This is a genomic window from Streptomyces sp. NPDC057939, from assembly GCF_042887545.1.
GTDB lineage: Bacteria > Actinomycetota > Actinomycetes > Streptomycetales > Streptomycetaceae > Streptomyces.
This window is the reverse complement of sequence record NZ_JBHVPG010000019.1, coordinates 29,477-138,784: the sequence shown is the minus strand read 5'-3', so window position 1 is coordinate 138,784 and position 109,308 is coordinate 29,477. Positions and strand designations below refer to the sequence as shown.

General features: G+C 73.2%; 95 protein-coding genes. 41 read left to right on the top strand and 54 right to left on the bottom strand.

Annotation, left to right across the window (positions count from 1 at the left end; translation table 11 throughout):
* Positions 1 to 300 precede the first annotated feature (300 nt).
* Positions 301 to 2,265, top strand: a complete 1,965-nt coding sequence (locus ACFVS6_RS21755; protein ID WP_389706001.1) for a flavin monoamine oxidase family protein — start codon at positions 301 to 303, stop codon at positions 2,263 to 2,265.
* Between the two features lie 63 nt (positions 2,266 to 2,328).
* Here ACFVS6_RS21755 and ACFVS6_RS21750 read toward each other — a convergent pair whose 3' ends face one another.
* Complete coding sequence (locus tag ACFVS6_RS21750; protein WP_389706000.1) at positions 2,329 to 4,263, bottom strand: NAD-binding lipoprotein; 1,935 nt, start codon at positions 4,261 to 4,263, stop codon at positions 2,329 to 2,331.
* Between the two features lie 222 nt (positions 4,264 to 4,485).
* Here ACFVS6_RS21750 and recQ point away from each other — a divergent pair, with 222 nt between their 5' ends.
* A complete protein-coding gene (recQ, locus tag ACFVS6_RS21745; RefSeq protein WP_389705998.1) occupies positions 4,486 to 6,531 on the top strand; it encodes a DNA helicase RecQ in 2,046 nt (681 codons plus the stop codon).
* Positions 6,532 to 6,619: 88 nt separating this feature from the next.
* Here recQ and ACFVS6_RS21740 read toward each other — a convergent pair whose 3' ends face one another.
* The 3 genes from ACFVS6_RS21740 to ACFVS6_RS21730 all read right to left on the bottom strand — a co-directional run bounded on the left by ACFVS6_RS21740 (position 6,620) and on the right by ACFVS6_RS21730 (position 10,613).
* On the bottom strand, positions 6,620 to 8,089 hold the full coding sequence (locus ACFVS6_RS21740) for an amino acid permease (protein ID WP_389705996.1): 1,470 nt from the start codon (positions 8,087 to 8,089) through the stop codon (positions 6,620 to 6,622).
* A 364-nt stretch (positions 8,090 to 8,453) separates the two neighbouring features.
* A complete protein-coding gene (locus ACFVS6_RS21735) occupies positions 8,454 to 10,109 on the bottom strand; it encodes an MFS transporter (protein ID WP_389705994.1) in 1,656 nt (551 codons plus the stop codon).
* 51 nt (positions 10,110 to 10,160) lie between these two features.
* Positions 10,161 to 10,613 carry a hypothetical protein gene (locus ACFVS6_RS21730; protein ID WP_389705992.1) on the bottom strand — a complete coding sequence of 151 codons (453 nt, stop codon included), beginning with the start codon at positions 10,611 to 10,613 and terminating at the stop codon, positions 10,161 to 10,163.
* Positions 10,614 to 10,883: 270 nt separating this feature from the next.
* Here ACFVS6_RS21730 and ACFVS6_RS21725 point away from each other — a divergent pair, with 270 nt between their 5' ends.
* Positions 10,884 to 11,906: an NAD-dependent epimerase/dehydratase family protein gene (locus ACFVS6_RS21725; RefSeq protein WP_389705990.1), complete on the top strand. Its 1,023-nt coding sequence runs from the start codon at positions 10,884 to 10,886 to the stop codon at positions 11,904 to 11,906.
* Between the two features lie 82 nt (positions 11,907 to 11,988).
* On the opposite strand, the gene ACFVS6_RS21720 is transcribed toward ACFVS6_RS21725, so the two are convergent.
* Positions 11,989 to 13,611 (bottom strand): ABC-F family ATP-binding cassette domain-containing protein, encoded by a 1,623-nt coding sequence (locus ACFVS6_RS21720; RefSeq protein ID WP_389705988.1) that lies wholly within the window; start codon positions 13,609 to 13,611, stop codon positions 11,989 to 11,991.
* Between the two features lie 64 nt (positions 13,612 to 13,675).
* Positions 13,676 to 13,972 carry a hypothetical protein gene (locus tag ACFVS6_RS21715; protein WP_389705986.1) on the bottom strand — a complete coding sequence of 99 codons (297 nt, stop codon included), beginning with the start codon at positions 13,970 to 13,972 and terminating at the stop codon, positions 13,676 to 13,678.
* 289 nt (positions 13,973 to 14,261) lie between these two features.
* Between ACFVS6_RS21715 and ACFVS6_RS21710 the strand changes: the two genes are divergently transcribed.
* Positions 14,262 to 17,051: an NACHT domain-containing protein gene (locus ACFVS6_RS21710; protein ID WP_389705984.1), complete on the top strand. Its 2,790-nt coding sequence runs from the start codon at positions 14,262 to 14,264 to the stop codon at positions 17,049 to 17,051.
* Between the two features lie 101 nt (positions 17,052 to 17,152).
* On the opposite strand, the gene ACFVS6_RS21705 is transcribed toward ACFVS6_RS21710, so the two are convergent.
* From ACFVS6_RS21705 to ACFVS6_RS21685, 5 genes are all read right to left on the bottom strand, one after another.
* The gene (locus tag ACFVS6_RS21705) at positions 17,153 to 17,359 is read right to left on the bottom strand and encodes a cold shock domain-containing protein (RefSeq protein WP_389705982.1); all 207 of its coding nucleotides are present in this window, start codon (positions 17,357 to 17,359) and stop codon (positions 17,153 to 17,155) included.
* A 173-nt stretch (positions 17,360 to 17,532) separates the two neighbouring features.
* Positions 17,533 to 19,041 (bottom strand): DUF4246 domain-containing protein, encoded by a 1,509-nt coding sequence (locus tag ACFVS6_RS21700; RefSeq protein WP_389705980.1) that lies wholly within the window; start codon positions 19,039 to 19,041, stop codon positions 17,533 to 17,535.
* A gap of 103 nt (positions 19,042 to 19,144) precedes the next feature.
* Positions 19,145 to 19,627 (bottom strand): NUDIX hydrolase, encoded by a 483-nt coding sequence (locus ACFVS6_RS21695; RefSeq protein ID WP_389705979.1) that lies wholly within the window; start codon positions 19,625 to 19,627, stop codon positions 19,145 to 19,147.
* 99 nt (positions 19,628 to 19,726) lie between these two features.
* The gene (locus tag ACFVS6_RS21690) at positions 19,727 to 20,104 is read right to left on the bottom strand and encodes an FKBP-type peptidyl-prolyl cis-trans isomerase (RefSeq protein ID WP_389705977.1); all 378 of its coding nucleotides are present in this window, start codon (positions 20,102 to 20,104) and stop codon (positions 19,727 to 19,729) included.
* A gap of 814 nt (positions 20,105 to 20,918) precedes the next feature.
* A complete protein-coding gene (locus ACFVS6_RS21685) occupies positions 20,919 to 22,367 on the bottom strand; it encodes a CBS domain-containing protein (RefSeq protein WP_389705975.1) in 1,449 nt (482 codons plus the stop codon).
* Positions 22,368 to 23,087: 720 nt separating this feature from the next.
* Here ACFVS6_RS21685 and ACFVS6_RS21680 point away from each other — a divergent pair.
* Positions 23,088 to 24,176, top strand: a complete 1,089-nt coding sequence (locus tag ACFVS6_RS21680) for a hypothetical protein (protein WP_389705973.1) — start codon at positions 23,088 to 23,090, stop codon at positions 24,174 to 24,176.
* A complete protein-coding gene (locus ACFVS6_RS21675; protein ID WP_389705971.1) occupies positions 24,166 to 25,008 on the top strand; it encodes a hypothetical protein in 843 nt (280 codons plus the stop codon). The genes ACFVS6_RS21680 and ACFVS6_RS21675 overlap by 11 nt, the downstream gene beginning before the upstream one ends.
* A gap of 233 nt (positions 25,009 to 25,241) precedes the next feature.
* Here the strand turns inward: ACFVS6_RS21675 and ACFVS6_RS21670 are convergent, their stop codons facing one another.
* The 4 genes from ACFVS6_RS21670 to ACFVS6_RS21655 form a co-directional block, all read right to left on the bottom strand.
* On the bottom strand, positions 25,242 to 26,765 hold the full coding sequence (locus tag ACFVS6_RS21670) for an aldehyde dehydrogenase family protein (RefSeq protein ID WP_389705969.1): 1,524 nt from the start codon (positions 26,763 to 26,765) through the stop codon (positions 25,242 to 25,244).
* Between the two features lie 56 nt (positions 26,766 to 26,821).
* Positions 26,822 to 28,174, bottom strand: coding sequence for a GAF domain-containing protein (locus tag ACFVS6_RS21665; protein WP_389705967.1), 1,353 nt, complete (start codon positions 28,172 to 28,174; stop codon positions 26,822 to 26,824).
* A gap of 145 nt (positions 28,175 to 28,319) precedes the next feature.
* A complete protein-coding gene (locus tag ACFVS6_RS21660; protein ID WP_389705965.1) occupies positions 28,320 to 29,603 on the bottom strand; it encodes an SWF or SNF family helicase in 1,284 nt (427 codons plus the stop codon).
* A complete protein-coding gene (locus ACFVS6_RS21655; RefSeq protein WP_389705963.1) occupies positions 29,600 to 32,617 on the bottom strand; it encodes an SNF2-related protein in 3,018 nt (1,005 codons plus the stop codon). The genes ACFVS6_RS21660 and ACFVS6_RS21655 overlap by 4 nt, the downstream gene beginning before the upstream one ends.
* A gap of 186 nt (positions 32,618 to 32,803) precedes the next feature.
* On the opposite strand from ACFVS6_RS21655, the gene ACFVS6_RS21650 reads away from it, so the two are divergent.
* Both ACFVS6_RS21650 and ACFVS6_RS21645 read left to right on the top strand, forming a co-directional pair.
* Complete coding sequence (locus ACFVS6_RS21650; protein ID WP_281211044.1) at positions 32,804 to 32,983, top strand: hypothetical protein; 180 nt, start codon at positions 32,804 to 32,806, stop codon at positions 32,981 to 32,983.
* A gap of 22 nt (positions 32,984 to 33,005) precedes the next feature.
* Positions 33,006 to 33,551 (top strand): MOSC domain-containing protein, encoded by a 546-nt coding sequence (locus ACFVS6_RS21645; RefSeq protein ID WP_389705961.1) that lies wholly within the window; start codon positions 33,006 to 33,008, stop codon positions 33,549 to 33,551.
* A gap of 164 nt (positions 33,552 to 33,715) precedes the next feature.
* Here ACFVS6_RS21645 and ACFVS6_RS21640 read toward each other — a convergent pair whose 3' ends face one another.
* The 3 genes from ACFVS6_RS21640 to ACFVS6_RS21630 all read right to left on the bottom strand — a co-directional run bounded on the left by ACFVS6_RS21640 (position 33,716) and on the right by ACFVS6_RS21630 (position 35,791).
* The gene (locus tag ACFVS6_RS21640) at positions 33,716 to 34,189 is read right to left on the bottom strand and encodes an SAM-dependent methyltransferase (protein WP_389705959.1); all 474 of its coding nucleotides are present in this window, start codon (positions 34,187 to 34,189) and stop codon (positions 33,716 to 33,718) included.
* Between the two features lie 19 nt (positions 34,190 to 34,208).
* A complete protein-coding gene (locus ACFVS6_RS21635) occupies positions 34,209 to 34,988 on the bottom strand; it encodes a hypothetical protein (RefSeq protein ID WP_389705957.1) in 780 nt (259 codons plus the stop codon).
* A 203-nt stretch (positions 34,989 to 35,191) separates the two neighbouring features.
* Positions 35,192 to 35,791, bottom strand: a complete 600-nt coding sequence (locus ACFVS6_RS21630) for a class I SAM-dependent methyltransferase (RefSeq protein WP_389705955.1) — start codon at positions 35,789 to 35,791, stop codon at positions 35,192 to 35,194.
* A 211-nt stretch (positions 35,792 to 36,002) separates the two neighbouring features.
* Between ACFVS6_RS21630 and ACFVS6_RS21625 the strand changes: the two genes are divergently transcribed.
* From ACFVS6_RS21625 to ACFVS6_RS21605, 5 genes are all read left to right on the top strand, one after another.
* The gene (locus tag ACFVS6_RS21625) at positions 36,003 to 36,782 is read left to right on the top strand and encodes an MHYT domain-containing protein (RefSeq protein ID WP_389705953.1); all 780 of its coding nucleotides are present in this window, start codon (positions 36,003 to 36,005) and stop codon (positions 36,780 to 36,782) included.
* 91 nt (positions 36,783 to 36,873) lie between these two features.
* Positions 36,874 to 39,612, top strand: a complete 2,739-nt coding sequence (locus tag ACFVS6_RS21620; RefSeq protein WP_389705951.1) for a nitrate- and nitrite sensing domain-containing protein — start codon at positions 36,874 to 36,876, stop codon at positions 39,610 to 39,612.
* On the top strand, positions 39,612 to 40,055 hold the full coding sequence (locus ACFVS6_RS21615; RefSeq protein ID WP_389705949.1) for a roadblock/LC7 domain-containing protein: 444 nt from the start codon (positions 39,612 to 39,614) through the stop codon (positions 40,053 to 40,055). The genes ACFVS6_RS21620 and ACFVS6_RS21615 overlap by 1 nt, the downstream gene beginning before the upstream one ends.
* Entirely contained in the window at positions 40,052 to 40,453 is a 402-nt protein-coding gene (locus tag ACFVS6_RS21610; protein ID WP_389705947.1) for a DUF742 domain-containing protein, read from the top strand. Before ACFVS6_RS21615 ends, ACFVS6_RS21610 begins: the two co-directional genes overlap by 4 nt.
* A complete protein-coding gene (locus tag ACFVS6_RS21605) occupies positions 40,453 to 41,082 on the top strand; it encodes an ATP/GTP-binding protein (protein ID WP_385571498.1) in 630 nt (209 codons plus the stop codon). The genes ACFVS6_RS21610 and ACFVS6_RS21605 overlap by 1 nt, the downstream gene beginning before the upstream one ends.
* Before the next feature lie 17 nt (positions 41,083 to 41,099).
* Here the strand turns inward: ACFVS6_RS21605 and ACFVS6_RS21600 are convergent, their stop codons facing one another.
* Positions 41,100 to 41,537: a PPOX class F420-dependent oxidoreductase gene (locus ACFVS6_RS21600; RefSeq protein ID WP_389705945.1), complete on the bottom strand. Its 438-nt coding sequence runs from the start codon at positions 41,535 to 41,537 to the stop codon at positions 41,100 to 41,102.
* Positions 41,538 to 41,643: 106 nt separating this feature from the next.
* Between ACFVS6_RS21600 and ACFVS6_RS21595 the strand changes: the two genes are divergently transcribed.
* Positions 41,644 to 42,042: a roadblock/LC7 domain-containing protein gene (locus ACFVS6_RS21595; protein WP_281209658.1), complete on the top strand. Its 399-nt coding sequence runs from the start codon at positions 41,644 to 41,646 to the stop codon at positions 42,040 to 42,042.
* Positions 42,043 to 42,143: 101 nt separating this feature from the next.
* Positions 42,144 to 43,124, top strand: coding sequence for a DUF6397 family protein (locus tag ACFVS6_RS21590; RefSeq protein WP_389705943.1), 981 nt, complete (start codon positions 42,144 to 42,146; stop codon positions 43,122 to 43,124).
* On the opposite strand, the gene ACFVS6_RS21585 is transcribed toward ACFVS6_RS21590, so the two are convergent.
* The 3 genes from ACFVS6_RS21585 to ACFVS6_RS21575 form a co-directional block, all read right to left on the bottom strand.
* Positions 43,088 to 43,486 (bottom strand): YchJ family protein, encoded by a 399-nt coding sequence (locus ACFVS6_RS21585; RefSeq protein WP_389705941.1) that lies wholly within the window; start codon positions 43,484 to 43,486, stop codon positions 43,088 to 43,090. The two genes, ACFVS6_RS21590 and ACFVS6_RS21585, sit on opposite strands and share 37 nt — an antisense overlap.
* Positions 43,487 to 43,567: 81 nt before the next feature.
* Positions 43,568 to 44,470 (bottom strand): acyl-CoA thioesterase, encoded by a 903-nt coding sequence (locus tag ACFVS6_RS21580; RefSeq protein ID WP_389705939.1) that lies wholly within the window; start codon positions 44,468 to 44,470, stop codon positions 43,568 to 43,570.
* Between the two features lie 109 nt (positions 44,471 to 44,579).
* Positions 44,580 to 47,102: a DEAD/DEAH box helicase gene (locus tag ACFVS6_RS21575; protein ID WP_389705937.1), complete on the bottom strand. Its 2,523-nt coding sequence runs from the start codon at positions 47,100 to 47,102 to the stop codon at positions 44,580 to 44,582.
* Positions 47,103 to 47,247: 145 nt separating this feature from the next.
* On the opposite strand from ACFVS6_RS21575, the gene ACFVS6_RS21570 reads away from it, so the two are divergent.
* Complete coding sequence (locus ACFVS6_RS21570; RefSeq protein WP_389705935.1) at positions 47,248 to 48,039, top strand: metal-dependent hydrolase; 792 nt, start codon at positions 47,248 to 47,250, stop codon at positions 48,037 to 48,039.
* A 136-nt stretch (positions 48,040 to 48,175) separates the two neighbouring features.
* Complete coding sequence (locus tag ACFVS6_RS21565) at positions 48,176 to 49,351, top strand: hypothetical protein (protein ID WP_389705934.1); 1,176 nt, start codon at positions 48,176 to 48,178, stop codon at positions 49,349 to 49,351.
* A 94-nt stretch (positions 49,352 to 49,445) separates the two neighbouring features.
* On the opposite strand, the gene ACFVS6_RS21560 is transcribed toward ACFVS6_RS21565, so the two are convergent.
* The 4 genes from ACFVS6_RS21560 to ACFVS6_RS21545 all read right to left on the bottom strand — a co-directional run bounded on the left by ACFVS6_RS21560 (position 49,446) and on the right by ACFVS6_RS21545 (position 56,738).
* Positions 49,446 to 51,227, bottom strand: a complete 1,782-nt coding sequence (locus ACFVS6_RS21560; protein ID WP_389705932.1) for an ABC transporter ATP-binding protein — start codon at positions 51,225 to 51,227, stop codon at positions 49,446 to 49,448.
* The gene (locus ACFVS6_RS21555; protein ID WP_389705930.1) at positions 51,224 to 53,110 is read right to left on the bottom strand and encodes an ABC transporter transmembrane domain-containing protein; all 1,887 of its coding nucleotides are present in this window, start codon (positions 53,108 to 53,110) and stop codon (positions 51,224 to 51,226) included. The genes ACFVS6_RS21560 and ACFVS6_RS21555 overlap by 4 nt, the downstream gene beginning before the upstream one ends.
* Positions 53,111 to 53,273: 163 nt before the next feature.
* Positions 53,274 to 56,210, bottom strand: a complete 2,937-nt coding sequence (locus tag ACFVS6_RS21550; protein WP_389705928.1) for an FAD-binding and (Fe-S)-binding domain-containing protein — start codon at positions 56,208 to 56,210, stop codon at positions 53,274 to 53,276.
* Between the two features lie 66 nt (positions 56,211 to 56,276).
* Positions 56,277 to 56,738, bottom strand: a complete 462-nt coding sequence (locus tag ACFVS6_RS21545) for a MarR family winged helix-turn-helix transcriptional regulator (RefSeq protein WP_389705926.1) — start codon at positions 56,736 to 56,738, stop codon at positions 56,277 to 56,279.
* Positions 56,739 to 56,823: 85 nt separating this feature from the next.
* Between ACFVS6_RS21545 and ACFVS6_RS21540 the strand changes: the two genes are divergently transcribed.
* Both ACFVS6_RS21540 and mltG read left to right on the top strand, forming a co-directional pair.
* Positions 56,824 to 58,731, top strand: coding sequence for an ABC transporter ATP-binding protein (locus ACFVS6_RS21540; RefSeq protein WP_389705924.1), 1,908 nt, complete (start codon positions 56,824 to 56,826; stop codon positions 58,729 to 58,731).
* 62 nt (positions 58,732 to 58,793) lie between these two features.
* Positions 58,794 to 59,741 carry an endolytic transglycosylase MltG gene (gene mltG, locus ACFVS6_RS21535; protein ID WP_389705922.1) on the top strand — a complete coding sequence of 316 codons (948 nt, stop codon included), beginning with the start codon at positions 58,794 to 58,796 and terminating at the stop codon, positions 59,739 to 59,741.
* Positions 59,742 to 59,777: 36 nt separating this feature from the next.
* Here the strand turns inward: mltG and ACFVS6_RS21530 are convergent, their stop codons facing one another.
* The 9 genes from ACFVS6_RS21530 to ACFVS6_RS21490 form a co-directional block, all read right to left on the bottom strand.
* A complete protein-coding gene (locus ACFVS6_RS21530; protein ID WP_389706012.1) occupies positions 59,778 to 60,866 on the bottom strand; it encodes an FAD-dependent oxidoreductase in 1,089 nt (362 codons plus the stop codon).
* Positions 60,867 to 61,049: 183 nt separating this feature from the next.
* Positions 61,050 to 61,526: a hypothetical protein gene (locus tag ACFVS6_RS21525; protein ID WP_389705920.1), complete on the bottom strand. Its 477-nt coding sequence runs from the start codon at positions 61,524 to 61,526 to the stop codon at positions 61,050 to 61,052.
* A 16-nt stretch (positions 61,527 to 61,542) separates the two neighbouring features.
* Complete coding sequence (locus ACFVS6_RS21520; protein ID WP_385571479.1) at positions 61,543 to 61,800, bottom strand: hypothetical protein; 258 nt, start codon at positions 61,798 to 61,800, stop codon at positions 61,543 to 61,545.
* Positions 61,801 to 61,970: 170 nt separating this feature from the next.
* Positions 61,971 to 63,326 carry a cytochrome P450 gene (locus ACFVS6_RS21515; RefSeq protein ID WP_389705918.1) on the bottom strand — a complete coding sequence of 452 codons (1,356 nt, stop codon included), beginning with the start codon at positions 63,324 to 63,326 and terminating at the stop codon, positions 61,971 to 61,973.
* 56 nt (positions 63,327 to 63,382) lie between these two features.
* Positions 63,383 to 64,072: an HAD family hydrolase gene (locus tag ACFVS6_RS21510; protein WP_389705916.1), complete on the bottom strand. Its 690-nt coding sequence runs from the start codon at positions 64,070 to 64,072 to the stop codon at positions 63,383 to 63,385.
* 46 nt (positions 64,073 to 64,118) lie between these two features.
* Positions 64,119 to 64,598, bottom strand: coding sequence for an Lrp/AsnC family transcriptional regulator (locus ACFVS6_RS21505; protein WP_281207411.1), 480 nt, complete (start codon positions 64,596 to 64,598; stop codon positions 64,119 to 64,121).
* 25 nt (positions 64,599 to 64,623) lie between these two features.
* Positions 64,624 to 65,442 carry a DUF1295 domain-containing protein gene (locus ACFVS6_RS21500; protein ID WP_389705914.1) on the bottom strand — a complete coding sequence of 273 codons (819 nt, stop codon included), beginning with the start codon at positions 65,440 to 65,442 and terminating at the stop codon, positions 64,624 to 64,626.
* Positions 65,439 to 66,200, bottom strand: coding sequence for a DUF1365 domain-containing protein (locus ACFVS6_RS21495; protein ID WP_389706010.1), 762 nt, complete (start codon positions 66,198 to 66,200; stop codon positions 65,439 to 65,441). Before ACFVS6_RS21495 ends, ACFVS6_RS21500 begins: the two co-directional genes overlap by 4 nt.
* Positions 66,194 to 67,477, bottom strand: coding sequence for an NAD(P)/FAD-dependent oxidoreductase (locus tag ACFVS6_RS21490; protein ID WP_389705913.1), 1,284 nt, complete (start codon positions 67,475 to 67,477; stop codon positions 66,194 to 66,196). The genes ACFVS6_RS21495 and ACFVS6_RS21490 overlap by 7 nt, the downstream gene beginning before the upstream one ends.
* Positions 67,478 to 67,734: 257 nt before the next feature.
* On the opposite strand from ACFVS6_RS21490, the gene ACFVS6_RS21485 reads away from it, so the two are divergent.
* The 3 genes from ACFVS6_RS21485 (at position 67,735) to ACFVS6_RS21475 (ending at position 71,877) form a co-directional block, all read left to right on the top strand.
* A complete protein-coding gene (locus tag ACFVS6_RS21485) occupies positions 67,735 to 69,261 on the top strand; it encodes an SDR family oxidoreductase (protein WP_389705911.1) in 1,527 nt (508 codons plus the stop codon).
* Positions 69,262 to 69,445: 184 nt separating this feature from the next.
* On the top strand, positions 69,446 to 70,819 hold the full coding sequence (locus ACFVS6_RS21480) for a cryptochrome/photolyase family protein (RefSeq protein WP_389705909.1): 1,374 nt from the start codon (positions 69,446 to 69,448) through the stop codon (positions 70,817 to 70,819).
* A 38-nt stretch (positions 70,820 to 70,857) separates the two neighbouring features.
* Positions 70,858 to 71,877, top strand: a complete 1,020-nt coding sequence (locus tag ACFVS6_RS21475; protein WP_389705908.1) for a MerR family transcriptional regulator — start codon at positions 70,858 to 70,860, stop codon at positions 71,875 to 71,877.
* On the opposite strand, the gene ACFVS6_RS21470 is transcribed toward ACFVS6_RS21475, so the two are convergent.
* On the bottom strand, positions 71,801 to 72,490 hold the full coding sequence (locus ACFVS6_RS21470; RefSeq protein WP_389705906.1) for an RNA polymerase sigma factor: 690 nt from the start codon (positions 72,488 to 72,490) through the stop codon (positions 71,801 to 71,803). The two genes, ACFVS6_RS21475 and ACFVS6_RS21470, sit on opposite strands and share 77 nt — an antisense overlap.
* Before the next feature lie 82 nt (positions 72,491 to 72,572).
* A complete protein-coding gene (locus ACFVS6_RS21465; RefSeq protein WP_389705904.1) occupies positions 72,573 to 73,295 on the bottom strand; it encodes a YoaK family protein in 723 nt (240 codons plus the stop codon).
* Positions 73,296 to 73,362: 67 nt separating this feature from the next.
* On the opposite strand from ACFVS6_RS21465, the gene ACFVS6_RS21460 reads away from it, so the two are divergent.
* Entirely contained in the window at positions 73,363 to 73,956 is a 594-nt protein-coding gene (locus ACFVS6_RS21460) for a histidine phosphatase family protein (protein ID WP_389705903.1), read from the top strand.
* Positions 73,957 to 73,988: 32 nt separating this feature from the next.
* On the opposite strand, the gene ACFVS6_RS21455 is transcribed toward ACFVS6_RS21460, so the two are convergent.
* A complete protein-coding gene (locus ACFVS6_RS21455) occupies positions 73,989 to 75,449 on the bottom strand; it encodes a PLP-dependent aminotransferase family protein (protein WP_389705901.1) in 1,461 nt (486 codons plus the stop codon).
* 46 nt (positions 75,450 to 75,495) lie between these two features.
* Between ACFVS6_RS21455 and ACFVS6_RS21450 the strand changes: the two genes are divergently transcribed.
* The 4 genes from ACFVS6_RS21450 (at position 75,496) to ACFVS6_RS21435 (ending at position 79,511) form a co-directional block, all read left to right on the top strand.
* Positions 75,496 to 75,948, top strand: coding sequence for a carboxymuconolactone decarboxylase family protein (locus ACFVS6_RS21450; protein ID WP_389705900.1), 453 nt, complete (start codon positions 75,496 to 75,498; stop codon positions 75,946 to 75,948).
* 75 nt (positions 75,949 to 76,023) lie between these two features.
* Positions 76,024 to 77,550 (top strand): APC family permease, encoded by a 1,527-nt coding sequence (locus ACFVS6_RS21445; RefSeq protein WP_389705898.1) that lies wholly within the window; start codon positions 76,024 to 76,026, stop codon positions 77,548 to 77,550.
* Between the two features lie 99 nt (positions 77,551 to 77,649).
* Positions 77,650 to 78,072, top strand: a complete 423-nt coding sequence (locus ACFVS6_RS21440; RefSeq protein ID WP_389705896.1) for a universal stress protein — start codon at positions 77,650 to 77,652, stop codon at positions 78,070 to 78,072.
* Positions 78,072 to 79,511, top strand: coding sequence for an MFS transporter (locus tag ACFVS6_RS21435; protein ID WP_389705894.1), 1,440 nt, complete (start codon positions 78,072 to 78,074; stop codon positions 79,509 to 79,511). Before ACFVS6_RS21440 ends, ACFVS6_RS21435 begins: the two co-directional genes overlap by 1 nt.
* On the opposite strand, the gene ACFVS6_RS21430 is transcribed toward ACFVS6_RS21435, so the two are convergent.
* Positions 79,477 to 80,226 (bottom strand): hypothetical protein, encoded by a 750-nt coding sequence (locus ACFVS6_RS21430; RefSeq protein WP_389705893.1) that lies wholly within the window; start codon positions 80,224 to 80,226, stop codon positions 79,477 to 79,479. The genes ACFVS6_RS21435 and ACFVS6_RS21430 overlap by 35 nt on opposite strands.
* 204 nt (positions 80,227 to 80,430) lie before the next feature.
* On the bottom strand, positions 80,431 to 82,059 hold the full coding sequence (locus tag ACFVS6_RS21425) for an FAD-dependent monooxygenase (RefSeq protein ID WP_389705891.1): 1,629 nt from the start codon (positions 82,057 to 82,059) through the stop codon (positions 80,431 to 80,433).
* Between the two features lie 325 nt (positions 82,060 to 82,384).
* Between ACFVS6_RS21425 and ACFVS6_RS21420 the strand changes: the two genes are divergently transcribed.
* Positions 82,385 to 83,878 (top strand): FUSC family protein, encoded by a 1,494-nt coding sequence (locus ACFVS6_RS21420; protein WP_389706008.1) that lies wholly within the window; start codon positions 82,385 to 82,387, stop codon positions 83,876 to 83,878.
* 12 nt (positions 83,879 to 83,890) lie between these two features.
* Here the strand turns inward: ACFVS6_RS21420 and ACFVS6_RS21415 are convergent, their stop codons facing one another.
* Positions 83,891 to 84,397, bottom strand: coding sequence for a hypothetical protein (locus tag ACFVS6_RS21415; protein ID WP_389705890.1), 507 nt, complete (start codon positions 84,395 to 84,397; stop codon positions 83,891 to 83,893).
* Positions 84,398 to 84,550: 153 nt separating this feature from the next.
* Here ACFVS6_RS21415 and ACFVS6_RS21410 point away from each other — a divergent pair, with 153 nt between their 5' ends.
* The 3 genes from ACFVS6_RS21410 to ACFVS6_RS21400 all read left to right on the top strand — a co-directional run bounded on the left by ACFVS6_RS21410 (position 84,551) and on the right by ACFVS6_RS21400 (position 87,872).
* Complete coding sequence (locus ACFVS6_RS21410) at positions 84,551 to 85,366, top strand: hypothetical protein (protein WP_389705888.1); 816 nt, start codon at positions 84,551 to 84,553, stop codon at positions 85,364 to 85,366.
* 244 nt (positions 85,367 to 85,610) lie between these two features.
* Positions 85,611 to 86,750, top strand: coding sequence for a nitric oxide synthase oxygenase (locus ACFVS6_RS21405; protein ID WP_389705887.1), 1,140 nt, complete (start codon positions 85,611 to 85,613; stop codon positions 86,748 to 86,750).
* A gap of 54 nt (positions 86,751 to 86,804) precedes the next feature.
* Positions 86,805 to 87,872: a lactonase family protein gene (locus ACFVS6_RS21400; RefSeq protein ID WP_389705886.1), complete on the top strand. Its 1,068-nt coding sequence runs from the start codon at positions 86,805 to 86,807 to the stop codon at positions 87,870 to 87,872.
* Between the two features lie 81 nt (positions 87,873 to 87,953).
* Here the strand turns inward: ACFVS6_RS21400 and ACFVS6_RS21395 are convergent, their stop codons facing one another.
* The 3 genes from ACFVS6_RS21395 to ACFVS6_RS21385 form a co-directional block, all read right to left on the bottom strand.
* Positions 87,954 to 88,883, bottom strand: coding sequence for a sirohydrochlorin chelatase (locus ACFVS6_RS21395; RefSeq protein ID WP_389705884.1), 930 nt, complete (start codon positions 88,881 to 88,883; stop codon positions 87,954 to 87,956).
* Between the two features lie 97 nt (positions 88,884 to 88,980).
* Positions 88,981 to 89,667: a uracil-DNA glycosylase gene (locus ACFVS6_RS21390; RefSeq protein ID WP_389705882.1), complete on the bottom strand. Its 687-nt coding sequence runs from the start codon at positions 89,665 to 89,667 to the stop codon at positions 88,981 to 88,983.
* A 35-nt stretch (positions 89,668 to 89,702) separates the two neighbouring features.
* Entirely contained in the window at positions 89,703 to 90,791 is a 1,089-nt protein-coding gene (locus ACFVS6_RS21385; protein ID WP_389705881.1) for a WD40/YVTN/BNR-like repeat-containing protein, read from the bottom strand.
* A 203-nt stretch (positions 90,792 to 90,994) separates the two neighbouring features.
* On the opposite strand from ACFVS6_RS21385, the gene ACFVS6_RS21380 reads away from it, so the two are divergent.
* Entirely contained in the window at positions 90,995 to 92,095 is a 1,101-nt protein-coding gene (locus tag ACFVS6_RS21380; RefSeq protein WP_389705879.1) for an NADH:flavin oxidoreductase/NADH oxidase, read from the top strand.
* A 131-nt stretch (positions 92,096 to 92,226) separates the two neighbouring features.
* Positions 92,227 to 92,601, top strand: a complete 375-nt coding sequence (locus tag ACFVS6_RS21375) for an ArsR/SmtB family transcription factor (protein ID WP_389705878.1) — start codon at positions 92,227 to 92,229, stop codon at positions 92,599 to 92,601.
* Positions 92,602 to 92,610: 9 nt separating this feature from the next.
* Here ACFVS6_RS21375 and ACFVS6_RS21370 read toward each other — a convergent pair whose 3' ends face one another.
* Genes ACFVS6_RS21370 through ACFVS6_RS21360 form a run of 3 tightly spaced genes read right to left on the bottom strand, consistent with a single transcriptional unit; the run spans position 92,611 to position 95,116 of the window.
* Complete coding sequence (locus tag ACFVS6_RS21370) at positions 92,611 to 93,018, bottom strand: hypothetical protein (protein ID WP_389705876.1); 408 nt, start codon at positions 93,016 to 93,018, stop codon at positions 92,611 to 92,613.
* A 36-nt stretch (positions 93,019 to 93,054) separates the two neighbouring features.
* Entirely contained in the window at positions 93,055 to 94,410 is a 1,356-nt protein-coding gene (locus ACFVS6_RS21365; RefSeq protein ID WP_389705875.1) for an FAD-dependent oxidoreductase, read from the bottom strand.
* A 52-nt stretch (positions 94,411 to 94,462) separates the two neighbouring features.
* Positions 94,463 to 95,116: a DUF305 domain-containing protein gene (locus ACFVS6_RS21360; RefSeq protein ID WP_389705873.1), complete on the bottom strand. Its 654-nt coding sequence runs from the start codon at positions 95,114 to 95,116 to the stop codon at positions 94,463 to 94,465.
* Between the two features lie 76 nt (positions 95,117 to 95,192).
* Here ACFVS6_RS21360 and ACFVS6_RS21355 point away from each other — a divergent pair, with 76 nt between their 5' ends.
* The gene (locus ACFVS6_RS21355; RefSeq protein ID WP_389705871.1) at positions 95,193 to 96,680 is read left to right on the top strand and encodes an LVIVD repeat-containing protein; all 1,488 of its coding nucleotides are present in this window, start codon (positions 95,193 to 95,195) and stop codon (positions 96,678 to 96,680) included.
* Positions 96,681 to 96,713: 33 nt separating this feature from the next.
* Here ACFVS6_RS21355 and ACFVS6_RS21350 read toward each other — a convergent pair whose 3' ends face one another.
* From ACFVS6_RS21350 to ACFVS6_RS21335, 4 genes are all read right to left on the bottom strand, one after another.
* The gene (locus tag ACFVS6_RS21350) at positions 96,714 to 97,334 is read right to left on the bottom strand and encodes a TetR/AcrR family transcriptional regulator (RefSeq protein WP_389705869.1); all 621 of its coding nucleotides are present in this window, start codon (positions 97,332 to 97,334) and stop codon (positions 96,714 to 96,716) included.
* Between the two features lie 37 nt (positions 97,335 to 97,371).
* Entirely contained in the window at positions 97,372 to 98,046 is a 675-nt protein-coding gene (locus tag ACFVS6_RS21345) for a phosphatase PAP2 family protein (RefSeq protein WP_389705867.1), read from the bottom strand.
* Positions 98,047 to 98,079: 33 nt separating this feature from the next.
* Positions 98,080 to 99,018, bottom strand: coding sequence for a M56 family metallopeptidase (locus ACFVS6_RS21340; RefSeq protein WP_389705865.1), 939 nt, complete (start codon positions 99,016 to 99,018; stop codon positions 98,080 to 98,082).
* Between the two features lie 119 nt (positions 99,019 to 99,137).
* Positions 99,138 to 99,692, bottom strand: a complete 555-nt coding sequence (locus tag ACFVS6_RS21335; protein WP_389705864.1) for a DUF5134 domain-containing protein — start codon at positions 99,690 to 99,692, stop codon at positions 99,138 to 99,140.
* Positions 99,693 to 99,838: 146 nt separating this feature from the next.
* On the opposite strand from ACFVS6_RS21335, the gene ACFVS6_RS21330 reads away from it, so the two are divergent.
* Positions 99,839 to 100,378 (top strand): GNAT family N-acetyltransferase, encoded by a 540-nt coding sequence (locus ACFVS6_RS21330; RefSeq protein ID WP_389705862.1) that lies wholly within the window; start codon positions 99,839 to 99,841, stop codon positions 100,376 to 100,378.
* Positions 100,379 to 100,471: 93 nt separating this feature from the next.
* Here ACFVS6_RS21330 and ACFVS6_RS21325 read toward each other — a convergent pair whose 3' ends face one another.
* Together ACFVS6_RS21325 and ACFVS6_RS21320 are read right to left on the bottom strand one after the other, a co-directional pair.
* On the bottom strand, positions 100,472 to 101,155 hold the full coding sequence (locus tag ACFVS6_RS21325) for a glycerophosphodiester phosphodiesterase (protein WP_389705860.1): 684 nt from the start codon (positions 101,153 to 101,155) through the stop codon (positions 100,472 to 100,474).
* 292 nt (positions 101,156 to 101,447) lie between these two features.
* On the bottom strand, positions 101,448 to 102,068 hold the full coding sequence (locus ACFVS6_RS21320) for a PadR family transcriptional regulator (RefSeq protein WP_389705858.1): 621 nt from the start codon (positions 102,066 to 102,068) through the stop codon (positions 101,448 to 101,450).
* A gap of 49 nt (positions 102,069 to 102,117) precedes the next feature.
* Between ACFVS6_RS21320 and ACFVS6_RS21315 the strand changes: the two genes are divergently transcribed.
* The 5 genes from ACFVS6_RS21315 (at position 102,118) to ACFVS6_RS21295 (ending at position 107,373) form a co-directional block, all read left to right on the top strand.
* On the top strand, positions 102,118 to 103,296 hold the full coding sequence (locus tag ACFVS6_RS21315) for an LLM class flavin-dependent oxidoreductase (RefSeq protein ID WP_389705856.1): 1,179 nt from the start codon (positions 102,118 to 102,120) through the stop codon (positions 103,294 to 103,296).
* A gap of 150 nt (positions 103,297 to 103,446) precedes the next feature.
* A complete protein-coding gene (locus tag ACFVS6_RS21310) occupies positions 103,447 to 104,853 on the top strand; it encodes a DUF6421 family protein (protein ID WP_389705854.1) in 1,407 nt (468 codons plus the stop codon).
* Between the two features lie 26 nt (positions 104,854 to 104,879).
* Positions 104,880 to 105,641 (top strand): SDR family NAD(P)-dependent oxidoreductase, encoded by a 762-nt coding sequence (locus ACFVS6_RS21305; RefSeq protein ID WP_389705852.1) that lies wholly within the window; start codon positions 104,880 to 104,882, stop codon positions 105,639 to 105,641.
* 11 nt (positions 105,642 to 105,652) lie between these two features.
* Entirely contained in the window at positions 105,653 to 106,714 is a 1,062-nt protein-coding gene (locus tag ACFVS6_RS21300) for a threonine aldolase family protein (RefSeq protein ID WP_389705850.1), read from the top strand.
* A gap of 59 nt (positions 106,715 to 106,773) precedes the next feature.
* Complete coding sequence (locus ACFVS6_RS21295) at positions 106,774 to 107,373, top strand: transglutaminase family protein (protein WP_389705849.1); 600 nt, start codon at positions 106,774 to 106,776, stop codon at positions 107,371 to 107,373.
* Here the strand turns inward: ACFVS6_RS21295 and ACFVS6_RS21290 are convergent.
* On the bottom strand, positions 107,309 to 108,544 hold the full coding sequence (locus ACFVS6_RS21290) for an MFS transporter (RefSeq protein WP_389705847.1): 1,236 nt from the start codon (positions 108,542 to 108,544) through the stop codon (positions 107,309 to 107,311). The two genes, ACFVS6_RS21295 and ACFVS6_RS21290, sit on opposite strands and share 65 nt — an antisense overlap.
* A 96-nt stretch (positions 108,545 to 108,640) precedes the next feature.
* On the opposite strand from ACFVS6_RS21290, the gene ACFVS6_RS21285 reads away from it, so the two are divergent.
* Positions 108,641 to 109,222, top strand: a complete 582-nt coding sequence (locus tag ACFVS6_RS21285) for a CGNR zinc finger domain-containing protein (RefSeq protein WP_389705845.1) — start codon at positions 108,641 to 108,643, stop codon at positions 109,220 to 109,222.
* Positions 109,223 to 109,308 lie beyond the last annotated feature (86 nt).

Genomic DNA, 109,308 nt, shown 5'->3' with positions numbered 1-109,308 from the left:
CCGGCTTCCAGGCCGGGGCGGGCGCCTTCTCGCGTACGCCGTCCTCGCTCCGGCCCCGGGCGGTGACGCCGACCCGCCCCGCGTGGCGTCGCCGAGCACGTACTCGGCCTCACCGAGGAACTCCTCCACCGAGTCGGCCCAGGGAGCGGCCCCGTCGAACGGTCACCCGCGCACGGCCGACGGCCGCCGTGCGAAACCGCGTTCGTCAGCACCGCGCCCCGATGATCACGTCCGGGTGGTTGTTGCTCCCACCAGGGGATTTCGGTGAACCGCGGCGCTGCGGGACGCAAGAGTTGCCTCATGATCAAGGACCCGCTCGCCGGCCCCGAACTGCCCGAACTGCCCGAACTCCCCGACGGGAGCGCACCGGAGCCCGCCCGCCGGCCCTCCCGACGCACCCTCATCGCCGGCGCCGCCGCGGTCGCGGGAGCCGGCGCGTTCAGCGTCGCCGCAGCCTCCGCCGAGACCCCGAAGGCCCCTTCCGGGTCCGCGCGCCCCGACTGGGACACCTGCCTGACCATCGCCCGGGCCGTCCTCGTGCGCGACGAGGACGACCAGCCCCTCGTGCCCCGGTACGCGGACATCCTCCTGAAGAACGGCCTGCCCCGCTCCCGGAACCGCAGGAAGGTCCTGGTCGTCGGCGCCGGCCCGGCCGGGCTCACCGCCGCCCACCTGCTGCGTCAGGCCGGCCACCAGGTCACCGTCATCGAGGCCAACGGGAACCGGGTGGGCGGCCGGATCAAGACCTTCCGCACCGGCGGCCACGAGAACTCGCCCGCCGCGTTCGCCGATCCGAAGCAGTACGCCGAAGCCGGCGCGATGCGCATTCCCGACAGTCACCCGCTGGTCACCGGGCTCATCGACGGCCTCGGCCTGAAGCGCCGCCGCTTCCACCTCGTCGACGTCGACGGGACGGGACGCCCCGCATACCGCACCTGGATCCACGTCAACGGAATCCGCGTCCGCCGCGCGGACTACGCGCGGGCCCCGCAGACCCTCAACCGCTCCTTCGGAGTACCCGCGGCCTACGAGTCCCAGCCCGCCGCCCAGATCGTCCGGGCCGCCTTCGCCCCCGTCCGCAAGGAGATCGAGGGCAAGCAGGACAAGGCGCTCGTCGAGGGTTGGGCCCGCGTCATCCAGCGCTACGGCCACATGTCCATGTACCGCTACCTGACCGAGGAGGCGAAGCTCGACGAGCGGACCATCGACCTCATCGGCACCGTCGAGAACCTCACCTCCCGGCTGCACCTCGCCTTCGTGCACAGCTTCATCGGCGCCTCCCTCATCAGCCCGGACACCGCGTTCTTCGAACTCCCGGGAGGATCGGCCACGTTGGTCGACGCGCTGTACGGCCGGGTCAAGGACCTCGTACGGCTCGACCGCCGCGCGACCCGGATCCGGCACGGCGAGCGCGAGGTCAGCATCGACACCGTGTCCGAGGGCCGCGACGGCCCCGTGCGGCGCGAGACCTTCACCGGCGACACCGCCATCATCACCGTCCCCTTCTCCGGACTGCGGCACATCCCCGTCGCCCCCGCCCTCTCGTACGGCAAGCGGCGCGCGGTCACCGAACTGCACTACGACGCCGCCACCAAGGTGCTGCTCGAATTCAGCCGCCGCTGGTGGGAGTTCGACGAAGCGGACTGGAAGCGCGAACTGGAGGCCATCGGGCCGGGCCTGTACCGGAGCTACCAGATGGCCCGGACCCCCGAGGACGGCGCCCTGCTCGGAGCCCACCCCTCCGTGCCCGAGGGCCGCATCTCCGACGCCCAGCGCGCCCACTACGCCGCCTGCCGCTCCACGACCCGCGACCAGCCCGAGGCGGCCGACGTGATCGGCGGCGGATCCGCCACGGACAACCCGAACCGGTTCATGTTCCAACCGTCCCACCCCGTCGAGGGCAGCCCCGGCGGAGTGATCCTCGCCTCCTACAGCTGGTCGGACGACGCCCTGAAGTGGGACTCCCTGGACGACGCGGAGCGCTACCCGCGTGCACTCGCGGGCGTCCAGGAGGTCTTCGGGCAGCGGATCGAGGTGTTCTACACCGGCGTCGGCCGGACCCAGTCCTGGATGCGCGACCCGTACGCCTACGGAGAGGCCTCCGTGCTGCTGCCCGGCCAGCACACCGAGCTCTTCCCCCACGTCCGCAGCGCGGAAGGCAGCCTCCACTTCGCCGGCTGCCACACCTCCATCAAGCCCGCGTGGATCGAGGGCGCCCTGGAATCGGCCGTACGGACCGCCCTGGAGGTCCACTCGACCCCCTGACCGGGAGATCGGACCCACCGCCGCCGAGAGCCGACCGGCACCGGACCCCGCGGGCCCGCCCCGTCAGCTCTCGGCGAGCACGATCACCCAGTCCCCCTCCGCGAACCGCACCGGCTCGCGCTTGTCGGGGTTGATCCGCACCCCGTGGTCGGGCGCGGTCGCGGCCCGCGCGCGCGACCGGTAGCCGACCGCGCACTCGCCCCGACGCCGGGCCGCCTCGACGACGGTGGCGAAGGCGACCTCACGGCCGGTCCGGACGTAGTCGGCGACCGGCTTCAGGTACAGCTCGTTCCCCTCGGCGTCGAAGAGCTGCTCGAAGACCCCCGCGAGGTGGCGGTTCTCCGAGATCTGCGTCATCAGCAGACTGATCAGCCGGCCGCTGACGATGAAGTCGGCGCCCTCCCGAGCGGGGGCCAGGACCCGGTTCCCGTCGTCGGACATCTCGGTGGTCAGCGCGAGCTCCCGACCCGAGGCCTCCGCGATGGCCCGCAGGTGCAACAGCGTGACCAGCGTCCGGTCGTCCGTACGGGAATCCGCGCCCGCCGGCTCCTCCGGCGCGTGCGAGGACCACGCCGGGCCCTGGGCACCCTCCTCGCCGACGACGATCACGCTGTCGTACGCGGGCACGTCCAGCTTGGCCAGCACCAGCGGATCGGTGATGTCCCCGCTGTGGAAGGTCACGTCGAGGCGCCGCCGGAGCGCCGTGACCCCGAGGACGCCGACCGTCGCGGGATCCTCGCCGAGGGCCACGACGTCGAGGGTGGTCCCCGCGCCCACGTACTGGTCGAGCTGGTCCACCACCAGCGGGGCCCGGCGGTTCCAGCCGAGCAGCAGCAGCCGCTCGGTGGCCCGGGGGGCTCGCCGGGGCATGACGATGGCCTCCTCGTCGACGTGGGCGGAGACGTCCGACTCCACGGCGGTGTCGTCGTCCCGCGTGACGACGATGAGCAGGTCGTCCGCCCCGACCGGCCTCCCGCACTCCGGATTGAGGAGCACCCTTCCGTCGGCGCGCAGCAGACCGACCACCGACGACGTGGCGAACCCCAGCAGCGCCTCGCCGAAGGTGCGGCCGGCGAGACCACCGGCTGAGACGGTGTAGAACTCGTCGCCCGCGAAGTCGAGGAGCTCCTGGTAGACGAGGGAGAGTCCCGGTTGGCGGGCGGTCTGGACGAGGAGCCGGGCGACGATGTCGTCCACGCACAGCACGTGCCCGCCGGGTCCCGCGGCCAGCCGGGCCGTGACGTGGTTGCGGGTGTCGCGCACCGCGGCGACGACCACCGCGCCGGCCGGATCCGGGACGGCGGCGCCCAGGGCGAGGAGGGTCTTCACCACGTGCGCGTCACCCGCCTCCCCGCCGGAGGGCAGCACGAGCACGGCCTTCGCGGTCCCCGGACTCACCCGGCACAGCTCCGTGGGGTCCGTGGTGCTGCCGTTGCGGCAGATGATCCGGGTCCGGCCGCGTTCCGTGACCCGGGTGGTGATCTCGTCCTCCATCTCCACCTTGTCCTTCGGGGCGAGGACCGCGACGGCGGAACGCCGCTGGTTGGAGTTGGCGGCCACCAGCTCCCCGATCACCGGGAACACCTGGTCCGACCAGCCCAGCACGACGGTGTGCCCGCGCTCCAGCACGGTGGAGTGGCCGCGACGCAGCGCCAGGAGGCGCTCGTTGATCCCCGTGGTGATCAGACTGACCAGGGTCGACACGAAGAGCAGCGCGACCAGCGCGAGCGTGACGGACGCCAGCACGTACAGCGGGGAGCCGACGGCGCCCCCGATCTTCAGCGTCTGCCCGACGCTCACCCACACGGCCGTGAGCCGCTCGGACAGGCCGGCCGGGGGAGTGCCGTCGGACCAGACGAGCAGCGCGCTGGCGGGTACCACCACGGCGAGACAGGCCAGGGCGAACCAGCCGATCAGCCGGGCCGTACCCCCCGCGACCAGATTGTCGAACCGGTACCGGAGCCACCGGCGCAGTGACATCGTGTGTTGCTGCGCCACGCGGACTCCCGGAGCGTGAGACGTGCCGTTCGGGCGGCTGCCCGACGCCCCGGTCCAGCGTAGGGATTCCCGACGTCCCTTCCGGCCGAAGGGCGCCGACCTCACCCGGAGGTATGAAGGCGGGGCACGGCCCCCTCCGGAAACCGGCCGGCGGAGGAGGGTTTTCCACAGGTCCCGGGGGACGTGGACGAGGGTGTCGGCGGGTGCCGATAGGCTTCACGGATGGCCCCTTCGGACCCTTCCCCCGACACCTCGGACGCCCTGCAGGTACTGCACCGCGTCTTCGGATACAGCTCCTTCCGCGGCGAACAGCAGGAGATCATCGACCAGGTCGTCGGCGGCGGCGACGCCCTCGTGCTGATGCCGACCGGCGGCGGCAAGTCGCTCTGCTACCAGATCCCCGCGCTCGTCAGAGAAGGCACGGGCGTCGTGATCTCGCCGCTCATCGCGCTGATGCAGGACCAGGTGAACGCGCTCACCGCCCTCGGGGTCCGGGCCGGATTCCTGAACTCGACGCAGGACCCGTACGAGCGGCAGGCCGTCGAGCAGGCCTTCCTCGCCGACGAACTGGACCTGCTGTACCTGGCTCCCGAGCGGCTTCGCTCGGAGGGCACGCAGCGCCTCCTCGACCGGGGCAAGGTGTCGCTCTTCGCGATCGACGAGGCGCACTGCGTGGCCCAGTGGGGCCACGACTTCCGGCCCGACTACCTCGCGCTGTCCATGCTGCACGCCCGCTGGCCCAAGGTGCCGCGGATCGCGCTGACCGCGACGGCCACGGAGGCCACCCACGCCGAGATCGTGGCGCGGCTCGGGCTGGAGGACGCCCGGCACTTCGTCGCCAGCTTCGACCGGCCGAACATCCAGTACCGGATCGTCGGCAAGGACAACCCGCTCAAGCAGCTGCTGGAACTGATCCGGGCCGAGCACGAGGGGGACGCCGGCGTCGTCTACTGCCTGTCGCGCGCCTCGGTCGAGAAGACCGCCGCCTTCCTGGTGGAGCAGGGCATCGACGCGGTGGCGTACCACGCGGGCATGGACTCCCGCACGCGTGCGGAGAACCAGGCGCGCTTCCTGCGGGACGAGGGCGTCGTGGTGGTGGCGACCATCGCCTTCGGCATGGGCATCGACAAGCCGGACGTCCGCTTCGTGGCCCACCTCGACCTGCCGAAATCGGTCGAGGGCTACTACCAGGAGACCGGCCGCGCGGGCCGCGACGGCGAGCCGGCGACGGCGTGGCTGGCGTACGGCCTGCAGGACGTGGTCCAACAGCGCAAGCTCATCGAGGGCTCCGAGGGCGACGAGGCGCACCGCCGGTCGCTCGGCATGCACCTCGACGCGATGCTCGCGCTGTGCGAGACCGTCGACTGCCGCCGGACGCGACTGCTCGCGTACTTCGGGCAGTCGGGCGAGGCGTGCGGCAACTGCGACACGTGCCTGACGCCGGCCGAGTCCTGGGACGGGACGGTCGCCGCGCAGAAGCTGCTGTCCACGGTGTGGCGGCTGGCGAAGGAACGCCGCCAGAAGTTCGGCGCCGGCCAGATCATCGACATCCTGCAGGGCAAGAAGACGGCCAAGGTCATCCAGTTCGACCACGACGGGCTCTCCGTCTTCGGCGTCGGCTCCGACCTGGGCACCGCCGAGTGGCGGGGCGTCGTCCGCCAGCTGTTGGCGCAGCGGCTGCTCGCGGTGGAGGGCGACTACGGCACGCTCGTCCTGACGGACGAGAGCGGCGAGGTCCTCGGCGGGCGCCGCAGCGTCTCGATGCGCAAGGAGAAGGCGGTCACCGGACCGTCCCGCAAGCAGTCCGGCTCCCGCTCGGGGAAGGGCGCCCGCGTGCCGGTCGACCTGCCGGCCGAGGCCGAGCCGGTCTTCCTGGCCCTGCGCGCCTGGCGGGCCGAGACGGCCCGCGAGCAGGGCGTACCGGCGTACGTCGTCTTCCACGACGCGACGCTGCGGGAGATCGCGACGAGGCTCCCCGCCACGGTGGAGGAACTGTCCACCATCGGTGGCGTCGGCGAGGCCAAGCTCACCAAGTACGCCCAGGGCGTCCTCGACACCCTGGCGGAATCCGCCGGCGGCGCGCCCGCGGCCACGGCACCGGCCGTCACCGGTACGGCCCCGAAGGCGGGCAAGGTCCCGGCCGGCGCCGCGACGGCGGGCGCCGCGGCCCCCGCCGCGTTCCTCGCGGCGGAGGAGCCCCCTCCGTACGCCGACGAACCGCCCTTCGACCCGGAGGAGACCGACCCGCCCTGGGACGACTGGGAGTAGGCGCCCCGGCCCGGCGGGGCCGCAGGGAACGAAAACGGGTGCGCACCGGCCGGGGAGGCCGGTACGCACCCGTTCCGTGTGCGCGGGGTCAGGAGCGGGTGCGCTCCGGCTCACGCTGCGTCGGGACGTTCGCCCGCGCCGCGACCTGCGGGTTGCGGGCCTTGAGCACCGCCCAGCCGATCGACAGGCAGACCGCCCAGCCGGCGCCCACGTACAGGGAGACGCGGCTGTCGGGGTCGATGGCGATCAGCACGGTGACCATCAGCAGGAAGGCGACGGCGATCCAGCTGCACAGGGTGCCGCCGGGCGCGGGGAAGGAGGAGGCGGGCAGCCGGCCGGCGACCACCTCGCGGCGGTAGCGGATGTGGCTGACCAGGATCATCATCCAGGTCCAGATACCGGCCGCGGTCGCGACCGACATCACGTACCCGAACGCCTTCTCCGGGACCACGTAGTTCAGGACCACGCCGATGCCCATGAGGGCGGCGGAGAGGGTGATGGCGACGGCCGGGGTCTTGGTGGAGCTCAGCCTGCCGAGCAGCTTGGGGGCCTCGGAGTTGGCGGCGAGGTCGCGCAGCATGCGGCCGGTGGAGTACATGCCGGAGTTGCAGGACGACAGGGCCGCGGTCAGGACCACGAAGTTGACGATCGCCGCGCCGGCGGGGATGCCGATCTTCGCGAAGGCCGCCACGAAGGGGCTGACGCCCGGCTCGAACTCGGTCCACTTGACGACCATCAGGATCACGCTGAGGGCGCCGACGTAGAAGACGATGATGCGCCACGGCAGGGTGTTGATCGCCTTGGGGAGCGTCTTCTCCGGGTTCTCGGACTCGCCCGCGGTGACGCCGACGAGCTCGACGGCCAGGTAGGCGAACATGACGCCCTGCAGGGTCATCAGGCTGGAGCCGACGCCCTTGGGGAAGATGCCGTCGAACGCCCAGAGGTTGGAGACGGCGGCGGTGTCACCGGCCGCGCTGAACCCGAAGGTCACGACGCCGATGCCGATCACGATCATGCCGATCAGGGCGGTGACCTTGACCATCGAGAACCAGAACTCGATCTCGCCGAAGATCTTCACCGAGATGAGGTTGGCGACGTACAGGACCACCAGGAAGACCAGGGCCGTCACCCATTGCGGGACGTCCGGGAACCAGTAGTGCACGTATATCGCCGCGGCCGTCAGCTCGGCCATGCCGGTGACCACCCACATGAGCCAGTAGGTCCAGCCGGTCACGAACCCGAAGAAGGGGCCGAGGAACTCACGGGCGTACTCCGCGAACGAACCCGAGACGGGCCGGTACAGGAGCAGTTCGCCGAGCGCCCTCATGATGAAGAAGACGATGACGCCGGCGAGGGCGTACATGAGGATGAGGCTGGGGCCGGCCTTCGCGATGTTCGCGCCGGCTCCGAGGAAGAGGCCGACGCCGATGGCGCCGCCGATGGCGATCATCTGGACCTGGCGGCTGCCGAGTCCGCGCTCGTAGCCCTCCTCGGGCGTACTGCCCGCGGTCGCGTTGTCGTCGTCTCCGCGGTGCTGTTCAACCTGCGTCGAGGTCATGCTGTGGTGCGCCTTTCCGCTCCATGCCGAACCGCGCCGTCATCGGCTGCGGATCGGGTTCCGATCCCCCGGATGGTGATGGAGTTGCTGCCGGCGGTCGGCCGGCTCCAGCGCCTCTGCGCGGACGTGGGTGGTCCGGCAGGCGGTCGTGAAGATGTACCACGGTGCCCGGCCGGAAACCGTGGCGCACATCACCGGCAAAACGCCCAGACGGCTGTGATCAGGCCGAAAGGCCCTTGCGCGGTCACGGGATCGTTATCCGGATCTGAGGATCTGCTGAGCGAACACACGATGACATCGAGGCAATGCGTGTCACGTGCCGCGGCGGTACGAAACCGACCGGGTACGCGACGTGGTCGGGAGGTCAGGGACCGCCGGCCGTCGACGCTCGCGACGCCGGCATCAGCAGGAGCCACAGCGGGATCGAGGCCAGCGCGAGGACGCCGAGCCAGAACATCACGGAGGCGAAGCCGTCCGCGAGACCGGCGGCCGTGGCCCGGTGGAGGGCCTCACGGACCGCCGGCCCCGCCGGCTGCGCCGACGGGAGGGCCGCGCCCGACAGCAGACGGTCCGCGCCCGTCGAGCCCGGTCCCGCGACACCGGCGTCGCGCAGCACCCCGGTCAGTCGGTCGGTGCCCCGCGCGAGGAACACGAGGGTGCCCGCGGAGACGGCCAGGGCGGCCGTCACGTACCGGACGACGTTGATGATCCCCGAGGCCTCCCCGGAGCGGGCGCCGTCCAGCGCCCGCAGCCCCGCGGCGGACGGCGCGGACAGGGTGATCCCCACGCCGGCCCCCAGCACCAGCGAGCCCGGCAGGACCGCCCCGTACCCGCTGTCGCCGCTCACGCCCGACAGCCACAGCGCGCCCGCGCCGCTCAACGCGATCCCCGCGGCCACGGGCCACCGGTAGCCGACCCGGTCGCACAGCGGACCGACACCCATCGACACCGCGAACACGCACGCCCCGTACGGCAACAGGGCCAGGCTCGCCGTCACCGCCGAATAGCCCAGGGTGTCCGGGGACAGCGCGTACAGGTTGAAGAAGTACAGGAACCCGATGAGGAACAGGGTGTTCACGGCCGTCCCGATGCACGCGGCCACCAGCGGCGGCTTCCGCAGCAGGCCCAGGTGCAGCAGCGGGGCGGCCCGCCGGGACTCGACCCGTACGAGAGCGCCCAGGCCCACCGCGGCCACCACCAGGCAGCCCACGGTGGCGGGCGACGCCGCGCCCCACGAGGGGATCTGCTGCAATGCCACGAGCAGGCCGGTCAGCCCCACCGACAGCAGCAGCATCCCGGGCACGTCGAGGCCGCGCTCACCCGAGCCGCGCGGCAGCGACCGCAGCGCGAACACCGCTGCCAGGGCGACCAGCAGCGCCCAACCGGCACCGGTCCACCACAGCCACCTCCACGACGGGCCGTCCGTGAACACGCCCCCGATGAGCGGACCGACGGCGAAGGCCAGCCCGGCGACCGCGCCCCACAGGCCCAGCGCGGCGCCCTGCCGTTCCCGCGGCCAGGCCAGCCGCAGCACCGCCATCGTCGACGGCATCAGCGCGGCCGCACCGACCCCCTGCAGGACCCGGCCGGTGATCAGCACGCCCTCGGAGCCGCTCGCGGCCACGACCGCCGCGCCGACGGCGAAGACCAGGCTCCCCGCGACGACGGTGACCCGCTGGCCCAGCATGTCGCCGAGCCTGCCTCCCGGTACGACCACCGCGGCGACGGCCAGCATGTAGGCGCCGACGGCCCAGCCGAGGGAGGCGGTGCCCACGCCCAGGTCGGCGGCCATCGCCCGCAGCGCGGTGTTGATGCCGGTGGTGTTCACGCCGAGGAGGAACAGGGCCGCGCCGGACACCGCGGTCACCGCCACGGGGTTGGCGCGGGGCGCGTCGGGCGCGGGGGCCGCGGCGGGTGCGCCACGACCGTCCGGCCCGCCGTCCCGCACGGGCGCCGGCGCCGGATACGGATGCGGTACGTGGAACAGGGCGCCGCCCAGGACACGTCTGATCGTGCTCACCCCGGGGACCGTACGCCACCGCCGCCGGGGCGCGGCGGCGGCCGGGCCGTGTCAGCCCCGGACGATGCGGGCGAGCCAGGGGGTCAGGTTGATCCCGGCCGGTTCCCGGTACGTCGTGTCGCCGGGAAGGGGCACGACGAGCCACTGGCCAGGAGGGAAGAACCGTCCCTTCACCCAGGCCAGGCCGCCGTGGACCGAACGCAGGAACGCCGGTACCGAGTCCCGGGGCACGTCGAGGAACTCGATCCCGTCGACGGTGATGTGCGCGTCGTCCTCGGGGAACAGGTGGATGCTCACCCACGGGACCCCGGCCAGCTCCACGTACGCCTCGTGCGGCAGCGAGCCGTCGGGGTCGAGGACCGCGAACATGTCGGCCGACGTCCGGCGCGACGTGGCGTCGGCACCGATGTCCTCGCTGACCGACATCGCCAGACCGTACTCGGCCGCGATCTCGCCGATGGCGGTGATGGCGGCCTGCGTGGTGGGGAGGGAGGGGTGGCTCATCGTTCCTCATCGGTGGGGCGGTGACGGCGGACGTCGAACTCCCGCAGCCCGCCGTGGGCACCGGCCGCACCGCGGAATCCGTTCGTACGGGGAGTGTGGCACGTGCCGAGCGAGGCCAACTCGCGGGTACCGGGCAGCTGTCGACCGCCGGGAGCGTGCCGGGCCCGCGCCGGCGAGGTCGTTCCGCGACCGCCCGCGCCGGCGACGTGTGTTCCGCTCCTGGTGAAGGGGGGTCTCGACGCCTTCGTACGCGTGGTAGTCCTTGAGGTCATGAAGATCCTTCTCATCGGTGGAACCGTTTTCCTGGGCCGCGCGCTCGTCGACGAGGCGCTGCGACGCGGTCACGAGGTGACGCTGTTCAACCGAGGACAGGCGGGCCCGACGCCTGACGGGGCCGAGGCGGTCCGGGGCGATCGGGAGGACGAGGACGCCCTGCGCGCGCTGGCGGAGGGACGGACCTGGGACTGGGTGATCGACACCTGCGGTTTCGAGCCCCGGATCGTGCGGCGTTCGGTCCGGGCACTGGCCGGCCACGCGGACGCGTACGCCTTCGTCTCCTCCTTCCACGCCTATGCGGACTGGCCCACCAAGGCGGTGGACGAGTCCTTCCCCCGCCACGCCTGCGCTCCGGACGCCTCGCCGGACGACGTCCCCTACAACGCGCTCAAGGCCGGCTGCGAGCGGGCGGTCGAGGAGGGCTTCCCCGAACGCGCGCTGATCGTCAATCCCGGCATCATCGTCGGCCCCGGGGAGAACGTCGGACGCCTCCCGTGGTGGCTGGAGACCATCGCGCGCGGCGGCCGCGTGCTGGCCCCGGGATCCCCGGACCGCGCGGTGCAGCTGATCGACGCACGCGACATCGCCGACTTCGTGCTCGACCGGCTCGCCGAGGGCGGCACCGGCCGGTACCTGACCACCGGTGTCCGCGAGAACACGACCATGGGCGAACTGCTGGCCGCCTGCGTCGACGCCACCGGCGCCGGGACCGAACTCGTCTGGGCGGACGAGCGGTTCCTCCAGGACCACGGCGTGGCCCCCTGGACCGAAGTGCCCCTGTGGGTCCCCACGGGTCCCGAGTCGGCCGGCGCCTGGACCGCCTCCTCGGCCAAGGCCCTGGCCGCCGGCCTGCGTTGCCGCCCGATCACCGAGACCGTCGCGGACACCTGGCGGGCGCTCGTCGAAGGCGGTCATCCGCGGCCCAAGTACCTTCAGGGGGCGACCCCCGTCGGCCTGGACAAGGACAAGCACGACGCGGTCCTCGCCGCGTGGGACGCGCGCGGATCGCGGGCCTGAACCCCACCGCCGCCCGCCGCGCCGCCGCCCCGCCCCCGGCAACGGTGCGGCGGGGCCGGGCGCGGGGCGACGGGGGCCGCGGTCAGCGGGCCCGGGCCACCCGCCGTTCGTCCCACACCGGCTCCGAGGTCTCCCGGACCACGCCGTCCGCGCCGAACACCAGGAAGCGGTCGAAGCTCCTCGCGAACCAGCGGTCGTGCGTGACCGCGAGCACCGTGCCCTCGTAGGCGTCCAGGCCCTCCTGGAGCGCCTGCGCCGACTCCAGGTCGAGGTTGTCGGTCGGCTCGTCCAGGAGGAGGGCGGTCGTACCGGCCAGCTCCAGCAACAGGATCTGGAAGCGCGCCTGCTGCCCGCCGGACAGCCTCTCGAAGGCCTGGTCGCCCTGACGTTCCAGCTCGTACCGGCGCAGTACCGACATGGCACCGCCCCGGTCCCTGGCGTGCTCCGTCCAGAGGATGTCGACGAGGGCGCGCCCGAGCAGCTCGGGGTGGGCGTGGGTCTGCGCGAAGTGGCCCGGCACGACCCGGGCGCCCAGCTTCCACCGCCCGGAGTGCGCCACCGAGGGGTCACCCGCGAGCAGCCGCAGGAAGTGCGACTTCCCGGAACCGTTGGACCCGAGAACCGCGACCCGCTCACCGTGGAAGACCTCCAACGAGAACGGCTTCATCAGCCCGGTCAGCTCGACGTCCTCGCAGGTCACCGCCCGTACGCCGGTACGCCCACCACGCAGCCGCATGGTGATCTCCTGCTCGCGCGGCGGCTCCGGCGGCGGGCCGGCCTCCTCGAACTTCCGCAGCCGCGTCCGGGCCGCGTGGTACCGGGAGGCCATCACGTCGCTGCGCGACGCGTACTGCTGCATGTCCGCCACCAGCTTCTTCAACTGGACGTGCTTCTCGTCCCAGCGGCGCTTCAACTCCTCGAAGCGGGCGAAGCGCTCGCGGCGACCCTCGTGGAAGGTGGCGAATCCACCGCCGTGCACCCACACGTCCGACCCCGCGGGTCCGGGCTCCACCGCGACGATCTTCTGCGCGACCCGGGCGAGCAACTCCCGGTCGTGCGACACGAACAGGACCGTCTTGCGGGTCTCCTTGAGCCTCTCCTCCAGCCAGCGCTTGCCGGGTACGTCGAGGTAGTTGTCCGGCTCGTCCAGCAGGAGCACCTCGTCGGGGCCGCGCAACAGCGCTTCCAGGACGAGGCGCTTCTGCTCCCCGCCGGACAGGGTCCGCACCTGCCGGAACCGGGCCCTGTCGTACGGCACGCCCAGCGCCGCCATGGTGCACATGTCCCAGACGGTCTCCGCCTCGTACCCGCGCGCCTCCGCCCAGTCGCTGAGTGCCTGCGCGTACCCCATCTGCGCGTCCTCGTCGTCGACCGTCATGATCAGGTGCTCGGCGGCGTCCACGCGGGCCGCCGCCTCCCTGATCCGCGGTTGCGCGACGGAGACCAGCAGGTCGCGCACCGTCCGCTCGTCCCGTACGGATCCGACGAACTGCTGCATCACCCCCAGCCCACCGCTCACGACGACCGTGCCGCCGTGCGGCTGGAGTTCACCGGCGATCAGCCGCAGCAACGTCGTCTTGCCCGCGCCGTTGGCGCCGACCAGGGCGACCACGGCGCCCTCGCCCACGCGGAAGGAGACGTCGCCGAGCAGCACCCGTCCGTCCGGCAAGTAGTACTGGAGCCGGCCCGCCTCGACATGTCCCATGCGGCAGCATTCTTCGCGCCGCGCGCACGATCGGCAACGCAATTCACGGCCACCCCGATCCCCGTCACCCGGCGTCCGCCCCGGGGTCGGACGCCGGCTCCGGCTCCGCCGCGGCACGGTCGCGCCTGACCTCCCGGAGGTACGCGAGGGCCTGCCGCCGGGGCACCTGGCCCAGCAGGCGGTGCTCGTGGTGCCCGCGACGGGCCTCGTTGCGGGCGTTCACCAGCGCCTCGGCCCGCAGGACCAGCAGGCCGGCGAAGGCCAGGCCCGCGACCACCCACCAGGGGGCGCGGGCCAGTAGGCCCACGACGGCCGTCAACAGGCCGCCGAAGGAGGCGAGAAGGCGTGAGGGGGACGTCATGAAGAACTCCTCGTGCGACACGGCGCGGATGGTGACCCACGGGCGTACGGGTTCGGCTGATCCGCCAACAAATGCTTCGAACCTGGCGGTTGGCCGTACACGCGATGTCCCGATGGCCAAGATGAATGCTTCGGGGTGGGCCCGCCGGGCCCCGCCGCCGACTGCGGCGAACCCGGCCGGCGGCACCGACGAGTACGGTTCTACGCCCGCCGCACCCCGTCCGACCAGGGACATTCAGCAGCCGTGAACGAGTGAACGACGATGAACGGCTCGTGAACGAGGAGAACGGATGACGTCATCTGCGGGCTTCCGGCCGCGGGGCCCCCAGCGTCCCGACCCGGCCGCGGTTCCACCGGAGTTGCGTCCCTGGGCGACGCTCATGGGCCGTGTCCACGACGAGCTCTACGAGGGACTCGACCCGGCGGACCGGCCCACCGTGACGGCGCTCGCCGATGCGGCCCACCTCAGCCGCTCGTACGTCTCGGAAGCCTTCTCCGGCAAGCGGCGGCCGCAGCTGACCCCGTTCCTGTCGATGGTCACGGCGCTGCGCGGGGACCCCGCCGAATGGGAACCCCGGTGGCACCGGGCGGCGGGCGAACAGGAGTCGACGGCCGGCGGGGGGACACCGGAGCCGGTTCCGCTGCTGCCCGGCGTCGAGGACACCTCGCCGGACGAGCCCGCGGGAGGGCGTCGGGACGAGGACGGGAGCCCGGAGGGGGACCCCGCCCGGCGGATCCCGTCCCCGCGGCCCGAGGCGACGGAGCCGACGCGCCCCACGGGTGCGGGTACCGACCCCGGGGCGGCCCTGCGGCGCTATCCGGTCCGCCGGTTCGTGCGCGCCGTCCTGGCCTGGGTCCTCCTCGCGTTCACCTGGCCCGGCCGGGCCCGCCGGGACCGGGCGGCGGTACGCCTGCGTCGCCGTCTGGTCAAACAGGTCCGCGACCGGACCGCCGTCGAGTGGGGACGCGCCGAGGTCCACCTCTACCTCCGGCCGAGGTTCACGATCCTCACCGTCGACCGGCAGGCCGAGAACGTGCGCGGCCGCAGGGGGAGGAGGGCCCGCAGGGTCGAGCCGGTGGCGGCCGCGACCCGGGTGAGCGACATCCGCACGCTCTTCGAGGACACCGACGACCTGGTGCTGCTCGGTCGGCCCGGCATGGGGAAGACCACGCAACTCGCCCGGCTCGCACACCGGTTGGCCGTGGAGGCGCTGGAGGGGCCCGACGAGGCGGAGCCCCTCCACGTACCCGTCTACCTGCGGCTGGACACCTACCGCGGCGAGCCCTTCGAGGAGTGGCTGGTCAACGCGATGGGACGGCAGTACACCGGGATCTCCGGGGTCCTGGTGCGGACTTGGCTCAGCGAACACCGCCTGCTTCCCGTCCTGGACGGCCTGGACGAGGTCCCGGAGGCTGACCGTTCCAAGTGCGTCGCGGAACTGCGGCGCCTGCGCCGGGCCTGTCCCGGCATGGCCGTCGGCTGCCGCACGGACGAGGCCGATCTGCGGCGCCTCGCCCTCGACCTCAGGGCCCTGCGCTACGTGGAGATCCAGCCGCCGAGCCGGCAGGACGTCCAGGAGTTCCTCACCGCCGACCGTCAGGCCCTCGCGGACGTCCACGTCGCGCTGGAGGAGGACCCGGACCTGTGGGAGCTGCTCCGGTCACCGATGATGCTCGGTTTCATCCGGGTCACGTACCGCAACAGGCCGGCCGACGACCTGCGCCGCCCGGGCAGTCCGGCCGAGCGGCGCGGCCGGATCTTCGACGCGTACGTCCGCGAATGCCTGCTGCGCGAGCGCCCCGGGCCGGACGAGTCCCCGGAGCGGACGCTGACCTGGCTGACCTGGCTCGCGCGGACGCTCACCGAGCGGCAGGAACACGTGCTCTACCTGGACCGGCTCGACCTCGGCTGGTTGCCCCGCACGGAGCAGAGGGGCCCGAGGATGCTGCCGAACCTGGCCATGTCGTTCTGCGCGCTGGGGCTGCCCGTCCTGTGGGTGGCGGCGGCGGTGCACGCCGGGGTGCTGGAGGCCGGCGTCACCGACGCCGCCATCCTCGCCGGCGTCATGGCCGTCACCTGCGCGGTGACGTCCTACCACTCGGAGACGCGGTTCCTCAGGGCCGACGAAGCCGAGCGGGCGGGCAGGGGCGACGCTGCGGACGGCAGCCCGAACCGGAACCGGGACCAGGACCGGGACCGGGACCGGAACGGCGGACGCGGACGCAAGGGCGGCCGGGAACGGAACCCCGACCGGGGCGCGATCATCGAACCCGTCGCCGCGACCGGCCCCTTGATGGTCGGCATGGTGTTCCTGATGGTCAACGTGCTGCACGTCGACCTCCTGGCACCGGGGCCGCTGGTGGTGGCGCTCGCGTACTTCTGGGTCGCGGCCACCCAGATGGAGGGCTCCTTCACGGACGTCTTCCAGCCGGTGGAGCAGCTGCGGTGGACCTGGCTGCTTCGGGAGCGAACGCACTACTCCAAGGTCAAGTTCCACCTCGTGCGCGGCGCGTTCAGCCTGTTCATGTGGCTCAGCATCGAGGCCCTGATCGGCTACGTCGTCCACCTGCTGTGCCCCGACCCCTGGTGGATCGGTCCGGCCGCGGCCGCGCTGCTCGGCGTCGTCTACATCGTCGGCAACCAGTTCGAGCCCTCGCTCCAGGACCGTCGCCCCCGGCCCAACGAGGGGATGCGCCGTACGGTCCGGTTCTCCGTGGTCCACGGCTTCGCCGGGTTGGTCGTGGCCGGCGTCGGCCTGATGGTGCTGGTCGGCCTGGCCACACCGGGCCACGACCTGCGCCGGGCCGGTTTCCTCGCCGTCCTGCTGGGCGCCCTGTTCGCGGTGGTGCGGGGATTCCGGTTCGGTGGCCTGGCCGTCGTGCGGCACTGGACCATCCGTGCGATCCTCGCCCGCCGGGGGCGCACCCCGTACCGCTACCGGAGGTTCCTGTACGGCGCGGAGGAACGGGTGCTGCTCCTGCGTACGGACAGCGGGTACTTCTTCCCGCACCGCCTGCTCCAGCTCCACCTGAACACCCCGGCGGAACAGCTGTCCGCCCGTGTCACCCCGGGACCGTGACGACGGGAAGGCGGGCCTGATGACGGGAGGGGCCGAGCCTGATGACGGGAAGGGCGGTCCGGACCACGGGAGGGCCGGGCCGCGTCACGTGCCGCACCGGCTCAAGGGCGTATGTGACGGGCCACGAACCGGCCCTCGCCCAGCTCGATGGTGAAGGACACCTGCTGGTCCACCGACAGGCTGCCGCACTCGCCCTCGATGTCGTCGCGGTAGGCACGGACGGGAGTCGTGCGCCCCAGGGGGACGATCCAACCCGTGCCGGTGGTCCTGTCGTACCACTCGACGAAGCCGATGCACCGTTCGTCCATGGCGGCGGTCCCTTCACCCTGAGGTGAGCCGGGTCCTGCCGCGCCCGGCCGATCTCCACTATCGGCCGGGCGGGGCGACGGCGCATCCCGGACGGTGTCGCCATCCCGCCCGTCCAGGGTCCTCCGTACCCGCCGACCTGCACGTATCGCAGGTGGGAGGGGTGCGGACGAGGTCAGTGCTCGCAGAGGGAGAATTCTCGCTCGTAGAGCTGTTCGTTGTGTTCGGCGACGAAGAACTTGCGTTCCCGCATGAGCTGTTCGCGGTAGTCCTTCGCCTGTTCGAGCGTCATGGTCGAGGTACCGGACCACGGCTGCTGCGGCGGCACGTCGGCGGTCGAGGTGATCCTTCGCGACGGATCGACCAGGAAGAACGCGAGGATCTTGCGGTGTCCCGGACGGGTGGGGTCCGTGAGGCGGAACGGGCTGACGCGGTGCTGCAGGACGTTCGGGAACGCCAGGCAGCGGCCCGCCGGGGTCGACGTCGATCCCAGGTCCTGGTTCAGCGCGTCCTCGTCCTCCAGGCCGTAGACCTCGCGCAGGCCGTTCTCGTCGTTCTGTTCGTAGTTCGGGTCGTCGAGTGCCGCCCGGAAACCGAGCCGACTCTCGGTGACGTTCTCGCTGTCCCAGTAGTAGATGCCGGTCGAGACGATCCGCTCGTTCAACATTCCCTCGACGTGCCAGGACCCGCCCGCGTACTCGGGCTTCTCCGGGGTGAGGTGAAGGGTGGCGAGCTTGACGATGACCTGGAGACGGCGGCCGCGCAGGTCGACCCGGGCGGACTCCTCGGGCACCTCGGGCGCGGTGAAGGCCGGGGCGTCCGGGACGACCGGGCGGCGGTTCTCCCACCACTCCTCGTGGGCCCGTGCCCACACCCGACGGGCCTCCGCGAAGGCGGCGTCATCGGCGTAGGCGGACTTGCTCGGACGTTCCGGCTCCGAGTCGTACCAACCGTAAGGATCGGCCTCGATCCGCAGGGGCCTCGGATGACGCAGATCGGTGAGTACGTTCTCCAGCAGGGGGCGCAGGCGGGCGAACAATTCCGGCAGGACGGAGGCCAGTTCGTGGTGAATTTCGGGATGGACATTGTTGACGTACGAACGGAAGGCGACATCGCCGTCCTCACTGACGTCGACCTCCGTGGGAAGCCACTGGAACTTCTCCGAGAATTCGTGCTTCGAATAGCGGTCCGTCGGGTTCTGCCAAGCCTGCTCGGGCGCGCCACTGGCCTCTCTCACCAGGCAGAACAGTGACGGATGAACCAGGTCGAGCACCTGGCCGTCGGAGCCGGGATGCCAGTCCTTCTCCTCCTCGGGGACCTGCTCCAGAACCTGAACCGCCCGACGCAGCCGGGATCCGAGTTCCTCGTCGACCAGGGTGTCCGAATGCCACACCCCGTCGACGGCGGAGACCTCGATGCCGGTCGCCGCGTCCCGCAGCGCCGCGTAATGCGCGAGTTCGGCGAGAACGTAACGCACTTGCGCCTCGGTGAGGCCCTGGGCGAGTGCTTCCCGCGTCCACCTCGCGACGATGTCGGCGTCGTTCATCTTGTCGAACCATTCCGGCTTCGCCCGAATGTGGGAGCTGCACCGCATCATCTGGAGTTCCCGCAGCGTTCGCGGTGTCGCGAACGGTATGGAACGGGACGTTTGGAAGGGCAGCGGGAAGGCAGGCAGGCCGGACAATTCTCTTGGTCCTTCGAGTCGGTGTGCGATGCCGGGAAGGATAGTTCAGCGGACTGACACCGCAGCCGGGGTCGAGGACGCGATACGACCGACCTGTCGGCTATTACCCGGCGAACGTGCCGGCGGCGGCCCCCGACGGATCGCCGCGGCCGACCTCCTGCGCCCGCCCCAGCATGCGGAGGGCGTCGGCCGCCGCCGGTGACAGCGTCTCGTCCCGCAGATCGGCCAGGGGAATCCACACCGCCGCGTCGGTGGAGCCGTCGATCTCGGTCACCGTCGGCGCCCCGCCCCCGAGGGTCACGAGGTGGAACAACGCCGTCAGGCTCCAGCTCACCCCGTTCCGCCGGGCCGAGTAGGTCCGCGCGTCCAGCAGTCGAGCATCCACGAGTTCGAGCCCCGTCTCCTCCCGGAGCTCACGGGACAAGGCCTCCACGGGCTGTTCGCCCGGGTCGATGCCGCCGCCCGGCAGGTGCCACAGACCCGGCGCGAAGACCGGCGAGGCGTCCGAGAGCCGGATCAGCAGCAGCCGGTCGTCCTCCACCGCGATCGCGTAGGCCGAAACACGGGTCCGTACGTCAGTGTTCAAGGGCCTGTCCCTCCCCGGACGAAAGCAGATCCGGGGAACCCTGACGTTCCCGAGATCGACTTCCGGGACAGTACCTCCCGGGCGGTTCCACGGGGTCCCTCAGACCACGGAGACCAGGTCCACCACGAAGACGAGCGTGGAGCCCGCCGGGATCAACGGCGAGGGGGACTGCTTGCCGTACCCGAGGCGCGGGGGAACGATGATCTCGCGCCGACCGCCGACCCTCATCCCCCTCAGCCCCCGGTCCCAGCCCTTGATGACCCTGCCACCGCCCACGGCGAACTTGAACGGCAGGCCCCGCTCCCAGGAGGAGTCGAACTCCCTCCCGGACTCGAAGGTGACGCCGACGTAGTGCACCCGGACCACCCTGCCCGGCTTCGCCTCGGCCCCGTCCCCGACGACGAGGTCCCGGACCGTCAGCTCCTGCGGAGCCTCACCTTCCGGGACCACGACCTCGGGCTTCGTCAGTTCACTCATCGCAGCCTCATCACTCACCGCCGGGATCCCCCGTACGCAGCGGCCGGGCGCACCGGTCACTCCGCGCGGGGGATGATCACGTCACCGAGAACGCCGATCGCCCGAAGTACATCAAACCCCACGGAGCACGGCACGGCCCGCCCGGCCGTGCCACGCCCCCGGCACCTCCGCTCAGAAGAAGCCGAGCTTCTTCGGGGAGTAGCTGACCAGCAGGTTCTTCGTCTCCTGGTGGTACAGCAGCCACAGCCACGCTGACCAGGGGAAACGGAAGTTGGTGCGGCGCCTCGGCTGGGGCTGGTCCGGAATTGGTCCGGATCTTGGTCCTGCCTGGTCCCTGGCGGAGAAGCTGGCGTGAGATGGGAGTGGGGGAGCGCCCGGCTGCTTGGGTGTTCCACCAGCAGTGGGAGTCGGGCGAGAACGCGGCCTTGGTACACGACGGGCGAGTCGTACCATTCGGTGTCACCGATCACTCGCAGGGAGCGGCGCGAGCCCGTGCAAACGCCTGGATACTGGGCCCAGAGGAGGTAGGGTGCCAGCCACGGCAGATCGATCTCCTCGCGTCCGTCGTAGGCCACGACCACCGGCTCGGCCATGGGAGCAGCGATGCGATGCCGGTCAACAGCCCGCGCCCCGTGTGGTGCAGTTGATCGGTCAGCCTGGCCACCCACGGCTCATCCTGTAGGTCGCGCTTGATAACCCACTCCAGGGCGTCGCAGGCACGCGCCCATCGTGCCGCTACCGGAGAGGCGTCATTGCAGAGAGGCGGCTGCCCTTGTCGGGTGATCACCCGACAAGGGTGGCCAACCGTCTCACCTCAGCCGCCGTGTTCGCGTAGAAGCTCGATCATGTTGCGGAGCATCGGAATCGCCGAGTCGCCGGCTTTGTCCTTGTCGTTGAAATGCATCAGCTCGTTGCGGATCTCCCGCAGTTCGTCGAGGCGGGCGATGAAGGACTTGCGGTCCAATGGCCAGCCCAGCTTGTCCCACTGCTCCTGGTTGCCCAGGACCTGCTGGTAATCCCCATAGGACAGCTGATCGAAGGCAACGAGCTTCCGGCGTCCGTCGGGATCGCAGAGCGCAATCACCTCCGCGAGGTCCAGGCCCTCCGAGATGACTCGGCGCAGTTGCCGGTCGAGATCGCCGATGAGTAGGAACGGACGCGCCGTGGCGCCATATTCGGCGGCCACGTCGGCGACGGTGATGATTCCGGCGATCTGATTCGTCTGGTCTTTGACCAGGAGGAAGCCGAACCGCTCCAGATCGGGCAGGACGTCGATCAAGTGGTCGGCGTAGCTCACCGCGTGCGCGGCGACGATGGCATCGGAGAAAGGGGCCTCGAAGTCCGCGTAGCGGGCTCGTGCGATGGATTCCCAGGTGACGGCACCTCGCAGATTCCGAGGTCCGCTCAGCACCGGCAGTTGCGAGTACCCGTTGAGCCGCATTTTGGTGAACACCTCCTCGAAGCTCGTTGAGGAGGGAACCGACACCACTCCCTTGAGCGCTGAGGGCAGGTTGCCGACCGTCTGGCCCTGGATCGGCTCCCCCTTGTCCTCCTCGTTGCCGGAGGTGGTGGCAGATCCCGGTGCACTGGTTTCCCCCGGCTCCTCCTGCCCTGTTACAGGCTCCTGCTCGGCAGCCTCTCCTTCGCCGTCAGTGTCCTCGGAAGGTCCGGTCAAGGTGACCCGGTCATCGATCCCCACAGCTGCGAAGTCCGGCACAGTGGACAGGCCGTGGTTGGCCAGTTCGGCGGCTATGTGCTCGGTGACCAGGTAGCCGCGCCGGGCTGCCCCCCACCACCCGAGCAGATCCCGGACGGTGACGGTGACCGGTGTCTCGGCGTCCGCCTGCCTCCGAGCGTCCTTCAACCGCGTGTGCCGGGCAACGGAACCGTCAGCTGCGACGTCGCCGGAAGGCGGCAGCTCGGCCACCGTATCCAGGAGCCTCTGTCTCAGAGCGTCCAGCAAGGTGCCGTCGTCCAGTGCCCAGGACGTCCACCCGTCGTAGGGGCCGCGCCCTGTAGCCGCGGCAGCGGCTGCCGAAGGAGACTTGAACCGCTGACCGTCACCCAGCTCGATCCTGCCATCCGCGGTCACCTGGGCAAGGTGCTTCTGCCCGGACCGCCGCTGTCGGAAAGTGAGGCGCTGCCCTGTGCTCAGCAGGCCGGCGTGGATGAGGTCGGAAAGCAGTACCCGCCGTCCTTCGATCAGGTAGGAGGCTCGCCCCAGAGGCTCGTCCGCACTGCTGCCTACTGTGTGATCAGTCATTGATTCCCCCCGCTCGACCTCTTCGGATCGCTGCGATCATCGCAGAGCCGTGTCCGGCATCGAGGCGGTTCCAGACAAGCGCTTCGCCAGTTGTTGTCAGGGACGGCTGGTGCGGGCCGGCCCTCGCCGTGTCTGCTCCAGCACGCCGACGACCGGGACGACTCCATCCGTGATCCCATAGGAATCCATTCACTGGAGGGGCCATTTGACGCGCCATGCCACTTCGCGTCATGGCGGGGCATGGAGTACCAGAGTCAAGGTGGTCGGGCCTTCCCCCGCCTCTCCCTTCGACGGGAAAGCGCCCGCGCGGAGCTACGGCCGGCTCCTCCCTGGTGATGTCCACCTGCGTTCATCCGTAGGTACCGGAATCCACCGGGCGACAGCGTCCGGAGCCGACAGCGCCATGTTCAGAACGGCTTCGCTCGGCTCAATGGCGCCAGGCCCGACGTGATGACGAACAGCAATCCGCCTTGTCGTTTGATCAGGAGTTTCATCGTGCGAGAGATGCCCGACGACCATTCATCGGAACCCAGATTCACCGTAGGCTGCCGCCGAGCCACGGTCGCAGTCCCGGAAACGATGTTGAGGGCTTGGCCAGCACACGTCATACCGTGCTGCTGGTGCCAGAAAGATGGGGCCAACTGCCCTGTATTCTGAGGATGAAGTGATGGGATAGGCCTCTCGGCACGCCGCGAGGACGGCAGGCGGGGTGGCCGCGACATGATGATCGACTACAACGTCAGCGATCATTGGCCCGCGGACACGCCGGGCTGGTTGAAGTCCCTCGTCTCGTCCCTCGACCGGCGCCACGGCGGAAGCAGCGTTCTGCCCCTGACCGTGATCGTGGACGAGGTCTTGGAATGGCTGGAGCTCGCCAGCGGCGTCGACGCTTGGAAGAACGCGGCCAACCGCGCATCGTTGCGCAGCGATCTGGAGGAGTCCGCACGGGCACTCGGTCCCGGGCTCCGGGCCCACATCGCCACATCGCTCGCCGACTTCCAAGCCGCCTTCGCGCGGCTCGTCAACAGTCCCGGAACGGTCCTGAAGCAGCCGCCGGGAAGCCGCACCGATGCGGTCTGGACCGATGTCGCAACGGCTGGGGAGAATCTGCTCGCCGCGCTCGAAACCGACGAAGGAGCCCGCGCCAGCTGGGACGACCTGGTGGCCACGGCACGGGACCGCGCTTTGGCGGGCCGGGAGTACCGCCCGATCGCCGACCTGCTCTTTGACCAGTTGCGCAGGCGTGGCCTCGACGCGAAGGGGATCTTCCGGGGGCTTGTCTCCGTGATGGCGTTCGGCCGGGAACCTGACAGCCCTCACATCGGTGAGAGGGACGTACCGCTGGAGGAGCGCATCGCGAGCGCCCGGACGTACCTCGGCACTCGGGCCGTGGCCGAGCCGGTCGTAGTGTGGCTCGGGTATCAGGGCCGGACCTTCCTGCACCTCTCGGCCGGACGGGTGTCCTTCCTTGACGCCCACTGGGCAGTGCCCAACGCCCGGCCAGGTAGGCAGGACTTCGAGCACAAGGCGGAGCTCTGGGAATTCGTCCGCCACGGTGACCTCTTCAAAGTCGCGGAGCTGGTCGACGAAGAATCCGACGTGGACTTCCTGGTCCGCGTCGACCTCGGCACCACCACGGCAGCCGATGCGGTGGACCGCGCCGTCCGCACCGTCGAGACGATCATCCGTCGCCATCCACAACGCTGGCGGGATCCGCCCGTACCTCGTCCAACACGGGCTCTTGTGCTCCGGTCGCCCAGGCTCGCAGAGCTTCGTGCTCCCCAGACGCGAGACGGGTTTGCCCGATGACCACTACGGTGCAGGCATCACCGCGAAGGCGATCGAAGAGCACGGTCCGCGCATCGCTTCGGCGCTCGCCCGCGAAGACCTGCCGCGGTTCCTCGCCGCCGCGATCGAAGTGCAGACCACCGCTGACCATCCGTTCAGCCGTGACATGGCGATGCGCAAGCCTTCCGAAGCGGACATCCGCAGCGTCATCCCGCTCACGGACCGCGTGGTGCAACACGTCGCGGCGTACGCGGCACTCGCACCGGGCGAGGTGTTCGGTCTGCTCGGCGAGCGCTGGCCACATGCGCGGTGGCTCGCAGATGTTCGACGAGCGGTCGGCATGTGCCTGCTCGGCGGAGGAAACCGCAGTGGTCTGGCCAACGAGCTGACCCGGGAGTGGTTCGCGAGCGATCCGTCGCGCCCATGGATCCTGTTCGTCGCCGACCGCTCCGCCGATCTGCTCTCGCTCTGCCGCATCGAGCACGAGCGCGCATGGATCGGCCGGATGTTCTCCAGCGTGAGCGATCACGCCGGATACCGGACCCTGGTCGAGCGGTACGCCGCTCAAGGCGCCGTCTTGGAGGGGCGGCGGAGCCGCGTCCGCAACGCTCTGGTGCACGGTAATCCCGCTGGCTTCGCGATCGTCGGGTCTGTGCGCGAGTACGCCGAGTTCCTCAGCGGTGGCGCGCTCAACATCGCTCTGGAGTCCTACATCGAGGGCGAGGCGCCGACCGCCGCGCTGGCCCGGAGGACCGGAGAGTTCACTGCGATGCAGGAAGGACACGACGCCGCCGCCTACTGGAGGGCTCGACTCGCGGCCCGGACCGCAACGGGTACGGCCACTCCGGGATAGCAGGCCGACCGTCTCATCGAGGAGGCCATGGAAGAGCAGGACCTCGCCAGTCAGGGCGCCCACCCGCGTGGTGAGCTCGGTTTGGTCCGTGGCTGGTCCGGAGCAGCCGGTCTGGAGCGGAAGACGGGCGGGCGGAATCGGGAGGAACAGCAAGAACCTCTGTCCGCGTCCAGCAGGTCGAGCCGACGGCGCCTGAGGACAACGGCCCAGTTCAGACGCTGTTTCTCGTGAACCTAGAAGAAGCCGAGCTTCTTCGGGGAGTAGCTGACCAGCAGGTTCTTCGTCTGCTGGTAGTGCTCCAGCATCATCTTGTGGGTCTCCCGGCCGATGCCGGACTGCTTGTAGCCGCCGAAGGCGGCGTGCGCCGGGTAGGCGTGGTAGCAGTTCGTCCAGACGCGGCCGGCCTGGATCGCGCGGCCCGCGCGGTAGGCCGTGTTGACGTCACGGGTCCACACGCCCGCGCCCAGCCCGTAGGCGGTGTCGTTGGCGATGCGGACGGCGTCGTCGAAGTCCTGGAACGAGGTCACGGAGACCACCGGGCCGAAGATCTCCTCCTGGAAGATCCGCATGCGGTTGTCACCCTCGAAGATGGTCGGCTGGACGTAGAAGCCGCCCGCCAGCTCGCCCTCCAACTCCTGCTTGCGACCGCCGGTCAGGAGCTTCGCGCCCTCCCGCTCACCGATCTCCACGTACGCGAGGACCTTCTTCAGCTGCTCCTCGGAGGCCTGCGCCCCGATCATCGTGTCCGTGTCCAACGGGTGGCCGGGCACGATCAGTTCGGTGCGGGCGACCGCGGCCTCCAGGAAGTCCCCGTACCGGCCGCGCTCGATCAGCGCGCGCGACGGGCTCGTACACACCTCGCCCTGGTTCAGGGCGAACATGGTGAAGCCCTCCAGGGCCTTGTCGCGCAGGTCGTCGTCCGTCGTCCAGATGTCGTCGAAGAACAGGTTCGGGCTCTTCCCGCCGAGTTCCAGGGTGACCGGGGTGAGGTGCTCGGCCGCGTACTGCATGATCAGGCGGCCGGTGGAGGTCTCCCCGGTGAAGGCGACCTTCGCGACGCGGGGGCTGGACGCGAGGGGCTTCCCCGCCTCCTCGCCGAAGCCGTTGACGATGTTCACGACGCCGGGCGGCAGCAGGTCCGCCACCAGACTCAGCCAGTAGTGCACAGAGACCGGAGTCTGTTCCGCCGGCTTGAGGACCACGGTGTTGCCCGCCGCCAGCGCGGGAGCGAGCTTCCACACCGCCATCAGGATCGGGAAGTTCCACGGGATGATCTGGCCGACCACGCCCAGCGGCTCGTGGAAGTGGTAGGCCACCGTGTCGTCGTCGAGCTGGCTGAGCGCGCCCTCCTGGGCGCGCAGCGCGCCCGCGAAGTAGCGGAACTGGTCGATGGCCAGCGGAAGGTCGGCGGCGAGGGTCTCCCGGACCGGCTTGCCGTTCTCCCAGGTCTCCGCGACGGCGAGGGCCTCCAGGTTCTGCTCCATCCGGTCCGCCACGCGCAGCAGGATCGTGGACCGCTCACCGGCCGAGGTCCGCCCCCAGCCGGGCGCCGCCGCGTGGGCCGCGTCCAGGGCGCGCTCGACGTCCTCGACCGTGCCGCGCGCGACCTCGGTGAACGGCAACCCGGTGATGGGCGAGGGGTTGTCGAAGTACCGGCCGCGGGCGGGCGCGACGTACTCACCGCCGATGAAGTGGTCGTAGCGCGCCGCGTACGACATCAGCGCGCCCTCGGTACCGGGCGCAGCGAAACGGGCCATGGAGGTCCTCCCCTTGCCGGGCGCCGGCCGCCGTCGGACAGCGCTCGGGCAGGAGGCTAGGAGCGGGCAGGTTGCGGGTACGTTGCACGCCCGCCCGGACGCGTGCCGCTCCCGGGTCCCGAAGTCGCCCCTCGGCCGCGCCCGGCCCCGGGTCCGGCGCCGAGTTCCGCGTCCAGGGCGCGTACGCGGGCCAGCGCGGCCGGCCGGCCCTCCGGCGGGAGGGCCTCGGCCAGCGCCCGCCACACCGCCGGGTCGTCCGCGCCCCACGGGGCGCACACCCAGTCCGTGAGCAGCCCCCGGTCCGCCCGGGCGATCACCGCGGCCCGTGCCTGGTCCTCGATGCGCCGCCGCAGCCGGACGATGCCGGGCGCCGCCGAAGCGGGCAGCAGCGGCCCCGCGTACCGGGCGAGCGCGGCCGAGACGGCGCCCGCCGCCAGGTGCCGGACCACCGCCGTGGAATCGGCCTCCAGCGGGGCGGCCGTGCGGTAGGGGCGCGACAACAGGTGCTCCGGCCCCACCAACGCCCGCAGCCGGGACATTTCCGCCCGCAGGGTCACCGCCGGGACGGACTCGTCCTCGTACAGGGCGTGGGCCAGCTCCTCCCCGGAAAGGCCGTCCGGATGGTGCGCCAGCAGCGTGACGATCTCGCTGTGCCGTCGCCCCAGCGCGAGCCGCCTGCCCTCGATGACCAGCAGCGCCTCGTCGCGGCCCAGCGCCGTCAACCGGTCCTGCCCGGCGGCCCCCGGTTCCGGCGCGAGCAGTGCCAGTTGGGTCTCCGCGGCCCGGGCCACCGCCTGGACGAAGGCGAGGGAATGGGGGTGGGCCAGCCCGTCCCCGCCGGTGATGTCGACCGCGCCGAGCACCCGACCGGTGCCGGGATCACGGACCGGTGCGGCCGCGCACGTCCACGGATGCACGCGGCGACTGAAGTGCTCCGCCCCGAAGACCTGGACGGGCTCCCCGACGGCGACCGCCGTACCCGGCGCGTTGGTTCCCATCGCCGACTCCGCCCAGCGCGCGCCGGGGACGAAACCGAGCCGCTCCGCCCGGCGCAGCGTGGCCGGCTCGCCCTCCACCCACAACAGCCGGCCCCGCGCGTCGCACACCGCCAGCAGGTGCGCCCCGTGCGCCGCGAACGCCCCGACGAGGTCCCGGAACAGCGGCATCACCCGGGCCAGCGGATGCTGCGCCCGGTAGGCCCGCAACTCCGGCTCGGCCAGCTCCAGCCGAGGCGCGCACTCCGGGCTGAGCCGGGCCCGGGCGCACCGCCGCCAGGACTTCGCGATCACCGCACGGACCGGGGCCTCGACCCGTCCGTCCTCGGTGAACGCGGCGTGTGCGCGCCGCAGGACGCGCGTGCGCTCGGCGGGATCGGCCCCGCCCGGCAGCGCCAACGACGGATCGCCCATGTCGCCCTCCCGAGGGACCGTGGCGCCGCGGTACGCGGAGCGCCCCCATCGTCGTGCGGGTCCCCGGCCCCGACAAGCGTCGCGTCGGCCAGTCCGCGACCGATCCCGTTCAGCGCCGGGGCCGCGGGTGCCCGGGCCGCGCACCTCACGCCGGGTCGTCGCTCCCGTCGGGCTCCGCTTCCAGGCAGGCCAGGGCCGACGCGGGGTCCGGGGCGCCCGGCCCGGCCGGGCTCCAGCGGGTACCTTCGCGGCGCAGCGGCCACCAGCGGCCGTCCCGGCCGAGCCGCAGCTGGTGCCGGGCGCCGGGTGCCGTCCAGCGGGCCCGCACCCGGCGCAGCTCCGGGGCGTCCTCGTCCGGCCAGGCCGCCGCCAGGGCGGAGCGGGCCCGGGCCAGGGTCGCCCGGTCCGGCGACCAGTCGTCCTCCAGCGCCGCGAGGCCGGGCGCCCCGCCGAAGCCCCAGGCCCGTACGGCCAGGTCCATGGTCGGCCCGTCGCGGCCGGAAGCCGCCGCCAAGCGGTAACGGAGCCGGAAGTGGCGGGCCTCGGCGGTGAGGCGTACGGCGTCCTGCGCGGCGGTCGGCGGGGCCGTCGGCGCGTGCTCGGCGCCGTCCGCCGCCAGTGCCCGCGCGAGCAGCCGGTGCGCCTGGGACGCGGCCGCCTGCGCGAGGAACTCCACGGCGTCCACGTCCAGCCCGTCCGGCTGCGTCTCGGTGTCCAGCGTCGGGGGCTGCCCCGGGGCCTGCGGCAGCTCCGGCGGCGGGGGCAGCGGCGGCAGCTCCGCGCGCGTCGCGAACACCTCGGCCGCCGGGATGCCGACGACCCCGGGCGGGGCATCCGGTTCCGGTTCCGCTCCGGCGGCGCTGCGGTCCTCCAGCTGGATCAGCAGGTCCCGTTCGGGGCGCCCGCGCAACAGCAGCAGCAGGAACGGGTCCTGGTCCAGCAGTCGTGCCATCTGGTAGCAGAGCGCGGCCGTATGCGGGCAGTGGTCCCACTCGCCGCAGTCGCAGCGCGGGTCGAGCTCGCCCATGCCGGGCAGCAGGTCGACGCCGGCCGCGGCCGCGTCCTCGGCGAGCTCCGGCGGCACCTCGCGGTCCAACAGGGCGGCGATGTGCCCCGATTCCGCGACCGCCAGACCCAGCAGCCGATCCCATTCCGCTTCGGTGAACTCCTGGACCAGCACGTCCGTCCGGCGCGCCGTTCCGTCCGGGTCGCGCACCACCGCCGTCAGCCCGCCCGGACGCACCGACACGGCGCCGACCGCGCCGGTGCGCGCGTACCGGCGGCCCAGTTTGACCTGTTCGCCGTCGAGCGCGCCGTCCTCCAGGGCCCGCAGCCAGGCGTGACCCCACCAGGTGGTGGCGAAGGCCCGGCCTCCGTGCGGCGGGAGCGCGGGGAAGGTCTCCTCGTACGGGTCGTGGGTGCTGCTCATCGGTTGCCCCCCGGGGCCGGGCGCAGTGCCACCAGCTCGGCCAGTTCGCGGTCGGTCAGTTCGGTGAGGGCCGATTCCCCGGAGCCGAGGACGGCGTCGGCGAGGGCGCGTTTGGCTTCGAGGAGTTCGGCGATGCGGTCCTCGACGGTGCCCTCGGCGATGATCCGGTGGACCTGGACGGGTTGGGTCTGGCCGATGCGGTAGGCGCGGTCGGTGGCCTGTTCCTCGACGGCCGGGTTCCACCAGCGGTCGAAGTGCACGACGTGCCCGGCGCGGGTCAGGTTGAGGCCGGTGCCGGCCGCCTTCAACGACAGCAGGAAGACGGGCACCTCCCCGGACTGGAAACGATCGACGAGCTCCTCGCGGCGCGGGACGGGCGTCCCCCCGTGCAGCAGCTCGGAGACGATGCCGCGCGACGCCAGATGGCGTTCCAGGATCCGGGCCATGGCCACGTACTGGGTGAACACCAGCACCGAGCCGCCCTCCGCGAGGATCGTGTCGAGGAGTTCGTCCAGCAGCTCCAGTTTCCCGGAGCGGGCGGCGTCCCGCGGGCCGGCAGGGCCGGGAGCGGGGTCCTTCAGGTACTGGGCGGGGTGGTTGCAGATCTGCTTGAGGGAGGTCAACAGCTTGACGACCAGTCCGCGGCGCTCCATCCCGTCGGCGTCCGCGATCGCGGCGAGGGTCTCGCGCACGACCGCCTCGTACAGACCGGCCTGTTCGCGGGTGAGGGACACCGGATGGTCGGTCTCCGTCTTCGGCGGCAGTTCGGGGGCGATGCCCGGGTCGGACTTCTTGCGCCGGAGCAGGAACGGCCGCACCAGCGCGGCCAACCGGGCCGCGGCCTGCGGATCGCGACCGCTCTCGACGGGCTCGGCCCAGCGGATGCGGAAGGTGCCGAGCCGGCCGAGGAGGCCGGGCGTGGTCCAGTCGAGCAGGGCCCACAGCTCGGACAGGTTGTTCTCCACCGGGGTGCCCGTGAGGGCGACCCGCGCCGGCGCCGGGATGGTGCGCAGTGCCTTGGCGGTGGAGGAGCGGGGGTTCTTGACGTGCTGCGCCTCGTCGGCGACGACCATGCCCCAGGGTGCGGCGGCGAGTTCGGCCGCGTCCAGGCGCATGGTGGCGTACGTGGTGAGGACGAAGCCGCCGTCGAGGCCGTCGAGGGTGCGGCTGCCGCCGTGGAAGCGGCGGACGGGCGTGCCCGGCGCGAACCTTTCGATCTCCCGCTGCCAGTTGCCCAGCAGGGAGGCCGGGCAGACGACGAGGGTGGGCTCCGGTCGGTCCCGGTGCAGGTGCAGGGCGATGAGGGTGATGGTCTTGCCGAGACCCATGTCGTCGGCGAGGCAGGCGCCGAGACCGAGCGAGGTCATCAGGTCCAGCCAGGCCAGGCCCCGCAGCTGGTAGTCCCGCAGCGTCGCGTCGAGTCCCTTCGGCGCCGGCGGGAGGGCGGCCCGCTCCGGATCGGCGGTCAGCCGGGACCGTAGCTCGGCGAGCGCTCCGGCGGCCGTCACCTCGACCCGCACGCCGTCGATCTCGACCGATCCGGTGAGTACGGCGGCCAGCGCGTCGGCGGCGGAGATCGTGACGGGTCGCTCGACGCGGGCGCGGGCGCGGCGCACGGCTGCCGGGTCGACCAGGACCCACTGGTCGCGCAGCCGGACCAGGGGGCGCTTCGCCTCGGCCAGCCGGTCGAGTTCGGCCGGGGTCAGGTCCTCGGCCCGACCGCCGAGGGAGTGCCGCCAGTCGAAGGAGAGCAGGGCCCCGGCGGAGAGGAGACCCGGCAGGTCCGAGCCGGTGGCGTGTGCTGCGGGGGAGTCGACGACGGCGCGGGAGGTGAGGGTACGGGCGAGGCCGCGCGGCCAGTGCACCTGGACCCCGTCGGCGTCGAGGGCCGCGGCGGCGTCGCCGAGCAGCTCCGCGACCTCCTCGTCGGCGAGGTCGACCGCGTCCGGTACGGCTGCCCCGAGCAGCGGCGACAGCGCGGGCCAGAGCCGGGCCGCGCGGCGCAGCGCGCGCAGGGCGTCGAGCCGGGCGCGGGGCGGGAAGGCGGCCGGGCCGCGCCCCGGGGCGGCGCCGGGGGCGCTTGCCGGGGCGGCCCAGACGTCGGCGGCGTCGGCGACGAGGCCAGCGTCGGCGAGGCTGTGCAGCTGGAGCACGGCGCGCAGGGCGGGCGGGGTGTCGCGGCGGTCGGCGGGGGCGTCGGGAGTGCTGCCGTCGGGTGTGCTGCCGTCGGAGGTGCTGCCACCGGGGCGGGCCGCGTCCGGGTCGCGGAACTCGACGCGCAGGGAGATCCGCACCCCCGCGTCGTGGCCCGCGGCCACCTCGTCGGCCCAGGCGCGCAGTGCGGGAAGCGGCCGCGGGGAACCGGCGGGCGCGGCGAAGGCGGGGCCGCCCGCGGCGGCGGCCGCGGCGGGGGACCGGGGCAGGATGTCGGCGACCGCGTCGAGGAAGGCCCGCAGCAGCGGTTCGGGGGCGGGCAGCCGGGGCGGCCCGTCGGCCTCCAGGGGGACACAGTGCGCCTCGGGCGGCATGGCCGCCGCCAGCTCCCGCACCGCTTCGAGGTCGGCGGCCTCCAGCGGACCGGTCCGCCAGGCGTCGTACCCGGCGGGGCTCAGCCCGGGCAGCAGCAGCCCGCGGGCGGCGAACCGGAGGGCGAGCAGCGACGCCGCTCCCCAGAACGCCGTCGGGGCGCTCGCCCCGGGGGTGGTCCGGGCCCGGGTGAGCAACGGTAGGGCGGCGCCGATGGGCAGTACCAGGGCGGGTACCGCGACCGGCAGCAGCGCCGGGGTGATCACGGTGAGTTCCTCGACGACCCCGCCCGCGGCCTCGGCGCCGTCGGGGGGTGTGGGGTCGGCCTCCGCAGGGTTTCGCGTACCGGGGTCGCCGTCCGCCGGGGGCCGGGCGGGCGCGGCCGTGTCGGAGTCGGTCCGCCAGAAGGCGACGCGGCCGTTGCGCGGCGGGTCGGCGGGCAGGAAGACGGCGGAGCAGCGGAGGAGGCCGGAGATCTCGGAGAGCACGCATTCCTCAAACTTGACTACCGGGTACGGGCGGCCGAGAGTACCTCATGCGCGGACTCCGGGGGCGCGCGCGGCGCGATGACCCGGCCCACCGCGCCGGAACAAGGGTGCGGCGCGGGGGAACGCACGGTGCGGGCGGAGCGTTGAGAGGTCAACAGTCGAAGCAGCAGGAGGAGGTGTCCGTAGATGTCGAGGAGCGGAAAGGTCGCGGTTGCCGCGGTCGCGGCAGCCATCGTGTTGTTCTACGTGTTCGGCGTCTGGGGTCTGGTGGCCCTGGTCGCGGTCCCGGCCGTCGCGTACCTCCTGCTGGACCCCTCCCAGCGTCGTCGGCTGCGGGGCATATCCAGGAAGCAACTCGACCGCTGAGGCGGCAAGGGGGATGCAGGTCATGAACACCGCACAGGTTTCGGCGGTCAGCAGCAACGGCGTGTACTCGTTCACGAAGCCGAACCGGGAGAGCATCACCCTGCTCGCGGGCCTCGGCGTCGAGGGGGACGTGCACGCGGGCGTCACGGTCAAGCACCGCTCACGCGTGGCGCAGGACCCGACCCAACCGAACCTCCGGCAGGTGCACCTCATCCACCGGGAGCTGTTCGACGAGGTGGCCGGTCAGGGCTTCGAGGTCGCGCCGGGCCAGCTCGGGGAGAACGTGACCACGGAAGGCATCGACCTGCTCGCGCTGCCGACGGGAACGCTGCTGGGCCTCGGTGAGGAAGCTGTCGTGGAGGTGACCGGGCTGCGCAACCCGTGCCGGCAGATCGACGCGTTCCGCAGCGGGCTGCTCAAGCAGGTCGTCGGCCGGGACGAGACGGGCAACCTGGTCCGCAAGGCCGGAATCATGGGCGTGGTCCACCGGGGCGGCACGATCCACCCCGGCGACACGATCACGGTCACCCTGCCGGAGCTCCCGCACGTCCCGCTCGAACGGGTCTGACCCCTCGGCGCCCCGCCCGCCCGATGCGGGCCGAGCCCGCCTCATCGGGTCGAGTCCGTCCGGTCACGTCGAGCCCGCCCGGATCGCGGCGAGCCCGCCCGGGGCCGGCGTGTCCGTACGGGGCCGGTGGGTCAGGTGCGTCGGGACGTGGCGGGGCCTCGGGGTCAGTAGTAGTCCCGCATCAGGGCCGTGGCCCAGTGCGGCTGGTGGGTTTCGCCGCGCGGGCCGAACTCCTCGATGCAGGGCTTGAGGTCGAGCACCGGAGTGCCGTCCACCGCGTCCAGGCCCTGCACGTGGACGTCCAGGCCGTCCACCTTCAGCACCCGGCAGCGGGAGACCCCGAGCCGGTTCGGCCGGTTCTTGCCGCGTTGGGCGAAGATGCCGACCAGGGGCCAGTCCGTGTTGCCCCGGGGGTGTCGGGCACCCGTCTCGATCCTTTCGACCGGTACGCGGTCGAAGTGGTAGACGACCTCGACGTGGGAGAAGTCCTCCAGCCCGTACAGGGCCTCCGGACCGAAACGGCGCCCGTCGAGCCGGATCACGGCCGTCTCGTGCCCCCAGTGGTCGTCGACCACCTCCTCGCGGCCCCCCACGACCACGCCCACCGGTACCGACTCCACGGATCCCACCGACTCCACCAGCTTCTCCTTCGGTTCCTCAGAGGGGCCGCGCGGCCACCCGGTCCAATTCCGCCAACAGTTCGCCCAGGTCGAACTCCCCCTCGCGGGGGACGATCAGAACCTCGCCCGGCTCCTCGTCCAGCAGGACGAACGCCGAGTCGTCGGTCCGCGCCACCAGCGACCAGCCGGGGCCGTCGGCCCGTACGGTCCGCGCGCCCTCGGCGGCGAAGGACGAACGCACCCGACCCGGAGGCGGCGCCGCGACCGTGTACTGCTTCGCCTCCGCGAGCGCCCGGGCCAGCCCGGGATGCGCGGCGGCCGCCGCACCGCCGTCCGTCGCGACGCGCTCGCTCCAGTCCGCCCACTCCCGGGCGATCTGGTCCGCGCCCATCCGTCGCTGCACGGGTCCCCACGCGTCCGCCGATGGCGGTGTCAACGGCACCCGGCCGGTGCCGTCCGCGCCCTGCTCCGGATCGTGCGGTTCCGCGACGCCGGGCGCCGACACGGTCAGCTCCAGGGGCCAGCCCGCCAGCGAGACCACGATCGTCCGCTCGTCGGGCGACAGGTCGTACTCCATCCCGCAGTCCCAGGAGGCGATGGCGGCGGCCACGAGCGAGACGTCGTCCACGACGACCGTCCAGCGCGCCCCCTCCTCGTCCTGCCCGAGCACCAGCCCGTACCCGTCCGTGACGGGCCGAACGCCCAGCAGTGCGCAGGCCTCCGGGAAGTCGTCGCCCAGGACGGCCGGAAACTGCGTGGGGGTCAGCAGTACGGCGGTCAGCACGTACAGCGAGCCCCCGTCCTCCTCGTCGGACACGTGGCCTCCCGATCGCTCTCTCGTCGGCGCACCTTAACCAGCGGGTAACACGCACGTCGAGAGCAGGAGGAGGCCGATTTCCGAGCCCGCCACCTGTGCGTACGCCCGGGCACCCCGCCGCGGAACGCGATAGCCGGGGCGGCGCGAGGACCGGCCGAGGGGGAACTCCTCCGGTACGGGGCCCCGCACGCCCCCACCGGGGGTCAGGCGCGGCGCTCGGCCAGGACCAGGAAGCGGTGGTCCTCGTCCGCGTAGCGGGTCATGTCCCAGCCGGAAGCGGACAGCAGCGGGCCCAGGTTGTGCTCGGCCCGCAGGTCGTCGGGGGTCGGCGAGCGGCCGTGGCGCGCCGCGAGCGCGGCCCGGCCGATCGGGTGGAAGAGGGCGAGCCGGCCACTGGGGCGGACGACGCGGGCGAGCTCGCGCAGGTTGGCCTCCGGGTCGGGAAGGTGGGCGATCAGCCCGGCGGCGAACACCGCGTCGAGGGCGCCGTCACGCAGCGGTAGCCGGGCCACGTCGGCCCGCAGGAGCGTTCCGGCGCTCCCGCGCCCGGCCTCCTGCGCGGCGGCCAGCATCTGCTCGGTGACATCGGCACCGAGTACCGTCCCGGAGGGCCCGACGGCCCCGCGCAACGGCAGCAGGGCCCGGCCGGTGCCGCAACCCGCGTCGAGCACCCGGTCCCCGGGGCGCAGCCCGCACGCGGCAACGGCGTCGACGAAGGCGGGTCCGTCGTCGGGGAACTTGCGGTCCCATGCGCCGGCGCGCGACCCGAAGAACTCCTGCACGTGCGTGTGGTCTTCGCTCATGAGGTCCATGATCCCGCACGGTGCCGTTCGCGCGGTGCCCCCGGAGGTCTTCCGCTCCGCCGGCGCGAGCACACCTCGGCTGCGCTGTGTGCGCAAGGTGGCACGTGGTGTGATCGGAGATGAACGTAGCTCTGTCATATTTCAGCAGTTCCAGCGGCTTTCGAAATGCTCCCCTTGTTCGTGCCCTCACCCGGACTAGCGTCCCGTGGCCATGGGACACCTGGACCACGCCGCCTATGGCTGGCTGACACCCGTACTGTCGTACGCGATGGCATCGATCGGCGCCGCCCTCGGGCTGCGCTGCACCGTCCGTGCGCTCGCCGCGACGGGAGCCTCCCGCCGCAACTGGCTGCTCACCGCGGCCTCGGCCATCGGCACCGGCATCTGGACGATGCACTTCGTCGCGATGCTCGGCTTCCACGTCACCGGCACCGAGATCCGCTACCACGTGCCGCTGACCATCCTCAGCCTCCTCGTCGCCGTGCTCGTCGTCGGCGCCGGGGTCTTCGCCGTCGGCTACGGCAGGAACCGCGGCAGGGCCCTCGTGCTCGGAGGTCTGACCACCGGCCTCGGCGTCGCGAGCATGCACTACCTCGGGATGGCGGCGCTGCGCCTGCACGGGCAGGTCACCTACCGGCCGCTGACGGTCGGGCTCTCCGTCGCCATCGCCGTGATCGCCGCCACCGCGGCGCTCTGGGCGGCGCTCAACATCAAATCGCCGGTGGCCGTGGCAGGCGCCTCGCTGGTCATGGGCGCGGCCGTGAGCAGCATGCACTACACGGGAATGGCCGCCGTCGCCGTCCGCGTCGCACCCTCGGACGCCGCACTGTCCGGCGCCACGGCCATGCAGTTCATCTTCCCCCTCGCGGTCGGCCTGGGGTCCTACCTCTTCATCACCGCCGCCTTCGTCGCGCTCTCCCCGACCGCCGACGAGCGCGCCGCCTCGGCCTCCGCCCGCAACCTCGGTGACGCGGCGCTCCCCGCCCGCTGATCCTCCCGATCCCCGCCCGGTCCACCCGCACCGACACCCCACCCCGCCCCACCCCGCGACCTCCGTACGCACCGCCCGGAACGAGGAGCCCATGCGCAGACCCCGCAGCAGACCGGAAGCAGCGGCCCAGCGGCCGCCCGCGCCCCCCGCGCGCGGCCGCCGGGCGCACGCGGGGCCCCCGGCCGAGGAACGCGAGCAGGAGCGGGCCTTCCGCCCCGGCGCGGACCCGGCGCGGTCCGGTGGCGGGGCACTGCCGCGGATCCGGCTGCGGCCCGCCACCGTACGGGCGAAGATCGTCTCGCTGCTGATGGTCCCGGTGGTCTCGCTGCTCGCCCTCTGGGCCTTCGCCACCGTCAGTACCGCCCAGGACATCGCCGCGATCAGCAGGATCCGCCAGGTCGACGCCGAGATCCGCACCCCCGTCGCCGCCGCGCTCGCCGAGCTCCAGGCCGAACGCCGGTCGGCCGTCCGCTTCCTGGCCGACCCCGCCGCCGACCAGGGCGCCGGATTGGCGCAGCAGGCCCGGCGCACCGACGACGCCGTACGGAGCCTGCGGCTCGGCGACCGCCACACCGTCGCCGACTCCGGGGACTACGGCCCCGACATCGTCACCCGGCTCGGGGAGTTCGTGACCGCCGCCGAAGCCCTCGCAACCGCCCGCAAGGACATCACCGACCGCCGTGCGACCCCCGAGGCGGCCTACGCGACGTACACGCGCCTGACCGACTCCGCCCTCGCCGTCGAAGGATCCCTCTCCGCCGGCCGGAACCCCGAACTCGGCTCCGACGCCCGGGTCCTGCTGGAGTTCGCCCGCGCAGGGGAACTGCTGGCCCGGGAGGACGTCCTGCTCGCCCTGCCGGGACAGCGGAGCGCCGAAACGCTTCGCCGGCTGGCCGGGACCGTCGAGTCCCGGCGCGCGTCGACCACGGCCGCAGCCCGGGACCTGCCCGCCGCCCAACGGGAGGTCTGGGACGCCGCCTCCAGGAGCGCCGCCTACGCCGACCTCACCGGGGCCGAGGACCGGGTCCTGGCGGCAGCCGCCCCCGCCCCTGCGGCCGGCAACGCGGCGAACGCCGGCAACGCGGCCGCGGCGGTGCGCGACGCCTCGGGCGTCCCCGCCGGCTGGGAGGCCGCGTACGCCGGGATCAGCGGCTCCATGAAGGAGATCCGCGACGCCGCCCGCGCCGAAGCCGCCGACCGCGCGGACCCGTTCACCGAAGGCGCGCTGAGCCCCGCCGGCGCGGCCGTGCTGCTGGGCCTGGCCGCCGTCGCCGCCTCCCTCGTCATCTCCGTCCGCATCGGCCGGGCACTCGTCGTCGAGCTGGTCTCGCTGCGCAACACCGCCCTGCACATCGCCCACCGCGAACTCCCGCACGCCATGGACCGGCTGCGCGCAGGCCAGACCATCGACGTGGACGCCGAGACCCCGCCCGGGCGGCCCGCCGACGACGAGATCACCCAGGTCGGGGAGGCGCTGTCCACCGTCCACCGGGCGGCCCTCAGCGCCGCGGTCGAGCGCGCCGAACTCGCCAGCGGGGTCAGCGGGGTGTTCGTCAACCTCGCCCGCCGCAGCCAGGTCCTCGTCCACAAGCAGCTGACCCTCCTCGACTCCATGGAGCGCCGCGCGGACGACCCGGGCGAACTCGGCGACCTCTTCCGCCTCGACCACCTCACCACGCGGATGCGCCGGCACGCCGAGAGCCTGATCATCCTCTCGGGCGCCGCCCCCGGACGCGCGTGGCGGATGCCGGTCCCGTTGACGAACGTGGTCCGCGCGGCCGTCTCCGAGATCGAGGACTACCAGCGCGTCGAGGTGCGCGGGCTCGCCGAGGCGGCCGTGTCCGGCGGAGCCGTCGCGGACCTCACCCACCTGCTCGCCGAACTCATCGAGAACGCCACCCAGTTCTCGCCCCCGCACACCAAGGTCCGGGTCAGCGGCGAGCCGGTCGGCACCGGATACGTCCTGGAGGTCGAGGACCGCGGTCTCGGCATGGGCCGCGAGGTGCTGGCGGAGGCCAACCGGCGGATCGAGCACTCCGAGGACCTCGACCTCTTCGACAGCGACCGCCTCGGGCTCTTCGTGGTCAGCCGGCTCTCGACCCGCCACGCGATCCAGGTCCACCTGCGGACCTCGCCCTACGGGGGCACCACCGCGGTGGTCCTGCTGCCGAACTCCCTCCTCCAGGGTGCGATCGCCGGAGCACCCGCCGCCGCCGCCACGCCACAGGCACCCGCCGAGCCGGCCGCGGAAGCCGCCCGGGCACCGTCGAACGCCCCGGCCATGAGCGTCGTACGGGAGTCCGTGCGCGGCCTGCCCGCCCCGGAACGGGACCGGGCCGCCGTCCCCGCGTCCGGCCCCGCGACCACGCGGCAACGGCCCGCCCCGGTGGCCGCGCTGAGGCCGCGCGGCGCCGGCGGCGCGGCCACCCGTACCCACCCGGCACCGGTCACCGGCCCCTCCGCATCGGTGCGGTCCCCGGCTCCGGAGCCCGGCCCCGGCTTCGCCCCGGGCGGGGCCCAGGGGCAGTCCGGAGCCGGCCGCGCGGCCCACGGCGCCGCTCCGGGTCCCGGGCCCGGGCCCGTTTCCGGTCCGTCGCCCGCGTCGGGTGCCTCGGTGACGGAACTGCCCCGCCGGGTCCGTCAGGCCAGCCTGGTCCCGCAGTTGCGCGAGGCCCCCGAGCCGAAGGCGCCCCCGGGTTCGACGCGGGCCGAGGAGCCGCCGGGGCGCAGCCCCGAGGAGGCCCGGGACCGGATGGCCGCCTACCGGGACGGCTGGGCGCGCGGCGCCCGGGAGAACTCCCCCCACGCAGGCAGCGAAGGAGAAGTGTGATGAGCGAACACCACGGGATCGACCTCGACGGCGTCCCCCGGTCCGGCGAACTGGACTGGCTGCTCGACGACCTGGTGATGCGGGTCCGGGAGGTCCGGCACGCTGTCGTCCTGTCCAACGACGGGCTGGCGGTGGGCTCCTCCAGCGCCCTCAGCAGGGAGGACGCCGAACACCTGGCCGCCGTCGCCTCCGGGTTCCACAGCCTCGCCAAGGGCGCGGGACGGCATTTCCACGCCGGGGGCGTGCGCCAGACGATGGTGGAGATGGACGAGGGCTACCTGTTCGTCGCGGCGGCCGGGGACGGGTCCTGCCTGTCCGTCCTCAGCGCGGCGGGCGCGGACATCGGTCTGATCGCCTACGAGATGGCCCGGCTGGTCAAGCGGGTCGGCGAACACCTCTACACGCCCGCCCGGTTCGCGGCGCAACCGCCGTCCGCCGGGTGAAGGCGGCGGTCCGGCACGTGGACGGCCAGTGGTACGACGCCGAGGCGGGACCCCTCGTACGCCCCTACGCCATGACGGGCGGGCGCACCAAGCCCGGCCCCCACGGGGTCCGCTTCGATCTGATCGCGCTGGTCGTGGTGGACCCGGACGCCTCCGGGGACGCGGACGAGGCGCTGCTCGGCCCGGAACACCGGGCCCTGCTCGGGCTGTGCCGCTCCGAGACCCAGTCGGTGGCGGAACTCGCCGCGGACGCGGATCTTCCGGTGGGCGTGGTGCGGGTGCTGCTGGGGGACCTGTTGGAGGCGGGGCACGTCAAGGTGAGCCGGCCCGTTCCGCCCGCCCAGCTGCCGGACGGGCGGATTCTGCGTGAAGTCATCGAGGGATTGCGAGCGCTGTGATGGGACTGCACGACGACGGGCCCGCACGGGCCGCGGCTTCGGGGGCGGACGGGGACCTGACCGCGCTGGCGCTGAAGATCCTCGTGGCCGGTGGCTTCGGGGTGGGCAAGACCACCCTGGTGGGCGCGGTCAGCGAGATCCGGCCGCTGCGGACCGAGGAGCTGTTGAGCGAGGCGGGCGAACTGGTCGACGACACCGGCGGGGTCGACCAGAAGACCACCACGACCGTGGCCATGGACTTCGGCCGGATCACCATCCGGTCGGGACTGTCGCTGTACCTGTTCGGGACGCCCGGCCAGGACCGGTTCTGGTTCCTCTGGGACGAGTTGTCGCAGGGTGCGCTGGGGGCGGTCGTACTGGCGGACACCCGGCGGCTGGAGGACTGCTTCCCGGCGGTCGACTACTTCGAGCACCGGCGGATCCCCTTCGTCGTCGCCGTCAACTGCTTCACCAACGCGCGGCGTTACGGGGCGAACGAGGTGGCGCGGGCGCTGGACCTGGACCAGGGGACGCCCGTGGTGCTGTGCGACGCGAGGGACAAGGACTCGGGCAAGGAGGTGCTGATCCGGCTGGTCGAGTACGCCGGGCGGATGCACACCGCCCGGCTGCTCGACTCGGTGGGGCCGTAGGCGGGCCCGCGGGAGGGTCAGTCCGCCACACCGGCCGTCGCGATCACCTTGTCGATGGCCACGCGGACCAGTAGCTCGCCGGGGACGGCGTTGCGCCGGCCGAAGGCCTCGCCGCGTTCCTCGCCCATGTACCGGGCGGCGACCCGGGTGGCCCAGTGCAGGGTCTCCTGCGGGTCGTCGGCGTACTCGGCGATGGTGGCGCGGCCCTGGAGGACCACGTAGGAGAACGGCGGACGGTCGTCGTCCACGCACAGGGAGACTCGGCCGTCACGGGCCAGATTCCGCCCCTTGACGGTGTCCTTACCGGTGTTGAACAGGAAGGAATCGCCGTCGAGTACGAACCAGATGGGAGCGATGTGGGGGCTTCCGTCCGCGCGGACCGTCGCCAGCTTTCCGGTGCGGGTGCCGTGGGAGACGAACGCCCGCCATTCCTCTTGAGTCATCTTCTGTGCCATGGGTCCATCCTCCTTGCCGGAAAGCCCCTGGTGGGGAAGGCTGGCGGAACGACTACGCGGGGTGGGGCGCGGCCATGTCGGCCGCGTCGACGGGGAGGGGCTGGAAATGGCACTGGACAAGCAACTGGACTGGTTGCTGGACGACCTGACGCGCAGGGTCCAGCAGGTCCGGCACGCCGTGGTGCTGTCGAACGACGGACTGGTGACGGCGGCCACCGCGGGACTGGCGCGGGAGGACGCGGAACACCTGGCGGCCGTCGCGGCCGGCCTGCAGAGCCTGGCCAAGGGCTCGGGGCGGCACTTCCGGGCGGGTGAGGTGCGTCAGACGATGGTGGAGTACGACGAGGGTTTCCTCTTCGTCGTGGCGGCGGGTTCGGGCAGCTGCCTGTGCGCGCTGAGCGCGGCGGAGGCGGACATCGTCCAGGTCGCGTACGAGATGACGCTGCTGGTCAACCGGGTGGGCGAGCACCTTGGTGTCGCCGAGCGGCGGATCACCGGAGGCTGATCGGGGGCGCCGGCCGGAGTTTTCCACAGGGCCGGCGGGCTTTCGTCGCGCTGAGTTACGGTCTTTGCACAGAGTGATCGCCACTCGTGGGGAGGGCCGTGATGAAGACCGTGACGCAGCATCTGACGCGGGGCGTGACGCAGGGCGTGACGTGGGGATCGGTGAGGGCCGCGATGCGGGCCGCGGCGAAGACCGACGCGAAAGCCGCGGGGGAAACGGGCGCGAAGGCGTGCGCGCGATCGGTGGGGCCTGTGGCGCCGGCGGGGCCGGCGGGGACGGTCGTGTTCGTGGAGGCGGGCCCTCGGGGGGAACCGAGGCAGGACGCCTTGCTCGGCGGGGTCCGGGCGGCAGCGGAACTGGGGCTCGGTCGGGCCGAGTTCGCGCGGGCCGTGCAATTGGGGCTGGTACGGGCGGGCCCGCGTGCGCCGGGCGGCGCGGCACGCTTCACCAGGGTCGAACTGGACCGGGTCAAGGCGGCGGACGGGTTCCCGGACGCGTTGCGCGCCCGGGTCGAGACGGTGGCCGGGGCCGACGCCGGAGCGAGGCTGCTGGGGATCGGGCCGAGCCGGTTCACCCGGCTCGCACGGTGCGGGCACGTCACGCCCGTGGGATACCGGGTCAACCGCTACCGCGCCGTCGTGTGGCTGTATCTGGTCGCGGAACTGGGGGAGTTCGCCGCCGCGGACCCGGGAGCGCTGCGCGGCGCCGCGTCCGAGGGGGACCGGGAGCTGATCGTCGCCCGGGGGGACCTGAGGCCCGTCGGATGGCGCGATCGGCACGTGGGCCTGCTGATGGGACGGACCGCCGACCCCTGGGAGCGGGCGGCCGTGCCGGCTTCCGTGCTCCCGGAGGAAGAGGTCCGGGCCGCCGTCCCGGATCCGGCCGAGCGGATCGTCCTGGCCGCGCTCGCACCGCCGCCGCCCTACGGCCACCCGAAGGTACCGGCGGCCGCGGCGGTGGCGCACCGGCTCCTGAGGGCCCAGTCACCGGAAGAGATCGAGCGCTACCGCCGCGACCTGGACGTCGCCCTGGCCGGAGCGCGCGGTCAGTCGAACGCGACGGGGGACAGGGGGCCGACGTAGACCCAGGCGCCGTCCTCGCGGGAGAAGGTGCTGTGTTCGTGCAGCGAGCCCGTGTGGCCGCCCTCGCGGTAGTGCGCGCGGAACTCCACCGAGCCCTCCGTCTCGAACATGCCGCCCCGTGCGGTGGCGAGGATCTCCAACCGCTCCCAGCGCTGTCCGGGATCCAGGACGAGTCGGCCCGGACGGGTCGAGGAGTGCCAGGAGCGCAGCAGGTATGCGGTGTCGCCGAGCGCGAAGGCGCTGAAGCGCGACCGCATCAACAGCTCGGCGGTGGGCGCCTGGCCGCCCGTGTGGAAGCGGCCGCAGCACGCCGGGTAGGCGGCGGGCAGCCCGCAGGGGCAGGGGAGGGCCGGGGTGGGCATGGGCGTGCTCAGCTCTTCGTGTGAGGAGGACGGACGGGAACCACCGCGGTCGGACGACCGGCGCGGTGACGATGCGGGTGACTACTGCGGTGACACGGCCGGCTTGGCCGCGTCGGGCGCGTACGGGCGGAACAGGCCTTCCTGGACCACGGAGACCAGCAGCCTGCCCTCCACGTCGTAGATCCGGCCCCGGGCCAGCCCGCGGCCACCGTGGGCGATCGGCGACTCCTGGTCGTACAGGAACCACTCGTCGGCCCGGAAGGGCCGGTGGAACCACATGGCGTGGTCCAGGGAGGCCATGTCGAAACCGCGCATGCCCCAGAGGGGTTCGACGGGGATGCGCACGGCGTCGAGGAGGGTCATGTCACTGGCGTAGGTGAGGGCGCAGGTGTGCACGAGCGGGTCGTCGCCCAGCGGGCCGACCGCCCGCATCCACACCGCGCTGCGCGGGTCGGCGTCCTTGAGGTCCTCCGGGGTCCAACGGAGCCGGTCCACGTACCGGATGTCGAAGGGCTGCCGGCGGGCCATCCGCTCCAACGCCTCGGGCAGCGCGCCCAGGTGCTCGCGGATCTCGTCCGCGACCTTCGGGAGGGATTCCGGATGCGGGAAGTCGAGGCGAGGGGGCAGCTGGTGCTCGATGCCGCCCTCCTCCGGATGATGGAAGGAAGCGGTCAGATTGAAGATGGTCTTGCCCTGCTGGACCGCGGTGACCCGGCGCGTGGTGAAGGACCGCCCGTCGCGCACCCGCTCCACCTGGTACACGATCGGCACGCCGGGGATGCCCGGGCGCAGGAAGTACGCGTGGAGGGAGTGGACCGGGCGGTCGCTCTCGGTGGTGCGGCCGGCCGCGACCAGCGCCTGCCCGGCCACCTGCCCGCCGAACACGCGCTGGAGCGATTCCTGGGGGCTCGCGCCCCGGAAGATGTTGACCTCGATCTGCTCCAGGTCGAGCAGGTCGACGAGTCTCTCGGCGGGGTTCGTCATCAGGGGTTCTCCACTGTCGGGTCCGGCGGGAACGGCGGGTCCGTCGGAAGCCTCGGCTCCGGCGGGGGCTGGGGGCCCGTCGTGCGGGACGGGCGCGAACGGGGCCGGCTCAGAGTTGGCCGAGCTCACCGACCGAGGTGACCCGGAGCACCGCCCGGCCCTCCTCGTCGGACGCCGCGAGGTCGACCTCGGCACTGATGCCCCAGCCATGGTCCCCGTTCGGGTCGGCGAAGGTCTGGCGGACGCGCCACAGCCCGTGCGCCGGGTCCTCCTCGATCTGCAGGAGCTTGGGACCACGGGCGTCGGGGCCCGTGCCGAGGTCGTCGTACTCGTCCCAGTAGCCGTCCATGGCCTCGCCCCAGGCGTCGGCGTCCCAGCCGGACTCCGCGTCCAGTTCGCCCAGCACGTTGACGTGGTCGAGGGCCGCCAGCTCGACCCGGCGGAACATGGCGTTGCGGACCAGCACGCGGAAGGCGCGGGAGTTCGCCGTGACCGGCTTGACCTGGTCGGCCTTCTCCTGGGCCTGCTCCGCCGTCTCCACCTCCGGGTTCGCCAACTGCTCCCACTCGTCCAGCAGGCTGGAGTCGACCTGTCGGACCAGCTCGCCCAACCAGGCGATGAGGTCCTGCAGGTCCTCGGACTTCAGGTCGTCCGGGATGGTGTGGTCCAGCGCCTTGTACGCGCCGGCCAGGTAGCGCAGCACGATGCCCTCGGTGCGGGCCAGCTCGTAGTAGGAGGTGAATTCGGTGAAGGTCATCGCCCGCTCGTACATGTCGCGGATGATCGACTTCGGCGAGACGGGGTGGTCCCGGACCCACGGGTGGCTCTTGCTGTACACGTCGTAGGCGTGGAGCAGCAGCTCTTCGAGCGGCTTGGGGTAGGTGACCTCCTGGAGCCGTTCCATGCGCTCCTCGTACTCGATCCCGTCGGCCTTCATCGCGCCGACCGCCATGCCGCGTTCCTTGTTCTGCTGCGCGGCGAGGATCTGGCGCGGGTCGTCGAGGGTCGACTCGACGACGGAGACCATGTCGAGGGCGTAGGAGGGGGACTCCGGGTCCAGCAGGTCGAAGGAGGCCAGCGCGAAGGTGGACAGCGGCTGGTTCAACGCGAAGTCCTGCTGGAGGTCGACGGTGAGCCGGATGGTGCGGCCCTCGGCGTCCGGGGTGTCGAGCTTCTCGACCACGCCGCCGTCCAACAGCGAACGGTAGATCGCGATCGCCCGGCGGATGTGCCGCAGCTGCGCCTTGCGGGGCTCGTGGTTGTCCTCCAGCAGGTGGCGCATCGCCTTGAAGGCGTCGCCCGGTCGGGCGATCACCGACAGCAGCATGATGTTGGTGACCTTGAAACGGGAGGTCAGCGGTTCCGGGTCGGCGGCGATCAACTTTTCGAACGTGGTGTCCGACCAGGCCACGAAGCCCTCGGGGGCCTTCTTGCGGACCACCTTGCGGCGCTTCTTCGGGTCGTCGCCGGCCTTCGCCAGGGCCTTCTCGTTCTCGATGACGTGCTCGGGCGCCTGCGCGACCACGAATCCGGCCGTGTCGAAGCCCGCCCGGCCGGCGCGGCCGGCGATCTGGTGGAACTCGCGGGCGCGCAGCGTGCGGACCCGGCTGCCGTCGTACTTGGTGAGGGCGGTGAACAGCACGGTGCGGATCGGCACGTTGACGCCGACGCCGAGGGTGTCGGTGCCGCAGATGACCTTCAGCAGACCGGCCTGCGCCAGCTTCTCGACGAGACGCCGGTACTTGGGCAGCATGCCGGCGTGGTGCACGCCGATGCCGTGGCGGACGTAGCGGGAGAGGTTCTGGCCGAACTTCGTGGTGAAACGGAAGTTGCCGATCAGCTCCGCGATCCTGTCCTTCTCCTCGCGGGTGCACATGTTGATGCTCATCAGCGACTGTGCCCGCTCGACCGCCTGGGCCTGCGTGAAGTGCACGATGTACACCGGGGACTGCCGGGTCTCCAGCAGCTCGGTGATGGTGTCGGTGATCGGCGTGGTCACGTACTCGTAGGACAGCGGGACCGGTCGGGTCGCCGAACGGACCACGGAGGTGGGCCGGCCGGTGCGCCGGGTCAGGTCCTCCTCGAACCGCTTCATGTCGCCGAGGGTGGCCGACATCAGGACGAACTGGGCCTGCGGGAGCTCCAGCAGCGGGATCTGCCAGGCCCAGCCGCGGTCCGGCTCCGCGTAGAAGTGGAACTCGTCCATGACGACCTGGCCGATGTCCGCGTACTTGCCGTCGCGCAGGGCGATGGAGGCCAGCACCTCGGCGGTACAGCAGATCACCGGGGCGTCGGCGTTCACGGAGGCGTCGCCGGTGAGCATGCCGACGTTCTCGGTACCGAACAGCTTGCACAGGTCGAAGAACTTCTCCGACACCAGCGCCTTGATCGGGGCGGTGTAGAAGGTGACCTTGTCCTGGGCCAGCGCCGTGAAGTGGGCGCCCGCCGCGACGAGGCTCTTGCCGGAACCGGTCGGGGTGGAAAGGACCACGTTCGCCCCGGAGACGACCTCGATCAGTGCCTCCTCCTGCGCCGGGTACAGGGTGATGCCCTGGTCCTCCGCCCACGAGGAGAAAGCCTCGAAGAGGGCGTCGGGGTCGGCGTTCGGCGGGAGCTGATCAATGAGGGTCACACCCCCCATCTTGCCTGGCTTCACCCCGGATCCGGGAACCGGCGGACAAGAGGAAGATCACCGCCGGTACGCTGGGCCGTCCGGGCGGCCCGATCGACTTCCTCAACAGGGCCCCATCACCGAGGTACCGGGGCGGGGAACGAGCATGATGGGTCCGGCGCACTCATTGTCGGGAGCAGCGGCCTGGCTGGGGGTGGGCGCCGCCGCGGCGGCCGCCGGGCACCCGATGCCCTGGCCGGTCCTCGTCGTCGGCGCGCTCATCTGCGCGGGCGCGGCCCTGGCTCCCGACCTCGACCACAAATCGGCGACGATCTCCCGCGCCTTCGGCCCCCTCTCCCGGGTCCTGTGCGAGGTCGTCGACAAGATCTCCTACGCCGTCTACAAGGCGACCCGCTCCCCCCGCGACGCCCGCCGCACCGGCGGTCACCGCACCCTGACCCACACCTGGCTGTGGGCCGTCCTCATCGGTGGCGGCTCCTCCGCCCTCGCGGTCACCACCGACCGCTGGGGCGTCCTCGCCCTGCTCTTCGTCCACCTCGTGCTCGCCGTCGAAGGGCTGCTGTGGCGGGCGGCCCGGATGTCGAGCGACGTCCTGGTCTGGCTGCTCGGCGCGACCAGCGCCTGGATCCTGGCCGGGGTCCTCGACCAGCCGGGCAACGGCGCGGGCTGGCTGTTCACCGACCCGGGCCAGGAGTACCTGTGGCTGGGCCTGCCCATCCTGCTCGGCGCCCTGGTCCACGACATCGGTGACGCCCTGACCGTCTCGGGCTGCCCGATTCTGTGGCCGCTGCCGATCGCGGGGAAGCGCTGGTACCCGATCGGCCCGCCGAAGATGATGCGCTTCCGCGCGGGCAGCTGGGTCGAGCTGAAGGTCCTGATGCCCGTGTTCATGCTGCTGGGAGGGGTGGGCGGCGCCGCTGCCCTGAACCTCTTCTAGAAGGCGTCACGGGCGCGGCGTCCCCCCGCCCGGTCCGCCGCGGGCGGGGCCGTCTGTTCAGGCGTGTCCCGGGCGGACATCATGTGCCCCGACGAGCCGTCGGAGCCGCCGGCTCGCACGACGTCCGGGGGGACCCATGGGCAGCACCGGCAGGACGATCGGCGCGGGTACGGCGGGGATGCTCCTCGCCGCGCTCGCCCTCGTATCACCCGCGCACGCGGATCCGGGGGCGACAGCCGACGCGGCGCCGGACGGCGCGGCCGCCTGCAGACCCGCGCTGCGCGTGCTGGATTCCCTGCCCGGAGAGGGCGAGGGCAACCCGTGGCTGCACACCGACCAGGTGAACGGCATCGGACCGGCCGGCCTGTCCGTCGGGGTCTCCCGGGGCAAGCCCGCCTACTGGCTCGGCACCGCCGTGCGCGCCGTACCGCTGCCGGCCGGGGCGACCGGGGGCAGCGTCGAAGCCGTCAACCGCCTCGGCCTCATGGTCGGTACCTTCTCCACCCCCACCGGCCCCAAGGCCTTCGCCCACCGGCCGGGGGCACGGGCGGTCACGGTGCTGCCGGGCGGCCAGTACGCGACCGCCGTCAACGACCGGGGCCACGTCGTGGGCCACCGCCGCGACCCCTCGACCGGTACGAGCACCGGCCTCGAATGGTCCGACGGCGCCCTGCGCAGGGAACTGCCCGTCCCTCCCGGGTTCCGTCTCGACGAGGTCACCGGGATCAACAACGCCGGGCGGATCACGGGACACGGATCCGGGCCCACCGGCAACGACGAGGACCCGTACGACATGAACCCGGGCCTGCTCTGGTCCGCCGACATCGCGGCCGCCCCCACCCTGCTCCGGCCGGTCGGCGGCAACTACGAGTACTACAGGCCGCAGGCCATCGACGAGAGCGGCCGGATCGTCGGCCACCGCTGGTACACCCGGGCCATGGAGGACGACCCGCTCGTGTGGAGCGCCCCGTACACCGAGCCGACGTACGCGCCCAGGCTCGCCGGCAGCACCAGCGGCACCTTCGAGGACATCAGTCCCCGCACCGGGGTCGCGGTCGGCCTCGCCACCACCTACAACCCGCCCGAGGACACGGTCGTCCGGGCCCAGTACCGGTCCGGGAACGGCCCGATGCGCGCCCTGCGCGGACTCACCGCCACCGGCTACGCCGCCGCGCACGCCGTCGGCGACGACGATCGGGTGGGCGGGGTCGCGCTGGACACCGGGAACGTGGCCCGTCCCGTCGTGTGGACGTGTGCGGGCCGGCAGGCGTACGAGCCCGCCGCGACGGCCCGGACGCGAAACCGCGGCTGACGGACGGCGGGCGGGCGGGCGGACGCGCCGAACGGCCGGGACCGTCCCGAGGTCCCGGCCGTCCGGCCGCGCCGCCGCCCTCCCGGAGGGCCGCTCAGCCGTGCCAGGAACGCCACAGGGCCGCGTACGCCCCGTCGGCCGCAACCAGCTCGTCGTGCGAACCGAGCTCGCTGATCCGGCCCGCCTCGACCACCGCGATCACGTCCGCGTCGTGCGCGGTGTGCAGGCGGTGGGCGATCGCGATGACCGTCCGGCCGTCCAACACCCGGGCCAGCGAACGCTCCAGGTGCCGGGCGGCACGCGGGTCCAGCAACGAGGTGGCCTCGTCCAGCACCAGGGTGTGCGGGTCCGCCAGGACCAGCCGGGCCAGCGCGACCTGCTGGGCCTGCGCCGGCGTCAGCGCGCTGCCGCCCGAGCCGACCTCGGTGTCCAGCCCGGACCCCAGGGACCGGGCCCAACCGTCGGCGTCCACCGCTCCCAGTGCCGCCCACAGTTCGGCGTCCTGCGCGCCCGAGCGCGCGAGGCGCAGGTTGTCCCGGAGCGAACCCACGAACACGTGGTGTTCCTGGTTGACCAGGGCCACGTGCTCGCGCACCCGCTCCGCCGGCATTCCCGACAGCCGCGCGCCGCCCAGCGTCACCTCGCCGGTCCGGGGCGCGTAGATGCCCGCCAACAGGCGGCCCAATGTGGACTTGCCCGCGCCCGAAGGGCCGACCAGCGCCATCCGGGTGCCCGGAGGCACGGACATCGAGACGCGGTGCAGGACGTCCACGCCCTCCCGGTAGCCGAAGTGGACCTCGTCGGCGCGGACTTCGCGGCCCTCCGGGGAGAGCCCGCCGTCGCCCGCCGCCGGCTCGATCTCGTGGACGCCCACCAGCCGGGCCAGCGACACCTGGGCGATCTGCAGCTCGTCGTACCAGCGCAGGATCAGGCCGATCGGATCGACCATCATCTGCGCCAGCAGGGCGCCCGTGGTCAGCTGCCCCACCGACATCCAGCCCTGGAGGACGCAGTAGCCGCCGATCATCAGCACCGAACCGAGGATCGTCACGTAGGTGACGTTGATGACGGGGAAGAGGACCGTCCGGAGGTAGAGGGTGTACCGCTCCCAGGCCGTCCATTCCTTGATCCGCCGCTCCGAAAGGGCGATCCGGCGCCGTCCCAGGCGGTGCGCCTCGACGGTCCGGCCGGCGTCGACCGTCTCGGTGAGCACCGCCGCGACCGCCGCGTAACCGGCCGCCTCCGAGCGGTACGCGGAAGGCGCCCGCCTGAAGTACCAGCGGCAGCCGATCACCAGCACGGGAAGCGCCACCAGCGCGGCCAGTGCCAGCGGCGGCGCGGTCACGGCGAGGGCCCCGAAGAGCAGTCCGGCCCACACCACGCCGATGGCCAGCTGCGGCACGGCCTCGCGCATCGCGTTGGCCAGCCGGTCGATGTCCGTGGTGATGCGGGACAGCAGGTCGCCCGTGCCGGCCCGCTCCAGGACGCCCGGCGGCAGGCCGACCGAGCGGATCAGGAAGTCCTCGCGCAGGTCGGCCAGCATCTCCTCGCCGAGCATCGCCCCGCGCAGCCGTACCAGCCGCACGAAGCAGGTCTGGACGACCAGGGCCAGCGCGAACAGCAGCCCCACGCGCTCCAGGTGGAGGTCGCGCGCCCCCGCCGAGAGGTCGTCCACGACCCGGCCCAGCAGGTACGGGCCGACCATGGAGGCGATCACCGCGACGGCGTTGACCGTCACCAGGATCACGAAGGCCCGCCGGTGGCGCAGGAACAGGCCGCGCACATAGCCCCGTACGGTCGCCGACGAGCCCACGGGCAGCGTCGCGGCCGTCTCGGGGGCCGCCGGATCGTACTCCGGTGGCGCCACGCCGATCATGCGGATTCCTCGATCTCTGTGAGTGCTTCTTCCAACCCGGCCATCGCGGTTTCGGGCCGGCGGGGCCGCTCGGGCCCGTCGGGTTCGCGGGTCACGACCGCCCGGTAGCGCGGTTCGTCCCGCAGCAGTTCGCGGTGCGTGCCCGCGGGCAGGGCGCGGCCCTCATGGACGAGCACCACCCGGTCGGCCCGGTCCAGGAGCAGCGGCGAGGACGCCAGGACCACCGTGGTCCGCCCCGCGCGCAGGGCCGAGATCCCGTCGGCGATCCGCGCCTCGGTGTGCGAGTCGACGGCCGAGGTCGGCTCGTCCAGCACCAGCACCTCCGGGTCGGTGACCAGCGACCTGGCCAGCGCGAGGCGCTGGCGCTGCCCGCCCGACAGGGACCGGCCGCGTTCGGTGACGCGGGCGTCCATCGGGTCGGTGACCCCGTCGGGCGCCGACTGGAGCAGGGCCTCCAGGACGTCCCCGCACTGCGCCGCCGCCAGTGCCGCCGCGGGCTCCACGGCCCCCGAGGCCGGCACGTCGAACAGTTCGCGCAGCGTCCCGGACAGCAGCACCGGATCCTTGTCCTGTACGAGGACCAGCGTGCGCGCCGTGTCCAGCGCGAGGTCGTCCAGCGCGACCCCGCCGAGCAGCACCGAGGGTTCCCCGGTCGCGACGTCCGCCGGTACGGGCTGTCCCCCGAGGCGTTCGGCCAGGCGGCCCGCCACGTCCGGGTCCCCGCACACGACGGCCGTGAGCCTGCCCGCCGGAGCCAGCAGTCCCGTTTCCGGGTCGTACAGGTCGCCGCCCGGAGCGGGAGCGTCCGGAACATCGGCGGTCGCGCCCGCGCCCCGGCCCGTGTCCGTCCCGGTGCCGGTCACCGGGGCGGTCTCCGCCTCGGCGTCCGTGCGCGTCAGCGACAGCACCCTCGCCGCCCGCTGGGCGGAGGGACGCGAGAAGGAGTAGGCCATGGCGATCTCCTCCACGTTCCTGAGCGGGTACAGCATCAGGGACACGGCGCTGAACACGGCGACGAGCTCACCGATGTCCAGTCGCCCGGCCAGTACGAGGGAGGAGCCGTACCAGACCACCGTGATGAGCAGCAGGCCCGGCAGGAACACCTGGATCGCCGAGATCAACGCCCACATCCGGGCGCTGCGCACGGCGGCGGACCGCACCTCCTGGGAGGCCTCGCGGTAGCGGCCGAGGAACAGTTCCTCGCCGCCGATGCCCCGCAGCACCCGCAGGCCCGCGACGGTGTCGGAGGCGAGTTCGGTGGCCCTGCCCGCCTTCTCGCGCTGGAAGTCGGCGCGCCGGGTGGCCCGGGGGAGCAGCGGCAGCGACGCGAGCGCCAGCACCGGCATGCCCACGGCCACGACCACGCCGAGGGCCGGGGCGTAGACGACCAGGCCCACGCAGACGAGCACGATGGCCAGGGCGGCAGCGAGGAACCGGGAGACGGCCTCCACGAACCAGCCGATCTTCTCGACGTCACCCGTGGAGACGGCGACGACCTCACCGGCGGCGACCCGGCGGGTCAGGGCGGCGCCGAGCTCGGCCGTCCGGCGTGCGAGCAGTTGCTGCACGCGGGCAGCGGCGGTGATCCAGTTGGTGACGGCCGTGCGGTGCAGCATCGCGTCGCCCAGCGAGATGGCGATGCCGAGCAGCACGATCACCGCGCCGACGAGCAGCAGCCGCCGGCCGTCGCCCTTGACCACGGCCTCGACCCCGAATCCCACCGCGAACGGCAGGCCGGCGATGCCGCAGTGGTGCAGGAGGCCCCAGCCCAGGCTCTTTGCCTGTCCGCCGAGTTGCCCCCTGCCGAGCCACAGCAGGAAACGGGGGCCGGAACGGGCGTCCGGTACCCCGGGATCCGGATACGGAAGATCGCTGATCTGCATGACGCCCCATGACTGGTCGAGTGGTTCAAGCCACGCAAGGTTCGCCTTTCCGGGCAGGCCCGGGCAATCGATTTTCCCGCCCGGAGCGGGGTGCGGAAGGGGTCCCTCCCGCACCGGGGCGCGCACTCCGGCGCACCCTGGGGGAGCGCGGGGCCCGGTCCGTTCAGGGGCGGGTGGCCCGTTCCAGTTCGAGCAGGACCGAGTAGTAGCTCCGACCGGTGGCCCGGTCCATGCCCACCTCGCACATCCGGTTCGCCGACAGGTGCGCGTCGAACGGTCGCGCCACCACCTCCCGCGCCTCCGGGGCCGTGGCGGCGGCCGTCAGCTCCGGGTGGAGCATGCCGCGATCGCCCGCGAAGGCGCAGCACCCGAGGTCGTCCGGGACCACGACCTCCTCGGCGCAGGCCTCGGCCACCGTCCGCAGCTGCGCCTCGTCGTCGAGGTGCCGCATCGAGCAGGTGGGGTGCAGTACGGCCGAGCCCACGGTCCGGCGGACCTCCAGGCGGGGCAGCAGTTCCTCCGCCGCCCAGACGACCGAGTCGACGATCCGCAGCCCGGCATGGAGCTCGCGGTTGTCGTCGGTCAGGTACGGGACCACCTCGTGGGCGATGCCGAGCGTGCAGGACGAAGCGTCGACCACCAGCGGGAGCAGGCCCCCGGCGGTCCAGCCCCAGGCGGCCTCGACGATCCGGTTGGCCATCACCCGGTTGCCGGCCTCGTAACCCTTGGAGTGCCAGATCGTCGCGCAACAGGTGCCCGTCACGTCGTCCGGGATCCACACGGGCCTCCCGGCCCGTTCCGACACCGCCACCACGGCCTCGGGCAGGGACGGGCCGGGGCGCCCGTCCGGGCCGCCGAAGATCCGGTTGACGCAGGCCGGGTAGTACACGGCGGTCGCGGTGACCCGGTCGGTCGCGGGCAGCCGGCGGGCGGCGGCCCCCGGGATCTGCGGCAGCCATTCGGGGATCAGGTCCGGGCGCACGGTCTTGCGCGCGGCGGCCGTCACCGCCCCCAGCACCCGGTCGGATACCGCGTCCGGGAGCGCGCCGGCGGCGGCCACGGCCAGCCGGGCGGCCGCCTCCACGCCGCGGAACCGCCGGGCCGCCAGGGCCGCGGCCCGTTCCTCGCGCGGGCTGTGCCGACGGTGGCGGAAGTCCTTCATCAGCGCACCGGTGTCGATGCCGACGGGGCAGGCGATCCTGCAGGTGGAATCGCCGGCGCAGGTGTCGACGGCGTCGTAGCCGTACGACCCGAGCAGCCCGTCGAGCACGGGGGAGCCGGGCTCCTGCCGCACCATCTCGCGGCGCAGCGCGATCCGCTGGCGGGGCGTCGTCGTCAGGTCCTCGCTGGGGCAGGTCGGTTCGCAGAACCCGCACTCGATGCAGGGGTCGGCGACCGCCTCCACCCGCGGGATCGTCTTCAGGCCGCGCAGGTGGGCCCGCGGATCCCGGTCGAGGAGGACGCGCGGGGCGAGGATGCCGTCCGGGTCGACGATCCGCTTGGTGCGCCACATCAGTGCCGTGGCCTCGGGACCCCACTCCAGCTCCAGGAAGGGGGCCATGTTGCGGCCCGTGGAGTGCTCGGCCTTCAGAGAGCCGTCGAACCGCTCCACGGTGAGTCGGCAGAACGCCTCCATGAACGCCGCGTACCGGTCGACGTCGGCGGGCTTCGCGGCGTCGAAGGCGAGCAGGAAGTGCAGGTTGCCGTGCGCCGCGTGACCGGCGACGGCCGCGTCGAAGCCGTGCTCCTCCTGGAGGGCCAACAGCGCCTCGCAGGCCTCGGCCAGCCGTGACGGCGGCACGGCGAAGTCCTCGGTGATCAGGGTGGTGCCCGGGGGCCTCGCGCCCCCGACGGCGGTGACGAAGGCCTTGCGGGCCTTCCAGTAGCCGGAGATCGTCCTCGGATCGCAGGTGAATGCGTTCGTCACCGAGGGGACCGGCGCCACGAGGTCCAGCGCCGGCAGCACGGCGGCCGCGCGCCGCTCCAGGACCGCGCGGCCCGCCGCGTCCGGAGCCCGGAACTCCACGAGCAGGGCGGCCGTTTCCTTGGGCAGGCGCGCCCAGTCGGCGGGCACCCCCGCGACGCTGACGGACGCGCGCAGCGTGTTGCCGTCCATCAGCTCGACGGCGAGTGCGCCGGCCTCGTTGAACAGCGGGACGGCGGCCGCCGCGGCGGGCAGCGAGGGGAAGAAGAGCAGGGCGCTCGTCAGCTCGCGGTCGAGCGGAACGGTGTCGAAGACGACTTCGGAGATGAAGCCGAGGGTGCCTTCCGAGCCGACCATCAGACCGCGCAGGATCTCCACGGGCGTGTTGCCGTCGAGGTAGGCGTCCAGTCGGTACCCGGTGGTGTTCTTGATCTCGTACTTGGCGCGGATCCGGGCGACGAGCGCCGGATCGGCCTCGATCTCCGCCTTCACGGCCATCAGGCCGTGGCACAGGGCCGGCTCCGCGCGGGCCAGCTCCTCGTCCGCGAGCGGGTCGGCGGTGTCCACGACGGTGCCCGTCGGCAGGACGACGGTGAGAGAGGAGAGGGTGCGGTACGAGTTCCTGGTGGTCCCCGCGGTCATGCCGGAGGCGTTGTTCGCGACGACGCCGCCGACGGTGCAGGCGATGGCACTGGCGGGGTCGGGCCCCAGGATCCGGCCGTGCCGGGCGAGCGCGGCGTTGGCCCGCAGCACGGTGGTGCCCGGCCCGATGCGTGCCCGCAGGCCGTCTTCGAGGACCTCGACGCCCGTCCAGTGGCGGCGCACGTCGACCAGGATGTCCTCGCCCTGGGCCTGGCCGTTGAGGGAGGTCCCGGCCGCGCGGAAGACCACGTCCCGCTGTTTGCCGTGGGCGTACGACAGGACGGCAGAGATGTCGTCGATGTCCTCGGCGACCACCACGACCTGCGGCACGAACCGGTAGGGCGAGGCGTCGGTGGCGTAGCGGACCAGGTCGGAGACCTTCCACAGGACCTTCTCCGGGCCCAGCAGCTCGGTCAGCTCCGCACGCAGGGCGCCGGGGGTGCCGGCGGCCGACCGGTCCGGCACCCGATCGGGGGCGGGACCGGCGGTGCCGTTCGGGCGCAGGGCGCCGGGTTTCGGTTCCAGCAGCGGCATGTGCGACCCCTCGTCCGTCTCGGCGGCGCCCCGCGGAGCCGCCGCCCCGGCGCCGGAGAGCGCGGATCAGCAGGGGCGCTCCGCCGGGACGTCCGCCAGTGCGTTCAGCAGGCCGCCGAGCACCTCGCGCTGTTCGGCGGTCAATGGAGCCAGGATCTCCTCCGCGGCGTCGGTTCGCGCGTTGCGCAGACGGCGCAGCGTGGCGCGGCCGGTTTCGGTGAGCTCGATCCGGATGACGCGGCGGTTCGCCGGGTCGGGTGCCCGGCGGACGCAATCGGCCGCTTCCAGGCCGTCCACGAGGGTGGTCACGGCACGCGGCACGACCTCCAGACGCGCGGCGAGATCGGCCATCCGGGGCGGTAGGTCGCCGTCGTGGTGGGCGACGAGGCGCAGCAGTCGGCCCTGGGCGGGGGTGATCCCGAGCGGCTCCATCTGGCGTTTCTGTATGCGGTGGAGCCGCCGCGTCAGACGCAGCAGCTGCTCGGCGAGGACGCCGCCCGTGGTGTCGCTCTCGGAACCGGTGCTCATACTGGGAACAGTACCAGGACCGGATTCATTGTGAGCATAGGTAACAATGAGCTAAGCTCATCGGAGTCTCGTCAGAAGGAGGCCCATGCGCCCCGAAGAACCGAACTGGACACCATCGAACGAAGCCCTCGACCCCACCCGCCCCGGCCCCGCCGAACGCCCGCGCGAGCTGCGCCGGATCGTCGGGCTCTTCCGGCCCTACCGCGGCCGGCTCGCCGTCGTCGGCTCCCTGGTGGCCGCCTCCTCGCTGGTCGGCGTCGCCTCGCCGTTCCTGCTCAAGGAGATCCTCGACGTCGCGATACCCGAGGGCCGCACCGGCCTGCTGAGCCTGCTCGCCCTGGGCATGATCCTCACCGCGGTCGTCACCAGCGTGTTCGGCGTCCTGCAGACCTACATCTCCACCACCGTCGGCCAGCGCGTCATGCACGACCTGCGCACCGCCGTCTACGCCCAGCTCCAGCGGATGCCGCTGGCCTTCTTCACCCGCACCCGCACCGGCGAGGTGCAGTCCCGCATCGCCAACGACATCGGCGGCATGCAGGCGACGGTCACCTCCACGGCGACCTCCCTCGTGTCGAACCTGACGGCCGTGATCGCCTCCGTCGTCGCGATGCTCGCGCTCGACTGGCGGCTCACCGTCGTCTCCCTGCTCCTCCTGCCCGTCTTCGTGTGGATCAGCCGACGGGTCGGGCACGAACGCAAGCGGATCACGACGCAGCGGCAGAAGCAGATGGCCGCCATGGCCGCCACGGTCACCGAGTCCCTCTCGGTCAGCGGGATCCTGCTCGGCCGCACGATGGGCCGCTCGGAATCCCTCACCGCCGCCTTCTCCGACGAGTCGGAGAAGCTGGTCGGGCTCGAAGTGCGCTCCAGCATGGCCGGTCGCTGGCGCATGTCCACCATCGGGATCGTCATGGCCGCGATGCCGGCGCTCATCTACTGGGCGGCCGGACTGGCCCTGCAGACGGGTGCGCCCTCCCTGTCCGTCGGTACCCTCGTCGCCTTCGTCACCCTCCAGCAGGGCCTCTTCCGACCCGCGGTGAGCCTGCTGTCGACCGGCGTGCAGATACAGACCTCCCTCGCCCTGTTCGCCCGGATCTTCGAGTACCTCGACCTGCCGGTGGACATCACCGAGAAGGCGGACCCGGTCCGGCTGGAGCGGGCGAGGGGCGAGATCCGGCTGGAGGACGTGCACTTCGAGTACGAGGCCAAGAGCGGCCCGACGCTCACGGCGATCGACATCACGGTTCCGGCGGGCGGCTCCCTCGCCGTGGTCGGTCCGACCGGCTCGGGCAAGAGCACCCTCAGCTATTTGGTGCCGCGGCTGTACGACGTCACCGGCGGCCGGATCGCCCTCGACGGGGTGGACGTGCGCGACCTCGACTTCGACTCGCTGGCCCGCTCCATCGGCGTGGTCTCCCAGGAGACCTACCTCTTCCACGCCACCGTCGCCGACAACCTGCGCTTCGCCAAGCCGGACGCCACCGACGAGGAGATCGTCGAGGCGGCCCGCGCCGCACAGATCCACGACCACATCGAGTCCCTGCCCGACGGCTACGAGACGCTCGTCGGCGAACGGGGCTACAGGTTCTCCGGGGGCGAGAAGCAGCGCCTGGCCATTGCCCGGACCATCCTGCGCGATCCGCCGGTGCTCATCCTCGACGAGGCCACCAGCGCCCTCGACACCCGGACGGAACACGCGGTGCAGCAGGCCATCGAGGACCTGTCCCGCGGGCGCACCACCATCACCATCGCGCACCGCCTCTCCACCGTCAGGGACGCCGACCAGATCGTGGTCCTGGACGGCGGCCGCATAGCCGAGCGCGGTACGCACGAGGAACTGATCGGCGCCGACGGCCGCTACGCCGCACTGGTCCGGCGCGACCGGGACGCGGCGCTGACCCCCGCCCCCGCGCTGGTCGCGGCCGCAGGGGCGAACCAGGCGGGCAGGGGCTCCGCCGAGGAACAAGCGCCCACTCCGGTGAACGTGTGATCATCTGACCGGTGCGGGGTGGAATGCCGGGAATGCCGCACCCCGGCGGTTAGCGTGCGCGTATGCGTCTTGAGTACCGGCAGCCACAGCGCCGCCCCCGGCTCACTCGCCGGGGCCGTCTCGCCTTCTTCCTCGGCACGCTGATCGCGCTGGGGGTGGCGGTCCTGCTCCCGCTGTTCCCCCGTGCGCAGCCGCCCGAGAAGCCGCGTCAGCTGGCGATCCCCGAAGGATGGCGGGCCCCGCAGGTCTACACCGCGGTCGACCGCGCGCTCGGGCTCCCGGCCGGCTCCACCAAGGCGGCCGTGCCCACGGCCGGGCTGGAGTTGCCCCCGGAGGCCAAGGGGAACCCGGAGGGCTACCTCTTCCCGGCGACGTACCCGGTGACCTCGAAGACCACCCCGGGCACGCTGCTCGCGTACATGGTGCGCACGGCCAACCAGAAGCTCGCCACGAAGGCCGTCGCCGACGGCGGCAGGGCGCACGGCATGACCCCCTACCAGACGGCCACCCTCGCCAGCATCATCGAGGCGGAGGCGGACACCCCCGCGGACATGGGGAAGGTCGCGCGGGTGGTGCACAACCGGCTCGCGAAGTCGATGCCGCTCCAGATGGACTCCACCATCAACTACGCGCTCAACCGCACCACGGTCGACACCAAGCTCAGCGACACCCGGATCGACCACCCGTTCAACACGTACGAACGCCAGGGCCTGCCCCCCACCCCGATCGACAGTCCCGGCCTGCGGGCCATGGCCTCGGCGGTCGCACCCACCCCGGGGGACTGGCTGTTCTTCGTCACGGTCAAGCCCGGGGACACCCGGTTCTCCGCGACGTACGAGGAGCACAAGAAGCACGTCGCGGACTTCAACCGGCTGCGGGCCGCGGCGGGCCCGCCGGCCGCCGGTGATGCCGCGACCCCGGCCGCCCGAGGGGCCCGTCCACCGGCCGTCCGCGAGACCTCGACCCCGGCCGCCCGCGGCGCCTCCTCCCCGGCCGCGCGGACCACCTGAGCCCCGCCGCCGACCCGACTCCCCGCTCCTCCTGCGCTACCCGCCGGCCGCGGCCGGTTCCGGGGCTCGGGTCAGCAGCCTGCGGATCTCGCGGACCGCGGCGCCGCCCGCGCGGTTGGCGCCGATCGTCGAGGCCGAGGGGCCGTAGCCGACCAGGTGGATCCGCTCGTCGCGGACCACCCTCGTGCCCTCGACCCGGATGCCGCCGCCGGGCTCGCGCAGCCGCAGCGGCGCCAGGTGGTCGAGGGCGGCCCGGAAGCCGGTGGCCCACAGGATCACGTCGGCGTCCACGCGCCGGCCGTCGCCCCACGCGACTCCGGACGCGGTGATCCGGTCGAACATCGGGAGCCGCTCCAGCACCCCGGAGTCCAGTCCGGCCCGGACGGCGTCGGTGAGCGCCAGTCCGGTCACGCCGACCACGCTCCGCGGCGGCAGCCCCCGACGGACCCGTTCCTCCACGCGCGCCACCGCCTCCCGGCCCTCGGCCTCGCCGAAGGCGCCGTCCCGGAAGACGGGCGGCCGGCGGGTGACCCAGGTGGTTTCCGTCGCGGTCCCGGCGATCTCCAGCAGGTGCTGGACCGCCGAGGTGCCCCCGCCCACGACCACCACGCGGGCCCCGGTGAACTCCTGGGGTCCCGGATAGTTCGCCGTGTGCAGTTGGCGCCCCCGGAACAGCTCCTGGCCGGGGTGGCGGGGCCAGAACGGCCGGTCCCAGGTGCCGGTGGCGTTGATCAGGGCGCGCGCCGACCAGGTGCCCGCCGAGGACTCCACCAGGAGCCGTCCCGACGTTTCCCCGCGCACCGCCGAGACGTCCACGGGGCGGCGTACGCGCAGGTCGAAGCGGTCCTCGTAGGCGGCGAAGTACGCGCCGATCACCTCGGAGGAGGGCCGCGACGGATCGGCGCCGGTCAGTTCCATGCCCGGCAGCGCGTGCATCCCGTGCACCTTGCCGTAGGTCAGCGTGGGCCACCGGAACTGCCAGGCCCCGCCGGGGCGCGGCGCGTGGTCCAGCACCACGTGGTCGATGCCGGCCCGGGCCAGGTGGTAGGCGCTGGACAGGCCCGCCTGACCGGCGCCGACGACCACGACGTCCACCTCTGCCGGTGCTTCCGCGTACCGCGCCATTTCGTTCACGGTTCTACCAACTCCGGTCGTCCACCGGATCTTCCCGCCCGCAGCGGCGCACCCGCGGCCCGGGGCCGTACGGAGAGCGCCGCGGGCGGGGCCGGAAACGCGGCCCGACCCGCCCGCGGCGAGGAAGAACGTCCGACGGGCCGCCGGGTGGCGGACCGTCGGGAGGCGGTGCGGTCAGGCCGAATCCCTGATCCACGCCGCCAGTTGTTCCGGGGTGGTCGACGGGTCCGCCACCAGGGTGGCGAGCTCGTCCTCCCGGAAGGTGGCCGTGGTGACGGCCGGGCAGCGGTGGCACGCGTCCACGCCCGTCTGCTGCCACCACTGGCACCGGTTGCGGAGGTGGCACCGTGGGACCGCACGCGCGTCCGGGTCGGCCGCGGGCAGGGCCAGGACGCGCTCCACCAGCGCACAGTCGTCGCCCCGCCGGTTCACGCAGGCGGAGACGCAGTGCGAGGCGAAGCGCAGGACCCGCGTCGGCTCGATCCCGTCCGGGAGGGTCGAGAGGACTTCCGGCGCCGGGACCGGGTCGGCGAGGTACACCACCCGGCCGTCGGCCGCCGAACGGACGCCGAGGACGACGGACTCGGGAGCCCCGGCCTCGCCGCTCGGACACCAGGTCGGCGCGGTGGCCGAGGTCTGCTCGCTACCCACGGTGCTCACCGTCCCGTCAGCCTTCGACCGCGTCGTACGAGGCGAGCACCTCACGGCCGACGGGGCCGCCGATGGTGCCCTGGAGTCCGAGGGCCTGCTCGTGCGCCACCGCCTGCGCGAGGTTCTCGTGCAGTTGCTCCACGGAGGTGATCCGCGCGCTGCCGGACGAGGCGCCGCCGGCCGCGTTCGCCGCCCCGACCGCCGTGATCGCGATCCCCGCGGCCATCACGACCGCGGCGCCGCCGGCCGCCAGTTTGTTCTTCTTCATTTCCATCGAGCCCTTTCCTGGTCCGGGGCGGCGCGCTGTCCCGCCGCCGAGGCCCGAGACTAGGAGCGGATTTCGGACCGGAGGGGCAGTTCCCGGGGCAGTTCCGACGGCCGCCCGAGTCCGCCGCGGCGCCCGCCCGCGTGGCCCGCCCGCCTCCACGGCCCGGCAGCGGCCTTTCAGCGCGCGCGGACCGTCGCCTGGACCGGCCCCACCGGCTGGAGGGTGAGCCCCGGGAACACCTTCGCCGGTTCCGGCCCCGTGTCGAGGTGGAAGCGCTGCCCCAGCACCGCCAGCACGAGCGCCGCCTCGACCAGCGCGAACCGCGCCCCCAGGCAGGCGCGCGGTCCACCGCCGAACGGGATCCAGGCGTGCTCGGGCACCGGCCTCGGGGCGTCCGGGTCCCACCGCTCGGGCCGGAAGGCCAGCGGGTCGGGGAACCAGCGGCTGTCGCGGTGCAGTGACCAGGGGCTCGTCCACACCGACGTCCCGGCCGGCACCGGCCGCCCGCCGAGCCGCGCGCCCTCGGTGGCCACCGCCGAGATCAGCCAGATCGGCGGGTAGATCCGCAGGGCCTCCTTGACCACCTGCCGGGTCCAGGGCAGCCGGGTGTAGTCCTCGTACGTCGGCAGCCGCCCGCCGAGCACCCGGTCCAGTTCCTCCGACAACCTGGCCCTCGCGTCGGGTGTCGTCGACAACAGCTGCCAGGCCCAGGTCAAGGTGGTGGAGGTGGTCTCGTGGCCGCCGATGTAGAGCGTGACGGCCTCGTCCCGCAGTTCGGTGCGCGACAGCGGCTCCCCGTGCGGGTCGCGGGCCGCGAGCAGCCGGCTCAGCAGGTCGTCGCGGTCCTCGCCGGCCGCCGCGGCCGCCTCGTGCTCCCGTACGACGTGCTCGATCTCCCGGTCGAGGACGGCCACCGCCGTGCGCATCCGCCGGCGTCCCGGCGTGCGCACCCACGGGGGCAGGAACAGCGTCAGCCCCCTGAACTCCGCCCCGAGTTCCCGCTGGGCGGTCGCCATGGCGGCGCTGATCGGACCCCCCCGACCGGCCGCGTCACCACCGAACAGGGTGCGCACCGCGATCCGCTGGGTGAGCCCGGCCATCTCCCGGTGGACGTCGACGCGGCTCCCCGGGGTCCAGCCGGAGGCCAGCGCGTCGGCGCACTCGACCATGGTGGCGGCGTACGCGCGCACCTGCCGGGGGCGCACGGCGGGCTGGACCAGTGCCCGCTTGCGCCGCCAGTCGTCCCCGGTGGCGACGACGACACCGTTGCCCAGGAGGCTGCGGAACGCCCAGCCCAGTTCGGTCGGTCGGAAGGTGCCCTCGACGGCGCCGAGCAGTTCGCCGGCGTGCTCGGGCCGGGAGACGAGCACGTTGCGGCGCGGGCCGAGGGCCCACGGCACCCAGTCGCCGTACTCGTCGCGCAGCGACTCGAAGAAGGCCAGCGGATCACGGGCGAAGGCCGGCAGGTTCCCGACGAGGGGCCACCGGCGCGGTCCGCGCTCGGCTCCCGGGGGCAGTGGTATGGCGGTCACGCGGGCATGGTGACAGCGCGTGCCGGAGGTCACCAGGGTCCGTACGCGGGCTCCTGTCAGGCCGCGCCGCGGCCGGCCCCGTGCGCGGTCAGCCAGTCGTGGGCCGCGTCCGCGCTGAACTGCGCCTGGCCGCCCGCGAAGAGCAGGCCCGAGGACGCGAAGGCCGGGTCGGACGCGGTGTCCGCCACGTAGGGGACCGCCACGCAGGCCATGCCGGCCGCGCGGGCGGCCTCCGCGCCGGGCGCCGCGTCCTCGATCACCACGCAGTCGGCGGGCGCGGCGCCCAGCCGGCGGGCCGCCTCCAGGAACACGTCGGGAGCGGGCTTGCCGTGCGCGACCTCCTCGGCGGAGACCACCGTCGTCAGCAGCGCGTCCAGGCCGGTGCCCACCAGGACCGCGTCGATGGCCTCGCGGGAGGAGCCCGAGGCGACGGCCATCGGGACGCCCCGCGCGTGCAGCCGTTCCACGAACCGGCGCATCTCGGGGAAGGCCACGGTCCGGGTGCGGGCCAGCTCCAGGTAGGCGGCGTTCTGCTCCGCGAGCAGCTGGTCGACGGGCGCCGAAAGCCCGTAGCGCTCCTTGAGGATCTCCAGCGTTTCCAGGGTGCCGATGCCGATGAAGCGGGAGTGCTGCTCCCACGTGAAATCGGGGACGCCGTACCGCTCAAGGGTGAGGCGGCCCGATTCGTAGTAGTTCGGCTCGCTGTCCACGAGGGTGCCGTCGAGATCGAATATGACGGAAATCATCCGCTGTGCCCGTCCTGCCGGTCGTGTGCCTGTCCACACCATCCTGTCAGGGTTTGCGCGCTGTCCTGCCCACGGCTTCGACCAGGGGGAGCAGCCGGTGCGCGACCCGTTCGCGCAGCGCCACCTCGGTCCGCGTGCGGACCACGCCCGGCAGCCGGATCAGCTGCTGGATGACGTCCTCCAGGTGTGCGTTGTCCCGGGCCGCGACGCGGGTGAGCAGGTCGCCGCCGCCCGTGATGGAGAAGGCCTCGATGATCTCGGGCACGGCGGCCAACGCGTCGCCGACCTCGTCGAGGTGCCCCTGGGTCACCTCGATGTGCACGAAGGCCAGTACGGGGTGCCCGAGGGCGGCGGGGGAGAGCACCGGACCGGTCCCGGTGATCACCCCGGTCCGTTCCAGTCGGTCCATCCGGGCCTGGAGCGTTCCCCGCGCCACCCCGAGGATCCGGGCGTACTCCCGGACGCTGGTGCGCGGCTGCTCGATCAGCAGGCGCAGGATCCGGGTGTCGAGCTCGTCCACGGCCATGCCGCGACTGTACCAATGGCCCGGTTCATCCGGATTGGCCGCGGCCGTGCCGGAGCGGAGGCCGCGGTAGGAAACCGCTGGTCCGCGCCAGGTACTCGGCGTATCCCGGCCGACCCGCCATGTGCTGCTCCAGCAGCCGTTTCCCGCTTCCCGCGGTCAACAGGTAGGACATCACCAGCGGCGCGACGACGGACACCGCGGCCGCCTGCACCGACCCGGCCGCCACCAGGAAGAGGCCCCACCACACGCAGAAGTCGCCGAAGTAGTTCGGATGCCGGGTCCACGACCACAGGCCCCGGTCCATGATCTTCCCCCGGTTCGCGGGATCCGCCTTGAACCGGGCCAGCTGGTGGTCGCCCACCGCCTCGAAGGTGACACCCGTCGCCCACAGCAGCGTCCCCACGACGGCCAGGGCGAGCGCGGGCGCGCCCGTACCGCCGGTCACGTACGACCCCGCCTGCACCGGCAGCGAGATGAGCCAGACCAGCGCAGCCTGGAGCAGGTGGACCTTGCGCAGCGCGTACAGGTTCCGGTTCCCCGGGGCCCGGGCCAGCATCCGCTCGTACCGCGGGTCCTCGCCGTGACCCCGACTCCGCCACGCGATGTGCGCCGCCAGACGCAGACCCCAGACCACCGTGAGCACCGTCAGGAGCAGACCGCGTCCGACGCCTCCGCCCGACATCGCGTACGTGGCGATCGCCACCGCGGCGAAGGCCGCGCCCCACGCCACGTCGACGACCCGGTGCAGCCCCGTACGGACGCCCACCACGAAGGCCACGAGCATCACGGCGAGGGCCGCCCCCGCCGACACGGCCAGATTGAGCCCGAAGGCGCCCCAGTTCATCGCGTTCCCCCCGCGCCGCCCACCGACATCCCCGCCTGGGGCACGTGCGGCGGCCTCGGCCGGACGGCCGCCCCGCGCAGCCACAGCCGGATCCCGTGGAACCGGATGCCCGCCGCGACGGCCGCCGTCGACCACGGGTGACGCAGCACGGCGCGCAGCACGCCCCGCACGCCCGCCGGACGGCGGCTTCCGCGCACGGTCGCCGTGAGCCCCGCCCCGTCGGAACCGCCCGCCAGTCGCACGCTCAGCGCGAGCTCCGCCCCCGGCTCGGGCATCCGCATCCGGTAGTCACCGTCCATTCCGAGGAAGGGGGAGACGTAGAACTCCTTGGGGATCCCCACCGCCCCCCGCGCGGCTTCCGGGCCCAGGAGGTAGCAGTGCCGGCCGCCGTACGTATTGTGCACCTCGGCGACCACGTGCAGGAGCGCACCGTCGGGGGCCCGGCACCAGTACACCGAGAGCGGGTTGAAGACGAAGCCGAGCACCCGGGCGTGCGCCAGCATCGACACCCGTGCCCCCGCCGGCAGCACGACCCCGCGCGCGGCCAGGAAACGGTCCAGCCCGGCACGGATGCTCGGCTCCCCGCCACCGAAGTGGTCACGGGCCTCGAAACGGGCGAGGACGCGCACCGGCCACGGCAGGCGCGGCGGCTCCGCCAGGTCCACCAGCCACAGGTAGGTGCGGTGCCGCATCCCGTACGAGGGCCCGCCGGCCCGCACGTGCCGGATGTCCGCCTCGTACAGCGCGGCCCTCACCAGCCCACCCCCAACGCGGCCGCAGCCTCGACGCCCGAGCGGCAGCCGTCCTCGTGGAACCCCCACCCGTGGTAGGCCCCGGCGAAGGCCGTCACCGGCCCCGACAGCCCCGGCAGCAGGCGCTGCGCCGCCACCGACTCCGGCGTGTAGACCGGATGCTCGTAGACCATCTCGGCCAGCACGAGATCGGGCCGCACCCGCTCGTCGGCCCCCAGCGTCACCACGTACGGCTCCGGCGCGTCCAGCCCCTGGAGGCGGTTCATGTCGTAGCTGACCTGCACCGGTACCTCCTCGTCCGGGCGGCACGCCGACAACCGGTAGTTCCAGCAGCCCCGGGCGCCCGCCGAGCGCGGCAGCACCGACGCGTCGGTGTGCAGGACCGTCCGGTTGCGGGAGTAGCCGAACGCGCCGAGCACCTCCCGCTCCGCGTCCGTCGGATCGGCCAGCATCCGCAGCGCCTGGTCGGCGTGGACGGCCACGACCACCGAGTCGTACCGGGCCCGCGTCCCGTCCGCGGTGGTGACCAGCACCCCCTCGGGGGTCCGGGCCAGCTCCCGCACCGCGCTGGCCACCCGCACGGCGCCCGCGCCCAGCTCCTCCCGCACCCGTTCCACGTACCGGGCCGAACCGCCCTCGACCGTGCGCCAGCTCGGCGAACCGCCCACCGACAGCAGCCCGTGGTGGGCGAGGAAACGGAACAGGTAGCGGGCCGGGTAGCGCAACGCGGTGCCCGGAGGGCAGGACCACACCGAGGCCACGAGCGGGATCGCGAAGTGCCCGGTGAAGTACGCGCCGAAGCCGCCCCGCTCCAGGAACTCGCCCAGCGTCGGCTCACGGGTCCCCTCGGGCGCGGTCAGCAGCCGCCGGGCCTGCCGGTGGAAGACCGGCACCTGCGCCAGCATCCGCAGGTACGCGGGGCGCAGCGAACCCCCGGGCCGGGCGAACAGCCCCCGAGGCCCCCGAGCGCCCGCGTACTCCAACCCGCAGCCCTCGCAGTGCACCGACAGGCTCATCGTCGTCGGCCGGGTGGCCACGCCCAGCTCGCGGAAGAGCCGCAGCAGGTGCGGGTACGTCCGGTCGTTGTGCACGATGAAACCCGAGTCCACCGACCGGACCTGCCCGTCGGGGCCCTTCACCTCGTGGGTGTGGGCGTGCCCGCCCAGCCGGTCGTCCGCCTCGTACAGCGTCACCTCGTGGCCGCGTGCCAGTACGTACGCCGCCGTCAGCCCCGATACGCCGCCGCCGATCACGGCGGTGCGCGGTCGTCCTCGTTCGCTCATCCCGCTCCCTCCTTCGCCTTCGCCGGTACTTCGGAGCCGGAGGGGGCTCCGGATGTGTCCCGGGCGAAACATCCCGGTTGTCCCCTTGTGCCGCCCACCGGACCCGCCCCGGGCCTGCGGCGCGCATCCGGCGGGTCGGGTCCGCCCGAAACCCGTACGGAAGGCGCGGACGCCGGGTGGGCCGACCGCCCGTCACGACGGGCGCGCCGGGCCGGGACCGGCGACGATGAACCGGCCACGACGGAGGGAAGACGACCATGACCGGACCGCACTGCCTGGTCACCGGGGCCACCGGCTACATCGGCGGCCGCCTGGTGCCCGAACTCCTCGACTCGGGCCACCGCGTCCGCTGCCTGGCCCGGTCCCCGGAACGGCTGCGCGACCACCCCTGGGCGGGCCGGGCCGAGGTCGTGCGCGGCGACGTCACCGACGCCGCGTCGATCGCGTCGGCCCTGCGCGGCATCGACGTCGCCTACTACCTCGTCCACGCCCTCGGCACCGGGCACGACTTCGAGGACCGCGACCGCACCGCCGCCCGGATCTTCGCGGAACAGGCCCGCGCGGCCGGTGTCCGCCGCATCGTCTACCTCGGCGGACTCACCCCGGCCGGGATCCCGCCCCGCGACCTCTCCCCGCACCTGCGCTCCCGCGCCGAGGTCGGCGACATCCTCCTGGCCTCCGGGGTGCCCACCACCGTCCTGCGCGCCGCCGTCATCATCGGCTCCGGCTCGGCCTCCTTCGAGATGCTGCGCTACCTCACCGAACGGCTGCCCGTCATGGTCACCCCCAGCTGGGTCGGCACCCGCATCCAGCCCATCGCCGTCCGCGACGTCCTGCGCTACCTCGTCGGAAGCGCCTCGATGCCGCCCGAGGTCAGCCGGGCCTTCGACGTCGGCGGCCCGGACGTGGTCACGTACGAGGAGATGATGCGCCGCTACGCCACCGTCGCCGAACTCCCCAAACGGCTCATCGTGCGCGTCCCGATGCTGACCCCGAGGCTGTCCAGCCACTGGATCGGCCTGGTCACCCCGGTGCCGAGGGCGCTGGCCCGGCCGCTCGCCGAATCGCTGCGCCACGAGGTGGTCTGCGACGAGCACGACATCGCCGAGTGGGTCCCCGACCCGCCCGGCACGCCCATCGGCTTCGACCGGGCCCTCGACCTGGCCCTCCAGCGGGTCCGGGAGGCCGACGTGACCACCCGCTGGTCCTCGGCGTCCCTGCCCGGCGCCCCCAGCGACCCGCTGCCCACCGACCCCGACTGGGCGGGCGGCAGCCTCTACACCGACCGGCGCGAGATCGCCGTCGGTGCCTCGCCCGCCGCCCTGTGGAAGGTCGTGGAGGGCATCGGCGGGGACAACGGCTGGTACTCCTTCCCGCTGGCCTGGGCCGTACGGGGCTGGCTGGACCGGCTCGTCGGAGGAGTCGGCATCCGACGCGGCCGACGTGACGCGGCCCGGTTGCGGGTCGGCGACTCCCTCGACTTCTGGCGGGTCGAGGAGATCGAACCCGGCCGCCTGCTCCGGCTGCGCGCGGAGATGCGGCTGCCGGGCCTGGCCTGGCTGGAGATGTACGCGGACCCGGCCCCCGACAAGGAGACCGACCGGCGGACCGACGCCGAAACCGGACCGGGCCGGCGCACGCTCTACCGCCAACGGGCCCTGTTCCACCCCCACGGCCTGCTCGGACACATGTACTGGTGGAGCGTCTCCCCCTTCCACTCGATCGTCTTCGGCGGCATGGCCCGCAACATCGCCCGCGCCGCCGAACGCCTCGACGAGGGCTGACCAGCCGATTCGACGCGGCCCCGCCGGGGGGACGGGGCGGCCGGGGGGACGGGCCCGCCGGGCGGCCGGGGCGCCGCCGGACGGCCGTGCCGGCCCCGCGGCCGCCGCCCGTGCATCCGGGAGGCACCCGGCCGCCGAAGAACCGCACGACAAGCCCTGCCCCCCAGCCCGACGCGGAGCCGAGATGAACATCGCGGTGGTTCTCTACACCTCCGACCTGCGCCTGCACGACCATCCTCCGCTGCGGGCCGCCCTCTCCTCCTGCGACCGCGTCGTCCCCTTCTTCGTCCGCGACCGGGCCATCGAGGCCTCCGGCTTCCCCGCGCCCAACCGGCAGGCCTTCCTCGCCGACTGCCTCGCCGACCTCGACGCCGGACTGCGCGAACGCGGGGGCCGGCTGGTGGTCCGCTCCGGGGACGTCGTGGCCGAGGTGTGCGCCCTCGTCCAGGAGGCCGACGCCGACGAGGTGCACATGGCGGCCGGCGTGAGCGCCTACGCCCACGCCCGGGAGGAACGGCTGCGCACCGCCCTCGAAGCACAGGGCCGCCGGCTCTACGTCCACGACACGGTGGTCACCGCCGTCGCGCCCGGTGCCGTGCTCCCGGCCGGATCCGACCACTTCGCCGTCTTCACCCCGTACCTGCGCCGCTGGTCGGACCTTCCGCTGCGGGCCCCCGCCCCCGCCCCGCGCGCCGTGCCCGTACCGCCGGACATCGGCTCCGAACCCCTGCCCTCCCGCGGCGACGTCACGGGCACCTCCCCGGGTCTCGCCCGCGGCGGCGAACGTGAGGCCCGCCGCCTGCTGACGCACTGGCTGCGCGCCGGCATCACGCGTTACGAGGACGTCCACGACGACCTCGCGGGCGACGCCACCTCCCGACTCTCCCCGCACCTGCACTTCGGCACCCTGTCGGCCGCCGAGGCCGTCCACCGCTCCCGAGCCGCGGGCGGCTCCGGGGCCGAGGCCTTCGTACGACAGCTGTGCTGGCGCGACTTCCACCACCAGGTCCTCGCCGCCCGCCCCGCCGCCGTCACCGAGGACTACCGGCCCCGCCAGGACCGCTGGCGCACCGGATCCGCCGCCGAGGAGGAGATCCTGGCCTGGAAGGAGGGCCGCACCGGCTACCCCGTCGTCGACGCCGCGATGCGCCAACTGGCCCACGAGGGCTGGATGCACAACAGGGGCCGGCTGCTGGCGGCGAGCTTCCTCGCCAAGACCCTGTACGTGGACTGGCGCACCGGAGCCCGCCACTTCCTGGAGCTGCTCGTCGACGGTGACCTCGCCAACAACCAGCTCAACTGGCAGTGGGTGGCCGGCACGGGCACCGACACCCGACCCAACCGGGTCCTCAACCCCGTGCGCCAGGGCCTGCGTTACGACCCCGAAGGCCGCTACGTCCACCGCTGGGTGCCGGAACTCGCCGGCCTGGCCGCCCCCCGCGTCCACGAACCGTGGCGGCTGACCGGCCTCGAACGGGCCCGGTACGACTACCCGGAGCCGGTGGTGGAGCTCGCCGACGGCCTCGACCGCTTCCGGCGCGGGCGGGACGGGGAGTGAGGGCGCCCCGCGCCGGCCCCGCGTCGTATCGTGAGCCGGTGGACCCCCTGCCGTCGCCCCCGGGCCCCCCGCGGGACCTCCCCGCCGCGGCACTCAGCACCGGCGCCGTCGCCCGGCGCCTCGGGGTCTCCCCGACCACGCTCCGCTCCTGGGAGCGCCGCTACGCCATCGGTCCCGCCCGGCGGGAGGACGGTCGCCACCGTCGCTGGACCCCCGAGGACATCGCCCGCCTCGACCTGATGTGCCGCCTCACCGCGCGGGGCGTGCCCCCGTCCGAGGCGGCCCGGGCCGCGCTCGGCGGAGCCCCCGACGCCTCCGCCGGGACCCCGAGGGCGGCCGCCAACCCGGGCGGGCGCGGCGCCCTCCCCCTCGGGGAGGTGCGGCCGGAGGGCAGGGGGCTCGCGCGGGCCGCCGTACGGCTCGACGCGCCGGCCGTGGCCGAACTGCTGGACGCCGCCCTCGCGGAGCACGGCCTCGTCACCGCCTGGGAGGACATCATCGCCCCGACCCTGCACGCCGTCGGCCGCAAGTGGGCCTCGGCGGGGGAGCGTTACATCGAGGTCGAGCACCTGCTGTCCTGGCACGTCTCCGCCGCGCTGCACCGGATCCGGCCCGCCCCCGGCCGGCCGGGGGCCGCCCCGGTGCTACTCGCGTGCACCCCCGGCGAACTGCACAGCCTGCCGATCGAGGCGCTCGCCGCCGCCCTCGGCGAACGGGGCGTGCCGGTGCGGATGTTCGGCGCGGCCCTGCCCGCCGAGGCCCTGCACGACGCGGTGCGGCGCACGGGCCCCCGCGCCGCCGTGCTCTGGGCCCAGTCCCGGACCACCGCCGACCGGAGCCTGGCCCAATCGGTGGCCGGCATCGAATGGGGGCTGCGCGGCGCCCGCGGTCGATCGACGCTGCTCCTGGCGGGACCGGGTTGGGCGGGCACGCCCACCCCGCGCGGCGAGCGCCTGTTCGGGCTGCGGTCGGGCCTGGACGTCATCTCGGCGCTGGCAGCGGGCCCGGCTCCAGCGACCGGCGCAGCAGGTGCAGAGCCCGCCGCATGTGACTCTTGACGGTCCCCAGCGGAAGCCCGGTGCGGGCGGCGATCTGGGTCTGGCTCAGGTCGGCGTAGAAGGCGAGGCACAGCACGCGCCGCTGCGCCGAGGGCAGCCGGGCCAGCTCGCTCAGGATCAGGACCCGGTCCAGTACCTGCTCGGGCTCGGGCCGGCCGGGGTCGCCGGGGCAGGGTGCCAGCTCGTGGACGGTGACCGTGGCGGCCTCCACCGCCCGGGCCCGCCGGGTCCGCGCCTCCAGAGCGTCGGCGATCTTGTGGCGGGTGATGCCGGTGAGCCAGGCCCCGAGGCCGCCGGGCCCGGGACGGTAGCCGCCCCGCCCGCGCCAGGCGGCGAGGAAGACCTGCTGGGTCACGTCCTCCGCCTCGCGCTCGTCACCGAGCGAACGCCGCGCGAGGGAGTGCACCAGCGGCCGCCAGCGCCGGTACACCTCCTCCATGGAGCGCTCGTCGCCCGCCGCGAATCCGACGGCGACGGCGGCAGCGGGATCCGCGGGCCGCTCCGCGGCCCCGTCCTTAGCCCCGGCCGGAGCCAGGGTGGCGAGGGACCCGGCGGGGCCGTCGATCCGGGTGCCGTCGCGCCGGCCGGGGTCCTTCGGGTCGTGGTCGTCCATGCCCCGAGCCTCGCCAACCCGGCCTGCTCGACCAACTTGCATCGTTTCCGCATCGAATCCCGTGCCGGGCCGCCGAAAGGGCCTACCGCTTGCCGCCCGTATGCAGCGAGGGCCGTGCCAGGTACACCGCGGCCACCACGAACACCACCGCGGCGGCGGGCAGCAGCAACCAGTTCACGGTGCACCCGGCCCGCAACAGCAGGGCGCCCGTCAGCCCGCCCGTGAACATCGAGGCCACCGCCCAGGCCCGCCGCGCCCACGACCCGGTGCCGTACCCGAGGGCCATGTCGTGGCCGAGGGCGGAGCCGGCGAGGAGGGCCGTCATCGACCGGGTGACCAGGGTGGTCGGCACCCCGGGGACGTTGACCCGCATGCTCGTCACCGTGCGCAGCCCCATGGCGACCGCCAGGACGGCGGTGGTGGTGAGGTGCCGGGCGTCCGGATGCCCGTACTGCGACTCCAGCCCCCAGCCGATGCCCGCGGCGGCCAGGATCAGCGTGCCCTCGACGGCGAGCCCGGTGACCAACCAGCGCTGCCCCCGGACGTCCATGGCCGCCTCCAGCCGCGCCCCGCACACCGCGCCGACCGCGAAGCACACCAGCGACAGCGCCGACGCCAGGGCCGGCAGGTTCCCCTCGTGGGCCAGCCCGAACGCGAGGAACAGCACGTTGCCGGTCTGCATCGCGGTGAAGGCCGGACCCAGGGCCAGCAGACTGGCCGCCTCGATCATGCCGGTCACCCAGGTCAGGACCATCATCATGACGATCAGCGGAGCCGGTCGGACCGGTTGCACACCCGTGTTCATGACTGCCGAGGGTGACACGCCGCCCCCGGGACGACCGTCACCGACATGCGGCCGTAAGGTCCGGCACATGAGTGATCTGCTACTGGTGAGGCACGGGGAGACGGCCTGGAGCGCCGACGGACGGCACACCGGGCTGACGGACGTACCGCTGACGGCGCGCGGGGTCGAGGAGGCCATCTCGCTGGCCCCCCTCTTCCTCGGCAGCAAACCGGCGCTGGTCCTGACCAGCCCGCTGAGCCGCGCCGTGGCCACCGCCCAGCTCGCCGGGCTCAGCGACGGCGTCCCCGAGCCGGACCTCCACGAATGGGACTACGGCGGCTACGAGGGCATCACGACCGTCGAGATCCAGCGCACCCGACCCCACTGGTCGCTGTGGACCGACGGCGTCCCGGCGGGCGACGCCCACCACCCGGGCGAGAGCGCGGCCCAGGTCGGCGCCCGCGCGGACCGGGTGCTGGCGCGCGCCGCCAAGGTCCTGCGCGAGGAACGGGGCGACGTCGTGCTGGTGGCCCACGGACACTTCCTGCGCGTCCTGACCGCCCGCTACCTCGGGCTGCCCCCGACGGACGGACGGCTCTTCCTGCTGCGCACGGGCACGGTCAGCACCCTGTCCACGGAACACGGACTGCCGGTCGTCGCGGGCTGGAACACCCGGGCCTGACGCCCCCGCCGCGGGCCGGGCCCGGGAACCGGTCAGTGCGCCTCGCGCGCCGCCGGTTCCGGCAGCGCCAGCAGCAGTGCGTCCACGGCCGCCGGGAAGGCGTGCTCGGGCGGGGTGCCGTAACCGAGCACCAGCCCGTCGCGCGACGGCATGGCGCTGTCGGGATGCCGGTACGCCCGCAGCCCGTCCAGGGCCAGGCCCTGCCGGCGGGCCGCGCGCAGGGCCGCCTCCTCGGTGTCCGGCGGCAGTTCCAGTACGGCGTGCAGCCCGGCGGCGATCCCGCCGACCCGCACGTGCGGGGCCTCGGCCGCGAGGCGGGCCGCGAGCAGGTCGCGGCGCCGCCGGTAGACCTGCCGCATCCGGCGCAGGTGTCGGTCGTAGGCGCCCGAGGCGATGAACTCGGCCAGGACGAGCTGGTCCGTCACCCCCGACCACATCTCGCGGGGTCCCTTGGCGGCCAGCACCTCGTCCACGAGCCGTCCGGGCAGCACCATCCAGCCCAGGCGCAGCGCGGGCGACAGGCTCTTGCTGGCCGAGCCGATGTAGACGACCCGCTCGGGGTCGAGGCCCTGGACGGACCCGACCGGCTGGCGGTCGTAGCGGAACTCCCCGTCGTAGTCGTCCTCGACGACCAGCCCGCCGGTCGCCCGGGCCCAGTCCACGACCTCCGCCCGCCGTGCGGGATGCAGCGGGCCCCCGGTCGGGAACTGGTGGGCGGGGGTGAGCAGGACGGCCTCCGCGCCGGTCCCGGGCAGTTCGCCGACAAGGGCGCCGCCGGCGTCCACGGTGAGCGGGAGCGTCGTCAGGCCCGCCTGCGCCAGTACGTCCCGGTGGAACGGGAGACCGTACGACTCGACGGCCACGGGCCCGGTCAGCACCCGGCCCAGCAGTTCCAGCCCGTGCGCGAACCCCGAGCAGACCACGATCCGTTCGGGGGTGGTCCGCACCCCCCGCACCCGCGCGAGGTACTCGGTGAGCGTGCGGCGCAGTTCCGGCCGGCCGCGCGGATCGCCGACCCCGAACGCGTCGTGCGGTGCGACGGCGAGCGCCCGCCGGGCGGCGCCGAGCCAAGCCGTACGGGGGAACGCGGACGCGTCGGGGGAGCTGGGCAGCAGGTCGTGGACGGTGCGCGGGCGGGACGGCCGGGCCGGACCGCCCGCCCCGTCCGGCCGCAGCGGGGCGGCCCGCCGGGCCACCCGGGTGCCGGAACCCTGACGAGCGGCCAGCCAGCCCTCCTCGACGAGTTCGGCGTAGGCGCCGGCGACGGTGTTGCGGGCGATGCCCAGATCGGCGGCCAGGGCCCGGTACGGCGGCAGCCCGGTGCCGGGCGCGAGCCGGCCCGAACGGATGGCCTCGCGCAGGGCGTTCATCAGCCGCACCCGCACGCTGCCCCCGCCGCTCAGTTCGAGGTGCAGGTCACTGCCGGCTCCCGGCCCCGTCGCAGCGGCGGCGCCCGCCGGGTCCTCCGGGGAATTGACCCAAGAACTCTGCATGGAAATGAACCCTACCGGGGGCCGATTCCCCTTCTAGGTTCATCACATGACAACTTTTCAGGTTCCCGAGCGCATGAACTTCACCGCCGTCGCCCCGAAGGTCTTCAAGGCCGTCCTGGCACTCGACTCCGCCGCCCGCCGGGGGCTGGACCCGGTCCTGCTGGAGCTCGTCCAGATCCGCGCCTCGCAGATCAACCGCTGCGCCTACTGCATCGACTACCACACCACCGACGCCCGCAAGGGCGGCGAGTCGGAGGCGCGCATCTACGCCCTCAGCGCCTGGCACGAGTCGAGCCTGTTCACCGTCGCCGAGCGGGCCGCGCTCGCCCTGACCGAGGAGATCACCCTCCTTCCCGGGGGCGTCTCCGACGCCGTCTACGAGGAGGCCGCCCGGCACTTCGACGAGGAACTGCTCGCCCAGCTGATCGCCCTGATCTGCACCGTGAACGTCTGGAACCGGATGAACGTCACCACCCGCAAGACCCCCGGAACCGAGTAGTACGCCGGCCCGCGCGCCCCGCACCCGGCCCCGGCCCGCCTCGCGCGCCGGGGCCGGGTGCGTGACGATGCGTGTATGGGTGATGGTGACGCCGGACCGGGCGGGGCGATCCGGGACTCCGGTCCCGACGAGAGACTGAAGGCCAACGCGATCGGGTTCCTCGACGCGCTCGTCATCGGCCTGAACTCCACCTCGCCCGCCTACTCGCTCGCGGCCGTCATCGGCCCGATCGTGGCGCTGGCGGGAATCTACGCGCCGGGCGTCATGCTGGCGTCCTTCGTCCCGATGCTGCTGATCGCCGCCGCCTTCTACTACCTCAACAAGGTCGACCAGGACTGCGGGACCACCTTCTCCTGGGTGACCCGGGCCATGGGCCCCTGGGCGGGCTGGCTCGGCGGCTGGGCCATCGCCATGACCGGCGTCCTCGTCATCGGTTCGCTCGCCGACGTGGCCGTGCACTTCGGGCTGCTGGCCGCCGGACTCGACGGCTGGGCCGCGAACGAGTTCATCCGCCAGTCCCTCGCCGTCCTGGTGATCCTGGTGATGACCGCGATCTGCGTGATCGGCACCGAGATGTCCGCCAAGCTGCAGAACGTGCTGATCCTCGCCCAGGTCTTCTTCCTCCTGGTCTTCGCGGTCGTCGCGCTCTACCGCGTCTACGCCGGCACCAGCACCCTCGACGGCACCAGACCCTCCCTCGCCTGGCTCAACCCGTTCGGAGCGGGCGGCGCCGCCCTGACCGGCGGCCTGCTGCTCGGCGTCTTCATCTACTGGGGCTGGGAATCCGCCGTCAACCTGACGGAGGAGGTGGAGGACTCCGCGACCGCACCGGGCAAGGCGGGCATCTGGTCGACCGTGGTGCTGCTGGTCACCTACCTGTCCGTCGGCTTCGCCGTCGTCGGCTACGCGGGCACGCGGTTCCTCGCGGAGAACGCCGGCGAGGAGGAGGCCGTCTTCGCCGTCCTCGCCCACGAGGTGCTCGGCGGCTGGGACTGGCTGGTGCTCCTCGCCGTGTGCACCTCCGCGCTCGCCTCCACCCAGACCACGATCATTCCCGCCTCCCGCACCGCGCTGTCCATGGCCCGCCGGCACGCGCTGCCGCACCGGCTCGCCCACATCCACCACCGCTTCCGCACCCCGGACATCAGCACCTGGTGGGTGGCGGGCATCGCCATCGGCTGGTACATCATCGTCAACCGGATCAGCGAGAACGCGCTCCTGGACTCGCTGACCGCCCTCTCCCTGCTCATCGCCTTCTACTACGCCCTCACGGGCCTGGCCTGCGCCATCTACTACCGCCGTCACCTGCTGGAGAACCTGCACAACTTCCTGCTCATCGGTCTCGGCCCGGTCGTCGGCGCCGGACTGCTGGCCTGGCTGCTGGTGGAATCCATCGGTGACATGTCCAACCCGGAGAACTCCGCCGGCGGAGTGTCCTGGTTCGGCCTCGGGCCGCCCCTGGTCATCGGGATCGCCATCGCCGTCGTCGGCGTCCTCGTCATGTGCTTCTGGCGGCTGCGGGACGGCACGTTCTGGCTGGAGCGGCGCGGAGTGGCCGACCCCGCCCTCGTCCACGCGGGCAAGCAGGACGCCCCGAAATAGCCCGGCGGCGATCCGCGAAGCGGCCCGCCCGGCCGCACGGAACGCGCCCCACCGCACCGCACCCCGCGGCCCCCGTACGGAAGGCAGGAGGGACCCCCGATGTCCGTGGTCCTCGGATACGACGAGTCGCCCGGTGCGGAACGGGCCCTCCAGGTCGCCCTGGAAGTCGCCACCGCCTTCGGCGAGCCCCTGGTCCTCGTCCACGGCGCGAACGCCCCCGGCGCGACCGGCGAGGAGTACCGCGCCCACCGGGAAGCCGTTCGCCAGGCCGGCCGCAGCGCCCTCGCCCGGGCCGTCGCCGCCGCCGACGAGGCGGGCGTCCCCTCGACCGTGGAGATCGTCGACGACAAGCCGGCGCAGGCCCTGCTCGCGGCCGCCGAACGTCACCGGGCGCGGGTCATCATCGTCGGGAGCTGGGGCGACAGCCCCATGCGGGGCGCCCTCCTGGGCTCCACCCCGCACAAGCTCCTGCACCTCTCGCCGATCCCGGTGCTGTGCGTCCCGACGGAGGGACTGCCCTGATGACCACCCGCGCGGGAGCCGACCCGCGGCGCGGCCTGTTCTCACCCCGGGACCGCTCCGTGATCGCCGCGGCGTCCATCTCCATGCTGCTGGTGCAGATGGACTGGTTCGCCCTGAACCTCATGCTCCCCGCCATCGGCAGGGACTTCCACACCCCCTCCACCAACCTCCAATGGCTGGTCAGCGGCTACATGCTCACCCTGGGCGCCCTGATGATCACCGGCGGTCGGGCCGCCGACCTGCTCGGCCGCCGTCGCGTGCTGGTCGCCGGCCTGACCGGCTTCGCGGTCGTCTCCGTCGTGTGCGCCGCCGCCCAGAACACCGCCTGGCTCACCGCCGCCCGCGCGGTCCAGGGCTGCACCGCCGCGCTCGTCCTGCCCGTGTCCGTCGCCGTGGTCACCTCCTACTTCCGCGACGACCGACAGGGCCGCGCCGTGGGCACCGTCCTCGCCTTCAGCGCCGTCGGCACCGCCCTCGGCCCGTTCGTCGGCGGCGTCTTCGCCGAACACCTCAGCTGGCGCGCCGTGTTCCTGCTGAACGTGCCGTTCGCCGCGGCCGCCGCCCTGCTCCTGCTGCGCCACGTCCCCGAGACCCGCGACGAGGCCGCCGGCCACGGGCTGGACGTCCCGGGCGTGCTCACCCTTGCGGGCGGCCTCAGCGCGGTCATGATCGGGGTCGACCAGGGCGGGAACTGGGGCTGGGCCGCCCCGCCGACCCTGGCCTTCCTCGCCGCGGGGGCCGCCCTGTTGGCGGTGTTCGCCGTCGTCGAGCGGCGCTCGCGCGAACCCCTGCTGGACCTGGCCCTCCTGCGCAACGGGCCCTTCGTCACCGTGACCCTCGCAGGATCCCTGTCCAACATCGTGTACTGCCTGGTCGCCGTCTTCTCGGCGCTCTACCTCCAGCAGGCGCGCGGGCTCTCACCGCTCGACTCCGGACTGATCTTCCTGGCCCTGTCCGTCGGGGCCGGCGGCGCCAGCTACTGGTCGGGACACCTCGCCCTGCGCGTGCGCCCCGAGACGTTGATGGCCGGCGGCATGCTGCTCAGCGGGGTCAGCCTGTTCGTCCTGACCCAGGTCACCTCGCTCGTCGCCTACACCGCCGTCTTCGCCATCGTCGGGATCGGCGTGGGCCTCGGCTGGGCCCTGACGAACGTGGCCACCCAGTCCTACGTCGAGGCCGGTCGCCTCGCCGCGGCGTCCGGCCTCGTCCTCACCTCGCTGGTGCTGCTCGGGGCGGTCGCCGTCGCCGTGGCCTCCACCGTGCTGGAGGCCCTCAGCGGGTCCGCCGCCGGCGCCGCCTCGGACGGACCCGCCATCGAGTCCGTCCTGCGCGCGGCGGCCCTGTTGGCCGTGCTCGGCGCCGCCGCGCTGGCCGTCGTCGTGCGCCGAAACCCCCGCGACGGGGCTACCCCCGGGAGAACTTCTCCCACTGTGCTGTGACGATCTCCCGCGGCACGCCGCCGAAGTCCCTCGTGTCGACGATGTCCGAGGAGAACGACAGCGTCACCGGCCCGGACCGCACCACGGTCAGGTACTGGTACAGGGAGATGCCCTTGTCCCTCACGTCCTGCGTCACGATCCGGTACGCCAGGGCCTCGTCGCCGATCGCGGGCGCCGCGACCGGCTCCACCCGCAGCACCTTCGCGTCGATCACCACGCGTTCCTCCGTGTAGCCGCCGGCACACCGCTTCCCGGCCTCGGCGAGCGACCTCAGGGTCGCGCCGGCGGCGCCGGCGTCCCGGTAGGACCTCAGGAGGATCTTCGTGTCGACCTCCAACGGCTTGCCGGGCAGGCCCACGCTCGCGTACGCCTGGGCCGTGTGGCCCGCCGCGCCGAGCGTGGTCAACGGCAGGCACACCGCCGGTTCGGCCTCGTAGATCTCGCTGAACGGCTCGTCGAGCGACGGCTCGTCGACCTGGTACGGACCCGCCTTCGCGCCCGCCGCCAGGATGAGGGTCTTCAGCGCGGCGGCGTCCGGTCCCGGCGGACCGACCGGGGAGGCCGCGGCGGAACTCGCGCCCGGGCTCGGGGGCGCCGGCGTGCCGGTGGGGGAGGCCGCCGCGGAATGCCCGCCGTCGCCCGCGGGCGCCGTGGGTCCGCCCCCGCAGCCCGCCGTGCCCGCCAGCAACGCCGCGCCCGCCGCCCAGGCGGCCACCGCCCGTGCTCCCCGGCCGGTCCGAGCGCCGCCTCTTCGACCGTTCCCCGTTCCGCGCATGCTGCCGCCGCCCCCTTGATCGTGTGTGAGATCCCCGATTGTGCGGCACGGTCACGGCCGGTCCGCCGGCGGTACCCGTTCCGCCGGCGCCGTTCGACCGGGGGACGTCGCGCCACCGCTCCGGCCCTTCCGGTCCGCCCCCGGTCAGTCCCGGAAGATCCCGGCCAGGTACGCGGCCACTCCCTCGGCCGTCGGCGGCTCGATCCGGGCCCCGAGGTAACCGTCGGGGCGCACCACGAACGCCGCCGGCTCGCGGACCCCGTAGAGCCGGCCGAACTCGCCCCGCCCGTCCCGGTACACGGGAAGGGCGGCGGCCCCGGCGGGCGCGGTCCCGCCCTCGGTGAGGACCGCGTACGCCGCAAGCCGTCCCCGGGGCAGCCCGTCGATCAGCTCGGCGAGCTCGGGGACGCGGGGGTCCTGCGCGTCGTCGGCGTACAGCAGGAGCACGTGCTCGCGCTCCCGCAGCAGGTCGAACAGCCGCAGGGGTTGGGTGGCGACCTCCCCGAGGAGCCCGCCGCAGTCGGGCGCCCGGTCACCGGCCCGCAGCCCGCCGCCGTCCGCCGGGGCGGGTCCGGCGAGCGGGCCGCCGCGATAGCCGACGAGGAGCTGGGCCTCCCGCATCATCAGCGTCGCGGGGTCCTCCGGGTCGGACTGCACGCCCTCGGCGGCGTGCCGGACGGTACGCCCGACGACCTCCTCGCCGACCGGCCGTCGCTCGCCGTCGTAGCTGGCCGTCAGCGCGGGGTGGGCGCGGCCCTCGACGGCCGCGGCGAGCTTCCACACCAGGTTCCACGCGTCCTGGATGCCGGTGTTCATGCCCTGCGCGCCGGTCGGCGGATGGATGTGCGCGGCGTCCCCGGCGACGAACACCCGCCCCTCGCCGTACCGGTCGACGATCCGGTGGCTGATCCGGAACACCGAGGACCAGCGCATGTTCGTGGCGGTCACCGGCCGCGGTGACAACCGGTCCAGGACCGCCTGGATGTGGTGGAGCTCGGGGGCGCGACCGCCCCCCAGCCCGTGCGCCACCCCGTCCCCGCCCTGCGGCGCGGCCCCGGCGGCGAGCTCGGGCGGCACGACCATGGACATGCGGTACCGGCCCGGCCCGGGCAGCGGGATGCACACCAGCACGTCGTCGACGCGGCCCGCCGCGTCATGGTGCATCGACCGCACCCCGTACCCGTACGGCAGGTCCCAGCCGACCTCCACGTCCGCGAGCATGTACTCCTCGGGGAAGGCGCCGCCCTCGAAGGACAGCCCCAACCCCTTGCGGACCGTGCTGTGCGCCCCGTCACAACCCACCAGGTACCGGACGCGCAGTTCCTCCTCGCCGTCCGGCCCGGCCAGTCGGGCCGTCACCCCCTCGGCGTCCTGCGTGAAGGACACCAGCTCGGTCTGCCGCTCGATCCGGGTCCCGAAGCGCGCCAGGTGCTCCTCCAGGATCCGCTCCGTCTCGTACTGCGGGAGCGCCGCGAAGCCGTAGGGCACCTCGGGCGGCAGGAACAGGTCGACGCGCTCCCGCTCCTCCCCGTCGACCCAGATCAGCTGACCCCGCATCGGGACGGCCACGTCGAGCACGTTGCGCACCATTCCCATCCGGTCCCAGACCTCGAGGGTGCGCGGCTGGACGCCCACGGCCTTCGCGTACGGCAGCCGCGCCGGCAGCCGGTCGACGATCCGGCAGGACACCCCGCGTCTGCGCAGTTCCGCCGCGGCGGTGAGTCCCACCGGGCCCGCGCCCACGACCAGTACGTCCGTACCGTGAGGGTTCATCCCTCCATGGTCTGCGGAGGCGCTCGCTCCGGCCACCGCAGCGACGACCGGGCCGACGGGGGTCCGATGGTCCCTCCCCGGCCGAAGATCACGGCTCCGAACCGGGCCAATGGCCCACAGATCACGGCCTCACTTGAGCCATTGCCCCTCCGGGTGGTTATCTGTGGGGTATCCATGTACTTACGGCGCCACGCAGCGCCGGACGGCAACGAGGCCGATCCGGACCGTGGCGCCTTCGCCGTGCCTCCACGCAGCCCACCACCCCCGGGCCGCGGGCGACCGGCGTGCTCCATCGCAAGGGGGGCGGCACACCGCCGTGAAGAGGATGTTCGTGGCTCCGGATCCGGGGCGTACCAGACTCAGGAACTCGACCCGCGCCGTCGTCGGCGTGGCGCTCGCCGTCACCGTGGCCGAACTGGCCGGCCTCTCCCTGACCGCCTCCATCACGGGCGGGCTCGCGGCCCTGCTCGCCCTGTTCACCGTCCTCGACGCGAACGTGCGCGCCCAGCGCGTGACCACCGCCCTGCTGCCGGTGGCCGGCTTCCCGGTGCTGGCGCTCGCCACCACCCTCCACGGCGTACCGGCCGCCCGCGACGCGGCCTTCCTGGCCGTCGTCTTCGCCGGGGTGTACGCCCGTCGCTGGGGGCCCCGCGGTCACGCCCTCGGCATCTTCGGCTTCATGATGTTCTTCGTCACCCAGTTCCTGCACGCCGTACCCGCGCAGCTGCCCGAACTGTTCGCCGCCGTCTCGTTGGCGCTGCTCTCCGCGGGCGCCGTGCGGTTCCTGCTGTGGCCCATCGAACGCCGCACCCCGCCCGCCGCCGCCCCGCCCGGACTGCCCGGCACCGGCCTGGCCCGCCCCACCACACGGCAGGCCTTCCAGGCCACCGCCGCCTGTGCCTTCGCCCTCGCCATCGGCCAGGTGCTGTCCGAGGACCGCTGGTACTGGGCCGTCGGCACCGCCTGGTGGATCTTCGTCAACACCGCCTCGCGCGGTGAGACCCTCGTCCGCGGATTCCGGCGGGTGCTCGGCACCGTGATCGGCATCGCCGCCGGACTGCTGATCGCCGTACCCCTGCACGGCGCGCCCGCGCCCACCGCGGCCCTCGTCGCCGTCTGCGTCTTCGGCATCTTCTACACGGCCGCGCCCTCGTACTCCTGGATGATGTTCTTCGTCACCGTGATGGCCGGACTCCTCTACGGGCTGCTCGGCGTGCTGCACCCCGGCCTGCTGCTCCTGCGCTTCGAGGAGACCGCCGTCGGAGCCCTCGGAGCGGCCCTGGCCGTCGTCCTCATCCTCCCGGTGACCACCCACGGCGCCAACGACGCCTGGATCCAGCGCGCCCTGCACTGCGTACGGGCCGCCACCGGAGCGGCCCTGGACCGCCTCGCCGGGGACCCGGCCGCAGACCCCGCCCCGCACGCCGCCGAACTGGAGCTGCTGCTCGCCCGCGTACGGATGGCGCTCGCCCCGCTCGTCCACCCGCTGAGCCCGCTGCGCGCCCGCAAGGCCCGGGCCCGGCAGGTCCTCTCCCTGCTCGACGACTGCGCCCGCGAGGTGCGCGGCCTCGTGGTGGTCGCCGCCGACCCCCAGGCCTCCCACGACGCCCGGTTGGCCACCGCCTGCTGGCGGGTCGAGGCGGCCGTCGAAGCGCTCACCGCCCCGTCGGGCCCCGCGGGCCCGGCCCGCCCCGCCGAGCCGGCGCGACCCGCCGCGGCCGAACCCGCCCTGGCCCACCTGCACGGGCTGGAGCAGGCCCTGACGGCCCTGGCCACCCCGCTGCGCACCGATCCGCGGGCCCCGCTGGTCACCGCGTAGCCGCCGGCGCCCTCAGGGGCCGGCCGAGGGGGACGCCGGGCCGGTCGACTCCGTGCCCGGCAGCTTCTTCGAGGTGCCCCCGTCGCACTGGAGACCGACGGAGACCGAGGTCGTCGGCTCGCCGGCGACCGGGGCGATCGACGCGGCGTGCGCGGTCCAGTTGGCCTTGCGGAGGCTGCGCCCCCCGGGCAGTGCGGCCGGAACGGTCCGCCACCCCCGCGCCTTCGCCTTCTCGAACGCGTCCTGCACGCCGGCGTCGGCGGTGTCCGTCGGGTGCTCGGCGGACAGGTACTCGTGGCACTCGATCACGATGTATTCCTGGGGCATCCGCCGCACCTGGATCCCGGCCTCGGCCAGGGCGGACGTCAGGTCGGCGACCGCCGCGTCCGCGGTCATCGGAGGGCCCGAGTACCTCTCCTCCAGGGGGCCGAGGTCCGCGAGCGGGTTCACACAGCCGCTCACCGTCGTCATCGACACCACCGCCAAGGCCACGGCGACCGCTGTCCGTCCCACCCGCATGTGCCACTTCCTCCCCGAGTACCGCAGAAGTCTCGCACGACAAGATCACGACCGGCCGCGCCCGGGCGCCCTGCGGGACGCCGCCGTCTCGCGCACCCGCGGGGCCGGGGCCAGGCTGGTAGGGGGCGCTCGGACGCGGACGGAGGACGGCCGGTGGACACGGGAGCGAGCGAACCGGCCCGGGAGGCGGCCGGTGGATTCCTGGACAACCCGGTGGTCGGGATGTCCCCCTGGATCGTCTTCTCGCTCCTGGTGGGTCCCGGCCGCTTCGAGATCGCGGTGGCGCTCGCCCTCGGCGTCGCCCTCGTGCTGGTGATCGGCGGTCGGATCGTCAACCGGGGCAGCTCCTGGAAACTCCTGGAACTGGCCGACGTGATCTTCTTCGCGGTCCTCTCGGTCGTCGGTCTCATGGCGGACGACGGCACCCGCCGCTGGTTGGAGACCTACGCCGGTGAGGTCTCCAACATCGCACTCGTTGTCGTCGCCTTCGGCTCGATGGCGCTGCGGAACCCCTTCACCCTCCAGTACGCCCGCGAACAGGTCGACCGGGCGCACTGGGACTCCCCGGAGTTCCTGCGCGCCAACTACGTGATCACCGGTGTGTGGGGTTTGGCATTCCTGGTGTCCGCGCTCGCCGGCGCCTACGGCGACCTGGTGCTGCGCAACCCGAACAACCTCTGGACGGGCTGGATCATCCAGATCGCCGCCATCGTCGCGGCGGTCCGCTTCACGGTCTGGTACCCGAAGGTGGTGCGCGCCCGCGCCCGGGGAACCGAGCGCGGCCCGCTGTCCCCGGCCGCCCTGCTGGTGCCGGTCGCCGGGGTGCTCGTACCGGCCGGCATCGCCGTGCTGATCTTCGACGGCGACCTGTGGTGGTTGGGCGTGGCCCTGATCGTCGTCGGCAGCACCCTCACGCGGGCCCTGCACCGGAGGGCCTCCGACGCTCCCGCCGGTGACGTTCCGGCCTGAGGCGACGGCGGACCTCCCTGTCCCGGGAGCCGGCCCGGGGGCGACCTCGACTCCCGGGTCCGGCCGGATGATACGCCCGTACGGTTCGCCTCCGCAGGCGCACGCCCGAAGATCACTCGGAGGTGTGTTCCAGGTCTTCCCGGGGCCCTTCGTTGACCTGCCGCGTGTACAAACAGTGAGGGTTGATGCGCGTTCGTCCGGCACGTACACAGTGGCTCTGGTCGCACAGGGGGTAACCGCCCGGATGGAAATACTGCAGCGGCGGTCGAGCACCGCCCAGGTGTGGGAGGAAGCGGAGGAGTTCATCCGGCTCTTCCACCGGGAGAATCCTCAGGCCGGTGATCCGCGCCTGCGGCTCGCGGCGGTACGGGCCGAGCTCGCGGAGACCGGCACCTACCGGCACACCCCGGAAGAACTGGTCCACGGGGCCCGCGTGGCCTGGCGCAACAGCAACCGCTGCATAGGCAGGCTCTACTGGAACTCGCTGCGGGTGCGCGACCGGCGGGGGTTGACCGAATCCAAGGAGATAGCCGACGAGTGCTTCGAGCACCTCCGGGAGGCGACCAACCGGGGCCGGGTCCGGCCCACCATCACGGTCTTCGCCCCGGACGCCCCCGACCGGCCGGGCCCGTTGATCTGGAGCGAGCAACTGGTGCGGTACGCCGGGTACGGCGACCACCCGTCCGTCACCGTGGGCGACGCCCGCAACGGCCCCCTCACGGAAGTCCTGTTGGGGCTCGGCTGGGCCGGCGGCCCGGGCACCCCCTTCGACCTGTTGCCGCTGGTGGTCCAGGGCGTCGACGACAAGCCCCGCTGGTTCGACACCCCCGCGGACGCCGTGCTGGAGGTGCCGATCCGCCACCCCGACGAACACGACGACTGGTCCGACTGGGGACTGCGCTGGCACGCCGTACCGGCCATCTCCAACATGTGCCTGGAGATCGGCGGCATCCACTACCCGGCGGCCCCCTTCAACGGCTGGTACATGGGCACCGAGATCGGTGCCCGCAACCTCGCCGACACCGACCGGTACAACCTGCTGCCCGCCGTCGCCCGCCGACTCGGCCTGGACACCTCCACCGACCGCTCGCTCTGGAAGGACCGGGCCCTGGTGGAACTCAACCGGGCGGTACTGGACTCCTTCGACCGGGCCGGGGTCACCATCGCCGACCACCACTCCGAGTCCCGACGGTTCCTCTCCCACCTCGAACGCGAGGAGCGCAAGGGGCGGGACGTGGGGGCCGACTGGTCCTGGATCGTTCCGCCGATCTCCGGCTCGGCCACCCCGGTGTTCCACCGCACGTTCGAGGACCGGCCCAGCACCACGGCCTACGTACACCACTCCGGCGCGCACGACCGGGCCAGAGGACGGGACTTGGTCTAGACCTTCTGTTACCGTCGGCTCCGAACGGATCCGGAACGGCGGAGAGGGGCACCGGTGAACGGCGCGGACAGTACGGACCACGGCGGCGGGCACCGGGCCTACATCGGCTCGTTCACCTCGGGGGGCGGCCGCGGCATCACCGTCGCAGCCGTGGATCCGTCGACCGGAGCGCTGACCCCGCTCTCGGTCACCAGGTCCCTCCCGGACCCCTCGTACCTGACGGTATCCCGGTCCACCGGCACCGTGTACGCGGTGAGCGAGGCCGAGCAGGGCGCGGCGGGCGCCTTCCGCCCCACCGCCGAAGGGCTCGTCCCGGCGGGGCCCGCGGTCCGCGTGGGCGGCTCCGGTCCCACCCACCTCGGCCTGGCGGGAGGCCGCCTGCTCACCGCCAACTACACCTCCGGCAGCGTCAGCAGCCTTCCCGTGGCCGCCGACGGCGGGCTTTCCGGACCGGCATCGGTCCTCACGCACCGCGGTGCGGGGCCGGACGGCGATCGGCAGGAGGCCCCGCACGCGCACCAGGTACTGCCCGACCCGTCCGGTCGCTGGGTGCTGAGCGTGGACCTCGGCACCGACTCGGTACGGGTCTGCGCCCTCGACGCGGCCACCGGAGCGCTCCGCGTGCACTCCGAGACGCGGCTGCGCGCCGGGAGCGGGCCGCGACACCTCGTCTTCCACCCGACCGAACCGGTGGTCCACGTCCTGCACGAGCTGGAGCCGCAGCTGACCGTCTGCCGCTGGAACGCGGAGTCCGGGCAACTGGAACCGGTCTCCGAGGTGTCGGTCGCCTCCAGAAGCGCCTCAGGGGCGGCACGGGCCCATCCGTCCGCGGTCGTCGCCTCGCCGGACGGACGCTTCCTGTGGGCGGCGGTGCGGGGCGCGGACGCCATCGTCACGTTCTCGCTGGCCGGCGGCGCGGAGAAGCCGCAGCTCACGGGCACCGTCGGATGCGGTGGCAGCTGGCCGCGCGATCTCGCCGCCGACCCTTCGGGGCGTCGCCTGTACGCGGCCAACGAGCGGTCCGGGGACGTCACCTGGTTCGACGTCGACCCGCTGAGCGGGCAGCCCCGCCGGGCCGGCTCGGTCGCGGTCCCGGCCGCCACCTGCGTGGCCTTCGGCTGACGCCCCCGCCCGGTGTTCCCGGGCGCGCGCGAAGGGCCCGCCCCGGCATCCCGGGTGCGGGCCCTTCGCGCGTTACGGGTCCTACTGGGAGACGGCGCCCAGGGTGATCCCGAGCGCGGCGCTGTACTGGGCGACGGCGAGCTTGCCGAGCGCCGGGTAGGCGCCGAGCACCTCGGCGGCGGCGCAGTCCGCCTCCTTGCAGGCCGAGTCGAGCAGGCCCTCGGCCGCCTCGGGGCCGATCAGGTAGGGGGCCAGCGCGAGCTGCGCCGAACCGGAACCGCGCAGCTCGGCGGCCACGGACGCCACCGAACCCTCCTGGTCCAGGGCCGCGGCCATGACGGGCACCGCGAGTCGGGCGGCCAGCAGCATCCCGGTGATCCCGGCGGCCTGGACGGCCTCCTCGCCGCCGGTGGTCGCCAGGATGATGCCGTCGGCGGCGGTGGCCACGGTGAACAGGCGCGCCCGGTCGGCGCGGGCGAGTCCGGCCTCGGAGAGGCGCACGTGCAGGCCCTCGGCGAGCAGCGGGTGCGGACCGAGCACGTCGGCCAGCTCGGCGGCGGCGGCCGAGTCCATCAGCGCCTGGCGCACCCGGCGCAGCAGACCGCCGTCGGGGCCGGCCAGCAGGGGCACGACCACGGCGTCCGGGCCGGTCGGCGCGGGCACCTCGTGCCCGGCCGCGCGGGCGAACTCGGCGCGCGCGGCGCGCTCGTGCGCGACGGCGGTCAGTACGCCGGACAGCGAGGGGAACTCGGCGCCCGCGGCGTCCTCGCCGTCGGTGCCCTCCAGGTAACCGATCCGGGCGTCCAGGCCGGGCAGCTCGGAGCGGCCGATGCTGATGATCTCTTCCGCGAGGCCCCGCGAGGCGGCCGAGGGGGCACCGGGCACGGCGAGCACCAGCGCGGGTGCGCCCTCGGGCGCCACCGCGGGCTCGGGCCGGCGGTGCCGTCCGGTCTGGCGGGGTCGCGGCATTCGTACGGGCAGGCCATTTGCGGGCCCAGTGGGGGAGCTCATGGCGCCGCATGCTACTGGTTTATCGGAACGGGGTGTTCGGGCAGGGCCCGGGCGGGCGGCATCTGTCCGTATTTATCCGTTGAATGTCATATAAGGTTCAACTGACTGAGGGCAAGCGCCAGTCGACGGGCTGTGCTCCCTGACGGACCAGCAGGTCGTTGGTCCTGCTGAAGGGCCGCGAGCCGAAGAACCCGTTGGTCGCGGACATGGGGGAGGGGTGGACGGACTCCACCGCCGGCAGCTCGCCCAGCAGCGGCCGCAGGTTGCGGGCGTCGCGCCCCCACAGCACCGACACCAGGGGCTTGCCGCGGGCCGCGAGGGCCCGGATCGCCTGCTCCGTGACCGCCTCCCAGCCCTTCCCGCGGTGCCCGCCGGTCTTGCGCGGGGCCGTGGTGAGGGCGCGGTTCAGCAGGAGCACGCCCTGCCGGGTCCACGGCGTCAGGTCGCCGTTGACCGGGCGGGGCATGCCGAGGTCCGTGTGCAGCTCCCGGAAGATGTTGTCCAGGCTGGGCGGCACCGGCTGGACGTCGGGCGCCACCGAGAAGGACAGGCCCATCGCGTGCCCCGGGGTGGGGTACGGGTCCTGTCCGACGATGAGCACCCTGACCTCGTCGAAGGGCTGCTGGAACGCGCGCAGCACGTTCGCCCCGGACGGGAGGTAGGTTCTGCCCGCCGCGATCTCGGCGCGCAGGAAGTCGCCCATCGCGGCGATCTGCGCCGCCACCGGCTCCAGAGCCCGGGCCCAGCCCGGCTCGACGATCTCGTTCAAAGGTCTCGCTGCCACGGTTGATCACTCTAGTGGCTCAACGGGTCAATGCCTCAACCGAGCGCGGCGGCCCGCACGCACAACACGTCCGGCAGGTGTTCGGCGAGCAACTGCCAACTGTCGCCGTCGTCGTGGCCGGCGTAGAGCTCGCCGTTGCGGTTGCCGAAGTAGATGCCCGCCGGGTCGGCGTCGTCCGTGCACAGGGCGTCTCGCAGCACGGTGCCGTAGTGGTCGCCGGCAGGCAGGCCCTTGGAGAGCGGCTCCCAGGTGGCGCCCGCGTCCCGGGTGCGGAAGACCCGGCAGCGGTGCTCCGCCGGGACCCGGTCGGAGTCGGCGTTGAGCGGGAAGACGTACGCGGTGTCGGGCCGGTGCGGGTGGGCGGCCACGGCGAAGCCGAAGTCGGAGGGCAGTCCGGCGCCGATGTCGGTCCACTGCGAGCCGGCGTCGTCGCTCCGGTACACGCCCCAGTGGTTCTGGAGGTACAGCCGGTCGGTGTTCCCGGCATCCTGGGCGATCTTGTGGACGCACTGGCCGAACTCGGGATTCGGGTCGGGCAGGAACACCGCCGAGACCCCGTGGTTGGCCGGGGACCAGCTCTCCCCGCCGTCGCGGGTGCGGAACACCCCCGCGGTGGAGACGGCGACGGTCACCGCCAAGGGGTCGGTGGGGTCGGTGATCACGGTGTGCAGCCCCTCGCCGCCGCCCCCCGGCTCCCAGGCCGAGCGGCTGGGGTGCTCCCACAGGGGGCGCACCAGCTCGAAGGACTCGCCGCGGTCGGTGGAGCGGAACAGGGCGGCCGGTTCGGTCCCCGCGTAGACCACGTCCGGGGCCTCCGGGCCGGCCGGGTGCAGTTGCCAGACGCGCTCCAGGGACGCGCCCGTGTCCTGCGGGAACTTCACGGCGGCGGCGGCCGGTTCGCGCCAGCTCGCGCCGAGGTCGTCGGAGCTGAATACGGAGGGGCCCCAGTGGGTGCTGTCACCGCCGACCAGCAGTCGGGGGGAGGGTCCCCGGCGGTCGATCGCGACCGCGGACACGGCCTGGGCGTTGAAATGGGGTCCGTCGAACTCCCAGGGGCCGGTGCCCGCACGTCGTCCGATGAAGAGCCCCTTGCGGGTGCCCACGAGCAGTAGCACGTCGGTCATGGCCGACACCTCCGGACGTCCTTGTCCTTCACGACAGCTTTCCAGCCAGTCTGCACCCGCCCGCCGACACGGGCCGCGCGGCACGCGCGTCACCCGGACCTCGTTGTACGGGAAGTCTCGTACTACGAGGGATTTCGTAGTACGGTGTTTCTCGTACTTAGCGCCGATCCCCGGTGCGCGTCCGGTGACATCTGGAGAGCCCCATGAGTGCTGCACCCGCCGCCTTCACAGCCCTGTTCCAGCCCTACGCCCTGCGTTCGGTGACCGTCCCGAACCGCGTCTGGATGGCCGCGATGTGCCAGTACAGCGCCGAGCCCGCCGGCCCTGGCGCGGGCGTGGCCACCGACTGGCACTTCGCGCACTACGCTGCCCGCGCCACCGGCGGCACCGGCCTGATCATCCAGGAGGCCACCGCGGTCTCCCCCGGTGGCCGGATCTCCCCCTACGACCTGGGCATCTGGAACGACACCCAGGTGGAGGCGCTCCGCCGGATCACCACCTTCCTCAAGGCGCGGGGAACCGTCCCGGGCATTCAGATCGCCCACGCCGGGCGAAAGGCGTCGACCGACCGCCCCTGGAAGGGCGGCCGGCCCGTCGGCCCGGAAGCGCACGGCTGGCAGCCCGACGCCCCCAGCCCGGTCCCGTTCGCCGAGGGCCAGCCCGTGCCGCACGAGCTCACCGCCGACGAGATCCGTACGATCATCGGCGAGTTCGCCGCCGCCACCCGCCGCGCCCTCGCGGCGGGTTACGAGGTCGTCGAGGTCCACGGCGCCCACGGATACCTCATCGGGGAGTTCCTCTCCCCGCACAGCAACCGGCGCACCGACTCCTACGGCGGCTCCTTCGAGAACCGCACCCGCTTCGCCCTCGAAGTCGTCGAGGCCGTCCGCGCCGAATGGCCCGAGGAACTCCCCCTGTTCTTCCGCATCTCCGCCACCGACTGGCTGGAGCACGACGGCTGGACCGCCGACGACACCGTCCGACTGGCCGGACTCCTCCAGGAACGCGGCGTGGACCTGCTCGACGTGTCCACCGGCGGCCTCGCCCCCGGCGTGACGATCCCGCTCGGCCCCGGCTACCAGGTACCGTTCGCCGCCCGCGTCAAGGCGGAGACGAGCCTGCCGGTCGCCGCCGTCGGCCTGATCACCGAACCCGAGCACGCGGAGAAGATCCTCGCCAACGGCGAGGCGGACGCCGTCCTGCTCGGCCGCGAGCTGCTCCGAGACCCGTTCTGGGCCCGCCGGGCGGCCCTCGAACTCGGCGCGGAGATCCCCACGCCGGAGCCGTACCACCGCGCCTGGTGAACCGGTGCGGCGCGGCGGCCCCCACGCCCCGCGCCGCACCCCCACCCGTCCTACGACGGTTCTCGTACGATGGGCCCGCGGCGGGTCCGGTGCCCCCGGCCCACCGACCGACCGAACGAGCGGAGCAGGACATGACGGAACGTGACGCGGCCCGTGTCCTCGAACACCCCGATCCGGCGGCGATCCGGTTGGAAGGGGTCCTGCACGCGCTCTCCGACCCGCTCCGGCTGTCCATCGTCCGGGACCTCGCGGCCACGGACGCCGAACTGGCCTGCTCCCACTTCGACCTGCCGGTCACCAAGTCGACGACGACCCACCACTTCCGCGTCCTGCGCGAGAGCGGCGTCGTCCGGCAGACCTACCGCGGCACGGCCAAGATGAACGGCCTGCGCCGCGCCGAACTCCAGTCCCTCTTCCCCGGCCTGCTGGACAGCGTCCTGGCGGCGGCCGACGCCGAGGCGTCCCGCCTGCCCGGAACGGCCCTCCGGGCGACGACGCGATCGTGACGGCAGGCCCTAGGGTCGGGCGTCCATGCGGTGCATGATCCTGCCGTCGGGGCCGAAGACGTCCATGAGGTAGCCGTTCTCGAAGGAGGCTCCCTCCCTCGTCGTCAGGTGGGTCATGACCGAGGCCGACTGCAGGTCGAAGAGGGTGCCGCTGCTGTCTTCGTTGCGGGTCCGCACGACCACCCGTGGCACGCCCTCCGGTCCGTCCTCGATCCGGATCCCGTACACGTCCGGGTCCCCGCCGGCCGCCCTGTAGCGCTCGGCCAGGGCCGTCGCCTCCTGGGGGACGGCCGTCGTCGTGGCCGTCGGGCCCGGCAGGGCCTGCGTCCGGGGTTCCTCCGTGCAGCCCACCAGCAGCGCGGTTCCCGCCAGCGCGGTCAGTGCCGCGTACGTACCCCGTCGTACGGTGTGCCCCATCGCCAACTCCCCTGATCGGTAAAGGATTCGGCGACCCTACGCGAGGCCCGCCGCGCCCCGGAGGCCGGCCCAGTCGGGGATCTTCACCGAGCGGCGTCCCAGTGAGCGGCCGAGTTCCGCCTCGGCCGTCTCGATGGCCAGCCATCCCGGCCACTCCACCGGCCGCAGCCCCGCCGCGCGCAGCGCGTCCAGCGGGTCCCGGGGGAGCTCGCGGCGTGCGAGCGCGCCCGCGTCCTGGAGCAGCGAGGACACCGTCTCCTTGGCGCAGGGCCGGTTCGTGCCGATCACCCCGGTCGGCCCGCGCTTGATCCAGCCCGCCACGTACTCGCCGACCGAGGCCCGGCCCGCGCGCAGCACCCGGCCCGCCGCGTGCGGCACGGTTCCCCGCGCCGCGTCGAACGGCAGCCCCGGCAGCGGCACGCCCAGGTACCCCACCGAACGCAGCACCAGTTCGGCCGGGAGGTCCTCGTAGGCGCCGGTGCCCGTGACGCCGCCCCGGCCGTCGGGCGCGGTCCGCTCGAAACGCAGGGCCCGCACCCGGCCGTCCGGTCCGCCCAGCACCTCCGCGGGCCGCAGGTGGAACCGCAGGGTGAGGAGTCGGGGCTGCCCTGCGCCCGACCCCGGTGCGGTCCAGCCGCGCAGCACCTCGACGTTGCGCCGGGCCACCGCGGGCAGGGCCGCCGCCGCGCCGGGGTCCGCGTACGCCGGGTCCAGGGCCGCCTCCGCGGCGTCGACCCGGATCCCGACGCCCGGGAGCGTGCCCAGTTCGCGGAGTTCCTTGGTGGTGAACCGGCCCTGAGAGGGGCCGCGTCGGGCCACCATGGACACCTCCCGGACCCCGCTGCCGGCGAGCGCGCCGAGCGCCGGCTGGGGCATGTCGGTCGGCGCCAGGTCCGCCGCGCCCCGGGCCAGGATCCGGGCCACGTCCACCGCGACGTTCCCGGCGCCGACGACCACGGCCGAGCGGACACCGCCCAGGTCGAAGGGGGCGGCGTCCGGATGGCCGCTGTACCAGGACACGAAGGCCGTGGCGGAGTGCACGCCGGCCAGTTCCTCGCCGGGGATGCCGAGCAGCCGGTCGCGGGCGGCGCCCACGCAGTAGACGACGGCGTGGTAGAGCTCCAGCAGCCGGGCCGTGGAGAGCGGCCCGGAGCCGACCTCCACGTTCCCGAGGAAGCGGATCCGGTCCTCCTCCAGGACCGTGCGCAGGCTTCCGGTCAGCGATTTGATCTTCTCGTGGTCGGGGGCCACCCCGTACCGCACGAGGCCGTACGGGGCCGGCAGCCGGTCCAGCACGTCGACCCGTACGCCGGGCACCTCACGCTGCTGGACCAGTGCCTGGGCGGCGTAGACCCCGCTCGGGCCCGAACCGACGACGGCGACACGAAGCACGGCGGAGCTCCTCCCGCAGGTGCACCCAGCATGACACCGGCCCCCGGACCCGTCAGCCCATCGCGCGCATCCGGTGGATCTCGGCGCTCTGGGTGGCCACCACCTCGGTCGCCATCTCCTCGACGGCCACGTTGTTCCCCCGGGAGAGCGCCTCGCCCGCCATCTTCAGCGCGCCCTCGTGGTGCGAGGTCATCAGCGTCAGGAACAGCCGGTCGAAGTCGGCGCCCCTGGCGTCGCGCAACTGCTCCAGTTGCTGGGGCGTCGCCATCCCGGGCATGGTCGCGTGGTCGTGGCCGCCGGCGTGGGGAGCGGGCGCCGGGTGCCGGGCGACCCATTTCTCCATGGCGCCGATCTCGGGTCCCTGCGCGGCCGCGATCCGCTCCGCGACCCGCTTGACCCCTTCCGCGGAGGCGCGTTCCGGGGCCAGCGCGCTCATCGCGAGGGCCTGGCGGTGGTGCTCGGTCATGTCGCGCACGTACGTGTGGTCGGCGGCGTTGGGGCTGTCGTCGGGGCGTTCCCGGGCGGCCTGTTCGGGGGTGAGGGTGCGGGCCTTCTCGCCCGGTCTGCCGGGCGCGACCACCACCGCCGCCCCGTCGCCCGCCGCGTCCGCGGCGCCGTCGTCCTCGCATCCGGTGAGGGCGAGGAGGAGTCCGGCGGCCAGCGCCGCCGCCAGGAATCGGCCGACCAATGCATTTGCCATGTCCATGGAAACGACGATACTGCCGGGGTCCAGGTTCCGTTCCCACGAGGAACGGGACGTTCGGGCCCCCACGGGAGGCACAGTGACCTCGCTGCACACCGTCAGAGTGCGCCACCGGAGTCTGGGAGTGGCCTTGGCCGCCGCCGGACTCCTGACCACGCTCCTGGCGACCGCCGGACCGGCGGCCGCCACCCCCGACCCCGGGGACTTACGGCCGGGCGCCGGCTCCGGACGGAGCGCCGCTTCCGCCCCGGACCGCGAACTCGCCCCCGGCGAGATCCCCGGCCAGGACGAGATCGTCCACAGTCGCAACATCAAACCGCTGGCCAACATCCCCAGTGCCAACCCCAACGGCATCAACACCGACCTGGCGTTCGAGGGCAGGTACGCCTACGCGGGCAATTACGACGGCTTCACCGTCTACGACATCGCCAATCCCAAGTCCCCGAAGGTGGTCAGTCAGGTCCTGTGCCCGGGCGGCCAGAACGACATCTCGGTCTCCGGGGACCTGCTCTTCCTGTCGACGGACTCCTCGCGCAGCGACGACTCCTGCAACAGCGTCTCGCAGCCGGCCACGGAGAAGTCCTCCTGGGAGGGCATCAAGATCTTCGACATCAAGGACAAGAAGAACCCGAAGTACATCAAGTCCGTCGAGACGGCCTGCGGCTCCCACACGCACACGCTGGTGCCGGGCGGCCGTGACCTCTACCTCTACGTCGCCTCCTACTCCCCGAACGAGGCCTTCCCGGACTGCAAGCCCCCGCACGACGGCATCTCCGTGGTGAAGGTGCCCAAGAAGGCCCCCACCAAGGCCGCCGTCGTCGGCTTCCCCGTCCTCTTCCCGGACGGCGGCAACCCGGGCGCGCCCGCCAACCCCGGGGTCTCCAAGACCACCGGCTGCCACGACATCACGGTGCTGCCCTCCAAGAACCTGGCCGCCGGCGCCTGCATGGGCGACGGCATCCTCTTCGACATCACCAGGCCGGAACAGCCCCGGGTCATCGACCGGGTCCAGGACAACGTGAACTTCGCCTTCTGGCACTCGGCCACCTTCAACGAGCGCGCGAACAAGGTGGTGTTCACCGACGAGCTCGGCGGCGGTGGCGGCGCCACCTGCAACGAGGCGACCGGACCGAACCGGGGCGCCGACGGCATCTACGACATCACCGGCCGCGGCGACCAGCGCAAGCTCGTCTTCAAGAGCTACTTCAAGATCCCGCGCCACCAGGCCGACACCGAGAACTGCGTCGCCCACAACGGCTCGCTGATCCCGGTCGGCGGCGGCCGCGACATCATGGTCCAGGCCTGGTACCAGGGCGGCGTCTCGGTGTGGGACTTCACCGACTCCACCCGCCCCAGGGAGATCGGCTACTTCGAACGCGGCCCGCTGACCACCGACGCGCTCGGCCTCGGCGGCTCCTGGTCGGCGTACTACTACAACGGGCACATCTACTCGAACGACATCGTCAAGGGCCTCGACGTGCTACGGCTCGACGACTGGCGCACCGACAGCGCCAAGTGGGTGCGGATGGACCGCCTCAACGTGCAGACCCAGCCCGACTACCGCTGACCCCGACCGCGCCGGTCGTCGCGCGCGCCGGCGTCACACGAACGTCCCGCCGGGCGGTCCGCCGTCCGGCGGGACACCGAGCTCCCAGTCCAGTCCGTACCGCTGGAAGAGCTCGGCGCGCAGCCGGGGCCCGGGCATCGGTGCCCCCGGCAGCAGGACCGCCACCACCGCACCCATCAGCAGGGCCCGCAGCAGCGGATAGTCCGTGTCCACGTCCGCCGAGCCGTACCGGGTGACGGTGTCCCGCAGCAGCTCCGCGAGGCGCTGCTGCTCCGGGCACTGGATGAAGCCCTCGGCCGCGAGGATCCCCGCCATGTGCGTGCGCATCAGCCGGGGGTGGTCCCGGGCCAGCCCGAGGACCGCGTCGATGGCCCGGGCCAGCCGCTCGCGGCCGTCCGCGCTCCGCGGCTCCCGTTCCAGCGCCGCTTCCAGGGTCAGGTGCATCAACCGGTGCACGGCGGACTGCAGGAGCTGCCGCTTCCCCGGGAAGTAGTACGACACCAGGCCGCGGGCGGCGCCGGCGCGGTCGGCGATGTCGCCGAGCGTCGTGGCCTCGAAGCCGCGCTCGGACACCAGCTCGACCGTGGCCTGCAGCAGCCGCTCCCGGGAACGTCTGCGCAATTCTTCATTGACCGATGCGCTGCGCGGGGACATGCTTACTCCTGCGTTGACTGGCTCCGGGCCAATATACTCAGCGCACGGTGTCGTCTGTTCGGGGCGACGCGGGGGATCGCCCCGGGCAGGCACACCGGCACGCCGCGAGCGCCACCAGGGCAACCAGGGCCACGCCCAGGAGCCAGCCCGCGAGGACGTCCGAGAACCAGTGGACGCCCAGGTAGAGCCGGGTGAGGCCGACCCCGAGCACCGAGACGACGGCCACCGTCCACGCGCCGTACAGCACCGGCCGCGCGACCGTCCGCGGCATCAGCCACAGCAGCAGACCGCACACCACCGTGGCCGTCATCGCGTGCCCCGAGGGATAGGCCGCGTAGTGCGCGGAGTCGACGGGATCCGGCCACTGCGGGCGCTCCCTGCCGACGGCGGCCTTCAACCCCTGCTGCACCGCCGAGGCCACCAGGGTGCCCGCGGCCACGCACACGGCGCGTACGCGGTCCCCGTGCCACCACAGCCAACCGAAGGCCGCCGCGGCCAGGGCCCGCATGGTCCAGGGGTCCCAGATCCAATCGCTCAGCACCCGCATCAGCCCGGTGACCGCGGTGTGGGAGACGGCGTACGGGTGCAGCGCCCCCGCGACGTCCTCGTCGAGGCCGATGAGCGGCTGCCACCGGATCACCACCAGGACGGTCAGCACGGCCGCGGCGGCCGCACAGGCCGACCCCGTTTTCCCCAACCGGTTGTTCCGCATGCCCCGATCCTCGCAGCAAGCGGAACGCCTCCCTCACCTCAGCGCGCTGAGTCCCGGTACGAAGGCGACCAGCAGCGGCACGGCCGGCACCAGGGTGGCCAGCGCCGTCAGGCGCAACCGGCGGCCCGGGGACAGCCGGGGCGAGGCCGACAGCAGCCGCCGCACGCGCTGCGGCACGTGCGCCTGCGCGGTGGGGGAGGGGCCGAAGACCCCGCGGTCCTCGTTCAGCCCGACCAGGGCCAGCGCGATCGTCAGGCGCCCGTAGCGACGTGAGGCCACGTCGTCGGCGGCCAGCTCGACCAGCCGGTGCATCTCCGCCTCGAACGCGGCGAACACCGGCACCTGCGGGAACCCCCGCGACAGCGCCCGCGAGCAGTGCAGCAGCCAGTCGTGCCGGGCCGCCGCGTGCCCCTGCTCGTGCGCCAGCACGGCGTCCAACTGGCTGCCCTTGAGTCGGCCCAGTGCCGCCGTCGTCACCACCAGCTGCGGTACCGCCCCCGGCTGCCACCAGGCCTCCGGCCGCGGTCCCTCCAGGACGACGAGCCGCCCGGCCACCGGCTCCTCGCCGGGCAGCAGCGGCGCGCGGACCGACAGCTCGGCGTCCCGGGCGCGCCGCCGGGCCCGGGCCCGCAGCACCTCCCGCGTCAGCATCGCGCCGGTCCACAGGCCCCCGCAGGCCAGCGCCAGGGCGGTGCCGGTGGCCCACGGGCCGCCCGCCGCACCCAGCGCGTAGGCGTCGACGACCCCGTGCGGGGCCGCCGCGAACAGCCGACCCCGTACGGCCTGCCAGGCGGCGGCCGCGCTCAGCAGCATCGACAGGGCCAGGCACAGGAGCGTCGCGCCGACCACGCACTGCCACGCCCACAGCGCGACGACGGGTTCGCGATCGGGCCACTGGGCCCGGGCCAGGAGACGGGGTGCGAGCACCGCGGTCAGTGCGCCGAGCAGGAGGAGAACGGCGGGGACCATCATGGCCGCCAGCCTATGAGCGCACCCCTGCCCGCCGGTACGGTCCTGGGGTATTGGTGACGCAGGACACGTCCCGCGACGCGCCCGCCGCCCGTTGTCCCCGACCTCGCGGGTCGGGGCCGTCACATGGTCAGCAGCATCGCCAACATCCCCGTTCCCATGGCGAGTCGGCACGCGGGGATGAGGTCCCCGGGTCCGCCGGCCACCACGAGGGACCGCCCGCCGCCGCCGGCCGCGCCGACGGAATCGCCGCCCCCGGCCGCCACCAGCCGGGCTCCGCCGAGCAGCACGTAGCCCGCGTAGTAGAGGAGCAGCGCGCCCGTCACCGCCGGGAGGCCGGCCCGGCCGTGCCCGTGTCCGGCGGTCATCGACAGCGCCATGTAGGTCATCGCCAGCGAGCCGACGAGGTGGTGCGCGTGGTGGGCCCCGCCGCGCAGCATCCACAGGGCGTGCAGCGTCGCCCCGCCGAACACGGCGAGGAGGATCCCCGGACCCCACGCGCCGATCCCCGAGGGTGCGGCCATCGCCGCCATCCCGAAACCCATCACGGCCTCGCCGGCCGCCGGGCCGCGCTCGGGGCGTCCCGCTCTGCGCGCCCGCAGCAGACAGTAGGCACCGCTCACCGCGCACAGCAGCACGAGCAACCAGGCGGACAGGGCGGAGGAGGAGAACGGCATGGCGGGACCGTGCACGGCGGAACCTCCCGGTTCGTCGGCGTCACGGGAAGGAATGCCCGCCCGACACCGCGCTCACGCCGCCCCGCGCTACGCTCTCCATGCCTCACCAGGCATGTCATATGCCACCGCATCGAACGGAGCGCCCGATGTCCACCGCACAGCCCGCCGCCCTCAGCTTCCGTGCCGCCGTGGAGGCGGACGTACCGGAACTGGTGGTGCTCGTCGAATCCGCCTACCGCGGAGACGCCAGCCGGGCGGGCTGGACCACCGAGGCCGACTACCTGGACGGGCAGCGCACCGACCCGGAAGGTGTCCGCGCGGTCATCGAGAACAAGGACGGCGTGCTGCTCGTCGTCGAGCGCGCGGGTGGGATCGTCGCCTGCTGCCAGCTCGAACACCGGGGGGAGTACGCCTACTTCGGCATGTTCGCCGTCCGCCCCGGCCTCCAGGGCGGCGGCCTCGGCAAGGAGATCCTGGCCGAGGCGGAGCGCCGCGCCCGCGAGACGTGGGGGGCCGAGGAAATGCGGATGACGGTGATCAACGTACGGGAGGAGCTCATCGCCTACTACGTGCGCCGCGGGTACGTGCGCACCGGCGAACTGAGCCCCTTCCCCTACGGCGACGCGCGCTTCGGCGAGCCGCGCCGCGACGACCTGGCCTTCGAGCTGCTCGTCAAGTCGCTCTGAGGCACTGCGGGGCAACCCGCCCCGTGGGCCCGGCCGTCGGGTCGGGCCGTTCGGACAATTCGTTCGGACAAGCCGTTCGTTCGGGCCGTTCGGTCAGGCCGTGAAGCGGCCGGTGCTGCGGATCTCCGGGAGGCCGGTGACGGCGCCGTCCAGTTGGAGCGCCCGCGCCAGCCGCAGCCGGTCCAGCGTGTCGACCGTCCACCCCGTCACCCGCAGTCCGGCCGCGTGCGCCGCCTCCACGGTCTCCAGGGTGATGCGGCGGATGTCGAGGTCGAGCGTCCGCGCCCCCGCGGCCAGGCCCCGATCCACGACGTCCGCCCCGTGCCGCTCCGCGTGCAGCACCGTCCGGACGCCAGGCGCGAGATGGGCCACGGTGGTGAGCACCGCGCCGTCGCGCGAGGCCACCTCCACCCGTGAGGTCAGGTCCCGGCGCGCCAGGAGCTCCGCGAGCGCGGCCCCGGTGCGCTGGTCGTGCACCGAGATCCGCAGCGGGACCCCCACCGCGTCCAGCACCTCCTCCGGGAGGGGCGGGCGCTCGCCCTGCCCGGCGTCCAGGGCGCGCAGCTCGGCGAGGGTCAGGTCGGCGACGGCACCCGAGCCGTCGGTGGTGCGGTCCACTTCCGCGTCGTGCAGGACGACGAGGGCGCCGTCCTTGCTGAGGCGCAGGTCCAGCGCGATGACGTCCATCCCGCAGCGTTCCGCGCGGACGAACGACCGCAGGGTGTTCTCCGGTTCGACACCCATGACCCCGCGATGACCGATGGTGAGGAAAGTCAAGGTTCTCTCGCTTCCGTCGACGGCGGCTCCCCGCGCGGTCGCGGTGTCCCGACCGGCCGCGCGCGGTGAGGACGCATGCTAGTGCGCCCCGCCCGCGAAGGGACCGGGCGTGCGGGGGCCCGGATCGGCCGTCCGGCCGCTTCCCGCCGGGGCCGTGCGCGCCGGGGCGGGCGCGTGCCGCTCCGCCGTCGTCACCCGGGCGTGGGCGCGTCCCCACCGGCTTGACGGGCGGCCGCGCGGGGGCGGCGGAGGTCACCCTTGCGCGGTTGGTCCACCCGCCCCGAGGAGGGTTCTACGGCTCCTCCGGGCCCTGGGCCCGCTGCGGGTTCCGGCCTTCCGCCGGGGCCGCCCCGGCGAGGTCGGCCAGCAGGGCGCCGGCCAGCTCCAGTTCGGCCAGGTGCTGCCGTTCGCTCCAGCGCAGGACCAGCGTGGGAAAGGCCCACTCCGCCACGTCCGCCGCGTGCTCCATGGCCTCCCGTACGGCGGCCAGTTCGCCCCGGGTCCGCTCCATGTGGTCCGTCACCATCGCGCGCAGCCGCTCGGGCTCCGCCAGGTGCCCCAGCCAGATCCGCAGCAGCAGACCGTGCTTGAGCACCGGCGGGCCCGCCTGCGCGGTGTCGCCCGCCCATCCGGTCAGGGCCTCGCGGCCCGCGTCGGTGATCGCGTAGCGGCGCTTGGCACGCGCCTCCTCGGGTCCCGAGCGCACGGAGACCGCGTACCCCAGGTCCTCCAGCCGTCGCAGTTCCGCGTAGATCTGGCTGATCGCGGGCGACCAGTAGAAGAAACGGAGGGAGGAGTCCGCCCACTTCTTCAGCTCGTACCCGGTGCGCTCGCCGGGGAACGAGAGCAGACCGAGCACCGCCCACGCGGTGGGCGGGAGGTCTTGCTTCTTCGGTTCCTGACTACTAGTCATATTCCGAATCGAAGTGAGACCGGGCACGGGACGCAACCCTGGAGGCATCGTGAAATTCTCCGTGATCTTCGAAGCGCAGTTGGCCGACCCGACCGTGGAGCGGGAGCACCAGGTCATCCGCGACTGCGTCGAGCAGGCAGTACTGGCCGAACGCATGGGATTCGACCGGATCTGGGCCGTTGAGCACCACTCGTTGAAGTGGTACGCCCACATGTCCGCCCCGGAGGTTTTCCTGAGTTTCATCGCGGCCCGGACGCACACCATACGCATCGGGCACGGAGTCGTGTGCATGCCGTTCAACTTCAACCACCCGGTCCGGGTCGCCGAGCGCGCGGCCATGCTCGACCTGCTGTCCGGCGGTCGGCTCGACCTCGGGGCCGGGCGCGGCGGGACGGAGCAGGAGACCTCGCTGTGCGGTGTCGACCGGGAGCGGACCACCGCCGAGGTCGAGGAGGCGCTGCGGATCATCGGGCGGGCCTGGCAGGAGGAGGAGCTGGAGTACCACGGCGAACTGCTCGACATCGCGCCGCACCCGATCCTGCCGCGCCCGGCGCAGACCCCCCATCCGCCGCTGTTCCTGGCGTGCAGCCGGGGTGAGACCCTGGTGCGGGCGGCGGAGCTGGGGGTCGGGGCGCTCGTGATGGGCTTCGCCGGGCCGGAGTCGATCGCGGGCATGCGGGCCGTCTACGACGCGGCGATCGCGGGGCGGGACGGGAGCGCCTTCGTGTCCACGGTGGTCAACGACCACTTCTCGGTGCTCTGCCCGACGATCGTGCTGGAGGACCCGGAGGAGGCCCGCCGCGTCGGGATCCGGGGGCAGCGGTTCTTCGCGCAGTCCATCGGGCACTGGTACGGCGGCGCCGGCGTTCCGGACGAGGCGGTGGTGGCGGGTGCCGACGAGGAGGCCGGCATGCGCCGGGCGGCCGAGCAGGTCGTGGCGCGGCTGCACGAGTTGGACATCCCCGTCCGGCCCACGGCCACGGCCACCTTCAACCCCGACCACGCCTACGGCGGCGCGGACGACGCCATCGCTTACGTGGAGCGATTGGAGGCGGCCGGCGCGGACGAGGTGATGTGTCTCATCCAGATGGGCACGGTGCCGCAGGAGGCGTGCTTGGAAACCATCCGACAATGGGGTGAAAAGGTCATTCCTCACTTCTCCGGTCGCGGAGCGCGAACAGGGGGACACGCACCGCTGCGCGGAGTCGGGTCGAGTGGCCCCGAATGATGCGGAGTGATGGCTTCCATGCTCGGCGACGGGAAGACTTCCGGCAAAGAAGGGGGTGGCGCAGGATAATTTCCTGAGTTTCCTCTTGAGCGGGAGAGCCTCCCATGCCTACCCTGTGCCGACGTGAGGTTCTCCTGTGGAGGAAGTGACATGACGGAAACTCTTGTGCCGGGTGTCGGCGGTGCCGTGATAACCGCTGGCGCGCGGGTGGTCGACCACCCGGCGTGGCCCGAGCTCAAGGCCGCCGTGGAGGAGATTCGTCCCTGGCAGAGCGCGGACGGCTCCATCGACTTCGAGGCGGAGGGCGCGCACGCCCGCGCCACCGTCATGGCCGCCGTGGAGCGCGTGATCACCGCCGTCGAGACGCTGTCGCCGCTGCTCCCGCACGCCGCCGCGTACCACGAGGCCCTCGTGGCCGACCTGCGCAAGTGGGCCGCCGACGACTTCCGCGTCCCGGACTTCCTCGACTCCCTGCTGGCCTTCCAGCCCGCCGCCGAGCGCGCCGACGGGCTCCAGCACCTCGTGGTCTTCCCCATGTACACGCAGAACGGCAACCCGGACCGCAACCTGGAGGCCGTCGCGCTCAAGATGGTGTGGCCCGAGTGGCTCGCCGAGCTGGAGCGCACCCGCTACGACAACCCGCTCTTCCTCGGCATCACCTTCGAGGACTTCACCCCGGGTTACGACACGAACTCCGCCGTCCTCTTCCCGGAGACCATCGCCGTCCGCGAGGCCCCCGAGCGCTTCACCTGGGGCGGCATCTTCTGCGACCGCGAGGCCGCGCGCTACCGCAAGGTGACCGCCGCCGCCGTGGACATCCTCGGCATCGAGCTGCCCGAGGACATCGCCGCCATGGTCGAGGACCAGGAGCGCTGCGAGAAGGCCTTCGTCCTGTGGGACATGGTCCACGACCGCACCCACAGCCACGGCGACCTGCCGTTCGACCCCTTCATGATCAAGCAGCGCCAGCCGTTCTGGATGTACGGCCTGGAGGAGCTGCGCTGCGACCTCACCGCCTTCAAGGAGGCCGTGAAGCTGGAGTCCGAGGGCAACGAGCACGGCCGCGACGTGCAGTACGCGGTCCTCTTCGACCGGATGTTCCGCTTCCCGGTGTCCGGCGACCGCAACCGCAACTACGACGGTCTCGGCGGCCAGCTGCTCTTCGCGTACCTCCACAAGCACGACGTCGTGCGCTGGACGGACAACAAGCTGAAGATCGACTGGATGCGCGCCCCGCAGGTCACCAACCAGCTCTGCGCCGAGATCGAGGACCTCTACCGGGCCGGCATCGACCGCCCGAAGCTCGTCCACTGGTTCAAGGCGTACGAGCTCGTCTCCACCTACCTGGCTCCGCACCCGGGATCCAAGTGGGCCAAGGGTGCCGACGCCCTCGACACGACGCAGCCGCCGCGCAAGCTCGTGGACGACGTGCTTCCGGACGAGTTTCCGCTCAGCATGTTCTACGAGGCCCTCGCCAAGAAGCTCAAGGGCGTGATCGCCTCCACCAAGGGCATCACCGCCCTGAACGCCGAGACGGCCGGCCGGGCCGCCGCATGAGCACCGCTCCGCAGGAGGCTGCACAGATGAACGGCTCCGTGAACGGCAACGGCAAGCTCCACGGAGCGGTGGTCGCGGTGGCGGGAGCCGGCGGCCCCGCCGGGCGCGCCACGCTGCTCCGCCTCGCCGAGGCGGGCGCGGTGGTCGTGGCCTCCGACGCCGACCCGGCACGCCTCGCCGAGGCCGTCGACGCGGCCCGCTACGCCCACGGCGGCGCCACCATCACCGGTGACACCGTCGACCTGCTCGACCTGGACGCCACCAAGGCGTGGGCCGAGCACACCGAGAAGGAGTTCGGCCGCCTCGACGGGGTCGTCCACCTGGTCGGCGGCTGGCGCGGCAGCAAGACGTTCACCGATGTGGACCTCGCGGACTGGGACTTCCTGGAGAAGCTCCTCATCCGCACCGTCCAGCACACCTCGCTCGCCTTCCACGACGGCCTGCTGCGCAGCGACATCGGCCGATACGTGCTGATCAGCCAGTCCGGCGCGCACAAGCCGGTCGCCAACAACGCCGCCTACAACGCCGGCAAGGCGGCCGCCGAGGCCTGGACCCTCGCCATGGCGGATTCCTTCCGCAAGGCGGGCGGCGAGGACGGCCCGCAGGCCGCGGCTGCGATCCTGGTCATCAAGGCACTGGTGCACGACGCGATGCGCGCGGAGCGCCCCAATGCGAAGTTCGCGGGCTTCACCGACGTCGCGGAGCTGGCCGAGGCCATCGCCGGCGTGTGGGAGCGGCCCGCCTCCGAGGTGAACGGACAGCGTCTGTGGCTCACTCCGCAACCGTGAGGACCGATGCCGTGAAGACCGACGCGCGGCGCCACCACGACCCCGCGGTGCGCGGGTTCGCGAGCGACAACTACGCCGGGGTGCACCCGGAGGTCCTCGCGGCCATCGCCCTCGCCAACGGCGGTCACCAGGTGTCGTACGGCGAGGACGAGTACACCGAGAACCTGCAGAAGGTCTTCCGCAGTCACTTCGGGCCGTACGCGGAAACCTTCCCGGTCTTCAACGGTACGGGCGCCAACGTCGTCGCCCTCCAGGCCATGACCGACCGGTGGGGCGCCGTGATCTGCGCCAAGTCCGCCCACATCAACGTGGATGAGGGCGGCGCCCCCGAGCGCATGGCCGGCCTCAAGCTGCTCACCGTTCCCACGCCGGACGGCAAGCTCACCCCCGAGCTGATCGACCAGGAGGCCTGGGGCTTCGACGACGAGCACCGGGCCATGCCCCAGGTCGTCTCGATCACCCAGAACACCGAGCTCGGCACGGTCTACACGCCGGACGAGATCAAGGCGATCTGCGACCACGCCCACGGCCTCGGCATGAAGGTGCACCTCGACGGCGCCCGCATAGCCAACGCCGCGGCCTCGCTCGACGTGCCGATGCGCACCTTCACGAACACGGTCGGCGTGGACGTGCTGTCGTACGGCGGCACCAAGAACGGCATGATGTTCGGCGAGGCCGTGGTCGTGCTGAACCCGGACGCCGTCCGCAAGATGAAGCACATCCGCAAGATGTCGATGCAGCTCGCGTCCAAGATGCGCTTCGTCTCCGTCCAGCTGGAGGCGCTGCTCGCCAAGGACCTGTGGCTGCGCAACGCCCGCCACGGCAACGCCATGGCGCAGCGGCTCGCGGCCGGCGTGCGGGAGACCGACGGCGTGGAGATCCTCTACCCGGTGCAGGCGAACGCGGTGTTCGCCCGCCTGCCGCACGAGGTCACCCGGCGGCTCCAGGAGCGCTACCGCTTCTACTTCTGGGACGAGGCCGCCGGCGACGTCCGCTGGATGTGCGGGTTCGACACCCAGGAAGAGGACGTGGACGGCTTCCTCCAGGCGCTGAAGGAAGAGCTGGCGCGCTGACCCGGCCCGCCGATAAATCAATAGGCATGCGCGAGAGCGCATAGATATGCTGCTGGATCATGGAAATGATCCAGCAGCATGCCGACCTCGACGCCTATGTGGTGGCGGACGAGGCCGTAGACCACGACCATCCCTTCGTGCGCGAGACCGCCGACGCCCTGTGGACGGCCACCGGCGACGACCGGACCTACGCGGAAGTGGCCTACGGCTTCGTCCGCGACACCGTCGGACACTCCGCCGACACCGGCGACGAGCGCGTCACCTGGCGGGCCTCCGACGTCCTGCGCACGCGCAACGGCATCTGCCTGGCCAAGTCCCACGCCCTCGCCGCGCTGCTGCGCGCCCGGGGCATCCCCACGGCCCTGTGCTACCAGCGACTCCTCGCCGACGACGGTGCCGCGCACATGATCCACGGCCTGATCGCCCTGCGGCTGCCCGGCACCGCCCGCTGGTCCCGGCTCGACGCCCGCGGCAACAAGCCCGGCGTCGACGCCCGCTTCGACCTCGACCGCGAACGGCTCGCCTTCCCCGTGCGCCCGGACCTCGGCGAGAGCGACTACCCCGAGCTGTACGCCGCCCCGCACCCGGCCGCCCTCAGGGCGCTCCGGGAGTCCCCCGACCGGACACGGCTCTGGCGGAACCTGCCGACGGCCCTGTAACGGCCTCCGGCACGGGACCGCGGGCCACCACCAGCAGGTGCAGGGCGGCGGCCACGAGCTGGAGCACCGCGATCCCGAGCAGCAGCGTCCACGCCGGGGCCGCGGCCGTCAGCCCCACGAGGGCGGCGCCCGCGGAGGCCGCCGTCAGCTTCAGTCCCGCCCCCAGGGTGAAGACCTGCGCCCGCACCCCGTCCGGCGCGTACTGCGAACGGATCCGCAGCGTCGCCGTCAGCAGCGGTCCGTCGCACACCCCGGCCACCGCGAACAGCGCGGCCGTCGCGGGCACCGACGGGGCGAACGCGGCCGCCGCCAGGGCCGCCCCGGTCCCGGCCATCGCCCAGCGGGCCAGCCTGCCCGGCGCCACGGAGGTGATCCGGCCCAGCGTCAACGAGCCGGCCAACGCCCCCACCGCGAAGGCCGTCATCAGGACCCCGCCCGCGCCCGGGCTGCCGAGCTCCGCGGCCAGCAGCACCGAGCAGGTCGTCAGCGCCCCGACGCCGACGAAGGCCAGGGTCGTCGCCGAGGTGACCGCCCGCAGCTCCCGGACCCGCCACAGCGCGGCGAGGCCCGCACCGAGCCCGGCCCGGGGACCGTCCTGCGGCCGGGCCGCGCCGGGGGCCTCGTACGGGAGGGTCGCCGCCAGGAGCGCCGCCAGGGCGCCGGAGGCGGTCAGCAACGCCATCGCGGGGCCGGCCGAGGCCAACGCCGTGATCGTGCCGACCGCGGCGGGCGCCGTGACCGCCGCCGCGTTGTACGTGGACGCGTCCCAGCCGTACGCCCGGTCGCGCCCGGGCCCCTCCGGCACCAACGAGGCGACGAGGCTGGACAGCCCGCCCGTCACCATCGGCCCGCAGGTCCCGCCGAGCACCGCCACGGCCAGCACCGCCGGCCAGGGCGCCCGGCCCAGCAGCGCCGCCAGCGCGGCCGTCGCGGCCGTGAACCCGGCCAGCGCGCCCACGTGGAACAGCCGGGGCCGCCGGGTGCGGGCGGCGGCGGCGCCCGCGAGGGGCGCCGCCAGGACGTGCGGGGCCAGCCAGGCCGTCAGGACGAACGCCCCGTGCGCCGCGCTCCCCGTGCGCTCCAGGGCCAGCAGCACCACCGCCATGCCCATGCCCTCGGAGGCGAACCGCGCCGCCAGCGCCGCCCCCAGGTACCTCCCGAACCCACCCATGCCCCGTACCCCCTCCGGTACCGACCCGCACCGCGTGTAACGTGTTGCCGAGGAAAGACGTTACGTCATGTGGGTGTACGGCGAAAGGATCCGACGATGGCAGGCGCACGGAACGCGGGTGGTCCTGCGGGTGAGGGCTTCTCGGCGGCCCGGCGGCTGATCGAATGCTCCGAGGCGGTCCGCGTCGACCCCGCACTCGCGCGGGACGGCCTCGCCGCCCTGCTCGCCCGGCACGGCGAACACCCGGCCGATCTCACCCCCGAGGCCTTCGGCGAGGCGGACGCGGTCGAACTGCGGGCCGCCGCGCTCCGAATGGCCGGGGTGCTCGCCGAGACCGACGAGGACCGAGCCGCCGAGGCCCTCAACGTCCTGCTGGAGGAGTGCGGGACCCGGCCCCGGCTGACCCGGCACGACGGCCACCCCTGGCACCTGCACGTCGACCGGGGCGACGGGGCCCATTGGGGCGACTGGTTCCTGGCCTCCGGCGCCCTCGCCCTGGCGCAACTGCTCACCGAGCACGGACGCGTCGTTTGGGGGGCCTGCGCGGCCACGGGCTGCGGGCGGCTCTTCCTCGGGACGGGCCCCGGCAGCGTCCGCCGCTACTGCTCCACCACCTGCTCCACGCGCGCCCGCGTCGCGGCCCACCGACGCCGCAGGCGCGAGGAGGGCGCGGGTTGAGGGAGCCGGGCCGGGCGCCGACATCCCGGGCGGGGCGGGCGGGGCGGGCCGCCGGCGCCCCCCCCCCCCCCCCCACCCCCCCCCCC

What these genes read in the sequence shown, in the direction of transcription:
- ACFVS6_RS21755 (WP_389706001.1), top strand. Translation starts at nt 301, where the DNA reads ATGATCAAGGACCCGCTCGCCGGCCCCGAACTGCCCGAACTGCCCGAA.
- recQ (WP_389705998.1), top strand. Translation starts at nt 4,486, where the DNA reads ATGGCCCCTTCGGACCCTTCCCCCGACACCTCGGACGCCCTGCAGGTA.
- ACFVS6_RS21740 (WP_389705996.1), bottom strand. Translation starts at nt 8,089, where the DNA reads ATGACCTCGACGCAGGTTGAACAGCACCGCGGAGACGACGACAACGCG.
- ACFVS6_RS21730 (WP_389705992.1), bottom strand. Translation starts at nt 10,613, where the DNA reads ATGAGCCACCCCTCCCTCCCCACCACGCAGGCCGCCATCACCGCCATC.
- ACFVS6_RS21725 (WP_389705990.1), top strand. Translation starts at nt 10,884, where the DNA reads ATGAAGATCCTTCTCATCGGTGGAACCGTTTTCCTGGGCCGCGCGCTC.
- ACFVS6_RS21720 (WP_389705988.1), bottom strand. Translation starts at nt 13,611, where the DNA reads ATGGGACATGTCGAGGCGGGCCGGCTCCAGTACTACTTGCCGGACGGA.
- ACFVS6_RS21715 (WP_389705986.1), bottom strand. Translation starts at nt 13,972, where the DNA reads ATGACGTCCCCCTCACGCCTTCTCGCCTCCTTCGGCGGCCTGTTGACG.
- ACFVS6_RS21710 (WP_389705984.1), top strand. Translation starts at nt 14,262, where the DNA reads ATGACGTCATCTGCGGGCTTCCGGCCGCGGGGCCCCCAGCGTCCCGAC.
- ACFVS6_RS21705 (WP_389705982.1), bottom strand. Translation starts at nt 17,359, where the DNA reads ATGGACGAACGGTGCATCGGCTTCGTCGAGTGGTACGACAGGACCACC.
- ACFVS6_RS21690 (WP_389705977.1), bottom strand. Translation starts at nt 20,104, where the DNA reads ATGAGTGAACTGACGAAGCCCGAGGTCGTGGTCCCGGAAGGTGAGGCT.
- ACFVS6_RS21685 (WP_389705975.1), bottom strand. Translation starts at nt 22,367, where the DNA reads ATGACTGATCACACAGTAGGCAGCAGTGCGGACGAGCCTCTGGGGCGA.
- ACFVS6_RS21680 (WP_389705973.1), top strand. Translation starts at nt 23,088, where the DNA reads ATGATGATCGACTACAACGTCAGCGATCATTGGCCCGCGGACACGCCG.
- ACFVS6_RS21670 (WP_389705969.1), bottom strand. Translation starts at nt 26,765, where the DNA reads ATGGCCCGTTTCGCTGCGCCCGGTACCGAGGGCGCGCTGATGTCGTAC.
- ACFVS6_RS21665 (WP_389705967.1), bottom strand. Translation starts at nt 28,174, where the DNA reads ATGGGCGATCCGTCGTTGGCGCTGCCGGGCGGGGCCGATCCCGCCGAG.
- ACFVS6_RS21660 (WP_389705965.1), bottom strand. Translation starts at nt 29,603, where the DNA reads ATGAGCAGCACCCACGACCCGTACGAGGAGACCTTCCCCGCGCTCCCG.
- ACFVS6_RS21650 (WP_281211044.1), top strand. Translation starts at nt 32,804, where the DNA reads ATGTCGAGGAGCGGAAAGGTCGCGGTTGCCGCGGTCGCGGCAGCCATC.
- ACFVS6_RS21645 (WP_389705961.1), top strand. Translation starts at nt 33,006, where the DNA reads ATGAACACCGCACAGGTTTCGGCGGTCAGCAGCAACGGCGTGTACTCG.
- ACFVS6_RS21630 (WP_389705955.1), bottom strand. Translation starts at nt 35,791, where the DNA reads ATGAGCGAAGACCACACGCACGTGCAGGAGTTCTTCGGGTCGCGCGCC.
- ACFVS6_RS21625 (WP_389705953.1), top strand. Translation starts at nt 36,003, where the DNA reads ATGGGACACCTGGACCACGCCGCCTATGGCTGGCTGACACCCGTACTG.
- ACFVS6_RS21620 (WP_389705951.1), top strand. Translation starts at nt 36,874, where the DNA reads ATGCGCAGACCCCGCAGCAGACCGGAAGCAGCGGCCCAGCGGCCGCCC.
- ACFVS6_RS21615 (WP_389705949.1), top strand. Translation starts at nt 39,612, where the DNA reads ATGAGCGAACACCACGGGATCGACCTCGACGGCGTCCCCCGGTCCGGC.
- ACFVS6_RS21605 (WP_385571498.1), top strand. Translation starts at nt 40,453, where the DNA reads ATGGGACTGCACGACGACGGGCCCGCACGGGCCGCGGCTTCGGGGGCG.
- ACFVS6_RS21600 (WP_389705945.1), bottom strand. Translation starts at nt 41,537, where the DNA reads ATGGCACAGAAGATGACTCAAGAGGAATGGCGGGCGTTCGTCTCCCAC.
- ACFVS6_RS21595 (WP_281209658.1), top strand. Translation starts at nt 41,644, where the DNA reads ATGGCACTGGACAAGCAACTGGACTGGTTGCTGGACGACCTGACGCGC.
- ACFVS6_RS21590 (WP_389705943.1), top strand. Translation starts at nt 42,144, where the DNA reads ATGAAGACCGTGACGCAGCATCTGACGCGGGGCGTGACGCAGGGCGTG.
- ACFVS6_RS21585 (WP_389705941.1), bottom strand. Translation starts at nt 43,486, where the DNA reads ATGCCCACCCCGGCCCTCCCCTGCCCCTGCGGGCTGCCCGCCGCCTAC.
- ACFVS6_RS21580 (WP_389705939.1), bottom strand. Translation starts at nt 44,470, where the DNA reads ATGACGAACCCCGCCGAGAGACTCGTCGACCTGCTCGACCTGGAGCAG.
- ACFVS6_RS21570 (WP_389705935.1), top strand. Translation starts at nt 47,248, where the DNA reads ATGATGGGTCCGGCGCACTCATTGTCGGGAGCAGCGGCCTGGCTGGGG.
- ACFVS6_RS21565 (WP_389705934.1), top strand. Translation starts at nt 48,176, where the DNA reads ATGGGCAGCACCGGCAGGACGATCGGCGCGGGTACGGCGGGGATGCTC.
- ACFVS6_RS21560 (WP_389705932.1), bottom strand. Translation starts at nt 51,227, where the DNA reads ATGATCGGCGTGGCGCCACCGGAGTACGATCCGGCGGCCCCCGAGACG.
- ACFVS6_RS21555 (WP_389705930.1), bottom strand. Translation starts at nt 53,110, where the DNA reads ATGCAGATCAGCGATCTTCCGTATCCGGATCCCGGGGTACCGGACGCC.
- ACFVS6_RS21550 (WP_389705928.1), bottom strand. Translation starts at nt 56,210, where the DNA reads ATGCCGCTGCTGGAACCGAAACCCGGCGCCCTGCGCCCGAACGGCACC.
- ACFVS6_RS21545 (WP_389705926.1), bottom strand. Translation starts at nt 56,738, where the DNA reads ATGAGCACCGGTTCCGAGAGCGACACCACGGGCGGCGTCCTCGCCGAG.
- ACFVS6_RS21540 (WP_389705924.1), top strand. Translation starts at nt 56,824, where the DNA reads ATGCGCCCCGAAGAACCGAACTGGACACCATCGAACGAAGCCCTCGAC.
- mltG (WP_389705922.1), top strand. Translation starts at nt 58,794, where the DNA reads ATGCGTCTTGAGTACCGGCAGCCACAGCGCCGCCCCCGGCTCACTCGC.
- ACFVS6_RS21530 (WP_389706012.1), bottom strand. Translation starts at nt 60,866, where the DNA reads ATGGCGCGGTACGCGGAAGCACCGGCAGAGGTGGACGTCGTGGTCGTC.
- ACFVS6_RS21520 (WP_385571479.1), bottom strand. Translation starts at nt 61,800, where the DNA reads ATGGAAATGAAGAAGAACAAACTGGCGGCCGGCGGCGCCGCGGTCGTG.
- ACFVS6_RS21510 (WP_389705916.1), bottom strand. Translation starts at nt 64,072, where the DNA reads ATGATTTCCGTCATATTCGATCTCGACGGCACCCTCGTGGACAGCGAG.
- ACFVS6_RS21505 (WP_281207411.1), bottom strand. Translation starts at nt 64,598, where the DNA reads ATGGCCGTGGACGAGCTCGACACCCGGATCCTGCGCCTGCTGATCGAG.
- ACFVS6_RS21500 (WP_389705914.1), bottom strand. Translation starts at nt 65,442, where the DNA reads ATGAACTGGGGCGCCTTCGGGCTCAATCTGGCCGTGTCGGCGGGGGCG.
- ACFVS6_RS21490 (WP_389705913.1), bottom strand. Translation starts at nt 67,477, where the DNA reads ATGAGCGAACGAGGACGACCGCGCACCGCCGTGATCGGCGGCGGCGTA.
- ACFVS6_RS21485 (WP_389705911.1), top strand. Translation starts at nt 67,735, where the DNA reads ATGACCGGACCGCACTGCCTGGTCACCGGGGCCACCGGCTACATCGGC.
- ACFVS6_RS21480 (WP_389705909.1), top strand. Translation starts at nt 69,446, where the DNA reads ATGAACATCGCGGTGGTTCTCTACACCTCCGACCTGCGCCTGCACGAC.
- ACFVS6_RS21470 (WP_389705906.1), bottom strand. Translation starts at nt 72,490, where the DNA reads ATGGACGACCACGACCCGAAGGACCCCGGCCGGCGCGACGGCACCCGG.
- ACFVS6_RS21465 (WP_389705904.1), bottom strand. Translation starts at nt 73,295, where the DNA reads ATGAACACGGGTGTGCAACCGGTCCGACCGGCTCCGCTGATCGTCATG.
- ACFVS6_RS21460 (WP_389705903.1), top strand. Translation starts at nt 73,363, where the DNA reads ATGAGTGATCTGCTACTGGTGAGGCACGGGGAGACGGCCTGGAGCGCC.
- ACFVS6_RS21455 (WP_389705901.1), bottom strand. Translation starts at nt 75,449, where the DNA reads ATGCAGAGTTCTTGGGTCAATTCCCCGGAGGACCCGGCGGGCGCCGCC.
- ACFVS6_RS21450 (WP_389705900.1), top strand. Translation starts at nt 75,496, where the DNA reads ATGACAACTTTTCAGGTTCCCGAGCGCATGAACTTCACCGCCGTCGCC.
- ACFVS6_RS21445 (WP_389705898.1), top strand. Translation starts at nt 76,024, where the DNA reads ATGGGTGATGGTGACGCCGGACCGGGCGGGGCGATCCGGGACTCCGGT.
- ACFVS6_RS21440 (WP_389705896.1), top strand. Translation starts at nt 77,650, where the DNA reads ATGTCCGTGGTCCTCGGATACGACGAGTCGCCCGGTGCGGAACGGGCC.
- ACFVS6_RS21435 (WP_389705894.1), top strand. Translation starts at nt 78,072, where the DNA reads ATGACCACCCGCGCGGGAGCCGACCCGCGGCGCGGCCTGTTCTCACCC.
- ACFVS6_RS21425 (WP_389705891.1), bottom strand. Translation starts at nt 82,059, where the DNA reads ATGAACCCTCACGGTACGGACGTACTGGTCGTGGGCGCGGGCCCGGTG.
- ACFVS6_RS21420 (WP_389706008.1), top strand. Translation starts at nt 82,385, where the DNA reads ATGTTCGTGGCTCCGGATCCGGGGCGTACCAGACTCAGGAACTCGACC.
- ACFVS6_RS21415 (WP_389705890.1), bottom strand. Translation starts at nt 84,397, where the DNA reads ATGCGGGTGGGACGGACAGCGGTCGCCGTGGCCTTGGCGGTGGTGTCG.
- ACFVS6_RS21405 (WP_389705887.1), top strand. Translation starts at nt 85,611, where the DNA reads ATGGAAATACTGCAGCGGCGGTCGAGCACCGCCCAGGTGTGGGAGGAA.
- ACFVS6_RS21395 (WP_389705884.1), bottom strand. Translation starts at nt 88,883, where the DNA reads ATGAGCTCCCCCACTGGGCCCGCAAATGGCCTGCCCGTACGAATGCCG.
- ACFVS6_RS21385 (WP_389705881.1), bottom strand. Translation starts at nt 90,791, where the DNA reads ATGACCGACGTGCTACTGCTCGTGGGCACCCGCAAGGGGCTCTTCATC.
- ACFVS6_RS21380 (WP_389705879.1), top strand. Translation starts at nt 90,995, where the DNA reads ATGAGTGCTGCACCCGCCGCCTTCACAGCCCTGTTCCAGCCCTACGCC.
- ACFVS6_RS21375 (WP_389705878.1), top strand. Translation starts at nt 92,227, where the DNA reads ATGACGGAACGTGACGCGGCCCGTGTCCTCGAACACCCCGATCCGGCG.
- ACFVS6_RS21370 (WP_389705876.1), bottom strand. Translation starts at nt 93,018, where the DNA reads ATGGGGCACACCGTACGACGGGGTACGTACGCGGCACTGACCGCGCTG.
- ACFVS6_RS21360 (WP_389705873.1), bottom strand. Translation starts at nt 95,116, where the DNA reads ATGGACATGGCAAATGCATTGGTCGGCCGATTCCTGGCGGCGGCGCTG.
- ACFVS6_RS21350 (WP_389705869.1), bottom strand. Translation starts at nt 97,334, where the DNA reads ATGTCCCCGCGCAGCGCATCGGTCAATGAAGAATTGCGCAGACGTTCC.
- ACFVS6_RS21345 (WP_389705867.1), bottom strand. Translation starts at nt 98,046, where the DNA reads ATGCGGAACAACCGGTTGGGGAAAACGGGGTCGGCCTGTGCGGCCGCC.
- ACFVS6_RS21340 (WP_389705865.1), bottom strand. Translation starts at nt 99,018, where the DNA reads ATGATGGTCCCCGCCGTTCTCCTCCTGCTCGGCGCACTGACCGCGGTG.
- ACFVS6_RS21335 (WP_389705864.1), bottom strand. Translation starts at nt 99,692, where the DNA reads ATGCCGTTCTCCTCCTCCGCCCTGTCCGCCTGGTTGCTCGTGCTGCTG.
- ACFVS6_RS21330 (WP_389705862.1), top strand. Translation starts at nt 99,839, where the DNA reads ATGTCCACCGCACAGCCCGCCGCCCTCAGCTTCCGTGCCGCCGTGGAG.
- ACFVS6_RS21320 (WP_389705858.1), bottom strand. Translation starts at nt 102,068, where the DNA reads ATGACTAGTAGTCAGGAACCGAAGAAGCAAGACCTCCCGCCCACCGCG.
- ACFVS6_RS21310 (WP_389705854.1), top strand. Translation starts at nt 103,447, where the DNA reads ATGACGGAAACTCTTGTGCCGGGTGTCGGCGGTGCCGTGATAACCGCT.
- ACFVS6_RS21305 (WP_389705852.1), top strand. Translation starts at nt 104,880, where the DNA reads ATGAACGGCTCCGTGAACGGCAACGGCAAGCTCCACGGAGCGGTGGTC.
- ACFVS6_RS21295 (WP_389705849.1), top strand. Translation starts at nt 106,774, where the DNA reads ATGGAAATGATCCAGCAGCATGCCGACCTCGACGCCTATGTGGTGGCG.
- ACFVS6_RS21290 (WP_389705847.1), bottom strand. Translation starts at nt 108,544, where the DNA reads ATGGGTGGGTTCGGGAGGTACCTGGGGGCGGCGCTGGCGGCGCGGTTC.
- ACFVS6_RS21285 (WP_389705845.1), top strand. Translation starts at nt 108,641, where the DNA reads ATGGCAGGCGCACGGAACGCGGGTGGTCCTGCGGGTGAGGGCTTCTCG.